The organism is Phenylobacterium sp. (genome assembly GCF_025351295.1).
In the GTDB taxonomy this organism is placed as follows: domain Bacteria; phylum Pseudomonadota; class Alphaproteobacteria; order Caulobacterales; family Caulobacteraceae; genus Phenylobacterium.
Genome location: NZ_JANXWD010000115.1, coordinates 1 through 109,849, shown reverse-complemented (window position 1 = coordinate 109,849; position 109,849 = coordinate 1). Strand labels below are relative to the sequence as shown.

Here is a 109,849-nt window from a genome sequence, read left to right as displayed (position 1 = left end):
CTCAAGCTGCTGGCCGGTACGATCGCCGCCCTTGCGCTGGCTGGCGGGCCGGCGGCGGCGAACCCGCCGAATGTGCTCGACGCCTATGTGGCGCGACCCGATCCCAGCTTCGCCTGGCGGGTCGAGAAGACCTTCACCGGTCCCGGCTACCACGGCGCGGTGCTGGCCCTGACCTCGCAGACCTGGCTGTCGGCCGGGCAGACCGACCGCTCGGTCTGGAAACACTGGCTGCGGGTGACCGTCCCCGACAAGGTCGCCCATGACAAGGCCATGCTGTTCATCGACGGCGGCGCCAACACCGACCCTGCCCCGTCCGGCCCGACCAGCTACCTGGCCAAGATCGCCACCGACACGAACTCGGTGGTCGCGGAACTGGGGCAGGTTCCGAACCAGCCCATGCGCTTCCCCGACAGTCCCGACCGCGCCCGCGTCGAGGACGACATCATCGCCTACCTCCAGGCCCGCTACACCAGGGGCGCCGACCCCGAGGCGCTGCTGCGCCTGCCGATGGTGAAGAGCGGGACCGCCGCGATGACCGCCGTGCAGCAATATCTGGCCACGGAGCACATCAAGGTGGACGGCTTCGTGGTCGCGGGCGCCTCGAAGCGCGGCTGGACGACGTGGCTGGTCGGACTGCTGGACCGGCGTGTCATCGGGATGGCCCCCCTGGTGATCAACGTCCTGGATGTGGACGCCACCACCCGCCACCACTGGGAAGCCATGGGCTATTTCTCGCCGGCCCTGCAGGATTACGTCGACCACGGCCTGATCCCGGGCCGGATCGGCAAGTCGCCGATGGTCGAGGTGAACCGGATCGAGGACCCGCTGAACTATCGCGACCGGCCGCGGATGAAGATCCCGAAGTATGTGGTCAACGCGGTTGGCGACGAATACTTTCCGCCGGACAACACGCGCTATTCCTATCATCTGCTGCCACAGCAGAAGCGGTTGCGCATGATCCCCAACGCCAACCATTCCCTGGCTGGGACCGACGTCACCGACAGCATCACCGCCTGGTACGACGCCCTGATCAGCGGCCGGCCGATCCCGGACTTTACCTGGCAGGTGGGCAAGGACGGCGCGATCACGGTCCGGGGCGCGGAGGGCGTGGAGGTCCGCCTCTGGCAGGCGACGAACCCCAAGGCCCGCGACTTCCGCGTCCAGACCATCGGCCGGACGTTCACCTCGAGCCTCGTTCCGGCGCGCGGCGACAAGACCTTCGTCGCCCGGGTCGAGGCGCCCCCGGCCGGCTACACCGCGTGGTTCGTCGAGGTCACCTACCCGAGCGGCGGCAAGTACCCGTTCAAGTTCACCACCGAGGTGCAGGTGACGCCCGACACGCTGCCCTATCGCTGGCAGGACGCCCGGCCGATCACCGGGCCGGCCAACTAGGTCCGGTTTGCCGCAGGCGGCCGTTTCGCGCGGCCGCCGCCTCGCCTATGTCTGACGCCATGTTCCCGCCGATTCCGCGCCCCGAGGTGCAGACGCTCCGCATGTCCAAGATCCGGGAGGTGGCGAACGCCGGCCTCGGGCGGGACGATATCCTGGCATTCTGGTTCGGCGAATCCGACCAGTCGACGCCGGACTTCATCCGCGAGCCGGCCGCCAGGGCGCTGCTGGACGGCCGCACCTACTACACCCACAATCTCGGCCGGGCGGACGTGCGCGAGTCGCTGTCGACCTACCTCACAGGGCTGCACGGGACCGCCATCGGCGTGGACCGGCTGGCCATCGTCAGCTCGGGCGTCAATGCGGTCATGCTGGCGTCGCAGCTGGTCATCTCGCCGGGCGATCGCGCGGTGGTCCTGGGGCCGAGCTGGCCCAATGTGCCGGAGATTCCGAAGATCCTCTCGGCGCGGGTGGAGATGGTCACGCTGGAGCCCGCCCAGGGCCGCTGGCGCCTGGACCTTGACCGGCTGATGGACGCCCTGACGCCGGACACCCGGATGCTGATCCTCAATTCGCCCAACAATCCCACCGGCTGGATGCTGCCGGAGGCCGACCGCGCCGCGATCCTGGCGCGGTGCCGCCAGTACGGCATCTGGCTGGTCTGCGACGACGTCTATGAGCGGCTGACCTTCGACCGGCCCTCGGCGCCCTCGTTCCTGCCGCTGGCCACGCTCGAGGACCGCATCATCGGGACCAACAGCTTCTCCAAGGCCTGGCGGATGACCGGCTGGCGGCTGGGCTGGATGGTCGTGCCGCCGGCCCTGATCGACGGCCTGGGGGTGCTGATCGAGTACAACACCTCCTGCGCGCCGGACTTCATCCAGGAGGGCGCCAAGGCCGCCCTGGACCACGGCGAACCCTATGTGGCCAGCGTCCGCGCCGAGCTGATCGCCGCGCGCGAACAGGTGCTGGCCGGCCTGCGCGCCATCCCGGGGATCGAGGCGCCGCAGCCTGACGGCGGCTTCTACGCCTTATTCCGGGTCGCGGGCTGCACAGACTCCGTGGCGCTCTGCAAGGAGCTGATCCGCGACGTCGGCCTGGGCCTGGCCCCCGGCGCCGCCTTCGGCCCGGAGGGCGAGGGCTGGCTGCGCTGGTGCTTCGCCGCCCGGCCGGAGAAGAACGCGGCCGGCCTGGCGCGGCTGGCGGGGTTTCTGGCGCGCTAACCCCCACAACCGCCGTCATTCCACGGATGAGCCTTCGGCTGACCGTGGGACGACGATCCTAGTCTAGGGTTGGGCGGCGTTCGGCGGTTCCGGCTTGGCGGTGGTCTCGGCTGCCGGCGCGTCAGTGGGTTTCGCTTCGGTTTCAGCGGCCGGCGTCGCCGGCTCCGCGTTCACCCGGAACGTCGCGCCCAGCAGCTTGGCGCGGGTCTCCAGGCTGGCGGCTACGGTGTCGCAGCGGGCGGGCAGCGCCCAGCTCATCCACTCCTGGGCCTTGCGGGCCTTGGTGACCTCGGGGCCGGTGTTCCAGATCGTGCCGCCCTGGCGCACGGCCGCGCCGCCGAGCGTGTTGATCGGCCGCACCGAGGCCTTCTCGGCCGCGGTCAGCGCCGCCTGGAACACCTTCAGCCGCAGGCGGCTCTCCTTCTGCAGGTCGGCATAGACCTTCAGGTCGTCCTCCAGCCGGGTGCCCGGCTTGCGGAACTGGCTCTCGATGCGGGTGACCTCGGGCATCATCTCGTCATGCAGGTCGAGGTAGCCGCGCAGCGCGCCATAGCACCAGGCTACGAACGGGTAGTCGTCCTTGGGCGCGCCGCGCGGCAGGCGGTCCTCCGGCGCGGCCGGGGCCTCGGCGGCCGGCGGCGCGCCAGCGGGCGCGGCCTGGGGGGGGTCTGGAGCCTGGGCGAACAGGGCCAGGGCGATCGCGAAGGGGGTCATTCAGGTCCTTGAAGCCGTTGATCTTGTTCAGAGCGAGGCCGCCGACCCGAACCCGCCGCCCCCAGGGGTCTCGATCTCGATCGCATCGCCAGCCTGCACCGTAACGGAGAAGCAGCCGGGAAGTTCTCTAGCCGCGCCGGACGCGGCGATCAAACGCTGCCGGCCGGGCAGTCCGGGCCCGCCGCCGGCCAGGCCCTGGGGCGCGTTTTCGCGGCGCGAGGACAGCAGGGCCGCCTGCATCGGCGCGAGGAAGCGGATCCGCCGGCGCGCGCCGTCGCCCCCCTCGTGGGCGCCCAGACCACCGGACCCCACGCGGACGCCGAACGCCTCCACCCGCACCGGGTAGCGGCGCTCCAGTATCTCCGGGTCGGTGAGCCGCGAGTTGGTCATGTGGATGTGGACGGCGCTGGCCCCGTCCGCGGTGGCGGTGGCGCCGGCCCCGCCGCAGATGGTCTCGTAGTACTGCCGGTCCTCGTCGCCGAAGGTGAAGTTGTTCATGGTGCCCTGGCCGTTGGCCATCACCCCCAGGGCGGCATAGAGCGCGTCCACCAGGTGCTGGCTGGTCTCGACATTGCCGGCCACCACCGCGGCCGGGGGGCGCGGGTCCAGCATCGAGCCCGGCCGGGTCAGGATGTTCAGCGGCTCCAGGCAGCCGGCGTTCAGCGGGATGTCGTCGTCCACCAGGGTGCGGAAGACGTAGAGCGCCGCCGCATCGACGATCGCCGACGGCCCGTTGAAGTTGGAGCCGAGCTGGTCGGCCGACCCCGTGAAGTCCAGCGTCGCGGTCCGCGCGGCCGCATCCACCGTGGTCCGCACCACGATCTCGCCGCCGCCGTCCACCGGGACCCGCGCCGCGCCGTCGCGGAGCCGGCCCACCGCGCGGCGCACCGCCTCGGCGGCGTTCTGCTGCACGAAGCCCATGTAGCGGGCGACGGCGTCGGCGCCATGGGTGCGGATCATCCCGGCCACCGCCGCCGCACCGGCCTGGCACGAGGCGACCTGGGCCTTGAGGTCGGCGAGGTTGCGGTCCGGCGCGCGCGCCGGCCATGGCCCGGCCAGCAGCGCGGCGCGGGTCTCGGCCTCCAGGAACCGCCCGTCCGCCATGATCGGCAGGGCGTCCAGCAACACCCCCTCCTCGTCGAGGGTGCGCGAGAACGGCGGCATCGACCCCGGCTGGATCCCGCCCACGTCGGCATGATGCCCCCGGGCGGCGACGTAGAACGACGGCTGAAGTTCCTCCCCCGTCTCGACGGGGGAGGGGGACCGCGAAGCGGGGGAGGGGGCGCTGGCGCGATCCATGAACACCGGCATCACCACGGTGATGTCCGGCAGGTGCGTGCCGCCGGCATAGGGGTTGTTGAGCGCGAAGGCCTGACCGGGCTGCAGGTTCGGATGCCGGTCGCGCACGGCGCGGACGCTGGCCCCCATGCTGCCCAGGTGCACCGGCATGTGCGGGGCGTTGGCCACCAGCCCGCCGTCGGCGTCGAACAGCGCGCAGGAGAAGTCCAGCCGCTCCTTGATGTTCACCGAATGCGCCGTCCGCTCCAGCGCCGCGCCCATGGCCTCCGCAACCCCCATGAACCGGCGGTTGAACAGCTCCAGGGTGACCGGGTCGGGCCGGTCGAGCGCGATGGCGCGGCGGGCCGCCGCCGCGGTGCGGGTCAGGCGGATCAGTCCGTCCTTCGCGGACGTGGCGCGCCAGCCGGGCAGGAGGCCGATCTGGGTGTCCGGGCGCACGATGAGGGCCGGGCCGTCGAGGGTCGTTAACGCCTCGGCCGTGACCACGGGGACGTCATGCCACGCGCCGAGCGCGAACATGCGCGCCTTTCCCTTCCCTTCATGGGGAGGGGCAGCCGGCGAAGCCGTCGGGGTGGGGAACAGTGGGCCGGAACGCAGCGTCAGCACTTGATCCCCACGTCCCCACCCGGGCCGCTGCGCGGCCTGTCCCTCCCCATGAAGGGGAGGGAAAGCGCGCGCCTCGCACTCCACCGCCGCGATCAGGATCGCCCGTCCGGGCTCCACGAACCCGAACAGCCGCTGGTGGGCCGCCTCGAAGGCGGTCTTGGCGGTCGCGGCGTCGGCCAAGGCGACCGGCAACTCCGCATCCGCCCCGTCGTAGCGCAGCCGCAGCGTCCGCCGTACCTCGCCCGCCTCGGCCCCCTGCGCCGCCATATCCGCCTGGACCGAAACCTCCAGCCCGGCCAGCACGGCCTCCGCCGCGGACACCCCCGCGGCCTCCAGCGCCGCCTCCACCCCCGCCTGCCGCAGCGCCGTCACCTGCGCCTGGCCGATCCCCCAGGCCGAGAGCACGCTGCCGTAGCGCGGGCACAGCACCGCATCGACGCCCAGGGCCTCGGCGGTCTGGCAGGCCAGCTGGCCCGCCGCGCCGCCGAACGCCACCAGGGCGTGGTCGCGGGGGTCGAAGCCGCGTTCGGTGGAGATGCGGCGCACGGCCTGGGCTATCTGCTCGACGGCGACCGCGACGAAGCCCTCGGCGGCGGCCTCCACACTGTCCGCGCCCATCGCCGCCGCGAGGTCGCCCAGCCGCGCCCGGCTGGCCGCCGCGTCCAGCGGGGCGTCGCCCCCGGGCCCGAACACCGCGGGGAAGAACCGCGGATCCAGCCGGCCAAGCACCAGGTTGGCGTCGGTGACTGCCGCCGGCCCGCCGCGCCCGTAGCAGGCGGGCCCCGGATCGGCGCCGGCGCTGGCCGGGCCGGCGCGGGCGCGCATGCCGTCGAAGGCCAGGATCGAGCCGCCGCCGGCCGCCACCGTCTCGACGTCCAGCATCGGGCTGCGCAGCTTCACGCCCGCCACCTTCGCCGCGTCGCGCCGCTCCAGGCTGCCTGCGAACCGGCAGACGTCGGTGGAGGTGCCGCCCATGTCGAAGCCCAGCACCGCCGGGGCGCCGGCCTGCTCAGCGGTCCGCGCGACCCCCACCACCCCGCCGGCCGGCCCCGAGACCACGGCGTCGCGGCCCCGGAACGCCTCGGCCCGCACCAGCCCGCCGGCCGAGGTCATGAAATAGAGCGGCGCGCCGGCCACCGCGTCGGCGACCCGGCGCACATAGGCCTGCAGCCCCGGTGTCAGATAGGCATCCGCCACGGTGGTCTCGGCCCGCGGGATGAACCGGGGCAGGGGGGAGACCTCGGAACTCAGCGCCACGAACGCGAAGCCTACGGCCCGCGCGATCTCGCCGGCCGCCTGCTCGTGGGCCGGATTGAGGTCGGCGTGCAGGAAGGCGATGGCGGCCGAGGTGAACCCCTGCGCCACGGCGGCCTCCAACCGCGCGCGCAGGGCCTCGCCATCCAGCGGCGTCACCACCGCACCGTCCGCCGCCAGCCGTTCGACCGCCTCGACCACCCCGGCATACAGCGGCGCCGGCCGCACGATGTTTAGCGCGAACAGGTCCGGCCGCGCCTGGTCGCCGATCCGCAGGCTGTCGGCGAAACCCTCGGTTGTGACGAACAACGTCCGCGCGCCGCGCCGCTCCAGCAGCGCGTTGGTCGCCACGGTGGTGCCCATCTTGATCGCCGCGACCCGCGCGGCGGGGAAGGGTGCGCCGGCCGGGACCCCGAGCATGCGCCGCATCGCCTCGACCGCGGCGTCCTCATAGGCCGGCGAGGCGGACAGCAGCTTGACCGAAACCTCGGCCCCGTCGTCCCCGCGACCGATCACGTCGGTGAACGTGCCGCCCCGGTCGATCCAGAAGGTGAAGCGCCCCACGCCGGCCCGCCTGTCCAAAACTTAACCTCTGGGTGTGATTGTCATGCGGTCGCGGCGGACGTAAGGCTTGCCACAGCGAAATGAGCTTTTGGCGCAAAATAGCCGGCTTGGCCGTGCGTGGGGTCGATGAGGCCGAGTGCGAGGAATGCCCGCCGGGGCTGCCTGGCGCGGATCCCGCCTTTTCCACCGCCGTGACCGCCCTGGGCGCCAAGCTGGCGAAGGCCGATGGCCAAGCCCAGTCCGAGGAATACGACGTGTTCTCGGTGATCTTCCGGGCCGACGCCGGCAGCGAGGGCGCGATCCGCCGCCTGTACCAGCTGGCCCGCCAGACCACTCGCGGCTTCGAGGGCTATGCGCGCCGGCTGAAGAAGCGCTATGGCGGCTGCCCGCGGCTGCTGGAGGACGTGCTCGACGGCCTGTTCTATATCGCCGCCGCGGATGGCGTGGTGACCGGCGACGAGCTCAGCTACCTGGCGCGGGTCAGCGAGTTGTTCGGCCAGTCGCCGCTCACCTTCCGCCGGCTGAAGGCCACCTACCTTGGCGCGGCCAACGACGACCCCTACGTGATCCTGGGCGTAGCGCCAGACGCGCCGGACGAGGCGGTGCGCGCCGCCTGGCGCGCTCACCTCTCCGAATCCCACCCCGACCGGGCCCGCGCGCGCGGCCTGCCGCAGGAATTCGTCGAGGTCGCCGAGGCCAAGGCCGCCTCGATCAACGCCGCCTATGACGAGATCGTGCGCGACCGCAAGGCAATGCGGCTGGAAGGGGCGGCATGAGCGCCGCAAAATCGCCCTTTGCCGCAGTTGTGGTTGACGCCGGGAACCGGCGTGCTGAGATAAGCACTTCACGGGACGCCCTCTAGGAGCCTCCATGGTCAAGGACTTCGCCGCGAACCAGGGTTCGACCCTGAGCAGTCTGGCCGCCCTGGCCGCCGGCCTCGCCACCATCGCCGCGGTCATCGTGGGTGCGATCCTGGCGGTGTTCGCCGCCGCCACCGTCGCCGTCATCGCCCTGATGACCTCCGCCCTGCTGGGCTTCGCCGCCCTGGCGCTCCGCGCCCGCCGCACGGTCCGCGCGCGGCGCCGCGACAGCGACGTCATCGAAGCCCGCCACCTGGGCGGCCACCACTGGGTCGCCACCGGCTGGAACGAGCGCCGCTAGCGCCCACTCCAAAACACCGTGTCATCCCGGTTTTAGCGCAGCCAAAGACTGGGATCCACCCATAAGCTCCGCTTGCCGGTCCCGATCGCCGCGGCGCCGGCCCTGGCGCTCGTGGGTCCCGGTTTTCGCGTGCCGCGAAACCGGGATGACATCCGTTGTAGAGGCGTGGGGTTGCCCGCCTTCGCGCGCGCCTCTACCGTCCGTTCAAACAAGCGTTGGGAGAACGGGATGACCATTGGCATCGTTGCGACGATCAAGATCCAGGACGGCAAGGCCGACGAGTTCGAGACCTTCTTCACCGAACTGGCCATGCAGGTGCGCGCCAATGAGCCGGGCAACCTGGCCTATCAGCTGACCAAGAGCCGGGCCGAGCCCAACACCTACAAGGTGCTCGAACTCTACACGGACCAGGACGCGGTCACCCACCACGGCGGCACGGCGTATTTCAAGGCCGCCGGGCCGAAGTTCGCCGCCGTGCTGGCCGGCCGCCCGGACGTCGAATACCTCGACGGCGTCGGCTGACTCGCCATGGACCTGGACTTCGCCCCTGAGGACCTGGCCTTCCGTGCGGAGGTGCGCGGCTTCATCGCCGAGGCGTTCGACGACGACATGCGGGCCAAGCTGGCCCAGTCCAAGAATAACCACCTCGACAAGGCCGCCCAGGTCCGCTGGCTGAAGCGCCTGGGCGCGAAGGGCTGGATCGCGCCCGACTGGCCGGCCGAATACGGCGGTACCGGCTGGAGTCTGGGCCAGAAGTATGCCTTCGACATGGAGATGGCCCTGGCCGGCGCGCCCTCGACCTCGAACATGGGCCTGCGGATGTGTGCGCCGGTGGTGATGGCCTTCGGCACGCCGGAACAGAAGGCGCAGCACCTGCCCAGGATCCTCAGCACCGACGTCTGGTGGTGCCAGGGCTATTCCGAACCGGGCTCCGGCTCGGACCTCGCCTCCCTGGCCCTGAAGGCCGAGCGGGACGGGGACCACTATGTCCTTAACGGCTCGAAGACCTGGACGACCCTGGCGCAATGGGCCGACTGGATGTTCTGCCTGGTGCGGACCTCCAACGAGGACATCCGCCAGAAGGGTATCTCCTTCCTGCTGATCGACATGCGCACGCCGGGCATCACCATCCGGCCGATCCCGACGCTGGATGGCCCGGCCGAGGGCGAGCAGGAGATCAACGAGACCTTCTTCGACAACGTCCGCGTGCCGATGAGCAACCGGATCGGCGAGGAGGGCGTGGGCTGGACCTACGCCAAGTACCTGCTGCAGTTCGAACGCGGCAACGCTTACGCGCCGGGGCTGTCGGCCCAGATGAGCAAGGTGAAGACGATCGCCAACCTGGAACGCGCGGACCGGGGCGGGGCGATGATCGACGACCCCGACTTTCGCCGGAAGCTCTGCGAGGTCGAGATCAAGGTCGAGGCTCTGAACGCCACCGAACTGCGGATCTTCGCCGGCCGCGCCAACGGCGACGCGATGGGCGCGGTCTCCTCCATGCTGAAGCTGGAGGGCAGCCAGATGCAGCAGGCGATCACCGAACTGGCGCTGGAGGCGGCCGGCATCTACGCCCAGCCTTTCGTGCGCGACACCTGGGAGATGCTGCAGCCCGGCGGCAACACCTTCCGCGCCGGGCCGGACTATGCCGCGACCATCGCGCCCAACTACTTCAACTACCGCAAGACCTCGATCTATGCGGGCTCGAACGAAATCCAGCATAACATCATGGCGAAGATGGTCTTAGGTCTCTGATTTACTGTTTCAGTTCAGGTCAGTTCGTTTCAACAATTTGATGTTCAACGAAATAAACTTGTTAGAGGCGTTCGGGAATTGGCGTCGATTTGCCGAATTCTGCGACCTGTTTGTGACCTGGCGCCGCGCCATCGCGGCCCGGCGCCGAGACAAGGGTCGGGTACGGGCTCAGAGCATCACGCTCGCGTGCAAAGCTGCGTTATGAAGCGTGGTGTCTTCCGCCCTGAAACCTCCGGCCCTTGCGGTCACCGCCCTGAAGAAGTCCGTGCCGGGCGGGCGTCGGCTGTTTGCTGACCTCGACCTGACGGTGTCTCCCGGCGAGGTGGTCGCCATCATGGGCGAATCCGGCGTCGGCAAATCGACCCTGCTCAATCTGATCGCGGGCCTCGACACGGCCGACGCCGGCGAGATCGCGGTCTGCGGTCTCGGTCTGACCGGCCTGGACGACGACGCCCGGACACGCCTGCGGCGCGACAACATCGGCTTCGTGTTCCAGGCCTTTAACGTTCTGCCGCACCTGACGCTGGCGCAGAACATCGCGCTGCCCCTGGTGCTCGCCCACGCGCGCGGCGCCGACGCGGTCGCGCGCGCCAAGGGCCTGCTTGCCCAGGTCGGCCTGGCCGGCCGAGGCGGGGCCTTTCCGGCACAACTCTCGGGCGGCGAACTCCAGCGCATCGCCATCGCGCGGGCGCTCGTCCACCGTCCGGCCCTGATCCTTGCCGATGAGCCGACCGGAAACCTCGACCTTGAGACCGGAGACCGGATCCTCGACCTTTTCCAGGCCCAGGTCCGCGACCTCGGCGCGGCGGCGGTGATCGTGACCCATTCCGAGCGCGCCGCCGCCATCGCCGATCGCACCCTCGTGCTGTCGGCCCTGGGCTTGACGGCCCGCCATGCGCGCTGACGGGCGCCCGAGCGGCCTTGTCCTGCGCTGGATGATCGCCGGCGAATGGCGCGCCCGGCCGGGCCGGGTGGTCCTGGCGATCCTGGCGATCGCGGTCGGCGTCGCGCTGGGCTTCGCGGTGCATCTGGTCAACCGCTCGGCGCTCGACGAGTTCGGGCGCGCCCTCCAAGCGGTGAATGGGGACGCCGACCTGCAGGTCCACAGCGTGTCCGCCGCCGGCTTCGCCGAAGGGCTCTACCCGATCCTCGCGCGGCTGGACGGCGTCGCCGTCGCTAGCCCGGTCGTCGAGCTGGACGCGCGAGGCGCCGATGGCGCCGCGCGCGACATCACGCTGCTGGGCGTCGACATCCTGCGCGCCGCGCAGGCCACGCCCAGCCTCATCGCCAGCCCGGTGAGCGGCGCGGCCTTCGGTAGCCAGGCGTCACCGTTCGACGCGGACACGATCTCGCTCTCCCGCGCGGCGCTGGCCGCGCTTGGCCGTCGCGCCGGAGAGAGCGTGACACTGACCGCCGCCGGGCGAACCGCCACCTTCCGCATCGCCGGGCCCCTGGCCGGCGCCGGCGAGGGCCAGGGGCTAGGGGTCGTCGATATTGCCGCCGCCCAATGGCGGTTCGGCCAGCTTGGCCGTCTGCAGCGCATCGATCTCAAGCTCGCCCCGGCGGCCAACCGCGAGGCGGTGGAGGCGGCGGTGAGCTGGGTCCTGCCCGCCGACGCTGAGCTGGTCACCGCCCACAACGCCGCCCAGCGCAGCGATAGCCTCTCGCGCGCCTACCGCGTCAACCTGGAGATGCTGTCGATGGTCGCCCTGCTGACCGGAGGCTTCCTGGTCTACTCCGCCCAATCCCTTTCGGTGACTTTGCGGCGGCCGCAGTTCGCGCTGGTTCGGGTCCTGGGCGTCGCGCGGCGCGGCCTGCTGACCCAGCTGTTCATCGAAGGCGCCACTGTGGGCGTTGGCGGCGCCGCCCTGGGAATCGCGCTCGGCTTCGGCTTGGCGGGCCTCGCCCTTCGACTGCTCGGCGGCGACCTCGGTGGCGGTGTCTTCGCCGGATCGCATCCCCATCTCGCCTTCGCCCCGATCGCCGCCGCCGTGTTCATGGGCCTGGGCGTCGCCGTCGCCCTGGCCGGCAGTCTTCTGCCGGCCTTGGAGGCCGGCCGCGCACAGCCCGCCATCGCTCTGAAAACGGCGGGCGACGTCATCGATCCCGAGCGCCGACCTTCGCCCGCGCTCGGCGCCGGCCTGTTGGGCGCGGGCGCCGCGGCGGCGCTGGCGCCGCCGATCCTGGGCCTGCCCCTGGCCGGCTACGCCGCCATGGCGCTGATGTTGGCGGGCGGCGTGGCCGCCACGCCCTGGCTCGCGCGGAGGCTGCTCGCGCCGCTGCGGCATCTGTCCAGGCCCGCGCCACCGCTGGCGCTGGCCATCGCGCGTCTCTGGGGCGCGCCCGGGCAGGCCGCCGTCGCGCTCTGCGGCATCGTCGCCAGCGTCAGCCTGATGGTCGCCATGGCCACCATGGTCTCCAGCTTCCGCGGATCGGTGGAGAGCTGGCTGACCCAGATACTGCCGTCCGACGTCTACCTTCGCCTCGACAGCGCCGACGCCGGGCTGGACCGGGCCGCCCAGCGCGCCCTGGCCGCGGCGCCGGGCGTGGCGCACATCAGTTTTCGCCGCACGACCTTGCTGCGACTGCGCGCCGACCGACCGCCGGTCGCACTGACCGCCACCGCCATCGACGCAGCGCATCCCGAGCGGACCTTGCCGATCCTCGGCCGGACCCGCGCCGCGCCCGCCGGTGCGGTCCCGGTCTGGCTTTCCGAGCCCATGGCGCGGCTCTACGACCGCCGCGTCGGCGACACCTTCCCCCTGGCGCTGGGCGGCGTGGCGCGGCCGGTGTTTGTCGCCGGAATCTGGCGCGACTACGCCCGCCAGTTCGGGGCGATCGCCATCACCGACACTGACTACACCCGGCTCACCGGCGACGCCGGCCGTGGCGAAGCCGCCATCGACCTCAAGCCCGGCGCGGCGCCCGCCGCCGTGATGCGCGCGCTGCGCGAGACCTTGCCCCCAGGCCTCGCGACCGAGGTCAGCTTCGCCCAGCCCCGACAGATCCGCGCCATCGCCCTGCGGCTCTTCGACCGCAGCTTCGCGGCCACCTACGCTCTGGAGGCCATCGCGATCGGCATCGGCCTGAGCGGGGTGGCGGCGACGTTCTCGGCCCAGACGCTGGCGCGCGCCAAGGAGTTCGGGATGTTGCGGCACATCGGGGTCCGGCGTGGGCAACTCCTGACGATGCTGGCCATCGAGGGGGCCCTGCTGGGCGCCGTCGGCGTCGCCGCGGGTCTGAGCCTCGGCGTCACCATGAGCCAGGTGCTCATCCATGTGATCAACCCGCAGTCCTTCAACTGGACGATGGAGACGCGCCTGCCCTGGCTGCTCCTGGGGAGCCTCGCCATGGCCCTGATCGCCGCCGCCGCCGGCACCGCGGTCCTGTCGGGCCGCAGCGCGACGGCCGCCAGCGCCGTCAACGCCGTCCGCGAGGATTGGTGATGCGCCCTGCCGTCCAGCGGCTCCTCGCCCTCGCCGCCATCCTCACGACCGCCGCCACGCCGGCCGTCCCGCCCTATCCGCCCGTGCGCCCCGGGCCGGCGCTCAGCTTCCCCGTCGATCACGGCGCGCACCCGCAATTCCGCACCGAGTGGTGGTATGTCACCGGATGGCTGCGCGGCGCCGACCGCCAGGAGCTCGGCTTCCAGGTCACCTTCTTCCGCACCCGTCCCGCGGTCGATCCCGCCAATCCCAGCGCCTTCGCGCCCAGGCAGATCCTGTTCGCGCATGCCGCCCTATCGGATCCGACCGTCAAGCATCTGTTGCATGACCAGCGCATCGCCCGAGCCGGCTTCGGCCTGGCGCAAGCCGCCGTGGGCGATACCGACCTGACCCTGCAGGACTGGACGCTGCAGCGTGGCCCGGACGGCCGCTACCGAACCCACGTCGCCGGCCACGACTTCGCCCTCGACCTGACGCTCGCCCCCACCCAGCCGCCGCTCCCGCAGGGGCTGGCGGGCTACAGCCAGAAGGGGCCGAAGCCGCAGCAGGCGAGCTACTACTATTCGGTCCCGCACCTGATGGTGACCGGCACGGTCCTGCGAAACGGCCACCGCGCGCCGGTCACCGGCGAGGCCTGGCTTGACCGCGAATGGTCCTCGACCTTGCTCGATCCAACCGCCGTGGGCTGGGACTGGGTTGGCCTGAACCTGCAGGACGGCGCGGCGCTGACCGCCTTCCAGATCCGCGACGCCGGCGGCCGCGCCATCTGGTCCGGCGGCTCGTACCGTCCCGCTGGCGGCGTCCCGGAACCCCTCGGCCGCGCGGCCGTCACCTTCGCGACCGATCGCCGCTGGCGTTCGCCCCGGACGGGGGCTGACTACCCCGTCGCCCGCACGCTGACCCTGACGCTCAAGAGCGGCCCGCGCCGGTGGCGTCTCACGCCGATGTTCGACGACCAGGAGCTCGACAGCCGCCGCGCCGGCGGCCCCGTCTACTGGGAAGGGGCGGTCAGCGCGCCGGACGGGCGCGGCTACCTGGAACTCACCGGCTACCTCACGCCCCTGAAAATGTAGCGCCTGAGGGCCAGACGGGGCCCGGCTTCGACCTCACCGAGTCAGTGGCCGCCGCCCTCGGCCGACGGTTCGGTGTCGGCGGTCCCCACCTCGGAGCCTGCGCAGGGATCGCCAGGCGGGCCGCTGACGGTCCTCATCGCGGTCCATTGAAGGTCGCCGGCGTAGCGCCAGGCCATCCGACCGCTCTCATCGAGCGCCAACAGGTGCAGCCAGCGCTTCTCGAACAGCGCGCGAACGTCCCGATGCCGCCGCAGCACCTCGGTCATCGCTTCGCGCGGCGCCTCGATGCAGACTGACAGCCGAAGCGGGTCGTGGACGTAGCGCTCGCCGTCATGGACCGACTGCCAGGGAAGGCCCGCGCGTATCGGGCCGCCGTTGCCTTCGACGACGCCGATCCCGCCGGTGACGTTGTGCAGCAGCTTGTTGCCGCCGCCGAACACCTGCGGGGCGACGGTGGACCCGTAGTACTGCAGGCTGATCCAGCTCGCCACGACCACCGGCGCGGTCAGGATCAACTCCAGCACGCTGAAGTCCCGGTCGAGCGTCCAGTCGTAGTCATGCAGGAAGGCGCGGCCTTCGAGGGATTTGCCGGCCGTGCGGCGCCGGGGCGCCGCGATGAACGCCTGGCAGCCCGCAAGCCCCCATTCCGGCCGGATCTCGGACCAGTCCCGGCTGCGCCGAGCGAGGCTCCGTTCGCCCGCGGCGCCGGGCAGCCGCAAGGCCCGTTCCGCCCTTGCGATGGCGCCCGCGGCTTCAGCCCACACCTTCGCCTGGCGCACATCCGGGTCATGCGCAGGAGACAAGCGATCGGCCGCGTAGAGCGTCACCGCGTCCGTGGTCGTGTCGTGCAACGCAGCGAGGAACAGGGTGTCGTCCGGAATTGCCAGGCCGCGGGAAACCAGGCCGTCGCGCACCTCCCGATCGTTCAGCAGCCCGGCCAGCAGCCGCGCATTGACCTCGCCGGAATAGCCGCCGCACGCGCCGCAATGCAGCGCGCTGGCATGGGGATTGTTGACCACATTTGCCCCGTGCCCGACCAGGAGCACGAGCCGCGCGAAGTCGCAGGTCAGGGACATGGCCCGCAAGACGGTTTCGGCCGCCCGGGTCCGCGTGTCGAGGTCGAGTGCGGGATCCAGGCGGGGCGCGGGATCGTTGGGCGGCGCTACGCCATCGAGGCCCAAGGCCGAGCGCAACAGACTCACCGCATGTACCGGTCCCGTTGCCTCGACGAAGGCGAAGGACGACACGGCGGCCACCTTGAAGCGGCCCCAGGCGCGCTTGGCGCGCGCCTTGACGCGCGCCGACCGATCCGCCGCGGCGACGGCCGGCCCGCCCGAGCAGGTGGCCAGGCCTGGGTTCAGGAGCACGGGCAGCCGATGTTCAGGCAGGTCGGAGGCAAATCGCTTGTGCGACGTCCCCAGCCCGAAGAAGCCCGCGAATCCGAGCGTCCGGATATCCGGATGCACGGACTCCAGCGCCCGCCGGAACACTTCCGAGCGCACGTCGATACAGAAGGCGGCCTGCAGCGCCGGGCGGGTGCGCGTCGCGATCGTCTGTGGCGCCGCGAGGGTTTCGGCCAGCGCCCGTTGCGCGGCGCGCTCCGCCGCCTCCTGCAGGATGGCGTCCACCGCGTGATCGGCGCTCGGCGCGACCGGCGAGGCATGCAGGGCCACCACCGTCCGCCACCGGGCCCCGATCCGGTCCGCATACCTTTCGAACAGGGCTGCTTCCCAAATCAGCCGGATCGCCAGGAAGTCGGTGAGGGTCGCGTCCGCGCCTCCCGACAGGTCGGCTTGCCAGAGCCGATAGCGGGCGAATTGCGCCCAGCCGCCGAGCGTCATCAGGAGCTGGTGGAAATAGGTTTCAAGCGTCTCCGGCGGGAGCGACAGGCGCGACACCGCGCTCGCGAGCGCGTCGCGCGCAGCCTCCGGCGCCTCCGAAACGAAGGTCGCGAAGCCGGCGAGGCCTGCGATCTCGGGCGTCAGATCATGCGTCGAGACAGCGCGCCAGGCGCCATAGGCGCTCGCGCCGCGCGGCGGGACCCAGAGCGCCTGTCCCTCGTCGAAGTAGCCCGCCGCCCAGCCCCCGAAGCGCTCGGCGATCAGGCCCGGCCAGTCGATTCCGGAGGCCTCCGCGGCAAGGTCGGCGACGGTCGGCGTCGCCTTGGCGTCAGGCCGCGCGACCAGCGCCGCGGACTTCAGCGCGGCCACATCCGCCGGGCGAAGGGCGATCGGGGCGCAGGCCAAGGCCTCCGACAGGTCGTCGTCGGTGATCGCGCCGCTGTCGATCCGCGCCTGGCGCCAGGCTCGCGGCATGGTGACGGACACGCCCGCCACCCGTTCCAGGCGCGCGGCGACCTGCGCCAGGCCTTCATGGGCTTGGCCCAGGAACGGGTTGACCGCGACGCTGGACGCCAGCGGCCAGGCCGGAGGGACCGACCTGGCGGCGCGATCGGCGGCGACCTCAAGATGCACGGTGGCGCCCGCGCACGGAGCCTTTGGGGTGGTCATGATCCGTTCTCCGGGCCGGTCAGGCTGGGTTGCGCAGGCGCCAGCCGCCGAGCAGCCGGTCGAACACCGCATTGGCGTAGAAGCCGTTGGAGAGATGCACCCGTAGCCCCGCGGCGGCCGGGTGATAGGCCCACAGCGGGAACATGGCCTGGACCACGGCCACGAGGCCGAAGCTCGTGACCGCCAGCACGATCAGCGCCCATTGCAACGGACCTGGCGGCGGCGCCGGCGGCAGCAGCCCGGCGGTCAGCCACACGGCGAGCGCCTGCAGGGCGAAGTAGCCGAGCGACGTCGCGACCGCGTAGACGACGGTGCGCCGGGTCAGGGCCCTGGGCGCCGCATCCGCCAGGCCTTGCGCCAGCATATAGGCGACGCCGAAGATCAGGATGGCGCCCAGCGCGATGGCCTGGGGCGACTTGTGCTGGAAACCGAAACCGAGCCCGACAACCGCATAGATCGCCAGCGCCAGCAGGAAGGCGCGCATGACGGCGCCCGCCTTGGGGATGGCCACCGGGCCGGGGCGGCGGTTCGCGGCGATGGTCTCGACCGCGGACCCGGAGGCCAGGAACGCATGCGCCTTGTAGAGCGAATGGGCGACGATATGGAGCAGCGCCAACGGGAACAGTCCCAGTCCGCACTCCAGGATCATGAAGCCCATCTGGGCGACGGTGGACCAGGCCAGCGAGGTCTTCACCGCCGGCTGGGTCAGCATGACCAACCCGCCAAACAGGGCGGTCAAGCCGCCGGTCAGCACGAGGACCGCCAGGACCCCCGGGGCCAGCAGCATGACGTCCGCAAAGCGGATCAGCAGGAAGCCACCGGCGTTGATGACACCGGCATGCAGCAGCGCCGAGACCGGCGTGGGCGCTTCCATCACCTCGGTCAGCCAGCCGTGCGTCGGAAACTGCGCAGACTTTAGAAGCGCCGCCAGCCCAAGCAGGCCGGCGGCCACCATGGCCAGGCCGCCGCCGGTTCCGTGGCGGGCGGCGCTCAGGATCGCCGCGATATCCGTGCTGCCATAGGCGACCGTCAGCATCACGGCGGCGACGATCAGCGCGACGTCGGCCAGCCGCGCGGTGATGAATTTCTTGCGCGCGGCGCGTTGCGCAGCCACGCGGTCCGGATAGAACAGCAGGAGCCTGTGCAGGCAAAGGCTGGTGGCGATCCACGCCAGAACGAGCTGCGCCAGGTTGCCCGCAACCACCATGAGAAGCACCGACGCCAGGGTCATGCAGAGCCAGCCGGTGAACGCGCCCTGCCGTGCCTCACCGTCCAGATAGGTCCCGGCATAGCGGACCACGACCCAGCCGATGAACGAGACCAGGAGGTTCATCGCGACGCTGAGCGCGTCGAGCCGGACGGAAAACCCCACGCCGCTCAGTCCGGCCAGGCGGCTGTCCGCCGGTCCGTGCAGGATGAGCAACAGCGCCGAGGTGATGGCGATCGCCATGACGGCCAGCGCCGCGCCTTCGGCCACGCGCAGTGCGATCCGGGGGCGGCGCCCGCGGCCTGCGAAGCCGACGATCGCGCTGAGCACAAGCGCGATCGGCGCCAGGAGCGGCAATAGATCGATGGACAAGACTGGTCTCCTCAACCCGCCATGCGGTTCGGGACACGACCTAGCCGCAGGCGATGGTCGCGGAAAATTCATTGTTTCGGAGAATTCGTTCTTTTTCATAGAACCATGCGAACGGCGTGAGCTTGCACATCTTCGCGAAGTCCGCGGGCTCACGCGTGCGGCACGCCGCAGCGCGGTCCGACGGCCAGGCGACGGCCGAAGCGAGCCGTCACAAGATTTGCGGTTGGCGGACTACTTGGCCTTGCTTGCGGCCATATCGCTTAAGGCCCGGCGATGCGCCAGACGGGCCAGCACGATACCGAGACTGGCAATAATCGGCAAAGCCACGCCCTCCGCAAGCTCAACGCTGATAGAGGATCCGATACTATTCAGAGCTCGGACCAGATACCCAACAATACCGGTCATGTAATAGATGACCGGGACAATCGAGACCAGCTCCACGATCTGCTGGAGTCTTAGTTGCAGTCCAGCTCGACGCTCCATGGAGGCCAGCAATAACTGATTCTGTTTTTCGCTTGCGATACCCACCCGCGTTGACAGCAGCGAGCTGGCCTGTGACACGCGCTCCGATATCTCCCGCAGTCGCTGTGAGACACTGGCGCAGGTCGAGACCGCGGGGGTGAACCGGCGGTCCATGAATTCCTCGATCGTCTGCACCCCCGAAATACTCTGTTCCCGAAGCTCGACCAACGACATCACGGGGCAGAGCTTCACCGAGGAGGCGCTGCTGCAGCAGCTGACGACCCTGGCGGCGGAGGTTGAGGCGGAGCTGGCGGGTCGGCGCGATGGCGCCAAATCTCCGACACAGGTCGGATATGCGGGCCAACTCATCGGGTCGCCGATCCGGCGAAACCGTCAGCGCGACATAGGTCACCCACGCCGGGGTCTGGATCGCTTCCGGCGGCCGGGCATGAACCTCGTCCGCCAGAGCGGGGCGATCAGGATGGTTTGAGGGTAGGGGCGCACCGGCAGGCAAGGGAGTGGTTGGCATAGGCTCCCTTCAAATCAGCGCGCAGGTCTTTAGCAAAGATATCCGCCGCGGTCGGCTTGAGAACATTCATTGTTAGAGCGATTTCGTTCTGTTTTATAGAACGACATGAAGAGCCTGAACTTCAACCACCTTCGCTATTTCTGGGCGGTCGCGCATGAGGGCAGTCTCACCCGCGCGGCTGAGCGGTTGAATCTCTCGCAGTCGGCGCTGTCGGTGCAGATCCAGAAGCTCGAACACCAGATGGGCCATCCGCTGTTCGACCGGGTCGGCAGGCGGCTGGTCCTGACCGAGGCCGGCCGGATCTCACTGGACTACGCGGATACGGTCTTCAAGGCCGGCGATGAGTTGATGAGCACGCTGGAAGGCCGGCCTGTAGCGAGCCGCCAAGTGCTGCGGGTCGGGGCGCTGACGACCCTGTCACGCAATTTCCAGCTTGAATTCCTGCGGCCTCTTGTCGTTCGCACCGATGTGGAACTGATCGTACGCTCCGGCACGATGCGCGACCTGCTCGCTCAACTTGAGGCCCACGCCATCGATGTGGTGCTCGCCAACAGCGCCGCCCAACGCGACGCCCGCGCGCCGTTCCGCAATCACCTGCTCAACCAGCAACCCGTGAGCCTCGTCGGTCGACCCAGGCCCGAAAGACCTGCGTTTTGTTTTCCAGAGGATCTGCGCGTCGAGCCCGTGCTGCTGCCGAGCTTGGACAGCGACATCCGGGTTGCGTTCGATCGCTTGCTGGATCTTGCGGGCGTTCGGCCGATCATCCTGGCCGAGGTCGACGACATGGCCATGCTGCGCCTGTTCGCGCGGGAGCGTGCGGGCGTCACGCTGGTGCCGCAGATCGTCGTACGCGACGAGTTGGATTCCGGGGTGCTGGTTGAGCATTGCCGCATCGCCGAGCTCACAGAAAGCTTCTTCGCCATCGTCCAGAACCGAAAATTCCCCAATCAGCTGCTCGCCGGATTGCTGGAGGGATACCTGAAGTCCGGACCGGCGAACGCCGGGCTTTGACGCTGGCGTCCTCTTCGGCGGAAACGTCGCGGACCGTTTCATGAAGCCGGACCTTCGAGACGACCGCGCCGGTCCGGCGGCGGCGTTTGGCGTCGGGTCACTATGTATTCATCTTGGTTGCGGTCTAAGCTTGCGGCGTGGACAGGCGCTCTCAAGCAGGCAGGATCGCGGCGGTGGCGGCCGGACTGGCGCTGGCGGCCGCGCCGGCGCTGGCGCGCACCTTCTATGTCGTGCAGTCCGGCGCCGACTCCTGGACGGTGATGGACGCCCAGGGCATCGAGGCGATCCCCGACACGGCCTTCCGCAAGGCCTGGGCGGTCCGCGTCCAGCGCAACATCCTCAGCGGGAACCCGCCGCAGCCCGGCTATGTCCGCACTCTCACCGAATACGATTGCCAGCAGACCCGCACCCGCTGGCGCGAGTTCACCGCCTTCTCGCGCTCCGGCGCCACCCTGGTCAGCAAGGTGAACCCCAATCCCGAATGGGGCCCGGCCGAGGAGGCCGGCGACACCTACGCCGCCTACAGGGTGGTGTGCGAAGGGGTGGGCGGCGGCTCGGTCGTGGCCGCCGACACCGTCGCCAAGGTGGTCATCGGCCTGATGGCGTCCTGGGATCCGCCGCCGCTTGCGGCGCCCCCCGCGGCCCTGCCGCCGCCCAAGGCCCCATCGACGGCGGCCAGACCTGTCACCAAACCCACGCCCAGAGCGCCCGCGCCCGCGAAGGCGAAGACGCCCTAGGTTCTCTGGCTACTTGCCGAGTTGGCCGCGGATGGCGCCGGCCTTGAAGTCGGCGCTGTGGACGTTGACGTAATAGCCGCCCGGATTGGTGGCGATGTCCTTGGCCACGGCGGGGTCGACCGTCGCGCATCCCGAACTCTTGCCGGCGGCGTCCGGGGCGGCCAGCGGCACGGCGACCGGGCCGGATGCGTCGGGCGCGGCCTTGTGGATGTGGGCCATGGTGCCGGTCAGGCCCTCGACCATCAGGTCGTAGCAGACCTGCGACTTGGCGGCGTCGACCCGCACGGTGGCGTGGCCCATGCCCTTGGGATCGCCGGCCGGCTTCTCGGCGGCGCCGGTCAGGTGGGCCGAGAGCTTCACCTCCTGGGCGGCGGCCGGGCCGGCGCAGAAACCGAAGGCGGCGAGAGCGAGCGGGACAAGCCGAAGCATTGCGTGGGTCATAGGCGTCTCCTTGCGCCCAGGCTGGGCGCTCGGAGGGAAGCGCAGCCCGCGCTCAGCGTCAATCGGCCCCCGCGGCTCAGCTTCGGGTGGGGATGATCACCGGCAGGTACTCATAGCCCTTCACGAACGGCGACGGCACGCGGCGCGGCGGCCCCATGACATCGATCTTCGGGAAGCGCGCGAGGATTTCCTCCCAGATGATCTTCAGCTGCAGCTCGGCCAGGCGGTTGCCAACGCAGCGGTGGATGCCGAACCCGAACGACAGGTGCTGGCGCACCCGCGGGCGCTGGATCCAATAGTCGTTCGGCCGCTCGATGACCTCCTCGTCGCGGTTGCCCGAGACGTACCACATGGCCACCTTGTCGCCGGCCTTGATGGTCTTGCCGCCCAGCTCCACGTCAACCAGCGCCGTGCGGCGCATGTAGGCCAGCGGCGTCTGCCAGCGGATGGTCTCCGACACCATGGCCGGGATCAGGCTGTGGTCGGCGCGCAGGAGCTTCTCCTGGTCGGGGTTCTGGCTGAGCGCCAGGATCGACCCCGTGATGCTGTTGCGCGTCGTGTCATTGCCGCCGACGATCAGCAGGATCAGGTTCCCCAGGTACTCCATGCGGTCCATGTTCCGCGTGGACTCGCCATGCGCCAGCATCGAGATCAGGTCGGGCTGCGGCGGGGCGTTCACCCGCTCGTTCCAGAGCCGCATGAAATAGTCGACGCACTCGAACAGTTCCTGGCGCCGCTGCTGTTCGGCGAGGTCCGGATCGGTGGACTCGAAGATGCCGCTGTCGGGCGCCGCCGTGGCCACGTCCGACCAGCGGGTCAGTTTGCGGCGATCCTCCCAGGGGAAGTCGAACAGGGTCGCCAGGGTCATGGTGGTCAGTTCGATGGAGACCTTGTCCACCCAGTCGAACGGTTCGCCGATCGGCAGGCTGTCGAGGATCGCCCCGGCCCGCTCGCGGATGATCGGCTCCATGCGCATCAGGCTGGCCGGCGAGACCACCGGGCTGACGGTCTTGCGCTGCACGTCGTGCTTGGGCTGGTCCATGGCGATGAACATCGGCAACGTGAAGTCTTCGGCCGGGTCGGGCAGGACGATGGTCGGCTCGGAGGAAAAGCGCAGGTGGTCGGTGTCGACCGCCATGATGTCGTTGTACTTGGTGACCGACCAGTAGCCGCCGACGTCCTTCTCCGGCGAGAATGACCAGTGCACCGGGTCTTCCTTCCGCAGGCGCTCGAAGTAGGGCCACATGGTGTCGGTGCGGAACAGTTCGGCGCTGGCCGGATCGATGTCCGCCAGCGGCATGGCATAGGCCGCGTCGCGGGCCGCGCGCTTCAGGTCGATGGCGCCATCGTCCATGGCTGATCCTCCTGGACAGCGGGTCGTCAGCGCCCGCACGTCTCCATCGCGGACGATGCCCCGGCACGGGAGGTCTGTCAACAAAGATGACGCCCGCGTCAACTTCTCTACTCGCTTGACGGGTGTGTCTGTTCACGGTTTGTCTAGTGTCTTCTTAGGGAGGACGGCATGAAGAACCTCGAAGGCGGCTGTGCGTGCGGGGCGGTGCGCTATCGCCTCAGCTCCGGTCCGATGTTCGTCAACTGCTGCCACTGCCAGGACTGCCAGCGGCAGGTCGGCAGCGCCTTCGCGATCAATGCGATCATCGAGACGGATCGCATCGAGGTGCTGTCCGGCGAGACCGCAGTCTCGGCGACGCCCACCGACAGCGGCCGGCCGCATGACGTCTACCGCTGCACGGCCTGTGGCACGGCGCTGTGGTCCGACTACGGACGGCGCCGGGTGCTGAGTTTCCTGCGCGCCGCCACCCTGGACGACCGCAACGCCCTGCCGCCCGATGTGCACATCTTCACGCGCACGAAACTACCATGGGTTGTTCTTCCAGAGGGCGTGCCGGCGGTGGAGGTCTACTACGACATGGATCGGCTCTGGCCGGCGGAGAGCCTGGCGCGGCTCGGGGCGCTGCTGGGCGGCTGACGGACCGATCAGAATTTCTGAGCTGGCGAGCCGGGCCGGACGCCCCGATGTTGCGCTATCAGCAACACGGGAACTGCGCATGGCCTCCGACGTCCTCTTCACGCCCTTCGACCTCAAGGGGCTCAAGCTCCCCAACCGGATCGTCATGGCGCCGATGACCCGCTCGTTCTCGCCGGGCGGCGTGCCCACCGACGAGGTGGCGGCCTATTACCGCCGGCGCGGCGAGGGCCAGGTGGGCCTGATCCTCACCGAGGGGACGGGGGTCGACCGCCCGGCGTCGCTGAACGATCCCAACATCCCGCGCTTCCACGGCGAGGCCGAGCTGGCGGCCTGGAAGAAGGTGGTCGATGAGGTCCATGCCGGCGGCGGGCTGATCGCACCCCAGCTCTGGCATGTCGGCGCCGTGCGCAGCCGCAGCGAGACCTGGACCCCGCCCGGCCCCTACGACAGCCCCTCCGGCTATTCGAGCCCGGACAAGCTGTTCGGCGCGCCAATGACCGAGGCGGAGGTCGCCGACGCCATCCGCGCCTTCGCCGACGGCGCGGCGGCCGCCAAGGCGCTGGGCTTCGACGCCATCGAGCTGCACGGCGCCCACGGCTACCTGATCGACCAGTTCTTCTGGGACGGCACCAATGTCCGCGAGGACGCCTATGGCTCGAAGGAACTGCCGGGCCGCGCCCGCTTCGCTGCCGACATCCTGCGCGCGGTACGCAAGGCTGTGGGGCCCGACTATCCCGTGATCATCCGGGTCAGCCAGTGGAAGCAGCAGGACTTCAACGTCAAGCTGGCCCACGATCCCAAGGCGCTCGAGGCCTGGCTGGGCGCCCTGGTCGAGGCCGGCGCCGACGTCATCCACTGCTCGCAGCGCCGGTTCTGGGAGCCGGAGTTCGAAGGCAGCGACCTCAACTTCGCCGGCTGGGCCAAGAAGGTCACCGGCGTGCCGACCATCACCGTGGGCTCGGTGGGCCTGACCGGCGACTTCATCGCGGGCTATGCCGGGGAAAAGTCCGAGCCGGCCTCGCTGGACCGCCTGGAGGCGATGCTGGACCGCGGCGACTTCGACCTGGTCGCCGTCGGCCGCGCCCTGCTGCAGGACCCCGAGTGGGTCGTGAAGATCCGCGAAGGCCGCCACCACGAGCTTTCGGCCTTCGACCGGAGTGCGATGGCGAAGCTGTACTGATTTCCTTTCCCTCCCCTTCATGGGGAGGGCCAGCTTGCCGGAGGCAAGCAGGGTGGGGAGCCCGGGTTCAAGCTCGGAGCCCGGTCGTGACTTCCCCACCCGGACTGCTTCGCAGTCTGTCCCTCCCATGAAGGGGAGGGAAAGGCTCACGCGTTGAAGTTCAGCTTCAGCCCCGGCCTCGGCCACCGGCACTTGTAGAGCTTGCCCGTAGCCGAGGCGGTGATCCAGGCCGTCCGCATGTCCGCGCCGCCGAACACGATGTTGGTCACAACCAGGTCCGGCACCGCGAAGTGCTCGGTGGTTCCCGAGGGGTCGAAGGCGGTGATGCCGCCGTTGATGATGGTGGCGACACAGACCTTGCCGCCGGCCTCCACCGCCAGGCTGTCGAGGAAGCAAAAGTCCGGCAGGTTGGCCACGATGCGGCCCGGTGCAAACCCGGCCGGCGGGGCCAGCACGCCCACGCCCGCCACGTCGAACGCCCACAGCCGCGCCAGCTGGGTGTCGGCCAGGTAGACGGTCGTCTCGTCCGGCGACAGGCCGATGCCGTTGGGGGAGATCAGGTGGTCGCGCTGGCGGCTGATATGGCTGCCGTCGGTCTTGGCATAGTAGACCGCGCCGAACTTGCGGCCCTCGGGTGTCGAGCAGCCATGGTCGGAGAACCACATGCCGCCGGCCTTGTCGAAGACGATGTCGTTGGGCCCGATCAGCCGGCGGCCGTCGCAGGCGTCGTAGACCGTGGTCAGCGCGTGGGTCTTCAGGTCGAAGCGCTGGATGTAGCCGCCCGTGTGCGACGGCGGCGTCGGGCCGGGGATGGTCAGGCCGCCGGTGTCCAGCCACTCGAACGCGCCGCCGTTGTTGGTGATGTAGATTGCGTTGTCCGGTCCCACCGCCGCCCCATTCGGGCCGCCGCCGGTGTCGACCACGAGTTCCTTGGTCCCGTCCGGTTTCACTCGGGTCAGCCGCTGTCCCTTGATCTCGGTGAGGATCACCGAGCCGTCGTCCATGGCGATCGGCCCCTCGGGGAATTCCAGGCCTTCGGTGACAAGTTCGAATTCCATGGCGGTGGTCTCGCTGGGGGGTTTGTGATGTTATCGGTCCCTGTCGCCGCGTAAGGCCAGCCCATGACCAAGCTCTATGAGCAGGACTATTTCGCCTGGACGCAGGACCAGGCCGACGCACTTCGGCGCCGCAGCATCAACGAACTCGACTGGGAAAACCTGCTGGAGGAGGTCGAGGGCTTGGGCAACCAACAGCGGGGTGAGTTGCGCAGCCATCTGATCATCCTGCTGGTCCATCTCCTGAAGTGGCGCGCTCAGCCGGCACGGCGAGGACGGAGTTGGGAGCTAACCATCCGCGAGCAGCGCAAGGAAGCCGAGCGGGTTCTGCGGCAGAACCCCAGCCTCAGGCCCGAACTCGAGACGATCCTAGCTGAAGCCTATGAGACGGCAATCCTACGCGCCGAACGCGAGACGCGGCTGCCCGCCAGCGCATTTCCGGAGGCGATACCCTTCGGCTGGCGCGAGGTTCTGGAAGCCGACCTGCCGCGCGACGACGGATAGTAAGGTCCAGCGGATGCGGCCTGACGCCCCATGCAGGGGATCAGCGCCGTTCCAGCACTCGCACGGTGAAGGCATAGTCGTCGTCGTCGGAGGCTTCGTGGCGCTCGGCCCGGACCTCGGTCCAGCGGGTCTCGTCCAGGGGTGGGAGCACCACGTCGCCCTCGATCTCGGCGTCCACGTCGGTGAGGTAGAGCCGTTTGGCCTTCTGCAGCGCCAGTTCGAACAGCGAGGCCCCGCCGATCACACAGACCTCGCGCGCGCCGTCCTCCTCGGCCTGCTCCTTGCCGATCGCCACCGCCTCGGCGAACTCCTCGCAGACCACGCATCCCTGGGGCTCGAACGACCCGTCGCGGCTGAGCACGATGTTGGTGCGCCCGACCAGCGGCTTCTTCGGCAGGCTCTCCCAGGTCTTGCGGCCCATGATCACCGGCTTGCCCATGGTGATGGCGCGGAAGATCGCCAGGTCAGATTTCAGCCGCCAGGGGAGGGCCCCCCGCCGGCCGATGACGCCGTTGCGGGCGCGGGCGATGGGGCCGGCGGCGAGGATGACCTGGGACATTTCCCCGGCTTAGCAGATCAGACCGCGGGCTCCAGCCATGTCAGCCACTTGCGCCGCACGGCGGCGTCGGGGTCGATGCCGAAGCGGCGGCAGTAGAGCAGCAGCATGCACAGGACGTCGGCGGCCTCGTCGGCGCGGTCGTGCTCGGTGGCCGCGCCGCGGCCGCGGCTGGAGAGGCGCAGGTGGGCCTGGGAAAGCTCGCCCAGCTCCTCCTGCAGCTTCAGCAGGAACCAGTCGTCGTCGCGGGCGATGGCGTATTTGGCGGCATAGATGTCGGAGATCTCGGCCGCCGCCACGGACACTTCCGTCAGGGTGAGCGGCGCCGGCATCCCTAGACCGCGATCGGCGCCGCGATCGACGGGTGGGCGCTGTAGCCCTCCAGCTTGAAGTCCTCGAACTCGAAGCCGAACAGGTCGGTCTTGTCGGCCACCCGCATCACCGGCAGCGGCAGCGGCTCGCGGCCGAGTTGAAGCTCCGCCTGCTCCAGGTGGTTCAGGTACAGGTGGGCGTCGCCCAGGGTGTGGACGAACTCGCCGGGCTCATAGCCGGTGACCTTGGCCACCATCAGCGTCAGCAACGCATAGCTGGCGATGTTGAACGGCACGCCCAGGAACACGTCGGCCGAGCGCTGGTAGAGCTGGCAGCTCAGTTTCCCGTCGGCCACGAAGAACTGGAACAGGCAGTGGCAGGGCGGCAGGGCCATGTCTTCCACCTCGGCCGGGTTCCAGGCCGAGACGATATGGCGGCGGCTCTCCGGGTTGGTCTGCAGGCTCTTCACCACCGCGGCGATCTGGTCGATCACCCGGCCGTCCGGCGCCGACCATGAGCGCCACTGCTTGCCGTAGACCGGGCCCAGTTCGCCGGCCTCGTCGGCCCATTCGTTCCAGATCGAGACCCCGCGCTCCTGCAGCCAGCGCACGTTGGTGTCGCCGCGCAGGAACCACAGCAGCTCAAGGATGATCGACTTGCGGTGCAGCTTCTTGGTGGTCAGCAGCGGGAAGCCCTTGGCCAGGTCGAACCGCATCTGGCGGCCGAACACGCCCAGGGTGCCGGTGCCGGTGCGATCCCCGCGCCGCACGCCGTTCGCCAGGATGTCGGCCAGCAGATCCAGGTACTGGCGCTCCGGATGGTCCGGCGCGGCCTGGTAGCGGTTGGCGATGGAGAGGGGCGCGTTCATGCGAATCGGAAGCTGCCTGATTCGTCCCTCAATTGGGTGAACGTCGTCGTGATCGTCCACAGTTTGGCGCCGGCCTGTGGACTCATCGAACGTGTTATCACCGAGATCGATGTTCGCCCAGATCGGGGCCTCGACAGCCTTTCGTCGCCGGATTCGCCTCGATTGCGGGCGGAATATGCGGCGCACAGCCATATTTGGCGATTGAAGCTTTGCGCCTCAACCCCGCGTCCCTATCGACTGCGGCTTGCCCATCCCCTTCGAGAGATGTCGATGTTGATTTCTGTTGTCGCCGCGCTTGCCCTGTTCGCCGCCCCTGAAGCCACCCAGTCCGGCGCGCCCCTGACCGTCGACGCCAAGCCGGCCGCCGCCGCCCCGCCGGAGATGCGCAAGGTCTGCGAGACGATCGAAGTGAGCGGCTCGAACCTGCCGAAGAAGAAGTGCCACACCGTGCCGGTCAAAGCCGCGCCGAAAACCGGCGACGACAAGGAAGCCGCGACCACCCCCGCGCCGGCCAAGCCGGGCGCCTGAGGCTTGCCCTGATCCGCGCGCCGGGCCACGCTTGGCGCGCTGTGGGATCGGGAGGGGCTTCGCATGCTGATCGCAATCGCCGCCGCGGGGCTTATGCTCGCGCAGGCCGCCGCGCCGCCGGCGACCACCGCCACGGTCGCGCCGGTCACGGCTCCGGCCCCGGCCCCGGACAAGCCGAAGAAGCCCAAGCTGATCTGCCGGGAAGAGACGCAGACGGATTCGATTATCCCCAGGCGCGTCTGCCGGACGCCCGAGCAGGCCGCAGCCGAGCACGAGGCCGCGGAGAAGCTGCTGCGCAACTGTCAAGGGCCGGGCTGCTAGAGCACGACAGCTTGAAGTGGATACCGGTTCAAGCGCCCGTCGTGCTCTAAGCTTTTGATTTAGAGCCTTTTTGTCCGGTTCAAATGATTCCATATGAACCGGAAAGGCTCTAGCCGCCGAACCCGCCCTCATCCAGGAATTCCCGCTCCTCCGGCGTGGTCACCCGCGCCAGGGCGGCGTTGCGGTGCGGGAAGCGGCCGAAGCGCACGACGATGTCGCGGTGGATCTTCATCCACTTCAGCACCTCGGGATCGTCGAGGTCGGCGGCCAGCGCCAGGCCGAAATCCTGGTCGGCCAGGTCCTCGGAGTGTTCGAACGGCATCAGCATGAACTGCCGCATCGGCGGCTCCACCTGCAGGTGCCAGCCGCGCTCGGCGGCCGGGCGCGCGATGGCGCGGGCCTTGGGATCGGTGGCGAAGGCGTGGGCGGAATTGCGGAACAGGTTGCGCGGGAACTGGTCCAGCAGGATCAGCAGCGCCAGCGTCCCCTCCGGCGTCCCCGCCCACGCGTCGTAATTCCCCTGCGCAGCGCGGTGGTGGACGGGTTCGAACTTCAGGCGGATGGCCTCGTCGAAGCGTGCGTTCTTGGCATACCACTGGCGGGGCCCGGCGTTGGTCCAGAACCCCAGGATGTCGAAGGGCGTCGCCGTCATGCCATGGCCTCCCCTTTCGCCGGATCGGGCGCTTCGCCGAAGCTGGGCGCTTCGCCTGACTTGGTCGAAACGGCTGCGTCGTTCAAGCTCGGTTCACCCGCGACCTGCGCACGTTCACATTGAGGGACCACCGGGCCGGCGTGCGGTCCAACACGGATGACGAAGATGAAGATGGCGATGACGGCCCTGGCCGTCGTGTTCCTGGCCTCGGCCGCCCCCGCGCTGGCCGAGCCCGGCGATCCGGACCGGCCGCAGCGCGACGACCAGCCTTCCCGGGCGGACGACCACGACCGCGCGCACCGCGACGGCGAAGGCGGTCGCCAGCGGGTCCGCGAGGCGCCGGTCGCCCCGGCCGCGGCCCGTGCGCCCGAGGCCCCCCGCGTTGTGCCCCCCCGCGCAGTGGAGCCCCGCGCGGTCGATCCACGCGCCGTGGATCCGCGGGCCCAGGCCGGCGACGGCGGCCCGCTTGGACGCGGCCCCGGCGACTCGGTCGGCCGCCCGGGCCCCTGGACGCCCAACGCCGGCGGCCAGACCCTGACTGACCGCGGCCGCGATGCGCGCCGCGACACGCCCCCGGTGGTCGGCGGAGATCCGCGCCGCGGCGACGGTCGCCGCGACCACACCGGCGACAACGACCACCACGGCGATGGCCGGCGCGACGACCCCCGCCAGGCCGGTGATCGCCAGACTTGGGATCGCCACGATTTCGACCGCCGCGACGGCGATCGGCATGACGGCGATCGGCATGACGGCGACCGGCGCGACTGGGATCGGCGCGATGGGGACCGGCGCGGCGACGACCGCCGTAACGAGTGGCGTCATGACGACGGTCATCGCGATTTTGACCGCCGGGGCGATCACGAACGCTGGGAGCGGGGCCGCTATCCCTCGGTCTATTTCAGCTCGCAGCGCTACCGCTACGCCTGGCGGCCGCCGGTCGGCTTCTATGCCCGCACCTGGAGTTTCGGCGAGTTCCTGCCGCGCGGCTGGTATGGCCCGGAGTATTTCCTCGGCGACCCCTGGACCTTCGGCCTGCCCTACGCGCCCCCCGGCTTCGATTGGGTCCGGGTCGGAGAGGACGCCCTGCTGATCGACCAGTACTCCGGCCGGATCGTCCAGGTGGTCCGCGACGTGTTCTGGTGAAGAATATCCCTCCTCTTCAGGGGAGGGCCGACTCGACGACGTCGAGCGGGGTGGGGGTCTCGGGTTCAAGCTCGGAGCCTGATCGCGTGACGCCCACCCGTCTCGCGCCTGCGGCGCGATCCAGCCTCCCCTAAAGAGGAGGGATGGCAATCACCCCGCCCGGCAGGCCGCGCAGAGTCCGCGCGCTTCCAGGGTGATCGCGCGGACGACGTAGCCGGTAGCCTGGGCGGCGGCGAACTGGGCGCCCAGGTCGGGTTCGAACTCGGCGGCCTCGCCGCAGCAGTCGCAGATCAGGAAAGCCGCCGCGTGCCCGCCGGCGATACGGCACGGCACGAAGGCATTCAGGCTCTCGATGCGGTGGGCGAAGCCCAGGCGCTCCAGGAACTCCAGCGCACGATAGACGGTCGGCGGCTTGGCCGGCTCGCCGCGGTCGCCAAAGGCGGCGATGATGTCATAGGCCTTGAGCGGGGCGTTGGCCCCCAGCAGCAGTTCCAGCACGCGGCGGCGCGGCGCGGTCAGCCGTTCGTCGGTCTGGGCGCAGCGTGCCTCTGCGTCAGCCAGCGCGCGGCCCAGGGCGCCGCCCTTCAGGCCGTGGTGCACGTGGTGCGCATGGTGGTCGCAGACGTCTTCCATGGCCCCAGCTAACTCCGATCCCGGCTATGCGGCAACCGACGTCGCCGATCCGCAGGTCGTGCGCCGCGTCCGGGTCCGCAACCCCACGATGGGGGTCGATGGCGATCGGAAGGGTCGAAGCCCGACCCGACCGCCAGCCGATCAGGCGTCCTCGGATTCCGCCGGCGGGGCCCCTTCACCGGCCTCGAAGGTGCGCGGGGCGCGCCGGCGGCGGGGCTTGGGCTTCTCCTCGCCGGCGTCGGCGGCAGGCGGCGCGGCCGGGGCCGGACGGGCCTGCAGGAAGGCCGGTGCGTGGCTGGCGCCGCCCTCGGAGTCGCGCAACATCGGGCCGCGCTCCAGCGACGGCGGATCGCCCTGCGGCTGCACCACGGCCAGCGGGTCGCGGTCCTGGCGTTCGGCCCGATCGGGGCGGTCGCCGCGGTCCTGGCGGTCATAGCGCTCGCGGCGGGGCTCCGCGCTCTCCGCGCGGGGCTGCTCGGCGCGGAGCTGGTCGGCCCGGGGCTGGTCGGCACGGGCCTGTTCGGCGCGAGGCTGATCGTCACGGGGCCGGTCGTCACGGGGCCGGTCGTCGCGCGGCCGGTCATTGCGGTTGCGGTCGCGGTTGTCGCGCTCGCGCCAGCGGTCGTTGCTGCTCGTGTTGTTGCTATTGTTGCTGGTGTTGTTGTTGCGAGGCCGGTCGTCGCGCGGACGATCGTCACGCGGCCGCTCATCGCGAGGCCGCTCATCGCGAGGCCGCTCGTCGCGGGGACGATCATCGCGGGGACGATCATCACGTTGCCGCTCGTCCCGGGGCCGGTCGTCGCGCTGCCACTGGCCGCGGTCGCCGCCATCCTGGCGACCGTCGCCGCCGTTCTCGATGGCGTTCGGATCGTAGGGCTCGCCCTGCGGCTGGCCGCTCTCGTCCTCGAAATCGATGTCGTAGCCCGAGGCGAACTGGTCGCGCCCCAGGATCTCGCTGGCCGGGCGGTTGGGCTGAATGGCCCGCAGCAGCCGGAAATAGTGCTCGGCGTGCTGCAGGTAGTTCTCGCCCAGGACCCGGTCGCCGGCGGCGTTCGCGTCCCGCGCCAGCTGTTGGTACTTCTCGAAGACGTGCTGCGCGTTGCCCCGCACCTTGACCCCTTCGGGGCCGTTGGAATCGAAGGCCCGGTTGGCGTTCTGCGTGGGCTTGGTGTTGCCCCCACCGCCGCCGCCGCCCCCGCTGCCGCCGCCGCGATTGCGACCGCGCTGGCGTTTCATACCCTTGAAATCTCTCATATTCTGGAAACCGTTCGGTCTTTCCTGAGCGCCCCTATCGGCGGCTTGGCCTTCAACTGGTTCGGGCGTCGGGCCCGGTCATTCCTGCGAAGGCGTAAGTGTTCCCCGTCTTCTGCCCGGAAGCTCATCAGCGCGAGGCCTGCTTGAAGGAAAGCGTCGCGCCTGTCGGGCCGGGCGGGCGTCCCCGAGGGGAGACGCATCTACCTGCAACACCGACGAATTTGGGTGGAGACGTCACCTGATGTAGCGAGTCAGCCTGCGGTTTCCAAGGGCTTTTTCATTCCTGCGACAACCCGGTCCCGGTCGCTGAGGTCGCGCATGGTATGCACCCCCGACGCCCCGGCCTCGCGGAACAGCGCCTCGACCGCGTCCTTCTGGTCGTAGCCGATCTCCACGGCGAACTGCCCGCCGGGTTTCAGCACCCGCAGGATCTCCGGCGCCAGGGTGCGATAGTGGTCCAGGCCGTCGGCGCCGCCCTCCAGCGCCAGCCGCGGTTCATGCACCCGCACTTCCGGCTCCAGGGTCTCGATCACATGAGTGGCGATGTAGGGCGGATTGGACACCACCAGGTCGAAGGCGTCGCCGTCCAGCAGCGCCGTCCAGTCGCTGCGCATCAGCGCCAGCCGTCCCGCCAGGCCCAGGGACGCGGCGTTGTCGCGCGCCACCGCCAGGGCCTCCTCGGAGATGTCGATGCCCAGCCCCCTGGCCGCCGGCCGCTCGGCCAGGATCGCCAGGATGATCGCCCCTGACCCCACGCCCAGGTCCAGGATCGACCACGGCGCGTGCTCCGGGAAGTCGCGCAGCACGTACTCCACCACCGTCTCGGTGTCGGGTCGCGGCGTCAGCACGTCCGGCGTGACGTTCAGCATGATCTTCCAGAAGCCCTTGCGGCCCAGGATGTGGCTCACCGGCTCGCGGTGCTCGCGCCGCGCCAGATAGTCCTCCAGGGTCGCGGCCTGCGCCTCGGTCAGCAGGCGCTGGGAATCGGTGATGATGTCGGCGCGGCTGGCCTCGGCGGCGGCCTCGACCAGCAGGCGCGCGTCGATCACCGGCCCGGCGATGCCGGCCGCCTCCAGCCGCGCCTTGGCGGTCTTCCAGGCCTGGACCAGGGTCAGGCTCACGGCTGCGGCTCGGTCGCGGCGTCGCCCAGGCCCACCCGGCCGGCCGTGGTCATCCGGATGTAGATCCCGCAGAACACGTGGCCGTAGTTGTCGTAGAGGGCCTTGACGACCTCCAGGTCGCGCTCCGCCGTGGTGGGGTCCACCTCGGTCGCGGCGCAGCGGACGATGGGCTTGAACACCTTGGCGCGCGCCCAGCCCACCATCAGCTCTAGCTCGGCCCAGTCGTTCTCGGCCCAGGCCGGCCAGCCCTCGACATAGAGGTTGGCGCGGAACCGCAGCGGGTCCAGCTCGACGCCCATCCGCTGCGACAGGTCGCGGACGCTGGCCAGGTTGACGATCGACACCTGGCCCAGCGGGTGGTCGGTGAAGCGGAAGGCGCCGCGGGCGTCGACCACCTTCAGCGGCCCGCGCGCCGCGTCGCCCAGCAGGTCGGTCAGCCACGCCTCGAATCCCGCCCGCCCCTCGGGCTCCGCCAGCCGCCCGGCGAAGGTGGGCGCGCCGGGGGCCTGCGCGGTCAGCACACCGGAGGCGTCGTCCAGCCGCGTGCGCGCGGCGGCCACCCTGGGGATCGCGGCCAGCACGGTGAATTTGTGCTTCGGCGTGAAGGCCGGAGCCTCTGGGTCGTAGCCCGACGGCCCGTTCTCGACCGCATAGGCGCGGTCGTGCGGGAACCCCTCGCCGAGGGCGAGGTCCACATGGGTCAGGCTCTCGGGTGTGAAGCCCTTCACCGGATGGCGGAAGATCGCCGCGACATGGCCGTTCATGGTCGGGCTTTAGGCGCAAACCGCGCCGCTTCACAAGCGCGGCGGAACGCGAGCCCGCGCGGGGGGTTTCGCCAAGCGCGGCTTTGGGAGGTTCTGGCTTGGCGCGCGCGAAAAATCCGCCGGGACGGCGGCCGGCCAAGGCGCCCGCGCCCCAGCCCGTGCGCGTCGATCCCAAGCCGCAGCCAGGGCAGAGCCGCCAGACCGTGGCCGCGCCGGCGACCTTCGAGGCCCAGGAGCCGGGCCGCGGCCGGGTCGCCGCCTGGCCGGGGGCCATCCCCTGGCGCGGCTGGCGCGACATCGCCTGGCGCACCTGGCAGGAGGTGAACCAGGACCGCCTGACCGTGGTGGCCGGCAGCGTCACCTACTTCACCCTGCTGGCGGTGTTTCCGGCCCTGGGGGTGTTCGTCTCGCTCTACGGCCTGATCGCCGACGTCAAGGCGGTCGAGGAACAGCTGAAGGACCTCTCCGCGGTGTTTCCGCCCGAGGCGGTCAAGCTGATCGGCGAGCAGATGCTGCGGCTGGCGACCGGCAAGCCCGGCGGCCTCTCCCTGGCCTTCGTGGTCAGCCTGCTGCTCTCGCTGTGGAGCGCGGCGGCCGGGATGCGCTCGCTCTTCGACGGCCTGAACATCGCCTATGACGAGACCGAGAAGCGCGGTTTCGTGCGGCTGAGCGCCCTGACCTATGGCTTCACGGCGGCGCTGATCGTCTTCCTGATGCTGGTCAGCGCGATCCTGGTGGCGGCGCCGATCGTGCTGGAGGCGGCGGGGCTGCGGACCGACTGGCTGATCGCCGTGCGCTGGCCGCTGGTGTTCGCGGTCGCCGCGGCCGCCGTCTCCGCCACCTACCGGTTCGGTCCCTCCCGCCAGCCGGCCCGCTGGCGCTGGGTGGTTCCCGGGGGGACAGCGGCGGCGGCCCTGTGGATGGCCGGCTCGGCCGGCTTCTCCTGGTACCTGAACCATGTGGCCAGCCTGGACGCCACCTACGGCTCCCTGGGCGCGGTGATCGGCTTCATGCTGTGGGTCTGGTTCTCGGTCCTGGTGGTCCTGGTGGGCGCCGAACTGAACGCCGAGATCGAACACCAGACCGCCCTCGACTCGACCACCGGCAAGCCCGAGCCGATGGGAAAGCGCGGGGCGGCCATGGCGGACACGGTGGGGGTACGGTTCGGGGGCCTGCGCAAGCTGCTCGGCGCCGCGCGGAAGCAGGTGCAGGGCCTGCTCAAGCGGCGAAGCAAGTCGCGCTAGCCCAGTTGCTCCCCATCGGGGGAGCTCCCGCGAAGCGGGTGAGGGGGTCCGCTCAGAAGGATCGACTGGGCGCCTCGGAGATGCCGACAGGGCCTCGGCGGCGCCATCGTGAAGGACCCCCTCCCGTCATTCGCGCCACTGCGTTACAAGCCCTTGATACCCAATGGAAAGTAACAAAATCAGTCAGTTAGAAATGTCGAAGCCGCCTGTGTCTGTAACACATGATGCGGATAACGACATGCCAACTGGACTGATCCGCCGTGCTGGCGGGATGTACTCCACCCGTCGCCGGATACCCCTCGCCCTGGTGCCCCACTACAAGGGTAAAGCTGAGGAAGTTCGGGCGCTTGGCACGAACAACCCCACAGAGGCGCGAAGGCTGCACGCCTTAATGTGGGTGCAGCTAGATTAAGAGTTCGAGGCCGCCCGGAAGGCCATGGCAGAGGCCCCGCCCCGCCCTCTCCGCATCCCGCACACCATGACCGAACATGACATCGAGAGCATCGAGTTCTGGGAGCGGGAGAGCCTAGCGGAGGAGTTCGACCCGGCACGTAAACTTGCAGCGCAGGCACGGGCTGAGGACCGCGAACGCTGGGAGGCTGAGGCGCGACAGGAGCAGGCTTCCCGCAAGCGAGAGGCGGACGCTGAGAAGGTTGCCAAGGGCGCAATACGGGGTAACCCGCGCTGTTTCGATCAGAGGGACCCCCTCGCGACAGGACATCAAAAATATGCTTTCAGTTTACTCTCGCACTGGAAGGCAAAAATACTGGAGCTTTATATCGCTAAGTTTGATCGCATCATCCACGACAACCTTTCCGTCTTCCAGCGCATCCAACCCTTCTTGCATGTAATTTTCAAAGAAGCTCTGCATGACCGCCTCTACGTAATCGTAGAAATGAGAGGCGACTTGGTGAATCTCGCCCATGATGCGATCCACGGCCTCGGCCCGATCCTTGTTTCCGGTCACCGAAATCATCATGAGCGTATTGAGGGTTTGGGCGCTGCCGTAGAGCACCGCGCCCCGGTGGCAGGTGTGAAAATCGGATAGGTCATCGTCTGCGGTCATGGCGTCATAGGCGACGCCTGCCGCCTCGTCGTCATTGTGGAACGCAACCTTGTGCCGCAGCCGCTCAATGACGCTTTGGTAGCCTGTCGATAGTTTTCCGGCCTCGGCGCGTAGGGCCCTGATGGCATCCTTCGCGGAAAGGTCGGGGGCCGACTTAAGCTCGCGACGCGCCATCTCCAGTCCCGCGCTTCCTGGCGGCAGGTCAACGCTCTCAAGTTGCACCAACCGCGCCAACGTAAGGAGCCTCTGCCGCTTGTTGTCGGCTTTTTGGCCCATAGGCGCGCCCGCGCCCGAAAAATATCGGCTGATCTCACGCCACGCAGCCTTGGCCTCTGCAACGCGTTTATACTTCCTAAGCATCGCCACGTTCGCTCCGCATAAGACCCAGCCCTCATAGAGGCGGCCAGCTAGGAAACGCGCGTTAATAAGAGTGAGGGCGTTGCTTGCCTCGTTATGGATCTCACTCCCACCCGACCTCATCGCAACCAGCATTTGGAACCTGAGGAGATTTATCTCGTTCCCGAGTTGTCCCATTTTCAGGATGAACATCCGCTCATCGTCCGGGACGACATCTAGCTGGGCCTTCGTATACTTGAGCCGATATACCTCTAGCATTGTGGGCAACTATTCTAACACGTCAGTCGGCTGTCAGGACAGCTTTGAACCCGAGAGCCCGGTAGGCTTCTATGACCTCAGCGGCGCGGTTCACGCTTCTCTCGAACAGCTCCATGAATATGTCAGACAGCTTATTTGATATATAGAGCTCAATCGTATCTCTAACTTCCATTTGATCAGCAATGTCTAGCCATTCTCTTATATGATCCAGGCACTCAACATTCATTCTGTCTTTATATTCGCCAAGCTTTTCTACAAAGATTTTCGCTTCGATGCGCACAAGATCGATGGGTGAGTGTTCTTCATTACTTCTTATGGACGCGATTTGTTCAAGGAAGACCCCATAAACGTTCTCCGCGACCGGCCTTGCTCGGAAGGTGATGAAATGATCGACCGCGCCGGTCATAGCGTTTCCGGCATTGCGGCCCATCTCAAGGGCTTCGGCGTTCGCCGCGTCATGGGCCTTCTTCGCGTCAAGCTGGGACGCACGCTCCTCCCTACTCTTCCCAAATCCAAACAGCTTCATCGTGTCGCTCCTCGGCGGTGAGAGTTCGGAACCAGGGCGTTACCGCCAGTAGGCGGCTCAGAGCGTCACCATAGCAGGTCAGTGTCGGAGACGAAGGCTCGTCGGGTTGAACGGGCGGCCCTTCCCAAGCCTGCCGTTTCTGCTACACAGGCCCCTCACCTAGGTAGCACACGACATTACCTAAGTGATTGATTTTGTTGATGATGGTAAAAGTCCCGTCATTCGCGCCACCTCGCCCGACAGGGGAGGAATTCGCCCTACCCGAACTCGTCCTCCAGCGCCGCCAGGCGGGCCGCCTGGTCCTCGGCGATCAGGGGGTTGATGACGTCGTCCAGGGCCTCGCCCTCCATCACCTTGGGCAGGTTGTAGAGGGTCAGGTTGATGCGGTGGTCGGTGACCCGGCCCTGCGGGAAGTTGTAGGTGCGGATCCGCTCGGAGCGGTCGCCGGAGCCCACCTGGCTCTTGCGGGCCTCGGAACGGGCGCTGTCCAGGGCCTCGCGCTGCTGGTCGTACAGCTTGACCTTCAGCGCCTTCATGGCTCGGGCGCGGTTCTGGTGCTGCGACTTCTCCGAGCTGGTCACCACGATGCCGGTCGGCAGATGGGTGATGCGCACGGCCGAGTCGGTCTTGTTGACGTGCTGGCCGCCGGCCCCGGACGAGCGGTAGGTGTCGATGCGCAGGTCCTGGTCGCGGATGTCGATCTCCACGTCCTCAGGCTCGGGCAGGACGGCGACGGTGGCGGCCGAGGTGTGTATGCGCCCCTGGGCCTCGGTGGCCGGCACCCGCTGCACCCGGTGGACGCCGCTCTCGAACTTCAGCCGACCGAACACGCCGTCGCCGGTGACCGAGGCCACGACCTCCTTGAAGCCGCCCATCTCGCCCTCGGACAGGCTGTCGATCTCCACCCGCCAGCCGCGGGTCTGGGCGTAGCGCTGGTACATGCGGAACAGGTCGCCGGCGAACAGCGCCGCCTCGTCGCCCCCCGTGCCGGCGCGGACTTCCAGGATGGCGGACGCGTTCTCGTCGCGATCTTTGGGGGCCAGCAGCAGGGCGACCTCATGCTCGAGGGCCGGCAGCTTGTCCTTCAGCGCCTCCAGCTCGTCGCGGGCCAGGCCGGCCATCTCGGCGTCGCCGGACGCGGCCATCTCCTCCAGCTCCGGCCCCTCGGCCTTGACCCGCTCCAGGGCCATGACCGCGTCGGCCACCGGCTTCAGCTCGGCGTGCTCCTTGCCCAGCCGCACGATCTCGGGGCCGCCGGTGGCCGCACCCATGCGCGCCTCGATCTCGCGGAAGCGGTCGAGCACCTGGTCGAGCCTGGCCTGGGGGAGTCGCACGTAAGGGTCCTTTGGCGGGCGCTGTCTGTAGCCGAGACGACGGCTTCCGCCAATTGATGTATGATCGCCGCGCGGAGGGACCCGCCATGTCGATGTACCACGACGGCAACCGGAACCTGCAGGACGCCTTCGGCAGCCGCGCCCTGGCCGACCGGCTGGAAGAGAAGCTTTGGCGCGAGCGGTTCACCGAAGGCGATGCGGCGTTCATCGCCGCCCAGAGCTTCTTCTTCCTGGCCACCGCCGATGCGCAGGGGCGGCCCGACTGCTCGTTCAAGGGCGGCCCGCCGGGGTTCGCGCGAGTGGCGGCCCCGGACCTGCTGCTGTTCCCGGACTATGACGGCAACGGCATGTTCAAGAGCCTGGGCAACCTGGCGGCCAATCCGCACGTCGGCCTGCTGTTCATCGCCATGGGCGACAAGCCAGGCCGCCTGCGAGTGAACGGCCGCGCCGAGGTGGTGGCCGCCGATCCCGCCATGGCCGGCATGCCGGGCGCCCAGCTGATGGTGAAGGTCACGCCGACGGACATCTTCCCCAACTGCCCGCGCTACATCCCGCGGATGATCCTGGAAGCGGCCTCGCCCTACGCCCCGGCCGCCGATGCGGCGCCGCTGGAGCCGAAGTGGAAGGCCTTCCCCGACTTCGCCGACGTCGTCCCGCCCCGCCGCGCCTAGACCCGGTGACGCCCAGGTAGCCATCGCGCCCCCTGCCTCTCCTGCCTGCAGCGGAAAGGAAAGGCGAAGCAAAAAAGCCCCCGCCGTCGCCGGCAGGGGCCTCTTCGATGCGCGGATGCGCGGATCGCTTAGGCGCGTTCGCCGGACAGGGCGGCGTTGCCGAACATGCCCAGCTTGACGTTGCCGGTCATCTTGTCGCCGTCCACCTTGGCGGTGAATTCGAGCTTCATCGGCATCGGGTTGGTGATGTCGGTGCTCCAGGTGAGTTCGTCGCCGTTCACCTTGCCGCTGACGTCCGCGGTGCCCATCTGGCCCACGGTCGTGCCGCTGAAGGTGTCGCCGTTGGTGGTGATGGTCGCCGTCACCACCTGCGCGCCCATCGGCGTGTTGATGGTGATCTTCCAGGCGCCGTCTGCTGCGGACATGATGGTCTCCCTCGTTGTGAGCGGCACCTAAGCGCGGATGCCGGGACCGCGCAAGAGTGACGCGGGCGTCACTTTTGTGAAAAGGCTGTTACTCCGCCGCCTGCAGCGCGGCTTTTTCGGCCGCTTGCAGCTCGGCCGCCTTGGCCTCGACCAGGTCCACGATGTGGTCGACCATGCTGTCGTTGTCGACCTTGTGGTCCTGGCGGCCGGCCACATAGACCATGCCTGCACCTTTGCCGCCACCTGTGAAGCCCAGGTCGGTCATCAGCGCCTCGCCGGGCCCGTTCACCACGCAGCCGATGATCGACAGGCTGAGCGGGGTGGAGATGTGCGCCAGCCGCGCCTCCAGCGCCTCCACCGTCTTGATCACGTTGAAGCCCTGCCGCGCGCAGGACGGGCAGGCGATGATGTTCACCCCGCGGTGGCGCAGGCCCAGCGACTTCAGCAGGTCGAAGCCGACCTTGATCTCCTCCACCGGGTCGGCCGCCAGGCTGACGCGGATGGTGTCGCCGATCCCGGCCCACAGCATCGCGCCCATGCCGATCGACGACTTCACCGTGCCGGTGCGCAGCGCCCCGGCTTCGGTGATCCCCAGGTGCAGCGGGCAGTCGATGAGCTCGGCCAACTGCTGGTAGGCGGCCACGGTCATGAAGATGTCCGAGGCCTTCACGCTGATCTTGAACTCGTGGAAGTCGTGGTCCTGCAGGATGCGGGCATGGCGCAGAGCTGAGTCCACCATCGCCTGCGGGCAGGGCTCGCCGTACTTCTCCAGCAGGTCGCGCTCCAGCGAGCCGGCGTTGACGCCGATGCGCATGGAGCAGCCGTGGTCGCGGGCCGCCTGGATCACGTCGCGCACCCGATGCGCATTGCCGATGTTGCCGGGGTTGATCCGCAGGCAGGCTGCGCCAGCCTCGGCCGCCTCGATGCCGCGCTTGTAGTGGAAGTGGATGTCGGCCACGAGCGGGACCTTGGCCGCCCTGGCGATGGTCCGGAACGCCGCCGTAGAGTCCTCGTCGGGACAGGAGACGCGGACGATATCGGCGCCGGCCTCCTCCAGCTGGCGGATCTGGCCGATGGTCGCGTTGGCGTCCGCGGTCAAGGTGTTGGTCATCGACTGGACGGTGATCGGCGCGTCGCCGCCCACCTCCACATTGCCGACGCGGATCTTGCGGCTGGGCCGCCGCTGGATCGCGCGCCAGGGGCGCACGGACGTGTGGTCTTGGTGATCGTGATCGCTCATCGCGTCGGCAAAATAAGCCCTTCGGCCCGGTTTCCCAAGCGCGCTCTCTATGGCGCCGTCGGGCCGGCCGCCAGCTTCGAGGCCAGCACCTGTTGGGCGGGCAGGATGCCGCGCGAGGCGCCGCCGACGAACACCTGGAAGTCCTGGGGCACCGAGACGTCCAGGGTCAGGCCGGCCAGCGAGGGGACGCGATAGGCCTCGCCCGCGGTGAGTTGGCGGGCGAAATAGACCGAGCCATCGGCGCCGCGCACGATCAGCGAGGCGTTCTTCAGCGCCTGGACCGTGACCGTCGAGGCGATTCGCGGGTTGCCGGCGTCATAGACCTTGCCCTTGATCTGGAAGAGCGGCGGCAGCGAGGCCAGGTCCACCTTGGGCGCCTCGTTGGCCGGCTTGGGCTTGCTGGCGGCGGCGGGATCGGCCTTCAGCCCCATGGCCTCCGCGAGCCCGGGGGTCTCGTAGGGCGGCGGGGTGGTGCTTTCCACCGGCGCCGGCAGGGGCGAGCCCAGCCGCATGACGCCGGGCTTCATGTTGCGCAGCGCCTGGTTCGCGAACGCCTCGGGGGCCAGCGGCGGCGGCGGGACATTGGCCATCATGGCGCGCTGGGCGACGTTCCACAGCACGATGGCGGCCACGATCACCAGGGCGCCGATCAGGAAGGCGGCGACCCGCGGGTCGCGCTCCTCCGGCATGCCGACTGGCGCGCGCAGCGTCTCTTCCAGCACCGGCTCGTCGGTCTTGAAGCGCTCGACCGCGACGTCCGGGTCGACCCCCAGCGCGGTCGCGTAGGCGCGGATGTAGCCGACGGTGAACGGCCGCGAGGGCAGCAGGTCCAGTTGCGTCGCCTCGATCGCCTCCAGATAGGCGCGGCGCACCCGGGTCTGGTCGGCCACCTGCTGCACGGTCAGCTTCCGCGTCTCGCGGATCGCCTTCAGGGCCTCGCCCAGGCTCTCGAAGGCCAGCAGCGGATCCACCGGGGGCGGCGGGCCCGGCGGCGGCGCGTCCGCGCTGGCGACGCCCAGGGCGCGCTCCCGCAAGGCGGCCCGATCGGCCTGCTTCCTGGAGAGACGCTTGCGTAACACCTGGGGCCTGCAGTTTCCGTAGGACGACCGCCGACCCTTAGGCTGCGTCGCGGTCAGACGGCGAGGTAGAGTTTGCGCGCCAGGGTTTCAATCTCGTTGCGCACCGAGCCGGCGCTGGACTTCAGCAGGGCCGAGACCCCGCGCCGCGCCGCCTCGCGGTCGCAGCCCAGCACCATCTGCTTCACCGGCCCGATGCCGGCCGGCGGCATCGAAAGCCGCTCGAAGCCCAGCGCCACCAGGGCGAAGGCCTCCAACGGCCGGCCGGCCATCTCGCCGCAGACGCTGACCGAGGTGCCGGTCTCCGCGCAGGCCCGCTGGATGGTCTCCAGGGCCCGCAGCGCCGGCGGCGACAGCGGGTCGTAGCGGTCGGCCATCCGCGGGTTGCCCCGGTCGGCGGCGAACAGATACTGCATCAGGTCATTGGTGCCGACGCTGACGAAGTCGGTCATCGGCAGCAGCGCGTCCAGGTGCCAGATCAGCGACGGCGCCTCGATCATCGCCCCCACGTCCAGGCGCGACGGCGCCGGGCGGCCGCGCCGCTGGGCCCAGGCCACCTCGGTGTCCACCCAGCCGCGGGCGGCGCGGAATTCGTCCACATTGGCCACCAACGGGAACATGATCCGGAGCGGCCGCCCCCGCGCCGCCGCGATCAGTGCGCGTAGCTGCAGCCGCAGCAGGGCCGGGCGATCCAGGCCCATGCGGATCGCCCGCCAACCCAGCGCCGGATTGTCCTCCCGCTCGGCCTCCATGTACGGCAGCACCTTGTCGCCGCCGAGGTCGAGGGTGCGGAAGGTCACCGGCAGGTCGCCCGCCGCATCCATCACCCGCGAGTAGAGCTGGGTCTGGGCGTTGAACCGCGGCATCTCCTCGGAGACCATGAACTGGAACTCGGTGCGGAACAGGCCGATGCCCTCCGCCCCGGTCTCCGCCAGGCTCTCCAGGTCCACATCCAGGCCGGCGTTCATCAGCAGCGAGATCTTCACCCCATCGCGGGTGAAGGCCGGGGTGTCCTTGAGCTTGGCGAACTCGGCCTGCCGCTGGCGGCGCACGTCGATGCGAGCCTTGATGGCGTTCACGACGTCGGGGCGCGGGCGCAGATAGGCTTCGCCGGTCTCGGCGTCGACGATCACCGGATCGCCCTCCGACACCCGGTCCCGCAGGCCCGACAGGCGGCCGACGCAGGGGATGTCCAGGGCACGCGCCACGATGGCGGCGTGGGAGGCCGAGGACCCCTCTTCCAGCAGCAATCCCCGCAATTTGGTGCGGTCGTATTCCAGCAGGTCGGCGGGGCCCAGGTTGCGGGCGATCAGGATGGCGTTGTCCGGCAGCTCGCGGGCCACGCTGCCGTCGCCGGACAGGTGGCGCAGCAACCGGTCGTTGAGGTCTTCCAGGTCGTGCAGCCGCTCGCGCAGATAGGGGTCGCGGGCCTGGCCCAGGCGGGCGCGATGCTCGGAGCGCACCCGCTCCACCGCGGCCTCGGCGGTCAGGCCGTTCTTCACCGCGTCCTCGAGGCTGCGGTTCCAGCTCGTGGAGTGGGCGAACATCCGGTAGCTCTCGAGCACCTCGTAGGAGGCGTCGACCAGGCCGCTCTGGCCCTCTAGCATCTTGTCGATCTGCGCCTTCAGCCCGGCCAGCGCCCCGGTCAGCCGCCGCTGCTCGGCCGCCACGTCGTCGGACAGCAGCTGCGAGGAGGCCACCGGCGGCTCGTGCAGCACCACCACCCCATAGGCCAGGCCCTCGGCGAACTTGGAGCCGATGAGCCGCTCCGGCCGGCGCGGGGCGATTTCCACGCCCTCCAGCTCCTCGACGGTGATCAGCTCGCCCGAGGCCACCATCTCGGCCAGGACCATGGCCACGATCTGCAGGTCGTCGACCTCGTCCTCGGTGTAGGTGCGCGCCGCGCGGTTCTGCACCACCAGCACGCCGATCGCCCGGCCGCCGCGCAGCAGCGGCACGCCGAGGAAGCCGTGGAGGGGGCTTTCGCCGGTCTCCGGCCGGAACGAGAACGCCTGGTGCTCCGGCGCGTCGGCCAGGTTCAGCGGCGACCCCAGCCGGATGATCTCGCCCACCAGGCCCTCGCCGGGCTTCATCCGCGTCACGTGAACGGCGGTGGTGTCCAGGCCCTCGGTGGCGAACAGCTCCATCTCGCCGGTCGCGCGCCGCAGGTAGATCGAGCAGACGTCGGCCACCATGGAGAGCGCGATGATGCGCACCACCATGTCCAGGCGCACCTGGGCGGGCCCGCCTCCGGCGAGCGCCTCCCGGATTTGCCGCAGCAGGCTGCGGGGTCCACGTATGGCGACAGACGCGACCATCCTGAACGAAACGTCCTCCCTGTTCTTTCGGCGCTGACTAGCAGGAATTCCTGTCAGAATGGAGACTCAAAGCTTGGACGTGCCCCTTCCGCTGCGGAATGCCTAGGCAGCGGGCAGCACCAGGGGTGTCGCCGAACCGGCTTCGCCCGCAGGCGGGATCGGACTAGGTTGTGGCCGTGGCCCTCGATGACATTCCCAGCTCCACCTTAACCCCGCCCGCGCCGTTCCCGGGCGAGCGCGATCCGTTCCTTCCACTGATGATGGCCAAGGCGATCACGCGATCGATCGACGGCTGGCCGCGGCAGGTGTTCGAGCAGGCCGCCTGGCGTCCGCCATTCCCTGGCGCGGTGACGTTCATCATGGACCCGGACGCGCTGAAGGTCCTGTTCGTCGAACAGGCCTCGGCCTTCACCCAGGGCGCCATGTTCCGCCGGATGATGCGGCCAGTCTGGGGCGAAGGGATACTCACCTCGGAAGGCGCGAAGTGGCGCTGGCAACGGCATGCCGGCGCGCCCGCCTTCCGTCCGGCGCAGATGCACGCCCTGGCGCCGTCCATGAGCGGTGTCGCGGAGGCGGCGCTAGTGCGGTGGCGCTCGAGCCCGCGGATCGACCTCCCTACCGAGGCTGCGCGCATCACCTTCGACGTCATCTTGGACACCATGCTGTCCGGTGGCGACGACTTCGACCGCGATACGGCGAGCGCCCGAATCGAGGCCTTCACCGCCCAGGTCGGGAAGATGAAGCTCAGCTATTTCTTCGCGCCCGACGCCCACCACGAAGACCGACTGAATCCACCGACTGCCGCGGGTGAGGCGTTGCGGGGCGACATCGCCGCCATGGTGCGCCGCCGCCGGGCCGCGCCGCCGCGAGGCGACCTCTTGGACCTGCTGCTCGCCGCCCGCGACCCCGAGACGGGCCAGGCGATGGACGACGAAATCCTGCGCGACAACATCCTCGGCTTCATCATGGCCGGCCACCAAACCAGCTCGGTGGCCCTGACCTGGTCGCTCTACCTGGCCTCGGCGCACGAGCCGACGGCCCGACGGCTGCGCGCCGAGGTCGCCGCGGTCGCGGGCGACCAGCCCATCGGCCCTGACCACGTCGAGAACCTGGTCTTCACCCGCCAGGTAATCCAGGAGGCCATGCGTCTCTATCCGCCGGCCTTCCAGCTCTACCGAATCTGCACTCGAACGACCGAGGTCGGTGGGATCGCCGTCCGGGCGGGTCAGCGAATCCTGATCCCGATCTATGCCCTGCACCGTCACCGCCGCTGGTGGCGCGACCCGGACGCCTTCGACCCGGACCGCTTCGGCCCGGGCCAGCCCATGCCGGACCGGCACCTCTACATGCCCTTTGGCGCGGGCCCGCGCATCTGCCTGGGCGCGGCCTTCGCCATGACGGAGCTAGTGGTGATGCTGGCGACTCTGATGCGCGGGGCGACCTTCACCGTCGCGCCCGGACACCGCGTGTGGCCCCGGGCCAACCTGACCATCTTGCCCGAAGGCGGGTTGCCCATGGACGTAGTGTTGCGGTCATGAGCAGGCGAATGCGGTGGCTGCGGCCGGGATGACGGACGCTTTGTCAGCGGCCCATTGAACGCAAACGCCTCACCGCCCCGTGAACTCCGCCGGCCGCTTCTCCATGAAGGCTTTCATGCCCTCCATGGCGTCGGCCGTGCGCAGCAGCGGCAGGAGTTGCAGGAACACGTGGTGCACGTGCTCGTCGAAGCCTTCCGACAGGCCCATGCGCATCAGCCGCTTGGATGCCTGCACCGCCAGCGGCGCGTTGGCGGCGATCTCCAGCGCCATGGCGCGGGCGGCGCCCGCCACCTCGGCCTCGGGCACGGCGCGGGAGGCCAGGCCCATCTCCACGCAATCGGCGGCCGTCAGGGTGCGGCCGGTGAAGATGATCTCCGCGGCCTTCGACCAGCCCAGCAGGCGCGGCAGGATCCAGGTGCCACCGCTCTCGGGCACGATCCCGCGCTTGGTGAAGGCGGCGGCCATCTTCGCGCCCTGCGCCATGATCCGGATGTCGCAGCCCAGCGCGGTGTCCATGCCATAGCCCGCCGCCGAGCCGTTCATGGCGCAGATGGTCGGCGTGCCCAGGTTGAACAGCACCGTGGGCGGCGTCGCGCGCAGGTCGATGTCGGTGGAGGTGGATGCGCCCTCAAGCCCCGTGCTGCCGCCGGTCGCGCCGCGCAGGTCCAGCCCGGCGCAGAACGCGCGGCCCGTGCCGGTGAGGATGATGCAACGCACGTCCCGGTCGCGGTCCGCCTTCAGCAGCAGCTCGGTGAGCTGCTGAAGCATCGGCCCGGAGATGGTGTTCATCCGGTCCGGCCGGTTGAGGGTCAGCGTGGCGACGTGGTCGCTGACCTCGTAGAGCACCTCGTCCCCGGACTGGGACGCTTCGGCCAGGGACTGGGAGACGGGCGCGCCGCTGTCGGCAGGAGCCATGGGAATATCCTCCTTCAGATGTTGCTTGTCGCCAGCCTACCCCCTTGCCGTTGCGCAAGGGCGCCGAAATCGCGGCGCCCCCGCACTAGGGTCCAGACTCAAATAGGCCTTCGCAATTTTAATACCATAGCCAGCGACACCCGCTGATCTCGGCGAAGGCCAGGACCCAGAACCGATAGCTGAGACGCGGGCTGGACGGGCTCAGCGCGCCCGGAGCCCACGTCTGAGCCCTTCCGTCTGGGTCCCGGCCTTCGCCGGGATGAGCGGTATTGAGTACGGACCCTAATGCGCGCCGGGCGCGGCGGCATTCGGACCATCCAGCCAGCGCGACATCGGCTTGCTGAAGGCGTTCAGGATGAAGGCCAGGGACGCGTAGTGCGGCGCGTAGAGCTGATGGCCACCGCCAGGGCCGCCGAGATCAGCAGCATAACCACGCCGCCGCGGTTCTCGCCCACCTTCGCCCGCTCCGCCTCCGGCGCCGAGACCGCCAGCCCCCAGCCGGCGACCGACAGGCCGGCGAGATTGGCCGCATAGACCCACACCGCGGGCGGTAGGCTGGCGTAGCGGCCCATCACCATGCTGGAAAACGGGATGAAGGTGACCATCAGCAGGTGGATCAGCCACCAGTTCACATACTGCTGCCCCACCGGCTCGTGCCCCGTGCGATCCTTCACGACCGATCGCCAGCGGCCGCCCAGCACCGCGAAGCTCAGCACATAGGGCCAGAACTTCGGGGCCAGCGCGCCAAGCGCGTCGAGCAGGTCCTGGCTGGAGTGCGGCTCGAACCCCTCGGGCAGGCGGATCTCGAGCACGAGCAGGGTCATGGCTACGCCGTAAATGGAGTCCGCCAGGCCATCGAGTCGGCGCCGTGAGTACATGGCCGCCATACTGCGGCGGGTTCCGGAGCCGCGCCAAGGGGATATGCTTGAGCTTCCGCGTCGTCGGGGGCATCGTCCGGGGCAGCGACAAGGGGTCTCGGGGGAACATATGCGGAAATGGGTGGCCTTTGGGCTGGCCTGGGCCTTGATCCTGGGCGGCGCGTTCCTGGCGCATACGATCCAGACCGACCGTGGGAACGTCAGCGTCGCCGAGGTGAGCTTCCCGGCGGAGGCCAAGGTCACCATCTCGGGCCTGCTCTACACGCCCAGGACCGCCACCGCCGCGACGCCGGCGCCCGCCATCCTGGTCAGTCACGGCTACATCAACACCCGCGAGATGCAGAGCCCGTTCGCCATCGAGCTGGCCCGGCGCGGCTACGTGGTGCTGGCCATGGACATGACCGGCCACGGCTACTCCGGCGGCATCGTCGGTACGGCCGGGTTCGGCGGCCCGGCGGCGCTGAAGTACCTCAAGAGCCTGCCGGTGGTGGACAAGGCCCACGTCGGCATGGAGGGCCATTCCATGGGCGGCGGGCCGGTGATGGCCGCGGCCGTCTCCGACCCGGACGGCTACCGCTCGATCGTGCTGGCCGGCTCGACGCCGGGCCTGCTGGGCGCCGCCGCGCCGGCCAACCCGCGGAACCTGGCGGTGGTGTTCGGCCAGTTCGACGAGTTCGCGCCGCTGATGTGGCAGGTGCCCAAGGGCTCGCTGGTCAACACCTCCAAACGGCTGCAGGCGATTTTCGGCGTCACCGGGCCGATCCAGGAGGACCGCGTCTATGGCGATATCGCCGCCGGCACCGCCCGCGTCCTGGCCAACCCGCCGGTCACCCACCCCTGGGAGCACTTCTCCAGCGCCGGGGTCGGGGACGCGGTCGACTGGTTCCAGCGCACCCTGCCGGCCCCCGCCGCCAAGCCGGTGGCCAACCAGGTCTGGCTCTGGAAGGACATCGGCACCCTGATCGCCTTCGTCGGCATGGTCGGGCTGATCCTGGCGACCTTCGACCTCCTGCTGACACTGCCGGCGTTCGCGGGCCTGAACGAAACCGCCCGGCCGGTGGTCGAGCGGCGCAATGGCCGCTGGTGGCTGTCGCTGGCGATCACCGCGGGCCTGCCGGCCCTGACCTACTTCCCGCTGATGAAAGTCGGCCAGCGGTTCTTTCCCATGGCCGCGTTCCCGCAGTGGATCCAGAATCAGCTGCTGGTCTGGGCGCTGGGGACCGCGCTTCTGACCCTGTTGATCGGCCTGGTGCTGCGCTCGAAGCCGGCGTTCAGCAACCGCTGGGGGCTCTCGGCGGCGGCGGCCCTGGCGACCATGGCCGTGGCTTATGTCTCGCTGGTGATTGTCGATGCGGCGTTCAAGGTCGACTACCGCTTCTGGGTGCTGGGCCTGAAGCCGCTCAGCCCCGCCCGGGCGCTCGAACTCCCCGCCTATCTGGTGCTCTGGACGTTGTTCTTCCTGGTCGCCATGCGGTCGCTGGCGGCCACGATCGCGGTGCGCGGGGAGGGGGCCTTCGCCGCGCTCGCCTGGGCCAAGATCGCCATGGCCGCGGGCTTCGGCGTGCTGGTGATCTGGGAATACGCCACCCTGTTCACGACCGGCTTCCTGGGCACCCCCACCGAGCCGCTGAACGTCATCGTGGCGATCCAGTTCGTGCCGCTGCTGGCGATCATCGGGATCATCGGGGCCTTCACCTACCGGCGCACCAACTCCTATGTCCCTGGCGCCCTGATCTGCGCCCTGCTGATCAGCTGGTACGTCACCTCCGGCACCGCCAACCACTGGGCGCCCGGCTTCGCGCCGCAGCTGCCGGGGGCGAGCGCGCGCAAGTAGGGGTAGCGACCGCGAGGCGGCGGAGGCGTTGACGGCGACGCCCCGCCTCCGGATGGTGGACGCGCAACCCTGAAGGAGGCCTCCTTGACGTCACTGGCGATCGGCGCAGCCCTGCTGCTCGCGGCGGCGACCCCGGGCCCGCCGGCCGTCGGCCCGATCGCGCCGGACGTCGTCTACAGCGGCGCCTGGCACGAGCAGGCGCGTACCCCCGCGGGGCTGACCAAGGGTTGCGAATGGGCGGTCACGGCGTATGGCCGCGACGACAAGGGCCGGATCACGGTCCACGAATCCTGCCACCCGGGCCGCCAGGATGCGGCCGAGCGCGCGATCGAAGGGTCGGGCGAAGTCCGCGACCCCGGCCTTAACGCCACGGTCCTCTTCCGCTACCGGCTCGGGCCGCTGCGGCCCACCCGCGAGATGCGCATCATCGCCATCGATCCGGACGGCGCCTGGTACATCTCGGCCGAACCCGGCATCGAGCACGTCTACGTCTTCACGCGCGAGACGGCGCCGCCGGTGGAGACTGTGCGCGGCCTCGCGAAGCGCCTGCGCGATCTGGGCTACCGCGGCGCGCTGGAGATCCTGGCGACGCCGGGGCGGGACCGGGCGTCCGAGACGCCCTGACGTCAGCCCGCCAGCCTGATCCGATAGGCGCACCGCCGCGCGCCGGCCAGGATGTGGTCGGTGCGCTCGACGCTGACGTCCGGCCCCAGCGCCTCGCGGAAGACCTGCAGTTCGGCGCGGCAGAATCCCTGGCAGGCGGCCGCCGCCGCGCAGATGGGGCAGTGGTTTTCCACGAGAAGGAAGCCGCCGCCAGGGTCGGGCGTCCAGTCGGCCATGTAGCCTTCCGTCGTCCGAAGTTCGGCCAGCCGGGCGACGCGGGCTTCCAGCCGCTTCGCCCCGGCCAGCGCCGTCGTATAGGCCCGCACCGTCGCCTGCTCGCGCCGGGCGACCAGGCGTTCGACCCCGTCCTCCCCGAACTCGGCGCGGACGGCGTCCAGCATCTCCAGGGTCAGTTGGGCGTGGGTGTCGGGGAACCGGACCTGGGCCATGTCGGTCAGCGACCAGGTGCGCCGCGGCCGGCCCACGCCGCGGCGTTCGTCGGTGTGGGCCACCAGCCCGTCGGCGACGAGGCGCTCCAGATGTTGCAGGGTGGCCTGCCGGCTGACCCCCAGGACCGCTGCCAGGGCGAGGGTCTCCGCCGGTCCGCGGGTCTTGAGCTGGAACAGGATGCGGTCGGCCGGCGCATGCATTTGACAATCATTGTATTGCAAAATCCGGAGGCGCGGTCTATCGCCAATTTGACATGGCTGAAGTTGTCAAAATGAACGAAGCCACCGGCTGGGCGGACCTGCTGGCGGAGGGGCGGCTGCCGCGCTTCGCCCTGATCTGCCTGGGCGTCTGGTTGAACGCCGCCGACAGCCTGGTCACCGCCACCATCATGCCCAGCGTCGGCGCCGACCTCGGCGGCTATGCCTACTTCAGCTGGGCCACCGCCGGTTATTTCGTCGGCGCGATCCTGGCCGGGGCCAGCTCCGGGCGGCTGTCGGAAAGGTTCGGCCTCCGATCGGCCACCGCGGTGGCGGGGCTGGTGATGGTGGCGGGCTGTCTCATCAGCGCGATGGCCCCCAATGTGGGCCTGTTCCTGGCCGGCCGCCTGATCCAGGGCCTGGGCTCCGGGTGGATCTCCGGCTTTGCCATGGTCGCCATCGCGCTGCTGTTCCCCGAGCGCCACCTGGCTCGGGTGTTCGCCGCCGTCACCTTCGTGTGGGGCATCGCCACGGTGCTGGGCCCGCTGTTCGGCGGCCTGGTCCTGGAGGGCGGCCATTGGCGCGACGTGTTCTGGCTGTTCGCGGCCCAGGCCGGACTGTTCAGCCTCGCCGCGCCCTTCCTGCTGGGCGGCGCGGGCCGGGCCAGCGGCGGTCCGGGCATTCCCTGGGCGCAACTGGGCGTGCTGGGGTTGGGCGTCGGCGCCATCGCCGTCGCCAATGTGGTGACCAACCTGCCCGTCGCCGTGGCCCTGGTCGTCGGCGGCCTGGTGATCCTGGTCCTGGTCGTACGCCTCGACGATCGGCTGCGGGTGCGCCTGCTGCCCCATCGCGCGGGCGATGTCAGGACGGTGGTCGGCGCCGGCTATGCGGCGATGTTCGCGCTCACCGCCGCCTCGATGGGCTTTTCCATCTATGGCCCGGCGATCCTGCAGCAGACTCGCGGCTTCACCCCACTGTGGGCCGGCTACGCGGTGGGCGCGGAATCGATGGCTTGGACAATCACCGCCATGGCGGTCGCCGGCGCCGGCGCGGTCTGGGACGCCCGCTGGGTTCGCATCGGGGCCCTGCTGCTGATTTCCAGCCTGGTCATGCTGCCCTTCACCCTGGCCGACGGGCCGCTGGTCTGGATGCTGGTGGCCGGTGGCCTTATGGGCGCGGCGTTCGGGTTCGCCTGGGCCTTCATGAGCCGGCGCGTGCTGATGGCGCTGCGTGACGACGACAAGGCCATCGGCTCCTCGGGCATCACCGCCGTGCGCCAGTGCGGCGCGGCGGCCGGCGCGGCGATCTCCGGCGTCGCCGCCAATGTGGTCGGCTTCTCGCAGGGTCTGACCGACGCCAGCGCCCGCGCCGCCACGATCTGGGTCTTCGTCGCCGTGATCCCGCTTGCCCTCGCCGGCGCCTGGGCCGCCTTCCGCCTCACCGGCTCAGCCGAACGGGCCTAGCGGGGTCGTCAGGTCCTCGCCGGTCGCCACAGCGGTCCGACGGCCACCAGCAGAACCACGGCATTGAAGGCAGCGTTCGACGGGGTGCCGGACGCGATCGACCCCGCGCTGTCCAGCAGGAACCAGGCGATCGTGCCCGTCAGCACCGAGCGGCGCACGCCCTCCGGCGCGGCGTCATAGACCCACATCGACAGGCACCAGATCATGACCCCCCAGCCCATGAGAAAACCGCCGGTCAACGCCGACAGGAACCGCGTGTCAGGGGACGCATAGGTGGTCGCGCCGTCGATCGGCCAGCTCAGGATATCAAGGGTCAGCCGCGCGGGCTCCAGCGTCGGGGCCATCGTTCCCAGGAAGAAGATCGGCCCGAATGACCCGACGACGATGGCCGTGACCTTCAGCCAGAACTTGTGGAATTGGTGGGACATCGCGGCGCTCCGGTTGATGGTGGCCGACGGTGGCTCGGCGGATCGCGGCGAGGCAATGACGTCTCAGGTAATCTCGGGGCCTCAGGGATCCCCCGCCTGTCCTGACAGATAGCCCATGGCCGCGCGGGCGATCCGCCGGGTCAGGTCATGCGGGTCCGCGTGGAGCGCGCCGTCGACCATGCCGCGCACCAGATTCTGCAGATCTCCCGCCGCGACCTGTGGATCCGGCACGTCGTGCCGCGCCAGGAACTGCGTCAGTTGCCCGATGGTGGTCTGCGACCGAATGGTCACCTCGGCCTCCAGCCCCAGCCGCCGCTCCTCCAGGTCCAGGATCCGCGCCAGATTGGGCCGCGCCGTCTGGCTGGCCACGGCCAGGGCGACCAGCCGCTCCACCGCCTGAGCCAAGGGCAGGTCGGCCGCGGCCTCCAGCGCCCTGGCGAGTTCGGCCTCGAACCGGGCGGCCTCAAGGCGGATCAGCGCCGCCATCACCGCGTCCTTGCCCGGGAAGTACTGGTAGATCGATCCGATGCTCACCCCGGCCCGTGCCGCCACCGCATTGGTGTTGAACGCGCCGAGTCCGCCGGCCTCCAGAACCTGAGCCGCCGCCTCCAGCACCACGTCCATGGTCCGGGCAGACCGCTGCTGTGACGGGCGTTTGCGCAGGTCGAGGACGTCCATGGAACGCGAGCATCCAAAGCGAGTAATTACTCACATACTGCGCCATATCAACCCTGGAGCAAAGCCATGACGGACGCCCCCAAGATCACCTTCTTCATGCTGCTGCGCAGCTCGCCCGCCTGGCTCGCGCTGACCCGCGAGGCGCGCTTCGCCTTCATCGAAGCGACCATCAAGCCGATCTTCGCGCGCTACCCGCAGGTGGCCCTGCGGTTCTACGACGCCGAGGCGTTCAGCGGCCGGGCGACGGATGTGGCGGTGTTCGAGACCCGCGACCTGCGCGCCTATTACTTCCTGATCGACGCCCTGCGCGACACGCCGTTCCTGGGCCTGCCCTATTTCGAGGTGCTGGAAATCATCCCGGCCGTCGAGGACGGGTATCTGGAGTACACCGAGGCGGAGGGCCTGGCCGCCTAGAGTTGGTCCAGGCCATAGGCCGCGTGCAGCGCCCGCACCGCGAGTTCCGTATAGGCCGCGTCGATCAGCACGCTGATCTTGATCTCCGAGGTCGAGATCACCTGGATGTTCACGCCCTTGTCGGCCAGCGCCTGGAACATTGACTTGGCCACCCCGGTGTGGCTGCGCATGCCGACGCCGATCACCGAGACCTTGGCCACGTCGTCGTTCACCTGAACGTCCTCGAAGCCGACGCTGGGTTGGACGGATCGCACGATGTCGACGGCGCGCTGGGCGTCACGCTTGCCGACCGTGAATTCCATGTTGGCGGTGTCGGCGGTGCGGGCCTTGGACTGGACGATCATGTCCACGTTGACGTTGGCGTCGGCCAGGGCGCCGAAGATGGTGGACGACACCCCGGGATGGTCCGGCAGACCGAAGAGGCTGATCTTCGCCTCGTCGCGGCTGTAGGCCACGCCGCTCACGATGCGCTTCTCCACGATCTCCTCCTCGTCACACACTATCGTACCTTGGCCCGGCGCCTCGCCCGGCTCTACGAAACTCGATAGCACCCGCACGGGCACACCATAGGCCATGGCGAGCTCGACCGAGCGGGTCTGCAGCACCTTGGCGCCCAGCGACGCCATCTCCAGCATCTCCTCGTAGGAGATCTTGGCCAGCTTGCGGGCCTTGGATTCGATCCGCGGGTCGGTGGTGTAGACCCCGTCCACGTCGGTGTAGATGTCACAGCCGCACCCGAGCGCGGCGGCGATGGCGACGGCGCTGGTGTCCGATCCGCCCCGGCCCAGAGTGGCGATGCGCCCGTCGCGGGTCACCCCCTGGAAGCCCGCGATCACCGCGACCTCGCCGGCGTCCATGGCCGCGCCCAGCTTCTCGGGCTGGATCTCGTCGATCCGCGCGCGGCCGTGGCTGTCGTCGGCGATGATCGGGATCTGCCAGCCCATCCAGGACCTTGCCGGCGTCCCCATATTGCGCAGCGTCATGGCCAGCAGCCCGGCGCTCACCTGCTCGCCCGACGCCACCACCACGTCGTATTCGTCGTCGGAGGCCGCCAGCCCCTGCGCCGCCGCGCCCGACCCGTCAGTCCAGGCCACCAGCTCATTGGTCTTGCCCGCCATGGCCGAGACCACGACAGCCACCTGATGCCCCGCCTGGACCTCGGCGTTCACGAGCCGCGCCACCCGCCGGATGCGCTCCAGGTCGGCCACCGACGTGCCGCCGAATTTCATCACCAGCCGAGCCACGCCGCGCCGACCCCTCCGCCCAAAAGCGGGCCGTTCTAGCGGCGGCGCCCGTGCCGCACAACGGTATTGACGGAGCGCGACAGGTACCTACCTATCTACCTATCAAAGGGGCAGGTCATGGATCGAGTCGAAGGTGCACGCGTCATCGCCTCGGCTATGACGGTGTCTGACAAGATCAGGGCGCTTAGCATCGCCGGATATCCCCGCGCTGAGATCGCCCGAGCTCTTGGGAAGCGTTACCAGCACGTCCGCAATGTGCTGGAGGGCGACAAACTGCGAGGGCCATCGCCGACGCAATTGCCCGCCGGGGTCGCAGAGGCCTCGACGCCATTTGCGGATATTTGTCGACTTGTGGTCGAGCCGGATGGGTCAGTCCGATTGCCGCATGAGGTTCAAGCCTTGTTGGGCGCTCGACCGGGCGGTGTGCTGATCGCAGAAATCGAGGAGGATCGGCTGATCATCCTGAGCGGCAGAGCTGCATGGAAGAAAATACAGGTCGCCCTTGCGCCGTATGCCGACCCGACGCGGTCCATCGTAGATGAACTGATCGCGGAGCGGCACTCCGGAGAGATGTGGGGTGACTAGGGCGGTGCTCGATACATCAGCGATCCTGACCTGGTTCTGGAACGAACCCGGTGGCGATCGACTACATGACGTCCTGGACGAAGCTCACATCTCTGCGGTCAACCTCGCGGAGGTGGCGCAAAAGCTGGGCGATAAGCCCGTCGATGACGCGACGATCGGGCGTATGATTGGTCGCCTGGCCGCGGTGATCGAGCCCTTTGATGGCGATGACGCCTTGCAGGCCGGCCTCTGGCGCCGCGCGACGCGCTCGCGTGGCCTCTCCCTCGGCGACCGCGCCTGCCTGGCGCTGGGCAAGCGGCTCGGCCTGCCGGTCTACACCGCCGATCGCGCCTGGGCCGAACTGGACCTGGGCGTGGAAGTCGTGCTGATACGCTGAGCATGAGCGCCACCGCCAAATCCTCCATCGATCCCGCCGAGGTCGAACGGTTTTCCCGCATCGCCGCCGAGTGGTGGGACCCGCGCGGCAAGTTCGCGCCGCTGCACAGGTTCAATCCGGTAAGACTGGGCTTCATCCGGGACCAGGCCCTCTACCACTTCCAGCGTGATCCCACGGCGCGCCGGCCGTTCGAAGGCCTGCGGCTAATGGACATCGGCTGCGGCGGCGGCCTGCTGTCCGAGCCGATGACCCGTCTGGGCTTCGAGGTCACCGGCGTCGACGCCTCGGAACGCAACGTCGGCACGGCCAGCGTCCACGCTGCCGAACAGGGCCTCATCATCGACTACCGCGCCTCCACCGCCGAGGCCCTGGTCGCGGCCGGCGAGCCGCCGTTCGACGTGATCCTCAACATGGAGGTGATCGAGCACGTGGCCGACCCCGGCGACTACCTGCGCGCCTGCGCCCAGCTGCTGAAGCCCGGCGGCCTGATGATCGTCGCCACCCTCAACCGTACGCTCAAAGCCCTGGCCCTGGCCAAGGTCGGCGCCGAATATGTCATGCGCTGGCTGCCGATCGGCACCCACGATTGGAACCGGTTCCTCAAGCCCGACGAGGTCCGCGACTTCCTGGCACAAGCGCCGGTCGTAGTGGATGGCCCCTTCGGCGTCGTATTCAACCCGCTCACCGGCCGATGGACGGAATCCACTGACACGGACGTGAACTACATGATGACGGTGGTCCGCGACGCGGCGTAAGCGGCGGACGGGGCGGGGTAGATCGGAGTCTGGATGCCATCCCTACGCGTGCTGGGGCACGCCTTCCGCGCCTGGCGGCGGAACAAGAGCTGGGCCAAGCACGAGCCTGAGACCCCCTACCTCGCCGACCTGCTGTCGGGCGCGCCGGTGTGCCTGCACGTGGGCGCCAGCGACGGCCGCCACTCCTACGTCATGACCCAGGTGGCCCCCAAGGCGCGGATCTACGCCTTCGAGCCGTCCGCCTTCGCCTTCGCGGTGCTGAAGGTCGGCATCGCCTGGCACCGCATGGGCAAGCAGGTCACCGCCATCCACGCCGCCGTCGCCGACAAGCCCGGCGAACTGCTGCTGGTGACGCCCAAGAAGACCTCCGGCCGCATGGGTCGCGCCTACGCCTATGTCGCCGAGACGAGGCCCAACGGCCAGGCCCGCCCGGACCTGGAAGACGCCGGCATGGAGGTCCAGCCGACGCCTGTGATCACCCTGGACGCCTTCTGCGCCGAGCAGGGCCTCGATCACGTCGACTTCATCCGCATGGACATCGAGGGCGCCGAGCTGAAGGCGCTGATGGGCGCGCTGGCTATCCTCGACCGCGACAAGCCGCACGTGCTGCTGGAGATCCACCCGGTTATGCTCCAGGCCCGTTTCGGCGCCTCGGGCGAGGCGGTCCTCGACCTGTTCCGCGACCGCGGCTACCGCATGTTCGCGCTTAACGGCGACCGGCTGGAGGAACGCACCACCCTGGTCGAGGGCCTGCCCTGGAAGGACTACTTCTTCCTTCACCCGTCCCGGGCGGCGAAGCTGCCGGACGGGGTGTTCAAGGCGCGGATGGCGGCTTAGCCGGGCGAGGCGGGCCTTGCGCCACCCGGGCGCGCTTGCGACGCTGCGGGGCACCCTGGGGGCTGTCCGGACATGAGACCGATCCTTATCGCCACTGCGGCGCTTGCCGTCGTGGCGGCCGCCCCCGTCGCGGCCCGCGCCCAGCCGTCCGGCGACCTCGCCTTCCGGGCGATGCTCAAGGAAATGGTCGAGACCGACACCAGCGTCGCCACCGGCGACTGCACCGCTCTCGTCGCCAGGGTCGCCGCGCGGATGACCGCGGCGGGCTTCCCGGCCGGCGACCTGCACGTCTTCGTCCCCGAGGGCGCGCCCAAGGCCGGCAATCTGGTCGCCGTGCTGCCGGGCAAGGACCCCAGGGCCAGGGCCGTGCTGATGCTGGGCCACATCGACGTGGTCAACGCCCGGCGCGAGGACTGGACCCGCGATCCCTTCACCCTGATTGAGGAAGACGGCCAGCTGTTCGGGCGCGGCGTGTCCGACATGAAGGCCCAGGACGCCATCTGGGCCGACAACATGGTCCGCTACCATAACGAGGGTTACCGGCCGGCGCGGACGATTAAGCTGGCGCTGACCTGCGGCGAGGAGGGCGGGTTCGTGAACGGCGCCGCCTGGCTGGCCCAGAACCAGCGCGCGCTGATCGACGCCGGAATCGCGCTCACCGAGGGTGGCGGCGGCGCCCTCGGCGCCGATGGCCGCCGGCCGGCCGTCACCGTCATGGCGGCCGAGAAGATCTTCGCCAACTACACGCTCGAGGTCACGGGCCCGGGCGGCCACTCCTCGCTGCCGCGGCCCGAGAACCCGATCGTCAGCCTGGGCCAGGCGGTCGCCAACCTGAAGAGCCTGAACTTCCCCACCGAGCTGAACGCCTTCAACCGGGCCTATTTCACCGCCCTGGCGCCCCGCGTCGGCGGCGAGACCGGCGCGGCCATGCGCACGGTGCTGGCCGACCCGCAGGACCCCGCCGCCAACGCGGTCCTGAACCGGTCGGTGGCCTATCGCGCCATGCTGCGCACCACCTGCATACCAACCCTGATCGAGGGCGGCCACGCGGCCAACGCCCAGCCGCAGCGGGCGCGCGCCACGATCAACTGCCGACTGCCGCCCGGCACGCCGCTGGCGCCGGTCGAGGCGGCCATCGTCGCTGCGGTGAACGATCCGCAGGTCAAGGTGACCGGCACGCCGGCCGGTCCGTCGCGCGCCCCGGCCTCGCCGCTGACGCCCCAGGTGATGGCGCCGATCGAGGCGGTGGCGGCCGCGGTCTTCCCCGGCGTGCCGGTCACCCCGATGCAGGAGACCTTCGGCACCGACGCCGGCCGGCTGATCGCCGTGGGCATCCCGACCTATGGCTTCTCGGCCCTGTTCCGCGGCGACGACGCCGGCAACATCCACGGCCTGAACGAGCACATCGCCGTCCAGTCGGTGATGCACGGCCGCGAGTTCCTCTACCGCCTGATCAAGGCCTACGCCGACCAGAAGTAGTACCGGCGGACGCGGGATATCCCGTGCCCGGACGCACCGTGTGCGACGTCATGGCGACCCGCAACAACCTGGAGTGCTATTGTCAGGCTTCACTGACTCGGCGAGGCTTTCAGCCGGGCGGAGCGGACATGGGCAAATTCAGGAAGAAGCCGGTCGTCATCGACGCGGTCCGATTCACCAACGCCGTCGCCCGCGAGGGCTGGCGCACGGCCGACCTGCAGCAGAACCACTGGCTCCACGAAGCCTGCCGCGAGGGCATCCTGGTGATCTGCAAATCCGCTGTCCAGGGCCGGTCGACCCCGCCGCCCTTCATCCTCATCCGGACGCTGGAGGGTGAGCTGTCGGGCCTCCCGGGGGACTGGATCATCCGCGGCGTCAAGGGCGAGCTCTACGCCTGCAAGCCCGACATCTTCGCCGCCACCTACGAGCCCGCGTGAGACCCCGGCCACGCCGGCCGGCAAACGCCTCGAGACGTCCGTGTGAGGCCGCCTCTCCCCCGAGCGAAGCGAGGCGAAGAGAGGGAGAGGGTAGGGAGAGGGCCGGCGCGTAAGACCGTGATCCGCCGTGGGTCCAGCCACGGCCCACGAGCGTCGCCGCCCCAGGCCCTTGGGTTGCCAACGGGAGAGGGCCGGCTCGACGCCGCAGACGGCCCGGCCTAGCGTGGGCGCGTCGCCTGGAGGACCCCCGCCCATGCTCGGCCTGATGATGGACCGGCCGCTGACCCTCCCGTCGATCCTGGAGCATTCGGCCGCCTATCATGGCGACACCCAGGTGGTGACCCGCACGGTCGAGGGGCCGATCCACCGCTGCGGCTATCGCGACGCCCTGGCGCGCGCCAAACGGATGGCCAATGTCCTGCTGTCGCTGGGCGTGAAGCAGGGTGACCGGGTGGCGACCCTGGCGTGGAGCACCCACCGCCACTTCGAGCTCTATTTCGCGGTCACCGGGATCGGGGCGGTGTTGCACACCATCAACCCGCGCCTGCATCCGGACCAGGTGGCCTGGGTGGCAGGCCATGCCGAGGATAGCCTGCTGCTGTTCGACATCACCTTTTCGGACCTCGTCGCCGAACTGGCGCCGAAGATGCCGACCGTGAAGACCTTCGTCGCCATGACCGACGCGGCGCACGCCCCGCCCGGCGTGCTGGTCTACGAGGACCTGCTCGCCGCCGCCTCGCCTGACTTCGCCTGGCCGGAGTTGGACGAGCGGCAGGCGTCTGGCCTCTGCTACACCTCCGGCACCACGGGCAATCCCAAGGGCGTGCTCTACAGCCACCGCTCGACGGTGCTGCACGCGCTGGCCCTGGCGCTGCCCGACGCCTTCGACCTGTCGGCCGGCGACGTGGTGATGCCCTGCGCCCAGATGTACCACGCCAACGCCTGGTGCACGCCCTACGCCGCCCCGCTTGTGGGCGCGAAGCTGGTGCTGCCGGGCCGGTCGCTGGACGGGCCCAGCGTCGCCGAGCTGATCGCCGCCGAGGGGGTCACCTTCGTGCTGGGCGTGCCGACCATCTGGGTGGGTGTCGCCGATCACCTGGACCAGACCGGCGGCCAGCTGACGTCCGTGCGCACCATCGCCATCGGCGGTTCGGCGCCCACCGCGGCGCTGATCTCGCGCATCGAGGACCGGCTGGGCGGCCGGGTGCGGCAGATCTGGGGCATGACCGAGACCTCGCCGCTGGGCGTCATCAACACCCCACTGCCGGCCCACGCCGGCGAGGACGCGGCGGCCACCCTGCAGCGGAAACTCAAGCAGGGGCGGGGGCTCTGGGGCGTGGAGCTGCGCATCCTGGGCGAGGACGGTGCCGAGCTGCCGCGCGACGGCGCGAGCGCCGGCGCCCTGCAGGTGCGCGGGCCCTGGGTAAGTTCGGCCTATTTCAAGCAGGACGGGGCGGCGGCCTTCACCGCCGACGGCTGGTTCGACACCGGCGACATCGCCACGCTCGACGCGGAGGGCTATCTGCGCCTCACCGACCGGGCCAAGGACGTGATCAAGTCGGGCGGCGAGTGGATCTCCACCCTCGACCTGGAGGATGCGGTCTGCTCGCACCCCGCCGTCGCCATGGCCGCCGCCATAGGCGTGCCGCACCCCAAGTGGGACGAGCGGCCGCTGCTGCTGGTGACCCTGCGGCCCGGCCAGTCGGCGGACCCCGAGGCGCTGAAGGCCCACGTCGCCGAACGGGTCGCCAAATGGTGGACACCCGACGAGGTGCGGATCGTGTCCGAGCTGCCGCTGGGGCCGACCGGCAAGGTCCTGAAGCGCGAATTGCGTGACCGTCTGGCCACACCGCCGAGCGCATCGAAATCATAACCGAATGCTAATCGAACTTCACCTTGCACAGCGCGTTAGTCACCCCAGGTTAAAGTCGGACGCCAGGAGATAGCCGTTGCAGCGCAAGCGGCCAAAAGGAGTGCTCGCCATGGGGTGGGCGGCCATCGAGGCCGCCGCCAAGGGCCGCACCGAGCACGCCCCGACGGCCGCCGACTATCCCGACACCGTCGTGCGCCGGACCAGCTTCATCGCCGGCGGCGGCCACGGCTGGCGCATTTCGGCGCTGCAGACCCCGCGCGAGACCCCCGCGCCCTGGAAGATCGTGGTGATCACCGGCGCCCCGTCCTGGGCCGAGTACTGGGCCGAGACCTTGTCGGAACTGCCGCAGGACCGCGAGATGATCGTGGTCGACCGTCCCGGCTACGGCGCCTCCGAGCCAACCCGTCCGGTCACCGACATCCGCGTCCAGGCCGAAGCGCTGGCCCCGCTGCTGGAGGCCGCGCGCGGCCAGAAGGTGCTGCTGGTGGGCCAGAGCTATGGCGCGGCGATCGCCTCGATCATGGCCGAGCAGAACCCCGGCAAGGTGGCCGGCCTGGTGCTGCTCTCCGGCTTCTTCGGCGAGGCGGGGCCGACCGCCAAGTGGCTGCTGGACCTGGGCTCCAAGGCGCTGGGCATGATCCCCCGCGACCTGCGCCACGCGGTGATCGAGGTCACCGGCCAGAAGCCGCAGCTGCGCCACGCCAGGCACGCGCTGGCCCGGCTGAACGTGCCGATCCACATGATCCACGGCGACAAGGACGACTTCGCCCCGCTGGAGGCCGCCGAGCGGCTGGCGAACGAGACCCAGACGCGCCGCCCGATCCGCGTGGTCCGCACGGAGGGCGCCAACCACTTCCTGAACGACGGCCCCGCCGAGATCCTGCTGGCCGCCATCGAGGGCTGCATCCCGGCCCGGCCGCAACGGTGGACCTTCCGCTGGCCCAAACTCCCAGCCATATTTTCCCCCCGCGCGCCCAAGGCGGTTTCGGCCTGAGGGCGCTCATCCCGGCGAGGCCGGGACCCGGATGGGACGGCCGGGAGGTCGGTTCGAAGAGCTCGGTGGTTCTCCATCCCCCATCGGCGCTTGGTGATCCAGGTCCCGGCCTTCGCCGGGATGAGCGGACGAAAAGTCAGGGCAGGAACACCCCCGTCGCGACGGCGAAGCCGATCACCACCAGCCACGGTGGCAGCTTGGCGACCTGGAGGAACACGAAGGCCGCGCCGACCAACGCCCAGTCGGCGGGCTGGCGGACCGCGGTCATCAGCACCGGGTTCCACAGCGCCGCGGCGAGCACGCCCACCACCGTCGCGCCGACCCCGGCCACCACGCCGCGGGCCCAGCCCTCGCGCTTCAGCCGGTCCCAGAACGGCAGCACGCCGGTGATCAGCAGCAGGCTGGGCAGGAAGATCGAGAACAGCGCGATCAGGCCGCCCACGATCCCGCCCGGCCCATACCGCTGGGCCGCGCCGACATAACCCGCGAAGCTGAACAGCGGGCCGGGCAGGGCCTGCACCGCGCCGTAGCCGGCCAGGAACGTCTGCTGGTCCAGCCAGCGGCGCTCGACGATCTCGCGCTCCAGCAGCGGCAGCACCACATGGCCGCCGCCGAACACCAGGGCGCCGGTGCGGTAGAAGACGCTGGCCATGCCCAGGCCCGGGTTCTGCAGCAGGCTGGCGAGGATCGGCAGCCCGACCAGCAGCAGGACGAACAGCCCCAGCGCGATCACCGCGCTCTGCACGTCGACGGTCTCGGCCGCGTCGTCCGGGGCCGCCACGGCCGGCGTGTCGCGCAGCAGGAGCATGCCGAACAGCCCGCCGGCCGCCAGCGTCGCCACCTGGGCGGCCGGGCCCTGGACCAAGAACAGCCCCACGGCGGCGCCGAGCGCCAGCCCGGCCCGCACCGGCCCCACGGTCAGGGTCCGGGCCATCTGGTAGACCGCCTGCATCACCACGGCCGCCGCCGCCGCGTGCAGGCCATGGATCCAGCCCTCGCCGAACAGCCCGCTGATCCGCGGCCGCAGTTCGGCGAAGGCGATCATCGCCGTCGCTGCCGGCAGGGTGAAGCCCGCGAACGCCGCCAGCGCGCCCGCCAGCCCCGCCTGCCGCAGCCCGATCGCCATGCCCATCTGGCTGGAGGCCGGCCCCGGCAGGAAGTGGCACAGCGCCAGCAGGTCGGCGTAGGCGGCCTCCGACAGCCAGCCGCGCTGCTCCACGAACTCGCGCCGGAAATAGCCCAGGTGCGCGACCGGCCCCCCAAACGCCGTCAGTCCCTGCCTCAGGAAGGCCAGGAAGACGTCGAGGGCGGTGACGGTCCGTGTCGGCGCGGCGGTGGCGTCCATTCGCTCCTAGATGGAAGGGCGATGGCCGCCTGTCGACCCGTTTCGCGGATAAGGGCTTTTCACGTCCGTCTGAACGGCGATAAGGCTGCGTCCAAATCCACGACAGGTAAGGGAAACGCGATGAAGGCTGCGGTGCTGCGCGAGGTGGGCAAGCCCCTCCAGATCGAGGACGTCCAGATCTCCAAGCCCGGCCCGCACGAGGTGCTGATCCGCACCGCGGCCGCCGGCGTCTGCCACTCCGACCTGCACTTCATGGAGGGCAAGTACCCCTACCCGCTGCCCGCCGTGCTGGGCCACGAAAGCGCCGGTGTCGTGGAAGCCATCGGATCGGAGGTCCGCACGGTGAAGGTGGGCGACCATGTGATCACCTGCCTCTCGGCCTTCTGCGGCCACTGCGAATACTGCCTGACCGGGCACATGAGCCTGTGCGTCTCGCCTGACACCAAGCGCGACCAGGAGGCCGAGCCGCGGCTGACCTCGCCCACCGGTCCGATGATGCAGTACCTGAACCTCTCGTCCTTCGCCGAGCACATGCTGATTCACGAGCATGCCTGTGTGTCGATCCGCAAGGACATGCCGCTGGACCGCGCCGCCCTGATCGGCTGCGGGGTGATGACCGGAGTCGGCGCGGTGATCCACACCTCAAACGTCCGGCCCGGCGACACCGTGGCGGTGATCGGCTGCGGCGGCGTGGGCCTGGCGGCGGTGAACGGCGCGGCCATGGCCGGCGCCGGCCGGGTGATCGCCATCGACATGTCGCCGGGTAAGGAGAACCTGGCCAAGTCCATGGGCGCCACCGACTTCGTCCTGGGCGGCGACGATGTGGTCAAGCAGGTCATGGAGATGACCAAGGGCGGCGTGCAGCACAGCTTCGAGGCCATCGGCCTCTCCAAGACCGCGGAGCAGTCGTTCAACATGCTGCGCCGCGGCGGCACCGCCAACATCATCGGCATGATCCCGGTGGGTCAGACCATCAGCCTGATGGGCGCCGCCTTCCTGGGCGAGAAGCGCATCCAGGGCTCCCTGATGGGCTCCAACCGCTTCCCGGTCGACATGCCGCGGCTGGTGGACGCCTACATGGCCGGCAAGCTGCACCTGGACGACATGATCTCGCGCCGCATCCGCCTGGACCAGGTGAACGAGGCGTTCGAGGAAATGAAGACCGGCGCCGTGGCCCGCTCGGTCATCGTCTTCGACGCCTAAGCCTAGGCCAGGACGGCGACGCGGCCAGCCCTCAGGGGGCCGCGATCGCCGTGATGGTCCCGTTGGCCGTATCGGCGTGCAGTTCGCCCATGAAGCTGTAGGCGCCGGGCTTCAGGGGTCCGACCTCGAAGCTGACCTTGCCGTTGGGCGTGACGTCTTTTTCGACGTGCAGGTCCTCGCTGTCGAATTCCTCCGTGGCGGCATCGCGGTTGATCAGGTCGATCCGGATCCGCTGGCCGGCGGGGACCTCGACCGCCGCCGGCGTGAACCGGTGGTCCTTGAGCGTGAAGGTCACCACATGCGGGCCGGTCGCGGCCTGCGCGGCGGCGGCAAGCCCGGCGACCGCGAGGGCGGCAAGCGCGATACGCATCTGGAAACTCCGATCTGCACCGCAACAATGATGCAATTGACAATCGTTCGCAACCATTTATGCGAGTAATTATCAGTTGCGAAGGGCGTTGGGATGCGGGGTCGGTGGCGGTTCGTGGCGGTGGCCGCGGTGGTTCTGGGGTGGGCGGGCGCGGCGGGGGCGGAGCCTGGTCTCTCCAACAAGGTGTACGCTCCCTACATCAGGAAGGGCGTGACCGAGGTGGAGCTGCGGGGCGGCCGGCTGACCGGCGGCCCGCTGGACGGCGAACAGGCCGCGGTGGTGGAACTCGAGCGCGGCGTGAGCGATCGGCTGAGCCTGGCGGTGCTGGCCGAATTCGAGCAGCACGCCGGCGAGGCGAAGAAGCTGGATGCCCTGGCCGTCGAGGGCGTCGTCTACCTGGGCCAGATTCCCGGGCTCGGCGTCGATGTGGGCGGCTACCTGGAATATGAGCAGCGCATTCACAACGAGTCCGGTGTCGCCGAGGCCAAGCTGCTGCTGGCCAAGCGGTCGGGATCCTTCGAGGGCCTGCTGAACCTCATCGCGCAGCGGCCGCTCTCCGACCGGCCAGGCCAGCACGACACCCAGTTCGGCTATGCCGCCCAGGGTACATGGGACGTCGGCCACAACCTGCGGCTCGGCGGCCAGGCGTTCGGCGACCTCGGCACCGACCGCAGCTTCGGCGGCCGCCAGGCGCACTATCTGGGGCCGGTCGCCCAGTGGGAGATCCGTCCCGCTTGGCTGAACCACGCCGAGCTGGAGTTCGAGGGCGCCTATCTGCTGCCGGTTGGAACCGCCCGCGACGACACCAACGGCCAGGTGCGCTTCGTGGTCGAATACGAACGGTGGTTCTGACGGCGTCCAGCTCAACCCGACTTGGGCGTCATCACCAGCCAGGGGGTGGGGGAACTGCGCCATTCCCAGACCGCCAGCAGCTGGTCCAGATGGGCCAGCTCGTTAAGCCACCAGGGCGGCGTATAGGTCTTGGGGCCCAGGTCGACGCGGACGATGTCGTGGGTCGCCGAGAAGCGCTGCATCATCGCCGCCAGGGCGCCGGGCCGGATCCCGTCATGGGTCTCGACGATGATCCGCATGTGGGCGAGGGCGGGGCCGCGGTCCGGCTGCAGGATGTCGACCTCGGCGCCCTCGGTGTCGACCATCACCAGGGCGCGGCGGCCGGCGAACCGCTGGAAGTCCTCGGGCTGGAATTCGCCGCCGATCACCACCCGGTCGGCCACCCCGTTCCTGGCCGCGAGCTCGGCGCAGCCGATGCGGGCGGCCGCGTCGATGTCGTGGGCGTAGACCGTCACCCCGGGCATCTGCCGCGCCAGGCCGACGGCGTAGTAGCCCTCCGCGCAGCCCACATCGATCACGCAGTCCAGTCCCTCGGCGGCGAACCGCGCCAGGTGGGGGTGCAGCTCGCTCTCATAGGTGCCGAGCAGGCGGGGGACCAGCGCGCCCTCGGACGCCTGCTCGACGTAGGTCATGCCGGCGAACGGGCCCTGGTAGATGGTCGCGCCCTGCCGCGAGAAATAGGTCTCGGCCAGGGCGTGGGACCGCCACTTGGCCATCAGCCGGAGCACGTCGTTCATCTCGGCCTGGGACGGGACGACCGTCCACCCGGCCGCCGACTGCTTGACGATGTTGGCGACCGTCGCGCGGATCCTGGACATCAGATCAGGCCCAGGACCAGCTCGGCCGGCCGGCAGAGCGCCGCGCCCTTGGGCGTCACCACGATGGGGCGGTTGACCAGGACCGGCTCGATGATCATCGCCGCGATCAGCACTTCGTCGGCGGCGTTCGGATCGGTCAGACCCAGGGCCTGAGCGTTGGTGCCGCGGTCACGCAGGATGTCGTGCGCCGTGGCCTCCATCCGCGCCAGCAGCGCGATCAGCTGCGCCCGCGTCCAGCCGGTCTTCAGATACTCCACCACCGTGGGCTCGATGCCCTTCCCGCGCAGCAGGGCCAGGGTGTTGCGGGACGTTCCGCAGCCGGGGTTGTGATAGATGGTCACGTCGCTCATGACGCCCCGATAGCGGCTCGGCGGCCGATCACCAAGCGTAGGCGCGGGTTCCGGTGACGAAGGTCGAGTCGGAGTCGTCCCATGCCATCAGGTCGGACGGCCGCGGCGGCAGGGGGACCGCCTCGCCGGGCCAGCGGTCGAAGCCCGCCACATAGCGAACGTCCAGGCGGCCGGCCTGCGACGGCCTGATCGCCAGGCTGAGGCCATGGCCGGGCGCCTGCCAGTAGATCCGCACCCACTTGCCGGCCGGCAGGGCCAGTTCGGTCGGGACGCCATTGAGGCCGGTCAGATTGGCCGGCGTGCTGGCGCGCAGCTGCAGCGCCAAGGTGCGGGCGCCGGTCGGCGTGGCGGCGTCGAACCGCAGCGTGCCGTCGGGGAGGCGGTAGAGGGCGGTGGCCGGCGCCTCCGCGGTCATCGGCCTGGCCGGCGCGGCCAGCATCGGTCGCCGCCACGACCAGTGGCTGCGCGGCGCCTTGCGCCCGCCGTCGGCGCCCAGCACCTGGTCGGTCCAGGCGCTGAGGTCGCTGGCCAGCCCGAAGCGCCAGGCCTTGCCGGTGTCCTGGTCGAGCTGGTAGCCGACGTAGGTCACCAGCGGATGGCGCGGCGTCCAGGGGTCGGCCGACCGGGCGAAGGCGGTGAGCGCCAGGCCGCCGGCCAGCACCAGTATGCCGATGTATCGCGACGGCGAGCGGCCCGGGTCCGGCTGGGCCAGCGGCCAGATGACGAAGGCGGCGGTCAGCATGGGCACGCCGAACAGCGCCATCAGGTCCATGCCCTCGAAGGCGAAGTGCGAGAGCCCGCCCTGCCAGCCCAGGCTGACCGCGGCCAGCACCGCCAGCAGGATCAGCGGCAGGATGCCGCGCTTGGCCCCCAGCGCGGTGGTCGCCGCGCCGACCGCGCCCACCAGCAGCGGCCAGGCCAGCACATAGCCGGCGCCGGGCGCGACGATCTGCACGGCGACGGCCAGCAGCAGGCCCAGCGCCAGGATGCCGGCCCAGGCGCCCTTGCGGTTCACCGGCTTGCCGTAGGTGACGTAGCCGATGGCGCTGGCCAGCCCGCCGGCGATCGCGCCCGTCAGGTCGAGGTGGCCGAACACCGAGCACGCCGCGCCGGCGACCACCGGCAACAGCACCACCCAGCGGCGGGTCCGCGACAGCTCCGCCGCGGCGATCAGCATCACCCCCAGCGAGATCAGCATCACCGCCCATTCCCAGCGGTTCGCCTGGGCCAGCAGGAAGCGCTGCTCCAGGTAGCCGGACTCCGCCCCGGTCAGCCGCCGCGCGAACTCCAGCACCGCCACCGTGCCCAGCCCCAGGAACGCCAGGGCGCCCATGCCGCGCAGAATGTCCTTCGCCTCGAACTGCCCGGCGTGCCGCGCCCAGCGGATGGAGACCGCCAGCAGCCCCGCGACGCCGATCAGCAGCACCCAGCCGAACCAGGCCGGGTAGGCCACCAGGGTGTCGCCGAACAGGTTGGAATAGACCGCCGAGGGCGAGCGCCCGGGCAGCTGATTGGAGAAGGCGATCTCGCTGGCCAGCGCCAGCACCTGCGTCCCCATGTCCTGCAGCGAGCCCCGGTCCAGGTTCGCCGGCGTCGAGGTGGGGCTGTGATAGTCGAACTGCTTGCCGATGATCGCGTAGTTCAGCCCCGTCGTGCCCGCCCGCAGCGTCTCGGTCAGGTCGGTGTCGTTGGGCATCTTCTCGTAGATCAGCACGGCCAGGGACGAGGACGCCGGCCGCTGGGCGGTGTGCTGGAAGAGGCCGATCAGCTCGCCGTTGTTCGGGCTGGTCTGGAACATCTGCACCCGGCCGCCGTCGCCGCGCGCCTCCATGTTGATCACCAGGCCGACGCGGGTGGCCAGCGGGTCGCGGCGGAAGAAGTGGTTGGCGCCCAGCAGGCCCGCCTCCTCGCCGTCGGTGATCACCAGCATGACGTCGCGGGCCGGCGTCCCGCGGGCCTTGATGGCGCGCACGGTCTCCAGCGCCGTGGCCACGCCCAGCATGTCGTCGGCGGCGCCGGGCGAGGCCGGGACGCTGTCGTAGTGGGCCATCAGCGCCAGGGCGGGCGCGCCGCGGTCGCGGCCGGGCAGGATGCCGACCACGTTCTCCACCGGGCCGGCGACGATGAGGTCGGTGGCGCCGCGCGGCAGGTTCACGCCGACGCCCGGCCGCACCTGCGGCGACAGGCCCAGTTTCAGCATCCGGCCCATCAGGGCGTCGCGGACGTTGTCGTGGTCGGGGGACCCCAGCGGATGGGGCACGGCGGCCATGAAGTTGACGTCGGCGAAGGCCCGCTCGCCGGCGAACTCGGTCAGGGGCGCCCCGACCGGCTGCGACTCCGGCAGCTGTTCGTTGACGAACGCGATCCAGGCCCCGGCGATCAACGCCGCCAAGAGCGCCAGCAGTCGCCCCATGTCCGCGTCCTTCCCCGTCCGATTTGCGGTGAGGCTAGACCGCGTCGCCGCAAACGAAAACGCCCGCCGGTGAGGGCGGGCGTCTCGGGGTTCTTAAAGCGTCTGGATCAGGCGGCGACGGTGATCATCGCCTCTTGCGGGTCACGCAGCACATAGCCGCGGCCCCAGACCGTTTCGATGTGGTGCTTGCCGTCGGCCGCGGCCGCGAGTTTCTTCCTGAGCTTACAGATGAACACGTCAATGATCTTCAGCTCGGGCTCGTCCATGCCGCCGTAGAGGTGGTTCAGGAACATTTCCTTGGTCAGCGTCGTGCCCTTGCGCAGCGAGAGCAGCTCCAGCATCTGGTATTCCTTGCCGGTCAGGTGAACGCGCATGCCGCCCACCTCCACCGTCTTGGCGTCCAGGTTGACCACGATGTCGCCGGTCTTGATCACCGACTGGGCGTGGCCCTTGGAGCGGCGCACCACCGCATGGATGCGCGCGACCAGCTCATCCTTGTGGAACGGCTTGGTCATGTAGTCGTCGGCGCCGCCCGAGAAGGTCTTCACCTTGGTCTCGATCTCAGCCGTGCCCGACAGGATCATGATCGGGGTGTTGATCTTGCCGACCCGCAGGGTCCGCAGGACGTCCATGCCGCTCATGTCGGGCAGGTTCAGGTCGAGCAGGATCAGGTCGTAGTCGTAGATCTTCCCCAGATCGACGCCTTCCTCACCCAGGTCGGTCGTATAGACATTGAATCCTTCGGACTTCAGCATCAGCTCGATGCTCTGCGCGGTGGCGCTGTCGTCCTCGATCAACAAAACGCGCATTGGCCTCTCCTGCCGGTCCCCGCATACGTCGGGCCGTTCTTGCGAACCCGCCGTATGGCTCGCCGTTAACCTGCCTTGCCGTTCTTTAAGACCGGTTAATGGTGCTGGGTGTTCCCGGAGAATCGTTAATCTGATTTGAGAATCCGACTCAACCCGGGCTGATGAGTCGCGGCGTCGCACCTGCGATGAATCTTTTGTGATTGGACGGCCGGTGCGAACCGCGGGGCGGGAACGCCTTGCGTGGTAAGGGGTTGTGAGGGGTCGGAGGCCCCACATGACCGATCTGCCCAAGACCCTCGAACAGTTCCGCCTGCCGCTCAGCCGCGACACCCTGAAGCAGGCCCGCGACGCGGCCGCGCCGATGTTTAAGCACGCGCGCGACTTCGCGCTGCCAGCCTTCGATCATGCGCGTGATGCCGCCATGCCGATGTTGAAGCGGATGCGTGTCGCGGGCGTCCCGGCGATCCGCCGTGCGCCCAGGAGCCCGCTCCTGCTGATCGGCGCCGCGGTTCTGGGCGTTGCCGGCTACCTGGCCTGGCGCAACCGCGAGAAGATCGCCGCCGCCGCGCCCGCCATCGAAGGGGCCAAGGTCAAGGGCCAGGCCCTGGTCCACGACGCCGCCGCCAAGGGCCACGAGCTGATCGACCAGGCCAAGGCCAAGGGCGACGCCATGGTCGACAAGGTTGCGCGCGTGCGTCGAGGCGCCGCGGACCCGGCAGCCGGTCCCGACCTGCACTGAGGCCGCCTCTTCACCACCCCTTAAGCGTGCGGCCGCCAAGGTCGGCGACGTGATCGAGGGGCGCGAGTGAATAGTCTGGTTGCTGCGGTTGAGCGGCTCGATCCCCTGACGGTTTCCGGTCGCGTCGCGGCCGTGAACGGCCTCCTGATCGAGGCCAGGGGCGGGCTGTCTCGCCTCGCCATCGGAGCCCGCGCCGAGATCGACCGCTTCTCCGACAAGCCGGTGGCCGCCGAGGTGGTGGGCTTCCGTGAGAACCGCGCCCTGCTGATGCCGTTCGGTCCCGTCGAGGGCGTGGCGCCCGGCGCGCAAATCCGCATCCAGCCGCTGGGCTCGGCCGTGCGCCCGACCAAGGCCTGGCTGGGCCGGATCATCGACAGCTTCGGCGACCCGATCGACGGCAAGGGCCCGCTACCCCAGGGGATCGTCGGCTACCCCCTGCGCGCCTCGCCGCCGTCGGCCCACTCCCGCGCCCGCGTCGGTGAACGGCTGGACCTGGGCGTGCGGGCGATGAACGTCTTCACCACCTGCTGCCGTGGGCAACGGCTGGGCGTGTTCGCCGGCTCCGGGGTCGGCAAGTCGGTGCTGCTCTCCATGCTGGCCAAGAACGCCGATTGCGACGCGGTCGTCGTCGGCCTGATCGGCGAGCGGGGCCGGGAGGTCCGCGAGTTCATCGAGGAGACCCTGGGCGAGGCCGGCCTGCGCCGCGCCATCGTGGTGGTCGCCACCTCCGACGAGCCGGCGCTGAAGCGCCGCCAGGCCGCCTACATGACCATGGCCATCGCCGAGTTCCTGCGCGACCAGGACCTGGAAGTCCTCTGCCTGATGGACTCCGTGACCCGCTTCGCCATGGCCCAGCGCGAGATCGGCCTGGCCGCCGGCGAGCCGCCTACCACCAAGGGCTACACCCCCACCGTGTTCACCGAGCTGCCCAAGCTGCTGGAACGGGCCGGTCCCGGCCCCGTGCGGCCGGACGGCACTTCGGCGGGACCGATCACCGGCCTGTTCACGGTGCTGGTGGACGGCGACGACCATAACGAGCCGATCGCCGACGCCGTGCGCGGCATCCTGGACGGCCACATCGTCATGGAGCGCGCCATCGCCGAGCGCGGCCGCTTCCCGGCGATCAACGTCCTGAAGTCCATCAGCCGGACCATGCCGGGCTGCCAGCACCCGGATGAGCGGCAGGTGGTGAAGATCGCCCGCGAGGCGATGAGCGCCTACGCCAACATGGAAGAGCTGATCCGCATCGGCGCCTATCGCGCCGGCGCCGACCCGCTGATCGACCGCGCCATCCTCCTCAACCCGGCCATCGAGGCGTTCCTCGGCCAGGACAAGGAGGAGGCCACCAGCCTTGAGGCCGCGTTCGCCGGCCTCGCAGACATCCTGAACGGAGCCGCCGCGTGAGCCTGCTTCGCCAAAGGCTTCGCAGCCTTCACACGATCCTCCGAAGCTCCGCCAGGAGCGTAGGCGGATGAGTTGGGCCCAGTCTCTGATCAAACTGTCGAGCTACGAGGCCGAGGTGCTGCAGAAGCGCCTGGCCGAGATCGTCGACCGCCTCGTCGCCGCCGAGCTGAAACTGGCGATGCTGGAGGCCGAGGGCGTGGCCGAGGCCCAGTTCTCCGCCCAGGAGGCGGCCGCCGGCCTCTACCGCGCCGGGTTCCTGGACGGCCTGCGCCTGCGCAAGGCCAAGGCCCAGTCCGAGATCGACGTGATCCTGATCGAGGAACAGGGCGCCCGCGACGCACTGGCCGAAGCCTTCGAGGCCCAGAAGAAGTACGAGCACATCGCCGAGAACCTGGCGCTCACCGCGCGCAAGGAAACCGGCCGCCGCGAAACCATGGCCCTGGACGAACTGGGCCTGCGCCGGGCGGCGCGGTAGCATCTCCTCTCCCCCGCGAAGCGAGAGGGAGAGGGCCGGCGCGTGAGAGCGAGATCCGCCGATAGTCCAGCCAGGACCCATTCACGTCGCCGCCGCTGACCCTTGGGTCACTATCGGGAGAGTTCGGAGGCCCCGCCGACCCTCTCCCAACCCTCTCCCTCTCCGTTTCGCGGGGGGAGAGGACGGGGTAGGCCCCTGAGCGGCGCTATTTTGACTGCCGCGCGCGTTCCGCCTCGACGTCCTGGCGCAGCACGTGAAGGTCCTCGCTGATCTTGAAGATGGTCACGTAGAACTCGCAGAAGGCGCGCCACAGCAGCACCGCCACGCCGACGCCCAGCACGCCGACCCCCAGCACCCCCAGCGCCAGCAATATGCCCAGGATTGTGCCCTCGCGGATCGCCACGCCGACCGTCGCGCCCAGCACGCCGAACGCCATGATCCCGATGATGCCCAGCCCCGCCCAGTAGACCAGGTGCACGACCGACCCGGTGATCAGCCGCTCGAAGGTCAGCAGGTCCCAGACGATCTGCGCATCGGAGCCTTGGGGTCGCTGTAGAGGTCGCCGCATCCGATATCCGAGACTCAAGGGCCGGGCGGATCGCCCGTCAGGCCGAACCGCTATCAGCCGGGGCGGCGCCCTGCAACGGCGCAGGCGCGCCCGCCCGGGCCGGTCGCGCCTAGCCGAACCGCTTCCAGGCCGCCTGGCGCGAGACCCCCAGGGTCTCGCCGATCGCCGCCCAGCTGACGTGGCGCTCTCGCAGGATGTCGGCGACGTGCTGCATGGCCTGGTCGACCCGCTCGCCGGCGGTGTTGTAGCCCTTCAGCACCGTCAGCAGCTGGTCGGTCGGCATCCGTTCCGGCGCCATGATGGCGGTCGGCTCCGTCGCTTGGCCGCCATGATCCCTTCACAGAGCGTCACGCATTCGTTGCAGATGAGGACCCCGGGGCCGGCGACCATCTTCACCACGTCGAACTGCGACTTGGCGCAAAAGGAACAATGGAACAGGCGGGCGGGGGTTTCGGCGGCGTCGGCCATGACCTAGTTCCTGTCAACCCGGTGTTGACGGATGCGTCAACCCATCATTGACGCTCACGAGCTCCAGCGGACCCCCGTCCATGTTGACGTCAGACGGGCCCTAAAGCGCTCCGACCGTCTTCAGCCGGGCCCGCGGATGCACCTCGTTCTGGCTCATTACCGGGGTCTGGCCGCGGAAGCGTTCGATGATCGAGCGGACGTAGGGCCGAACCGTCGGGCTGGTCAGCAGCACCGGCGTGTCGCCGGCCAGGGCGGCGCGCTCGAAGGTCTCGCGGATGCCGCGGATGAAGTCCTGCAGGCGCGACGGGGCCAGGGCCAGCTGCTTGTCGTCGCCGGTCCCGACCAGGGCGTCGGCGAAGGCGTTCTCCCACTCGGCCGACAGGGTGACGATCGGCAGGGCGCCGTCGTCGCCGCGGTAGGCGTAGCAGAGCTGCCGCGCCAGGCGACCGCGGACCTGCTCGACCAGCAGGGTGATGGAGGTGGTGTGCGGCGCGGCCTCGCCGATGCCTTCCAGGATGGCGCCCAGGTCGCGCACCGAGACCCGCTCGCGCAGCAGGGCCTGCAGGACGCGTTGCAGGGTGGTGGCGGTCACCACCGTGGGGATCAGGTCGTCCGCCAGCTTCTTCTGCTCGGCCGGCAGGTCCTTCAGCAGTTTCTGGACTTCGGCGTAGGTCAGCAGGTCCGGCATGTTCTCCTTGAGGATCTCGGTCAGGTGCGTGGTCAGCACCGTGGCCGGGTCGACGATGGTGTAACCGCGGAAGGATGCCTCTTCGCGCAGGCCGTCGTCGATCCAGGTGGCCGGCAGGCCGAACGCCGGCTCCTTCATATGTTCGCCGGGCAGCTCCACCTGGCCGCCGCGCGGGTCCATGGCCATCAGCGAGCCGATGCGGACCTCGCCCGACCCGGCCTCCATCTCCTTGATGCGCAGGCAGTAGCCCTGGGAGGGCAGGCGCATGTTGTCGAGGATGCGCACGGACGGCATCACGAATCCGAAGTCGGCGGCAAGGGTGCGGCGCAGCGCCTTGATCTGGTCGGTGAGCCGGCGGCCCTCCAGATCGTTGATCAGCGGCAGCAGGCCGTAGCCCAGCTCGATCTTGATCTCGTCGATGGCCAGGGTATTGGCGATCGGCTCATCCTCGGCCTCGGCCGGCGCCGCCTTGATCTCGATAGGCGCGGGCTGCGACGCGGTCTTCGAGCGCCGCCAGGCCAGGGTCCCGGCTCCGATGGAGAGCGCCGCGAACGGGATGATCGGCATGCCCGGGATCACCGCCAGCACGCCGGCCGCGGCCGAGACCATGCCCAGGCTGATCGGGTTCATGGCCAGCTGGGTGACCAGGGCCTTGTCGGCCGCGCCCTCGACCCCGGCCTTGGAGACCAGGAAACCGGCGGCGATGGAGATCACCAGGGCGGGGATCTGGCTGACCAGGCCGTCGCCGATGCTCATGATCGTGTAGCTGGAGAAGGCCTGGCCGATCGGCACCTTGTGCTGGATCACCCCGATCAGGATGCCGCCCACCACATTGATGCCCAGGATCACCAGGCCGGCCACGGCGTCGCCGCGCACGAACTTGGAGGCGCCGTCCATGGCCCCGAAGAAGGTCGATTCCTGCTCAAGCTCCTTGCGGCGCTTCTTGGCCTCGTCCTGGTCGATCAGGCCGCTCGACAGGTCGGCGTCGATGGCCATCTGCTTGCCGGGCATGGAGTCCAGGGTGAAGCGGGCCGCGACCTCCGCGATCCGCCCGGAACCCTTGGTGATGACCACGAAGTTCACCACCACCAGGATGGCGAAGACGATCACCCCGATGACGAAATTGCCGCCCATCATCAGCTTGCCGAACGTCTCGATCACGGCTCCGGCGCCGTGGGCTCCCTCGTGGCCGTGGCTGAGGATCAGCCGGGTGGTGGCGATGTTCAGGGACAGGCGATAGAGCGTCGCGACCAGCAGCACGGTCGGGAAGGACGTGAACTCCAGCGGCTTCTTGATCAGCAGCGAGGTCATCAGGATCAGGACCGATGTCAGGATCGAGATCGACAGCAGCCCATCCAGCATGAAGGCCGGAACCGGCAGGATCATCAGCACGACGATGCCGACGACGCCGACCGCCAGCATCACCTCGCCGCGCGCGATCCAGCCCCACATGTCCCTCGCCGAGGGTGCGGTGTCGAAACGGTAGGTGGAGCCGGTGTCAGCCATTCAGGTCACGCGGCGCTCTGGCCCATCTGCGGCGCCGGCACCGACACGCCGGCCTCGGTGTATTCCTTCAGCTTGTTGCGCAGCGTCCGGATCGAGATGCCCAGGATGTTGGCCGCGTGGGTGCGGTTGCCGAAACAGTGCTCCAGCGTCCCGAGGATCAGCTGCTGCTCCATCTGCGACACTGTCTGGCCCACGAAGCCGCGGGTGGCGGTCTCGGCGGCGACGGAGGCGGCCTGGGCGGTGCGGGCGTGCGGGTCGGCCGGGGCCAGCGGCTGGCCGTCCGGCAGGCGGATGGCGGTCTCGTCGATCTCGGCGTTGGGCGCCAGCAGCACCGCGCGGTGCATGGCGTTCTCCAGCTCGCGCACGTTGCCGGGCCAGCGGTGGGCGATCAGCCGGCGCTTGGCCTCGCTCGAGAGCGGCTTCTCGGCCATGCCGTTGGCGGCGGCGTACTTCTTGACGAAGAACTCGGCCATGGCGACCACGTCGCCGGGACGCTCGCGCAGCGGCGGCAGGCGCAGGTTCACGACATTAAGGCGATAGAGCAGATCTTCGCGGAACGTGCCGTCCTTCACCGCCTGGACCAGGTCACGGTTGGAGGTGGCCAGGATGCGGATGTCGATCTTCACCGGCTTGGCGCCGCCGACGCGGTCGATCTCGCGCTCCTGCACGGCGCGCAGCAGCTTGGCCTGCAGGCGGTGGTCCATCTCGGAGATTTCGTCCAGCAGCAGGGTGCCGCCGGTGGCCTCCTCGAACTTGCCGATCCGCCGCGCCAGGGCGCCGGTGAAGGCCCCTTTCTCGTGGCCGAACAGCTCGCTCTCCAGCAGGTTCTCGGGGATGGCGGCGCAGTTGACCGAGATGAACGGCCGGTTCGCCCGGCGCGACTTCTGGTGCACGTAGCGGGCGACGACTTCCTTGCCCACGCCGCTTTCGCCGGTGATCAGGATCGAGGCGTCGGAGGCCGCCACCTGATCGGCGAGATCGATGACCAGCTGCATGTTCGGGTCGCGGACCACCATCGGGCGATTGTCGTCGGAGACGGCGGCCAGGACGGCGGCGATCAGCGTCGCCTCGGGCGGCAGCGGGATGAACTCCTTGGCCCCGGCGCGGATCGCGGCCGCCGCGCGCAGCGGGTCCGCGGCGATGCCGCAGGCCACCACCGGCACGTGGATGCGCTCGATCTGGTTGGCGGCGATCAGGCCGGCGATGTCGAGATCGTAGTCGACCATCAGCAGGTCGGCGCCCTGGCCGGCGCGCAGCGCGTGGGTGGCCGCCTCGATAGTCTCGACGTGGCTGACTTTCGCGCCCGCGCTCATCGCCATCTTCACGGCGGTGGACAACTGCCCGCTCAATTTTCCGACGACCAGAAGCCGCATGAAATCTACTCCTTCAAACGCGCCGGCTTCAGGCCTGCGAGTCGCCGTCCTTGATGATTTCCGTCATGGTCACGCCCAGGCGTTCGTCGACGATGACGACCTCGCCGCGCGCCACCAGGCGGTTGTTGACGTAGATGTCGATCGCCTCGCCGACCTTGCGGTCCAGCTCCAGCACCGAGCCCTGGGTGAGTTGCAGCAACTGGGCCACCGACATGGTCGAGCGTCCCAGCACCGCCGAGATCGCCACCGGCACATCGAACACCGGCGCCAGGTCGGTGGCGGTGCGCCCCTCCTCGGACAAGGGGTCCGCGAGGACGCCTTCGTCGGCCGCGAATTCGTCGAGTTTCAGGTCGTCATCGGCCATGGAATCTAGCTTTCGGTCCCGGGGATCGTGGGTTCGGCGTGCAGGCCCTCGGCGGCGAGCGCCGCGTGCAGGGCCTGGGTGACACGTTCGGCGGCGGCGGCCGGGTCGTAGGCCGCCTGGCCGTCGCCGAAGTCGAGGGTGAAGGCGTGGGGCCCGAACGCGCCGTCCGGCTTGACCACGATCGCGCCCTCGAAGCCGAGGTTGCGGGCCGCGTCCTCCAGCGTCGTGCGCAGGGTCTCGGCGATGGCCGGGTCGGCGGTGACCACCAGCCGCGGCTGGGCCTCGATCTCACGGGCCAGCGAATCCAGGGCCGCCTGGGCGGGCGCGCCGGGGAACTTGTCGAGGGCCGCATCGGCGATGGCGCGGGCGCAGGCCAGCGCCAGGGCCGCGGAGCCTTCGCGATGCTCGTGGGCGACTTCGGCCAGGCGCGGCAGGGCCTGGTTGCAGGCCGCGGCGATCTGGCTGAGCGCGTTGGCCTGCTGGGCGGCGACACCGGCCAGGGCGGCGCGTTCGCCGTCGGCGTAGGCGCGGGCGCGGATCAACTCGACCTCCTCGGCCGGGAACAGGCGCCTGGGCCGCGGTGCGGCCGGCGTCACCACGCCGGCGCCGTCGAATTCGGTGTCGAAGCGGAATCGTTCCTGGGCTTCGGACATCAGTAGATCAGCTCATCTTCGTTGCCGGCGCCGACCAGCATGATCTCGCCCTTGTTGGCGAGGTCCTTGGCGACCTGGACGATGTTCATCTGCGCCTGGTCGACGTCCTTCAGGCGGACGGGGCCCATGCTTTCCATGTCCTCGCGCATGATCTTCGCGGCGCGTTCGCTCATGTTGGAGAAGAACATCTCGCGCAGCGCATCCGAGGCGCCCTTCATGCCCAGCGCCAGCTGGTCCTTCTCGACCGTGCGCAGCAGGGTCTGCACGCCGCCCGGGTCCAGCTTTGACAGGTCCTCGAACACGAACATCAGGGCCCGGATGCGCTCGGCCGCCTCGCGGTTGCGCTCTTCAAGGGCGGTGATGAAGCGGGCCTCGGTCTGGCGGTCGAACGAGTTGAAGATGTCGGCCATCATCTCGTGGCTGTCGCGCTTGGACGTGCGCGCCAGGTTCGACATGAACTCGTTGCGCAGCGTCAGCTCGATCTTGTCGAGGATCTCGCGCTGCACCGGCTCCATGCGCAGCATACGCATGACGCACTCCAGGGCGAAGTCCTCGGGCAGCGAGCTCAGCACGCGCGCGGCATGCTCGGCCTTGATCTTGGAGAGCACGACCGCGACGGTCTGCGGGTATTCGTTCTTCAGATAGTTGGCGAGCACCGCCTCGTTCACGTTGCCCAGCTTGTCCCACATGGTGCGACCCGCCGGACCGCGGATCTCCTCCATCAGGCTGTCGACCTTCTCGCCCGGCATGATCGAGGCCAGCAGCTTCTGGGTCTGTTCGAACGACCCCATGATCGCGCCGGTCCCGGCCATGCCGGAGACGAACTCGACCAGCAGGTCCTCGACCACGGCCGAGGTCACGTTGCCCAGGCTGGCCATGGCCTGGGAGATTTCCTTGATCTCCTCCTCGTCCAGCGCCGACCAGACCTTGGCGTGCTCTTCACCCAGCGCCAGCAGGATCACCGCGCACTTCTCCGCACCGTTCAGGCGCGAGGCGTCGACGACGTTCTTGGAAGCCGCGCGCGCCATCAGGCGGTCTCATGCAGCCAGGAGCGCAGGATCGCGACCGACTCGTCCGGGTGCTGATCCACGAATTCGGATACCTTCTTGACCGTGCTGACCCGCACCTGGCCGTCGACGCGAGCCATCTCGACGCGCTGGTTGCCCTCCTGGTCGGGGCCGGCCAGGGCCAGCTGCGAGATCGAGCCGTCGGCGGCGATCTGCATCTGCTGGCCGTCGGGGGTGACCACGATCCGGGTGACCTGCTGCGGCGCGCCGATGGCCCCGGCCTTGCCCTTGCCGCCGCCGCCCAGCAGCGGGCGGGCGACGAAGAAGATCATCAGGATGCCGACGATCAGCAGCACGACCAGTTCGGCGGCCCGCATGATGTCGTTCTTGTCGAAGCCCATCAGCGGGCTGGTGGTGGTGACGCCGCCGGCGTCGTCGGGCGTAGGGAATTTGACGTTGATCACGCTGACCTGGTCGCCCCGCTCCTGGTTGAAGCCGACCGAAGTGCGGACCAGTTCCTCGATGCGCTTCATCTCGTCGGCCGAGCGCGCGGTGTAGGCGCCGGGCTTGCCGTCCTTGCCAATGGCCGTGGCGCCGTCGACGGCGACCGCGACGGACAGGCGCTTCACGGCGCCGGGCTGCTGCACCTCGGTGCGGACCGACTTGGAGTTCTGGTAGTTGGTGGTGCTCTCTTGGTGGCCGGTGCTGTTGGTGCTGTCGCTGTCGGCGCCGCTGGAGTCGCCACCGGGGATCTTCGCCGCGACCGAGGCCTGGCCGGAGCCGGACGCGGCCTTTTCCTTGCTGTTCTCGTCGGTGGTGGATTCCGAGACGGTGACCTGGCCGTCGGGGTCGTACTTCTCCGTCTGGACGGTCACCTGGGCCATGTCGACGTCGGCCGAGACGTTGACCCGGGCCTTGCCGGCGCCGACGATGCCTTCGACCAGGCTCTTCACCTGCTTGGCGATGCGCTGCTCGACCTCGGACTTGCGGCTGTCGGCCTCGGCGGCCATGCCGGTGTCGCCGCCGGACAGGGTCTTGGCGTGCTGATCGACCACGGTGACGCGGTCGGCCTTCAGGCTGGGCACGGCGCCGGCCACCAGGTTCTGCATGGCGCGGACCTGGTCGGCGCTGGGCTCGCGGCCGCCGACCCCGATGCTCACCGAGGCGGACGGTTGTTCGGCCTCCTCCTCGAACAGCTGGCGCTTGGGCAGGACCAGATGGACCCGCGCCGAGGTGATGCCGTCCAGGGCCTGGATGGTGCGGGCCAGCTCGCCTTCCAGGGCGCGCTGGCGGTTCAGCTGCTGGACGAAGTCGGTCTGGCCGAGCGCGCTGGCGTTGTCGAAGATCTCGTAGCCCACCGAGCCGGCGGTCGGCAGGCCCTTGCTGGACAGCATCAGGCGGGTGGAGGCGACCTGGTCGCGGGGCACCATGATCGTGGAGCCGTCGCCCTTGACCTCATACTTCACGCCGGCCTGGTCCAGCGACTGGGTGATCGTGCCGGCTTCCTTGAGGTCCAGGTTGGAATAGAGCAGGGCCTTGGGCTGCCCCAGGTTCATGAAGACCGCCGCCAGGACCGCGGCCAGACCTGCGGCGACGCCGAGGATGGCGGCCAGGCGGCCGATCCCGAATCTCTGCAGAGTGGCTACGAACTGGTTCAACCGAGACACCCTTCCCCGACACCGATGGCGCGCGCATTCGCGGTTCCGTCATCAGGTAGGCAGGAATTTCCCAGTCCTTGGTTAAGGCTCGGTGTAGAGCCGGGCGGGGCGCGTCATCCGCTCCAGGGTTGCAGCGCCCCGTTCAGGGCCAGCAGGACCGCGAAGGCGGCATAGATCACCACGCTGGCGGTGAAGAACAGCTTGCGCAGGCCGGCCCAGGAATCGACCCGCCGGCCGCCCTGCCAGATGGCCGGCAGGGCGGCGATGGTGACCAGGGTCAGCGCCGCGGCCACCAGGGCGCAGGCCGAGGCGGTCACCACCAGCGGCCCCGGCCAGCCGTACATCAGCGCTTGGGCGTCTGAGGCCCCCATCCCCCACAGGCCGAACAGGGCGAAGGCGGCGATCCACAGGCCGGCCTGCAGGGTCTGCACCAGGCCGGCGCGGGCCTGGACCTGGTTCTGCCGCTGCTCGCGGCGGTTGCGCACCGCCAGGCCGACCAGGGTCGCCACCGCGGCGACCGCCGTGAGGCCGGCCAGCAGGATCAGGGTCAGCGGCCGCTGCGCGAACGACGCGCGCTGCAGGATCTCGGTGTTGTTGGCCGGCTGGAAATTGACCGCCCTGCCATCGACCATCCGGAACGCCAGCCGCTCCTCGCCGATGGCAGAGATGAAGCGGCCCTCGCTCACCGGCCCCTCCGGGACCCAGGCGCTGTCGCCGCCGTCGCGGCTGACGATCAGCCGGCCGCCACGGGTCACCGAGACCTTCGCCGCCCCGTTCAGCAGGTCGCTGAACGCCTCCAGCCCGCCATAGGCGCGCCGCGTGGTGAGGTAGTCGCCGCTGAAGGGGTCGCCGGCCGCCGCCAGCTCCGCCGAGCCCGGGCGGGGGAAGATCGCCGGGGGTGCGTAAAAGTGTCTCACCATCGCGGCGGGCAGGAGGTCGGCGAGCTTGGCTCCGCTTTCGCTGTTGGTGGTGACGAACACGCCCAGGCCCAGCTTCGGGACCATCGTCAGGTTCGACTTGAAGGCCAGGGTGTGGCCCAGGTGGCCATAGCCGCGATAGCCGCCCGGCAGGTCAAAGGTCATGAAGCCGTGGGCCCAGCCGTTGATGCCGGGGGCGGTGCGCTGCAGCGGGGTGCGGAACGCCCGGGCCGCCTGCGGGCCGAACACCGTCGCTCCGTTCCATCGGCCGTCGCCCAGCAACATCAGCAGGTAGCGCGACATGTCGGCCGCCGTGGACGACGCCCCACCGGCCGGCGCGATCTGGCCGATATACTCGTAGTCGTCGGCCGAGAACCCGGCGCTGCGCCAGCCGTAGCCGGTCGCCACGTCGCCGCGCAGCCGCGCCGGCATGGCGCCGGGCAGGCCGCGCCGCTCGTCGCGCGGCTCGCGGAAGGTGGTGTGGCCCATGCCCAGCGGCCCGGCGATCTCGTCCTCGACGCGCCGCTCGAAGGTCTTGCCCGACACATAGGCCGTGGCCGCGCCCGCCAGGGCCGCGCCATAGTTGGAATAGCTGGAGAGCAGTCCCGCCGTGCGAACCTGGCGCGGCCGTTCCTGGCGCAGGTAGAGGTCCAGGGGGCGTATCCGCCGCGGGGCGTTCTCGAACAGCTGGCCCAGGGCGCGGTCCTCGAAGCCGGCGGAGTGGTCCATCAGGTTGGCCACCAGGACGTCGCGCGACCGGGGCGGCAGGCGCACCTTCTCCGGCAGGTAGAGGTTGATCGGGCGGTCCAGGCGCATGCGGCCGGCCTCGACGTCGCGCATCACCAGGATCCAGGTGAAGGTCTTGGAGATCGAGCCCAGGCGGAACAGGGTCCGGTCCGGATCCACCCGGCGGCGCGATGCCAGGTCGGCGAAGCCGTAGCCCTTTTTCAGGATCACCTGGCCGTTCTGCACCACCGCGACCGAGGCGCCGGCCACATGCTCGCGGGCCATGGCGTCGGCCAACCAGCCGTCCATGAAGGCTTCCAGCTCGGCCGGGTCCAGCACCTCGGCCGGCGCCAGGCGCGCGCCATTCGCCTGGCGGGGCAGGGCCGCGGCGACCGGGGCGTCGCCGGCCAGGTTGGGCCTGGGCGCAGCGGTCGGGACCTTGGCCGTGGTCGTCGCACCGGCCGACGGCGCGGGGCGGGGGCGGGCCTGGACGTACGGGATCGGCGCCCGCGGCAGGGCGGTGGCGTGGGGCGCGGCCGGCTGGGCGACAGCGGCGGGCGCGATCAGCACCGCGAGGGCCGCCAGGATCGCCTTGCCGAAGCTCCGCATCGTCGAGGCCACTCCACCTTCAAGCCTGCGACCATAGCATCTCGGCTGAGTCGCGGCGCCCGTCTTGCGGTCGGCGGCGGTCCCTGGATGCCGCTGCGACAAAGCGCCTTTGCGCCTCTCAGGCGAGCGAACTGGCGGCGGAGCTTGAAAACGCTATCCTAGGCGGTGAGGACGCCTTTCGCGGGCGCCGGAGGGCAGGCATGAGACTCAAGGCTTCGATCGTCGCGTGCGCGGCGCTCGCCGTGGCGGCGCTGGCCCCGGCCCTGGCCCAGGCCGGCATCGTCAATGGCAGCTTCGAGGAGAACCTCGACGGCTGGACCGCCAACGAGGACCTGGTCCAGGTCCCCGGCATCTCCTTCCACCGCGACGCGGGCGGCGTGGCCGACCATCGGTACGACCCGGTGTCCGGGGACTTCTTCGCCGTGCTGACCCCCGACGCGCAGGACGTGACCACCCTGCTTCGCCAGACCTTCACCACCCGGGGCGGCGTGTTCGGCGGCTGGGCGGCGTTCCTCGGCGAGGACACCTCGCCCTTCAACGACTTCGGCTATGTGCGGATCGTCGACGCCGCGTCGGGCGTGGGGGTGTTCTCGACCTCGCTGTTCGCGGCCGGCATCGGCACGGTGGGCGACTATGGCTTCACGCCCTGGACCTCATTCTCGACCCGCCTGGCCGCGGGCCGCTACACGGTCGAGGCGGGGGCGACCAACGTCGGGGACGGCTCGATGCCGAGCTACCTGCTGGTCGACAGCTTCAGCCTGTCCGAAGTCCCCGAGCCGGCCGCCTGGCTCCTGATGCTGGCCGGCTTTTTCGGCCTGGGCGCGATGCTGCGCCGCCGGCGTTCAGCGCTGGCCTGATCCGCTTCAGTTGACCTTCGGCGTCGTGTCGAAGGTGTAGAGCGGCAGCATCGGGCGCAGCTGCGCGCCCACCCAGATCTGCGGCTCGGACGGCGGGCTCATCTTCTCGGCGATCTCGCGCACGCGCACGCATTCCTTCACCGCCCCGGCCAGCCCCGAGAAATCGTGCGCGGCCGGCATCGACGACAGGAAGCAGTCGTCGAAATAGGGGTACTTGTTGTCCTGGCCGCAGCCGAAGGACGTACGGTCGGGCCGCGCGGCGGTCAGCACCATGCGGTTGGGCTGCGCAAGGGTGGGCACGAAGACGCCGGAGAAACAGGCCGAGATCACCACCACGGTCGGCCGCTTGCCGCAGCTCTGGTCCAGCATGGTCGCCAGGGTGCCCGGTTGCAGGATCCCCTGGTCCAGCAGCGCCCCCTGCGGCGCGCCGTGCGAGGAGATGTAGAACAGGCAGCCGCCGGGCGTCCTGCCCGCCAGGTCGACCAGGGCGTTGAAGATGCCCCGGATCTCGGTCTTCTCGGGGTGGGTGTCCTTGTAACGCTCGGGCCGCACCGAGAACTGGCGGATGTTCTGCGGCTGGAAGCCGGCCCTGGCCAGCGCCAGGCTGACGTCGCGCCGGGCGTTGTCGAACGCCTCCGAGGGCCCGCCGTCGTGGGCGTGCCAGTCGCCGGCCACCACCACCGCCGACCAGTCGGAAAACGCCGACGCCGACGCTACGCTCGCCGTCATGAGCCAGAGGCCCGCGATCAACGCCAGCAGGCGGGCCAGCCCGGCCATCTATTTCTTGTAGGTCGTGAAGGGCGTGGGGATCGCCGTGCCGGTGGCTTTGGCCAGGGTGCGGCCCTCGGGATCGAACAGCTCGCCCTCGGTGAACGCCACCTGGCGGCCCCAGCGGACCACCTTGCCGACGCCCTTGATCTTGCCAGGCGCGCCGGGGCGGAAGAAGCTGGTCTTCATCTCCAGGGTGGGAGCCACGGCGGTCATGCCGGAGGCCACCATGCAGGCCACGCTCATGCACTCGTCCAGCATGGCGCAGAGATAGCCGCCCTGAATCTGCTTCATCGGGTTCAGCAGCAGCTCGGCCTTGGCGTCGAACTCGACCTCGACGGACTTGGTCGCCTGGCTGACCGAGACCAGCCGGAAGCCCAGGGTCTGGGAGCCGGTGGGCTGGTTCTTGGTCCGCAGGAACCGCTCCAGGATGGCCTCGTCGGTGAGGGCCCCGCTTTCGCTTGGGACGGGGCTCGCCACGTCGGTCATGCCACGGTCACTTCTTCCGGAACTGGTCGAGGGAGACGATGGTGGCGTCGCCCTTCGGCGGCGGAGGTTCGACCTTGGCCGCCGGGGCAGCGGCGACGGCGGCCGGCGCGGCCTTGGCCTCGGCCGGTGCGGCGGGCGGCGGCTCGAACTGCAGCAGGAACTGCACCGAGGGGTCGTAGAACCGGGTGATCGCCGCATAGGGCACCGACAGCCGCTTGGGCTGGCCGCCGAACTGCAGCGTCACCGAGAAGAAGGTCTCGCCCGGCGCCAGGTCCCAGTACTGGTGCTGCAGGACGATGGTCATCTCGTCGGGATATTTCGACAGCAGGTCGTTGGGTCCGGAGACCCCTGCCGCGTCGGTCTTGAAGGTGATGTAGAAATGATGCGACCCGGGCAGGCCCTCGGGCACGGCGGCGCGCTTCAGCGCAGCCTTTGCCACGCCCCGCAGCGCGTCCTGCGCCATGGCTTCGTAATTCATCAGATCCTGGACCGGCGGATCCTGGGCCACACGCATACTCCGAAGCGGAAACGAACCTCATCGAAGGTAACGTTTGCCGAGGTGGGCGCAAGGCTTGAAGGGGGAAAGGTGGAGAGGGGAAGGTGGAGGGCTTCTCTTGGCAGGCGCCCTCCGGACTCTTGCCGAAGCAGGAGGGCGCGTCTTCCGAGGAAGGTGGAGGGCTTCTGTTGGCAGGCGCCCCCGGACTCTTGCCGAAGAAGGAGGGCGCGTCTTCCGAGGAAGGTGGAGGGCTTCTGTTGGCAGGCGCCCTCCGGGCCCCGCCTAAGGATCTGAACCCCTAGGGCTTTAGGTTGGAATTCTATCGCGCTGCTTACGCGGCGAGACGGATTTCCCCAGCGAAGTTATCGTTCGCAGTTAGTTTAAGACCCGGAACGGTGGGTCAGGCCGGAAGAAAGCAACACCTTTAGACGTCTGTCGATGCTGATCGGCCCCGTGCTTCCACCCAAGACATGGGCGTCCCGGCGATAACCCGGAAGAAGGATTGGTGGAGCCGCCGGGAATCGCACCCGGGTCCAGTCCGCTTATGACGTGCGCGTTTATCTCCATAGTCGGGCGAACCCGACGACTGACATATAGGCGAGATGGATAGAGATTCAAAGGACTGACACGCGCCGCGCCATTGGCGAAGCGCCAGCCGCGCCGTGGATTTCGCGGATCACCACCGCCGCGTCGTGGGCGGACTCACGGGTGTCCGGCCCCAGGGCCTAAGTTCAGGGCATCGGATTTTTCGGGAGTTTTTCCAATGGGTAACCTGATCTTCGCCGGCCGCGCCCTCATCCAGGACCTGCTGCCGACCCTCGTCTTCGCGGTCCTGGTGGCGCTGCATGTGGACATCCGCATCGCCACCGGCGCCTCGGTGGCGGTCAGCGTCGCGCAGATCGCGCTCTACAAGCTGCTGAAGCGCCCGATCGCCCCGCTGCAGTGGGCCAGCCTGGGCCTGGTGCTGGTGTTTGGCGCCGCCGGCGTCCTGACCAACGACGCGCGCTTCCTGATGGCAAAGCCCACCCTGATCTACGCGATCATCGGCACGGTGATGCTGAAGCGCGGCTGGATGCTGCGCTACATGCCGCCGGTCGCCGAGGGCCGCGGCGCGAACGTGCTGACCGGCTTCGGCTACGCCTGGGCCGGGCTGATGTTCGTGACCGGGGCGCTCAACCTGCTGTTCGCCATCCGGTTTCCCGCCCTTTGGCCGGCGTTCCTGGCGATCTTCCCGGTGGCGTCGAAGCTCGTGCTGTTCGCCATCACCTATCTGACGGTCCGCCACTTCGCGATCCGCCAGCATCATGCGGAACAGGCGGCCCAGGCGCGGGCGGCCCAGGCGCAGGCGACCCAGCCGCAGGCGGCGTAGGCGAAGCGTCTTCGGGCTCCGGCTTCGGCTCGGAGCCCGGCGGTGCGCGGCGGGCCTCCGGGTTGGGCTTCAGCCGCCCGCCGCCCGCGATGAGTTCGCGATAGGCTTTGCGCGCGCTGCCGAACCCCGCCCCGCCCGGGACGATCACGTCGAAGCGTGGATCGTGGCCCAGGGCCGCGCCCAGCACCGCCTCCAGCACCTCCGCCGCCTCGCCGACCTCGGCCGGGTCGCACGCCCGGCGCAGGGTGACCGCGCGGCCGGGCGTCGCCAGGGTCAGGTCGTAGGCCGTGCCCTGCAGGCAAAGCGTGTCGGCGGCCCCGGCCTCCTCGACCCGCACGTCGCGCGGCGCGCCCCAGAGCGGCAGGGAACGCAGCGCCAGGAACCGCGCCGCCGTGCCGGCCGGCAGCCGCGCGTCGAACCCCACCCGCCGCCCGATCCCCGCCTCGCAGCAGGCCAGGCCCGCCCGGCCCTGGACGAAGGCGTCGCCGCTCCCCCGCACGATCACCCGCGCCACGCTCTGGCGCACGCTGTTGGCCGGCCGCACCCAGACCTCCAGCACCATCTCCTCGCCGCGCAGCAGCTGCCATTGCAACGGCATCAGGCCCCACAGCCGGTAGGTGGCGGCGTCCACGCCATTGTCCGGCTCGACCAGCCGCTCGCCCTTGCGCACCCGCCGTCCGCCCAGCGGATCGGCCGCCTCGGAGGGCTGCGGCCGCTTGTCGTCCCACCAGCTCCCGGGGTCCGGCGCCGGGAACGGCCAGATCTCCGCCGCCAGCGGCGAGGTCCCCCGCGGCGGGCCGGCGTCCTTGGGCGTCAGCCTGAGCGGCTGCCCATGCGCGGGCCCCGCCAGGACAGCGGCCGCCAGGGCGAGGAGGGCAAGGCGCGGGGACACGCCATGAAAGGATCGGCGGGGGAGGGCAGTTCCCCTTTTCATCATCCGCTCATCCCGACGAAGACCGGGACCCAGATGGAATGGCTCAGGGGCGGGCTCGAAGGGCGCGGCGGACAGCCGGCCCCCATCGGCGCTTTCCGATCGATCTCCCGGCCTTCGCCGGGATGCGCGGATACCTAAAACACGTCCACGCCACGCGACAGGGACAGCACCCCGGTGCGCGACACCTCGACCAGGCCCAAGCCGCGCATCAGGTCCACGTATTTGTCGATCTTCGACGAGGCTCCGGTCAGCTCGAACACGAAGCTCTCGTGGGTGGTGTCCACCACCTTGGCGCGGAAGATGTCGGAGACGCGCAGCGCCTCGACCCGCTCCGACCCCGTGCCGCGCACCTTGACCAGGGCCAGTTCGCGCTCGATGCCGTTGGGGTCGCGGGTCACGTCCTGCACGTGGCGGGTGGAGACCATCTTCTGCAGCTGAGCCTCGATCTGGCCCAGCACCTGCAGGGTGCCGCGGGTGACGATGGTGATGCGGCTGGTGTGCGACGCCCCGTCGGTCTCGGCCACCGTCAGGCTGTCGATATTGTAGCCCCGCGCCGCGAACAGCCCGACCACCCGGTGCAGCACGCCCGGCTCGTTGTCCACCAGTACGGCGAAGGTGGCGCGGCTCTCCTCCTGCTCGGCATGGGCGAGGTCGTAGACGGAGGCGGGCTGGGTTTCGGTCATGGTGAGTTCCTGGCGGTCGGGCGTCAGGTGTCACAGGATGGCCCCCATCGCAACCATCGGGCCGGAGAACACCATGGACCTCGACCTCACCGGCCGCACGGTGCTGATCACCGGCGCCTCCAAGGGCATCGGCGCGGCGGCGGCGGAGGCGTTCGCGCAGGAGGGGTGTCATTTGATCCTGGCGGTCCGCAGCGGGGAGGCGCTGGAGGCGCTGTGCCAGCGGCTGCGATCGGCACACCAGATCCAGGCCCGCGCCGTCCCCACCGACCTGCGCGACCCGGTCCAACTCGCCGCCCTGGCCGAGGCCGGCCGCGACGCCGACGTCCTGGTCAACAACGCCGGCGACATCCCGGGCGGCGCGCTGGAGGCCGTCGACGAGGCGCGCTGGCGTCACGCCTGGGAGCTGAAGGTGTTCGGCTACATCAACCTTACCCGCGCCATCTACGCCCACATGAAGGCCCGGGGCTCAGGCGTCATCATCAACGACATCGGCGCGGCCGGCGAGCGGATGGACGCGGGCTACATCGCCGGCTCCACCGGCAACGCGGCGCTCTACGCCTTCACCCGCGCCCTGGGCGGCAAGAGCCTGAAGGACGGCGTGCGCGTGGTCGGCGTCAGCCCCGGCCCGGTGGAGACCGACCGCATCGTCACCCTGATGCAGACCGCCGCCGAACGCCGCTTCGGCGACGCCAGCCGTTACCCCGAACTGATGGCGAACTACCCCCTGGGTCGTCCCGCCAAGCCCCGCGAGATCGCCGACATGATGGCCTTCCTGGCGTCGGACCGCAGCGCCTACACCACCGGCGTGGTGGTGACCATCGACGGCGGGATCGGCGCCAGTCCGGGCTGACCCTTGCGTCGCTGGAAAAGCGCCCCAACATTCCGGCCATGTCCTCCCTGCGCATGCCCCAGGCGCTCACGGCGCGCCTCAAGGCCGAGACCGGCGACGCCGTGCTCCACCACGAACTGCTGGGCGAGCAGGCCTATTCGCTCGGCCGCGCCGGCCGCAAGGTCGAGGCGGCGCTGGCCGCGCTGCGCGACCATCCGGGCGGCGAGGACCGCGCGGAGCTGCTGAAGGCCGCCGCTGACGCGGTCTGGGGCTTCCTGGTCCAGCGCGAGGTGATGGGCCTGCGCGACCGGGGCCAGGTGATCGCCCAGTACGCCATCCAGCGCGAGGTCCTGGCGCGCCTGGGCGTCCGCTGAGGCTGTCAGAAAATCGGGTTGGCGTTCGCGGGGGGATCCGGGCCAAGCTGGGTCATTCTCGAACCCCCCGGACGGACCCCCAACCCATGGCGATTTCCCTCTACGACGTCAGCGTCTCCTCCTACCTGCAGACCCTGAACGCGGTCTCCGGCTACCTCGCCAAGGGCCTGACCTGGGCCACCGAGGGCGGCCACGCCCTGGGCGACCTGGTCGAGACGCGGCTGCACGGCGACATGCTGCCGTTCCGGTTCCAGATCGTCTCGGTCTGCCACCACTCGCGCGGTGCGATCGCCGGCGCCAAGTCGGGAGTATTCAGCCCGCCCGGCGCATCGGACGCGGACTACGCCGGCCTCCAGGCCATGGTGGCGGCCGCCATCGTCGAGCTGAAGGCGCTGAGCCCCGACGAGATCAACGCCCTGGAGGGCCAGGACATGGCCTTCCAGCTCGGCGAGCGGAAGCTGCCGTTCGTGGTGAAGGATTTCATCCTGTCCTTCTCCCTGCCCAACTTCCATTTCCACGCCACCACCGGATACGACATCCTGCGCCAGAAGGGCGTGCCGCTGGGCAAGCGCGACTACCTGGGCGCCATGCGCATGAAGGTCTAGGCGCCCCGGTCACCTGTGCGGGCGCTGCCGCCGCGCCGACCTAGGTGACCACCGCCACCACCGCCCCCAGCGCCCGCACCAGGTCCGCCGGCGCGAGCCGCGCCTGCAACCCCCGCTGGCCGGCGTTCACGAAGGCCTCCGCCAGCGCTGCCGCGTCGGCGTCCACCACCGTGCGCACAGCCCGCTTCTGGCCGAACGGGCTGACCCCGCCGACCCGGTAGCCGGTCAGGCGCTCGGCGTCGGCCGGTTTCATCATCTCGGCGGACTTCGCGCCCAGGGCGGCGGCCAGCTTCTTCATCGCCACCTCACGGTCCGAGGCCAGCACCACGCAGGCCGGCTTGCCGTCGGCCAGGATCATCAGGGTCTTCAGCACCTCGCCGGCCGGGACGCCCAGCGCCTGCGCCGCCTGAAGGCCGACCCGCTCCGAGCCCGGGTCGTAGCCGTAGGTGGCCAGCGTGTACGCCACGCCGGCGCGGTCCAGGGCCAGGGTCGCCGGCGTGGTCTTCGACATGCCTGGCGCGCGCCTAGCCGGCCTTGCCGCCGACCACGGCAAACATGGCGCCCTGCGGGTCCATGGCCTGAACGATCCATTGGCCGCCCGGGACTTCCATCGGCCCGTTCGTCGCCTGGCCTCCGGCGCCGGCGATCCGTGCCTTGGCGGCTTCGATGTCGCCGACCTGGAAGTAGTAGAGCCAGCTTGGGGCGGGGATCTGCGGCGGCTTGGCCATCATGCCGCCGACCTGGCCGTCCTGGTTGCTGAACAGCTGATAGACCCCCATCTCGCCCATCGGCATGGCCTCGTCCTTCGTCCAGCCGAACATGTCCGCATAGAAGCCGAAGGTGTCCTGCGGCCTGCCGCCATGGAGCTCGCGCCAGCCGGCGTGGCCCAAGGTTCCGGGCGCCACCTGCGGCCGACCACCCTGCGGCGGGATCGGCTTCATGATCGCGAACACCGCGCCGGCCGGGTCGGCGACGATGGCGAAGCGGCCGATGCCGGGGATGTCGAGGGGCGGGCCCATGACTACACCGCCGAGGCTCGTGACCTTGGCCGCCGCCGCGTCGCAGTCGTCCACGCAGACATAGCCCGTCCAGTTGGCCGCCATGCCCTGGGCCTTCATCGGCGCGCCCAGGTTCATCATGCCCGCGACGCCGTTCCCGTCGGCGCTCAGCACCGAATAGGGCTCACCGCCGCGGTCGGGCATCGGCATGTCCTGCGCCGCCCAGCCGACGACCTCGCCGTAGAAGCGCTTCGCCCCGTCCATGTCGGGGGTGAGCAGTTCGTACCAGATGAAGCGGCCGTGGTCGGACATGGCGGGTCTCCCTTCGATTGGCGGCCCGAACGTCCCAGGGCGCAGTCTGGAAGACGCAGCGGCAGACGTCGATCCTACAGTCGAGGGCGCCTCAACGACGATGTGCGCGGGTCGGCGGTCCGTCTAGCGTCAAGGGCGCAAGCTCGACGGAGCGGCCCGGCTCTCCGGCCGGCCCTCGCCGCTTTCGCTTGTCTCCGACCGCGACGCGAAGGTAACCGACGAACCGCCCTCGACCGTCCCACAGCTCGTCCCGGCGCTGTCGATTGTGACCTGTGCGTCCGGGGAGCAGGTCCTCGGCGATCAGATAGGCCAAGCGAAGCTCATCCAGGATCTTTGGCCGGAGCCCTTTATCACCGCTCTGTTCGCTTCGGCCTTCGCGAGCCACGTTTGGAAAGAAGATCCGGCCCTGGTCGAGAAGCGCCGATGCCTGCGCCGCCAGCTCGACCCGCCGCTTGTTGAACTCTGCGTCCGGCCAGTACGCGCCGTGCAGGCACAGCGCCTCGATATTCGCCATGGCCGCCAGGCATTGGGCGCCCCAGGTCAGCAGCTGGTCGTCGCGCCGCTCGCGCTCGGTCCGCCGGTTGATGAACCAGCTGACGATGGTGAACGTCAGGCCCGCGAGTCCGACCAGCGACGCGGTCGCCCACTTGGTCAGGTCGGGCGAGAGCGGCAGGGTCACACCGGCTCCTTGCCCGCGTCGTCGATGATCGAGCCCACGTCGATCTCGCCGGCTTTCCAGCCGAAGACCTCGCCATAGAAGATCGCCCCCGCCGGAACGTCAATCCGGCGCGACGCCCGGATAGCGGGGCAGGTCGTTGTCGATCGTCCACCAGGGCGCCTTCGACGCCGCCTGCAGGTGGACGCCCGGCATCAGCTCGGCGCCGTCGTCGAGCGTGCCGGCCCGCAGGCGCAGGCTCGCGGGCGTATCGTCGCGTTGGCTGAACAACGGGCTGCCGCAGGTTCCGCAGAACACCCGCCGCTTGCCCGGCGAGGCGCGGTATTCGCGTAGGCTCTCCGCGCCCTGCACCAGCCGGAAGTCGGCGCTCGCCACCGGCACGTTGGCGCCGAACGCCGAACCCTGCGCCTTGCGGCATTGGGCACAGTGGCAGAACTGGATGGGCGCGAACGGCCCTTCGATCTCATAGCGGACGGCGCCGCAGAGGCATCCGCCGCCGTGCGTCACGGTCACACCAGGCCCTTGCCCTCGTCGTCGATGATCGTGCCCAGGTCGCGGGTCTCGTCGGCCATGATCATCTCGTTGTGCGCCTTGCCGGACGGAATCATCGGGAAGCAGTTCTCTTCCTTGGTGACCCGGCAGTCGAACAGCACCGGCTTCTTCACCGCGATCATCTCGCGGATCTTGTCGTCCAGTTCGTCCGGCGTCTCGGCGCGGAAGCCGACGCCGCCGTAGGCCTCCGCCAGCTTCACGAAGTCGGGCAGGCTGGACGAATAGGTGTGGGAGTACCGCTCGCCGTGCAGGAGCTGCTGCCACTGGCGGACCATGCCCATCCACTCGTTGTTGAGGATGAAGATCTTGATCGGCAGCTCGTACTGAATGGCCGTCGAGATCTCCTGCATGGTCATCTGCACGCTGGCGTCGCCGGCGATGTCGATCACCAGGCTGTCGGGGTGGGCCATCTGCACGCCGACGGCGGCCGGCAGTCCGTAGCCCATGGTGCCCAGGCCGCCGGAGGTCATCCAGCGGTTGGGTTCGTCGAAGTGGTAGAACTGGGCCGCCCACATCTGGTGCTGGCCGACCTCGGTGGTGATGTAGGTGTCGTAGCCCTTGGTCAGCTCGTACAGGCGCTGGATGGCGTACTGCGGCTTGATCAGCTTGGTGTCGGGGCGATAGCCGAACGAGTTGCGCGCCCGCCAGCCGTCGATCTGGGTCCACCAGGTCTTCAGCGCCGGGGCGTCGATGGCCAGGTTGCGCTGCTTCCAGGCGGCGATCATGTCCTCCAGCACGCTGGCGGCGTCGCCGACCACGCCGATGTCGACGCGGACGTTCTTGCCGATCGAGGAGGCGTCGACGTCGATGTGGATCTTCCGCGAGGTGGGCGCGAAGGCGTCCAGGCGGCCGGTGACCCGGTCGTCGAAGCGCGCGCCGATGCAGACCATCACGTCGCAGTCGTGCATGGCGTTGTTGGCCTCGTACGAGCCGTGCATGCCCAGCATGCCCAGCCACTGCGGGCTCGACGCCGGGAAGGCGCCCAGGCCCATCAGGGTCGAGGTCACCGGCGCGCCGGTCAGGGCCGCGAACTCACGCAGCAGCGCCGAGGCGCGGGGGCCGGAATTGATGATCCCGCCGCCGGTATAGAGGATCGGCTTCTTCGCCCGGGCGATCAGCGCCACCGCCTCGGCGATCTTGCCGGCGTCGCCCTTGGTGCGCGGGCTGTAGTTGTGGGCGTGCTTAACCTCGTTCGGGCCGAAGTAGGGGCCGCGCGCGAACTGGACGTCCTTGGGGATGTCGATGACCACCGGGCCGGGGCGGCCGGAGGTGGCGATGTGGAACGCCTCGTGGATGATCCGCGGCAGCTCCTCCACCGACTTCACCAGGTAGTTCTGCTTGGTGCAGGGCCGGGTGATGCCGACGGTGTCGCACTCCTGGAAGGCGTCGGTGCCGATCAGGTGGGTGGCCACCTGGCCGGTGATCACCACCAGCGGGATCGAGTCCATCAGCGCGTCGACGATGCCGGTGACGGCGTTGGTGGCGCCGGGGCCCGAGGTGACCAGCACCACGCCGGGCCGGCCGGTGGAGCGGGCATAACCCTCCGCCGCGTGGGTCGCGCCCTGCTCGTGGCGGACCAGCACGTGCTGCAGCCGCGGCTCGGCGTAGAGCGCGTCATAGATCGGCAGCACCGCCCCGCCCGGATAGCCGAACAGCACGTCCACGCCCTGGTCGATGAGCGCGCGGACCACGATCTCCGCGCCGGAGAGGGTGATCTGTTCGGCCTGGATGGTCTGGTGGGCGGTCATGGGCTGGGCTCTGGTTTGGGCATTAAAAAAGGCCCGCGGAGGGCCTGGTGCAAGCGACCGTTCGGTCCTGACGAAATGTCAGTCCGGTTACGGTCGCCTTACGAGTACGAGAATGCTGCGCACGAGATGTCCCGCGAAAGATACGAATGGCCGTGTCGCATGCCGTGCTCAGGCCGTCAAGGTCGGGTGAAGGGCAAGAAACTGCCTCCAATGGTCGCGGTGATCCAAGCCGGTCAGGCGCGGCCAGTCCCCCATCTGCCCGCGCATCCAGGTGGTCTGGCGCTTGGCGTAGCGGCGGGTCTCCTGCTGGGCCGCCGCGAGTGCGGCCTCCAGGCTCGTCTCGCCGCGCAGGTGGGCGGCGAACTCGCGGACGCCCACCGCCTTCATGGCCGGCAGGTTGGGGTCGAGGTCGCGGGCCACCAGCGCCGCGACCTCGTCCAGCGCGCCATCGGCCGCCATGGCCGCCAGGCGGGCGTCGCAGCGGGCGTAGAGCGCGTCGCGCGGCGGCTCCAGGGCGACAGCGGTCCAGCTCCCGGGCGCCAGCGGCGGCTCGTCGGCCGCCTGCCATTCGGAGAGCGCCTTGCCGGTGGTGGAATAGACCTCCCAGGCGCGCACCAGCCGCTGGCGGTCGCCCGGCGCGATGCGGTTCGCCGCCGCCGGGTCGGCCTTGGCCAGCCGGCCGCGGAAAGCGTCCTCGCCCAGGGTCGCGAGCTCCGCCTCGGCGGCGCGGCGCACGAAGGGCGGGATCGGCGGAATCTCGGCCAGGCCCGCGGTCAGGGCGCGGACGTATAGGCCCGTGCCGCCGACCACGATGACGTCGCGCCCGCGCGCCTGGATCGCGCCGATCGTCTCCGTCGCCGCCCGCAGCCAGCGGCCGACCGACCAGCCGTCGGCGGGGTCGACCGTCCCCAGCAGGTGGTGCGGCGCCCGCGCGGTCTCCTCCGGCGTCGGGCCGGCGGTCAGCACGCGCAGGCCCGCGTAGAGCTGCATGGAGTCCGCCCCCACGATCTCGCCGCCCACCGCCTGCGCCAGCCGCAGCGCCAGCGCCGACTTGCCGCTTGCCGTGGGTCCGGCGATCAGCCAGATGCGGCCGGTCATGCTGCTCGTCCTCACCACCGTCATTCCCCTGGACGCCGCCAACGACGGCGTGGACTTCAGCCTCGAGCCGCTGGCCGCGATCGGCGCGCGCCTGGGCCAGACCGAGGATCTCGGGTCCGACGCGCTCGTAGCACAGGACACCTTCATCGAGGCCGATGACCTGGGCGCCGTCCGCAAGGCCGTGAGCGGCCTCATGGCCGGCAAGCCTGCCGACTACTGTGTCCAGCCGGCCGAGGGCCGCCGCAAGCGCCTGCTGATCGCCGACATGGACTCCACCATCATCAACGTCGAGTGCATCGACGAACTGGCCGACTTCGCCGGGGTGAAGGACAAGGTCGCCGCCATCACCGAGCGCGCCATGCGCGGCGACCTGGACTTCGAGGCGGCGCTGCGGGAACGCGTGGCGATGCTGAAGGGCCTGCCGCTGGCCGACCTGCAGCGGGCCTATGACGAGCGGGTGCGGCTGAACCCCGGCGCGCGGACCCTGGTGCGCACGATGACCGCCCACGGCGCCAAGGCGTTCCTGGTCTCCGGCGGCTTCAGTTTCTTCACCCGCCGAGTGGCCGAGGCGGCCGGCTTCGACGCCAACCGCGCCAACACCCTGGTCGAGGCCGACGGCGTCCTGGCCGGGACGGTCGGCGAGCCGATCCTCGGCCGGGAGGCCAAGCTCGCCGCGCTGTGCGAGGAGGCCGCCGCCCTGGGCGTCCCGCTCTCCGCCACCCTGGCGGTCGGCGACGGGGCCAACGACCTGGCGATGATCGCCGCCTCGGGCCTGGGCGTCGCCTACCGCGCCAAGCCGATCGTTGCGGCGCAAGCCCACGCCAAGGTCGACCACGCCGACCTCACGGCCTTGCTGTACTTCCAGGGCTACCGCGCGGACGAGTTCGTGACGGACTGATGCCATTCCCCCGCCAAATCAAAGCCGTCGTGTTCGACATGGACGGCCTGCTGGTCGACACCGAGACCGTGGTGTTCGCCGCCCTGCAGCGAGCGGCCGGCGAGATCGGGCGCGAGATGCCGTTCGCCACCTTCCAGCGGATGGTCGGCCTGCAGCACGCCCACTCCGACCTGATTCTGGTGGAGCACTTCGGCCCCTGCCTCGACCTGGAGGCCTGGGCCGCCGCGGTCAGCCGGCACTTCCACGCCGAGGCCGCCGCCGGGATCGCCCTGAAGTCAGGCGTGGTGGAGATCCTCGACGCTCTGGACGCCGCCGGCCTGCCGCGCGCCATAGCCACCTCGTCCAGCCTGGCCGCCGTGCACGAGAGCCTGGGCGCCCACGACCTGGTCGACCGCTTCGACGCCCTGATCACCCGCGACATCCAGACCCGCGGCAAACCCCACCCGGAGCCGTTCCTGAAGGCTGCGCAGGCGCTGGGCGTCGACCCCGCCGACTGCCTGGCCCTGGAGGACAGCCACAACGGCGTGCGTTCCGCCTCCGCGGCCGGGATGATGACCGTGATGGTCCCCGACATGCTGGACCCCACCGAGGAGATGCACACCCTGTGCGTCCGCATCGCCCGCGACCTGCACGAGGTGCGCGGCTGGCTGGAGCGTCGCTGATTCCTTTCCCGCCGCTGGCGGGAGAGGACGGGCTCACTTCTTCCCGGTCGGTCCGTGCTCGAAGTAGCGGAAGAAGGCGCTGTCCGGGGACAGCACCAGGGTCGTCTGGCCGTCCGAGAAGCTGGCCTGGTAGGCCTGCATCGAGCGGAAGAAGGCGGCGAACGACGGGTCCTTGCCGAAGCTCTGGGCGAAGATCCGGGTGCGCTGGGCGTCGCCCTCACCGGTGATCTGGCCGGACTGTTCGCGCGCGGTGGCCAGCGTGATCGCCACCTCCTTGTCGGCCCCGGCCATGATCTCGCGCTTCTGCTGTTCGCCGAGCGCGCGCAGGCGGGTGGCCTCCTGCTTGCGCGAGCTGGCCATGCGCTTGTAGACGGAATCGCGGTTCTGGGCCGGCAGGTCGGTGCGGCGGATGCGCAGGTCGATGACCCGGATCCCCATGCGCGAGGCGGTGGCGCCCAGCTGCACGTCGGCGCGGGCCTGCTGCATCAACTGGGCGCGGCGGCCGGAGACGATCTCGTCCTGGGTGGCGGTGCCGAGCACCTGGCGCAGCGACGAACTGACCAGCCGCTCGATGCGGTCCTTGCCCTGCTCCTCGTCGCGCAGGGTGGTGTAGAACTCCAGCGGCCGGACGATCTGGTAGCGGATGAAGGCGTCCACCACGAGGCGCTCCTGCTTGGCGCCGATGATCTCCTCCTGCTCGATCAGCAGCGGCACGTTGCGCCGGTCCAGGCGCACCAGCTGCTGGGTGAAGGGGATCTTCATGTGCAGGCCGGCTTCGCTCTTGCCCGGCGGATTGATCACGCCGACGGGCTTGCCCAGCGCGACCACGATCACCTGCTCGCGCTGGTCGACGATGAAGAAGGTCTGCCACAGGGTCATCAGGACCACGGCGGCGATCACGGCGAGGATCAGGCTGCGCGGGTTCATTGGGCGGCCTTGGGTTGCGGCTGGGCGGCCTGCGGCTGGGCGGGGCCGACCTCGACCTGCGGCTGGGCTTTGGGCCGGAAGGCGTCGGGCGGCAGGATGATCGGGGCGGAGGCGCCCTTGGCGTCGATCACCACCTTGTTCGAGGACTGCAGCACCTGCTGCATGGTCTCGATGTAGAGCCGGTCGCGGGTCACGCCGGGCGCGCGGCGATACTCGGTCAGCACCTGGTTGAACCGCGCCGCCTCGCCGGTCGCGTCGCGCACGGCCTGTTCGCGATAGCCCTGGGCGCGGTTGGTGATGGTGGCCGCGTCGCCCTTGGCCTCGTTGATCACCCGGTTGCGGTAGATGTTGGCCTCGTTGACGGCGCCGTCGGCGTCCTGGGTGGCGTTGTTCACATCGCGGAAGGCGGCGACCACCTCGGCCGGCGGGTTGGCCGAGCGGATCTGCACCTCGACGATGCTGATGCCGGCGTCCCAGGAATCCAGGGTCTTCTGCATCAGGTCGGCGGTCTGGCGCTGCACTTCGCCGCGGCCGGTGGAGATGATCGGCTGCAGCGGGGTGCGGCCGACCACCTCGCGCATGGCGCTCTCGGCCACGGCCTTCACCGCCTGGGCGGGGTCGCGCGTGGCGAACAGATACTTCACCGGGTCGGCGATCCGCCAGGTGACGCGGAAGTCGAGGTCGATGATCTGCTCGTCGCCGGTCAGCATCAGGCTCTCGGCCGGGGCGTCGGCGGTCTGCGAACCCCCGATGTCGGCGTAGTTCAGGGTGGTGATCGCCACCTTCTCGACACTCTGGAACGGGGCGGGCAGGTGGTAGTTCATCCCCGGCCCGGACCAGCCCGAGTAGCGCCCGAAGGTCAGGACCACCGCCTGCTCGCTGGGCTGTACCAGATAGATGCCGGACAGCGCCCAGGCGGCGAAGGCCACGCCCGCGACGCCGGCGACGATCCCCGGCCTGATGCCGCCGGGGCCGCCCATCAGGTCGCGCAGCCGCCGGATGAGGCGCTCGAAGCCGGCGTTGAGGTCGGGGCCGCCCGGTCCGCGCGGGCCGCCGCCCGGCGGTCGTCTGGCGGGTGGATCGCGCTTGTCGCCGTCGCCGCCCGGAGGCGTACCCCAGGGGCCCGGGTTGGCGTTGTCGTTCCACGGCATGAGGCGGTGCGCACGATCCTGAAGCGGCGTCGTTCCCCAAACCCCCTGCGGGCTTGTAAACCGGCGCTGTCAGCCGGATATGAGGTCCCTCCCACGGCAAGGCAAGACAAAGCGGCATGAGCGAACCGGCAGGCCCCGACCGCTCCGCGATCCTCACGGCCCTGGATCGGGTGATCGACCCGAAGTCCGGCAAGGGGCTGACCGCCGCCGGCCTGGTGCGTGGGCTGGTGCTGCGCAGCGGCCGGGTGGCGTTCATGCTGGAGGTCGCGCCCGCCGACATCGAGCTCTATCGCCGGGTGCGCGACCAGGCCGAGGCGGCGATCGCCGACACCGACGGGGTGGAGACCGCCCAGGTGGTGCTGACCTCCGAGCTGCAGGCGCCCAGCGCCCAGCAGTTCACGGTGGCCCCACGCCGCGGCGGCCTGCCTCCGCCGCCCGGCGCCCATCGCGCGGCGCTGCCGGAGTCCGCGCCCCAGCGGCGGGCCCGTATCGCCGACGACCCGGGCGCCCAGCTGCATCCGATGGTCGATGCGGTGAAGCCGCCGCATGTGAACAAGGTCATCGCCGTCGCCAGCGGCAAGGGCGGGGTGGGCAAGTCCACCGTCGCGGTCAACCTGGCCGCCGCCTTCGCGGCCCTGGGCCAGCGTGTGGGCCTGCTGGACGCCGACATCTACGGCCCCTCCGCCCCCACCATGCTGGGGGTCGGCGGCGACCCCACCTTCGACGAGGAGAAGCGGCTCAACCCCATGGTGGCCTGGGGGATCAAGGTGATGTCGATCGGCTTCATCGTCGAGCCGGGCACGGCCAACATCTGGCGCGGGCCGATGGCGTCCTCGGCCCTGCGCAGCCTGATCAACTCCAACTGGGGAACCGCCGAGGAACCGCTGGACGTGCTGGTCATCGACCTGCCGCCCGGCACCGGCGATATCCAGCTGACCCTCGTCCAGAAGCTGAAGATGGACGGCGTGGTCATCGTCTCCACCCCGCAGGAGATAGCCCTGATCGACGCGCGCCGCGCCGCCCAGATGTTCGAGAAGACCGGCGCGCCGATCCTGGGCGTGGTCGAGAACATGGCGTATTTCGCCGACAGCTCCGGCGCGCGCATTCCGATCTTCGGGACCGGCGGGGCGAAGACCGAGGCCGAGCGCCTGGGCGTGCCGCTGCTGGCCGAGATCCCCATCGAGGTGGCGCTGCGCGAAGGCTGCGACGCCGGCCGCCCGCTGGTCGCCACCCACCCCGACAGCCCTGCGGCCCGGGCCTTCCTCGACCTTGCCGCCAAGCTGATCTGAGCTATTCGGCCGGCCTCAGCGGCGCTTCGCCGGGCCCGGCGAAGCTTTCCTCAGCGCTGGCCAGCGACGCCGGCTGTTGCGCCTTCAGCGCCGCGGCGATCTCGCTGTGCCGTTCGGGGGTGAGCTTGTAGCCGAAGAACACCAGGCCTCCGATCAGCACGAAGATCACCGGCGCGAACAGGTAGCACATCTGCAGGCCGAAGATCGCCTCGGGCGTGTTGTAGGCATGCGGCTTGGGGTTGAAGCCGACGTATTCCAGGATCGGCAGCACGATGATCGCGGTGACCGACGTGCCCACCTTCTGCACCAGGATCACCAGCGAATAGAGCACCCCGGCGCGTTCCTTGCCGGTGGTCAGCCGCAGCTCGTCGGTGACGTCCGCCACCATCGACCGCATCATCGGGATGAAGGCGCTGGCGGAAAAGCCGACGAAGAACATGCCCACCGCCGTGGCGGCCAGCAGCCCGGCCGGAATCGCCATCAGCACCGACTGGGTGATGGCGTAGGCGACGCAGGCGATCTGGATCGCCCGGTGCTTGCCGAACCGGTTGGCGATGTGCGCCCAGGTCGGCGCGCCCAGGATTCCGGCGCCGACATAGGGGATCAGCAGGTAGCTGACCTGGCTGATCTCGAAGCCCTTCGCGGTGTGGAAGAAGAACACGTACATCGGCGCGGTGGTGTTCGCGCCCAGGGTCAGCAGCAGGTCGGCCAGCACCAGCCGCGACATCGAGCCGGTGGTGAAGATGGCGGCCAGGTCCTTGAACGACGTCCCGGCGCCCTTGACGCCGCGCACCACCCGCTCCGGCGTGAAAATGGCGTTGATCGGGATGGTGACGGTGGCCACGGCGATCAGCAGCAGGGCCAGCCGGGGCATGGAGTCGCCGTCGCCGGGCTTCACCCAGCCGTGGGTGAGGATCGGCGCCGCCAGCAGGCCCACCGACCCGATGACCGCGATGCCCTGGGTCCAGCCGAAGATCCGCGACCGCTCATGGTAGTCGGTGGCCAGGTTCGCCGCCCAGGCCGCGTGGCTGAGGCCCAGCAGGGAATAGGCCAGGTAGCAGACCAGCAGCCAGGGCACGAGGTGCTCCAGCCCCGCCCCCGGCGGCGGGTTCAGCAACATATAGATGCCCAGCCAGAAGACCGGCAGCGACAGCACGAACCACGGCTTGAAGCGCCCGAACGGGGTCTCGAACCGGTCCATGACCCAGCCCAGGGCGAAGTCGAAGCCGACGTCGATGAGCCGCAGGGAACTCAGCGTCGCGCCCAGCACGCCCAGCTTGATCCCCACCGTACCCGCATAGAACGGGGTGATGTAGGTGCCGAGCACCAGGAGCAGCATGTAGACCGGGATGCTGCCGGTGGCGAAGGCCCAGACCCGGGGCAGGGGCAATCGAGTCGGTGGGGGTGTGCCCGCGGCGTGGCTCAAGACGTCCTCCCATCAAGTCCCGGTCGCCCTCTTGCGGGGCGTCATGCGGTCAGGTGAGGCCCACGCGCGCCGCCGCGCAAGCCATTTCGAACGGGGGGTATGGCTGCGGCGCTTACCGGCCGGTGCGCGGAGCTATTGGGGCCGGCCGGCCGCCGCCAGGTCGGTGTCGCCGATCAGGCTCTCCAGCGCCGCGGCCGGATCGTCCATGGCGTCGCGATCGTCCAGCTGCCGGCGGATGTCGGCATGCCGCTCGGCGGTCAGCCGGTAGCCGATGAAACAGGCGCCGGCGATCATCACGAAGACGATCGGGCCGATGATATAGGCCAGCTCCAGGCCGCGAATCTGGTCGGGCCCGTTCACCGCGCCCGGCTTGAAGTTGTAGCCCACCGCGCCCAGCACCGCGAAGGTGATGACCGCCGCCATGGCCGCCGCCGCCTTGGTGGTGCCGCTGGTCAGGGCATAGAGCAGGCCCACCAGGTTGCGGCCCTTTTCCAGCCGGATCTCGTCGCCGATGTCGGCGGTCAGCGAGCGGATCAGCACCACGAAGCCGGCGGCGAAGGACCCGGCCACGAACATCGCCGGGGCGGCGGGCAGGAACTGGCCTTTCGGCAGCAGGAACAGCACGATCAGGGTCAGCGAATAGCCGGTGGTCTGGACCATCAGCGCCCGGTGCTTGGAAATCCGGTTGGCCAGCCAGGCCGCCGCCGGCGCCCCGGCCAGCCCGGCCAGGATGTAGATCGCCAGCAGGATATTGGCCGCCGAGACGCTGAAGCCGCGGCTGTCTTCGAAGAAGAACAGGTAGAGCGCCGCCATCCAGCCGGGCCCCAGGGTGACGCAGAAGTCGGCCGCCATCAGGCGCAGCACATTGGGACGCACCAGCAGGGCCGCGTAGTCCGAGGCCTTGAACCGCTGGGCGTGGTTGTCCTCCACGATCCGCTCGGGCGTGCGCAGCAACGCGATCAGGATGCTGACCGGCGCCAGGCCCATCAGGAACCAGCCGATGGCGTGCACGCCCTCGGCCTCGCTCAGATGCCGGCTGTCGGTGAAGATCGGGATCGCCAGCACCATGGCCGCGCCCAGCACGCCCATCCCGGTCTGCGCGCCGAAGATCCGCGAGCGCGCCTTGTAGGTGGTGGCCAGGGTCGAGGCCCAGGCGTTGCCGGCCACCAGCAGGAACGACATGCCGAGGTAGAGGACCAGCAGCCAGAGCACGAGGTAGCTCCGGCTGACCCCCGGCTCGGCCTGGTAGGTCATGTAGATGGCGAGGATCAGCACCGGCGCCGCCAGGATCAGCCACGGGCGGTAGCGGCCCATCCGGCTCCGCGAGCGGTCCATCGTCAGGCCCAGCGCCGGGTCCACCGGAATGTCGATCAGGCGCACCAGGCCGAAGATCGCCCCGGCCGTGGCGCCCATCCCCAGCGAGGTGGCGAAGAACCGCGGCAGTTGCACCGCCGCCGACAGCTGCAGGGCCGCGAAGGGCATATAGGCCGCGGCGAAGGCCAGGATGGCCGGAAGCGAGAGCGAGCGCGCGGATGCGGCCGGATTGCCTTGGGCTGCCAAACTGTCCTCCGAACGCGCCTCTCGCGGACGCAAGCCCCAAGGTTAGGCGCGAGCCCCGCGAAAGGGGCAAGCGGAATTGGATTACAAAAAGGAAACCGTGAGTAGTTCCTCCCCCGGACTACCCGCCCTGCATCTTCCGGAAGACCTTCTGGGTCTGTTCGCCGCCGTTGAAATAGGCCTTGGCGCCGGTCTCGTCGGAGATCTTGGCCCAGCTGTCGCGGACGCTTTCGACGCTGGCCTCGTGGCCCAGGAAGACCCCCTCGGTCTCGACGATGCGGGCGAGCGCGAAGGCGCCGGCGCCGGCGGTCAGGATACTGCCGGTGGGGGCCTCCTCCGAGCACAGGAACACCACGCCGGGGGTCACGAACTCCGGCTTCAGCTGCTCCAGCACCGCGGGCGGCATCAGGTTCTCGGTCATCCGGGTGGCGGCCACCGGGGCGATGGCGTTGACGTGGATGTTGTTCTTCTGGCCCTCCAGCTTCAGCGTGTTCATGAAGCCGATCAGGCCCAGCTTGGCCGCGCCATAGTTCGACTGGCCGAAGTTGCCGTAGAGGCCGGACGAGGAGGTGGTCACCACGATCCGCCCATAGTTCTGGGCGCGCATGATCTCCCAGACCGCCTTGGCCGGCTTCACGGTGCCGAACAGATGGACGTCGACCACCACCTGGAAGTCGCCGAACTCCATCTTGGCGAAGGATTTGTCGCGCAGGATGCCGGCGTTGGCGATCAGGATGTCGATGCGGCCCCAGGCGTCCATGGCGTCGGCCACCATGCGCGCCACGCCGGCGTCGTCGGTCACCGAGGAGCCGTTGGCGATGGCTTCGCCGCCGACCGCCTTGATCTCCTCGACGACCTTCAGCGAGGCCTCGGAGTGCCCGCCCGCGCCGTCCATCGACCCGCCGAGGTCGTTGACCACCACCTTCGCGCCGCGTTTGGCCAGTTCCAGGGCATGCGCCCGGCCCAGCCCGCCGCCGGCCCCCGTCACGATCGCCACTTTGCCGTCGAAGCGGATGTCCGCCATGTGAGCCCCCTGGGAACCAAATCGGCGGCGGTTTTGCGGCGCGGAAAGGGTGGCGTCAAGGACGCGCCTTTCCCTCCCCATGAAGGGGAGGGAAAAGAACTCAGCTCTTCGGGGCGACGACCGCCTGGGCCGTCTGCTGGCCGCGGACGAACTTCACCAGGACGCGCTGGCCGATCAGGAACGGGGCGCCGGAGCTGTCCACCACCACCTCGACCACGCGGTCGTCGGTCTTCTCGCCGGGATCGTCGGACTGCAGCTTGCGGGCGCCGAACACGGCGGCGCGGCGCAGCACCTTGCCGGGATAGACCTTGGTAGGGTCGCTTTCCGGCGACATCTGCACGGTCTGGCCGATGTCCACGAAGCTCAGCGAGCCCTCGGCGATCTCGGCGCGGACGATGCGGCCGGCCTTCGGCTCCAGGTCGAACATGTTGGAGACGTTCAAGGTCGAGGCGCCGGCGCCCGGGTTGGCGTAGCGGCGCACGATGCGGCCGTCGGCCGGCGCGCGGATGATGCTCAGCTCCTGGTCGTAGCGGGCGACGTTGGCGGCGGCCTGGGCGGTCTCGACCGAGGCCTGCTGGGCCTCGATGCGGGCGTCGGCCTCGCGCACCGCGTCGCGGGCCTGGTCGAGCTTCTGGGCCGCCACGAAGTTGGACGGGGCCAGGGTTTCCAGCCGCTTCAGCTCGCGCTGGGCCGTCGCGAGCTGCACCTGCAGCAGCGCCAGGGCGGCATGGGCCTGGCGCACCTCGGCCTGGGCGCGCGCCGCCGCGAGGCGGGGTTCGTCGTCCTCCAGCCGGGCCAGCACCTGGCCCTTGGTGACCATGTCGCCTTCCTGGGCCACCACCTCGTCGATCACCCCGGCGCGGCGGGCGGCCACCTGGATGATCCCGCCTTCTACGTCGGCCTTGCCGTTGGCGATGGCGGCGTAGGGGCTTGGCTTCACGCTCGCCGCCGCCTTGGTCTCCTCGGCCTTCCTGGCCTTGGCCTGGCTCTGCAGGAACAGGCCGCCGCCGCCGGCGAGGGCGACGATCACCAGGGCGATCCAGACGAAACGGTTGCGGAACAGGGCGAGCATGGTCTTCAGGCTCCGATGAGCGCGGGTTGGCGGTGGTCGGCGTCGGCGTTGGCGTGTGGCCCAGGGTCTGCGGGTGTGTGATCCACCCGGCGGTCGTCCAGGATGCGGCCGTCCTCCAGGTGGATGACCCGGTCGGCATAGGCTTCCAGGCGCGGGTCGTGGGTCACGCAGATCACCGCGGCGCCGTACTGCTTGGCCGCCCGCTGGATCAGCTTAATGACGATCTGGCCGTTCTCGCCGTCCAGCGCGCTGGTGGGTTCGTCAGCGAACAGCAGCCGCGGGTCCTTGGCGAGCGCGCGGGCGATGGCCACCCGCTGCTTCTCGCCGCCGGACAGCTCGGAGGGGCGCTGGTTCAGCTTGGTCTCCAGCCCGACTTCCATCAGGGCGTTGGCGGCCTTCTCGCGGGCGACCTTCTTGGAGTGGCCCTGGTACTTCAGGATGATCTCGACCTGCTGCAGGGCGGTCAGCGCCGAGAACAGGTTGAAGCCCTGGAAGATGAAGCCGCAGTGGTCCAGGCGGAAGCGGTCCAGCCTGCCCGAGCGCAGGCCCCAGACGTCCTGGTCCAGCGCCCGGACCTTGCCCTCGTCGGGCTTCAGCAGGCCGGAGAGCGCGGCGACCAGGGTCGACTTACCGGAGCCGGAGGGACCCATGACCATGGTCACCTCGCCGTGGCTGGCGTCGAAGTCGACCCGCTTCAGCACCTCGATGTGCGTGCGGCCGGTCTTGAAGCGCTTGTAGACGCCATGCGCCTGGATGGCGGTCGGGTTCGAGCTCATCGCAGCAGGTCCGCAGGCTGGCTCTTCTTCAGGATGCCCAGGGCCAGCAGGCCCGAGGCGCCCGAGATGACGAGCAGGAGGATGGAAACGCCGATCACCCAGGGCAGGGGGAAACCCATGGGCAGGCCGCCGTGGGTGGCGAGCAGATAGACGCCGTAGGTGAACAGGGCGGTGGCGATCAGACCGGCGATCCCGACCCAGAAGCTGAGTTCCATCACGATGATCCGCAGCGAGCCCATGCCGACGCCGAGCGCGCGCAGGGAGGCGAATTCCTTGATGCTGGAGAGGATGGCGCCGCGCAGGGTCTGCGACGTGATCCCCACCCCGATCAGGAAGCCCAGGAAGACGGAGAAGCCCAGGAAGATGCCGATGATCTGTTCGCTCATGATCGCTCTCTGGTTGGCGTCGGCCAGCTCCTGGCGGGTCCAGGCGCGGTAGCTGTCGCCGGCCGTCCTGTTCAACTGGTCGCGCACCGCCTCGGCCTGGCGCGGGTCGCGGATGCGCACCATCAGGGGGCCGGTCTTGCCGTTGTGGGCGAGCATGCCCATCAGCCGCAGGGTGTCGCGCGACATGGTCACCGAGGCGTTGTTGATGTCCGGATAGCCTTGCAGGACGCCGCGCACGTGCACGGTGCGGCCGTTCAGCGAGGCGTCATCGCCCAGCTTGACCCCGAGGCGCTTCAGCTGCGTCTCGTCGATGACCACCGAATAGGGCTCCAGCAGCGCCGTGCGGATCTCGTCGGTGAAGTCCACCGGCAGGTTCACCGCGCCCGGCCGGGTATCGACCATGTTGATGTTGATGTAGGTGGTGACGGCCTTCTTGCCGTCCTTGGGATGGTTCACCCACCGCCCGCCGTCGCCGTCGAACGAGGCCACCTCGAGCACTTCGGGGTTCATGTAGAGCTGCGGCTGCAGGCGCGCGGGCAGCGAGCCGCCGCCGGAGTTGATCAGGCTCTCCATCTTCTTCGGCAGGATCATGATGTCCGCGCGGGAGCGGTCGATGGTGGCCGTGGCCCCCTTCACGATGCCGGTGAACATGCCCACCTGGGCCAGGATCAGCAGGCCCGAAAAGGCCAGCGCCACGACGGCCGCCGTGTAGCGCCGCCACTCGTAGAGCAATGTTGCCAATGCCAGTGACATCTTGACTTAACGCCCTCGCCTGTGAGCGTCGGGTGTCGTCGTCCGGACCCCGGGGAACCAGTTAAATCGCGGTAAGGCGAGACGACCGGACAGGGCTCCGAGGCGACGAAATGCGCTCGTTACAGAGAGGCGCGGGGTCGGTTCGGCGGATGCGGCGGCGGCGATTAAACCTTTGTAATCCAGGGGCCGCGGCGCGCCGGCGCCGGGTTTGGGACAATTTCTTAAGTCCTGGGTCCTATGAGTGTCGGCCTGCCGGCGCGTATCGCCTCTGAGCCGATCATGGACGCGACCTCCCCAAACACCGCCGCTAGCGCCGCCGCCTATGTCAGCGCGCGCGCCGCCCTGGGCCGCACCCAGCCGGACTTCGCCGACCGGATGACGCGCTTCGACGACCTGTCGGGCACGGTGCTCGACGCCAACGGCAAGTCGACCGACGACCAGCGCGTCCAGGCCTATCAGAGCCTGCAGACCATGAGCGTCACCGGCCAGCTGATCGGCATCGAGGACGACCGCCGCAAGGTCCTCGACCAGGCCACCTTCGACAGCGACATCGGCCAGCGCGCCCAGCAGCTGTCGTCCGGCTTCATCCAGTCGGTGAACGCCGCCGCCCAGGCGGGCGGCGCGGCGGCGGGCCTGAAGGCGGCGCAGGCGTCGTTCGACAGCCTGTCGGCCGCGGACCAGAACCTGCTCTTCCGCCGGGT

At 69.7% G+C, this 109,849-nt stretch carries 110 protein-coding genes, 1 other RNA gene and 2 pseudogenes (1 of these 113 cut by a window edge); 47 read left to right on the top strand and 66 right to left on the bottom strand.

Features of this window, described 5'->3' with window-relative positions; translation table 11 throughout:
* A protein-coding gene (locus Q0R13_RS16830; RefSeq protein ID WP_293906041.1) for a PhoPQ-activated protein PqaA family protein crosses the window boundary here: on the top strand, positions 1 to 1,392 show its 3' portion. It extends 6 nt beyond the left edge of the window; the window shows 1,392 of its 1,398 coding nt (coding positions 7-1,398); the start codon falls outside the window, past its left edge; it ends in the stop codon at positions 1,390 to 1,392.
* Between the two features lie 47 nt (positions 1,393 to 1,439).
* Positions 1,440 to 2,612, top strand: a complete 1,173-nt coding sequence (locus Q0R13_RS16825) for a pyridoxal phosphate-dependent aminotransferase (RefSeq protein WP_366853132.1) — start codon at positions 1,440 to 1,442, stop codon at positions 2,610 to 2,612.
* 63 nt (positions 2,613 to 2,675) lie between these two features.
* Here the strand turns inward: Q0R13_RS16825 and Q0R13_RS16820 are convergent, their stop codons facing one another.
* Positions 2,676 to 3,326 carry a hypothetical protein gene (locus Q0R13_RS16820; protein ID WP_293906036.1) on the bottom strand — a complete coding sequence of 217 codons (651 nt, stop codon included), beginning with the start codon at positions 3,324 to 3,326 and terminating at the stop codon, positions 2,676 to 2,678.
* A 27-nt stretch (positions 3,327 to 3,353) separates the two neighbouring features.
* Positions 3,354 to 7,049, bottom strand: a complete 3,696-nt coding sequence (locus Q0R13_RS16815) for a hydantoinase B/oxoprolinase family protein (protein ID WP_293906034.1) — start codon at positions 7,047 to 7,049, stop codon at positions 3,354 to 3,356.
* Positions 7,050 to 7,129: 80 nt separating this feature from the next.
* Here Q0R13_RS16815 and Q0R13_RS16810 point away from each other — a divergent pair, with 80 nt between their 5' ends.
* From Q0R13_RS16810 to Q0R13_RS16780, 7 genes are all read left to right on the top strand, one after another.
* Positions 7,130 to 7,825 (top strand): DnaJ family molecular chaperone, encoded by a 696-nt coding sequence (locus Q0R13_RS16810; RefSeq protein ID WP_293906032.1) that lies wholly within the window; start codon positions 7,130 to 7,132, stop codon positions 7,823 to 7,825.
* A gap of 94 nt (positions 7,826 to 7,919) precedes the next feature.
* The gene (locus Q0R13_RS16805; RefSeq protein ID WP_293906030.1) at positions 7,920 to 8,210 is read left to right on the top strand and encodes a hypothetical protein; all 291 of its coding nucleotides are present in this window, start codon (positions 7,920 to 7,922) and stop codon (positions 8,208 to 8,210) included.
* 228 nt (positions 8,211 to 8,438) lie between these two features.
* Positions 8,439 to 8,732, top strand: a complete 294-nt coding sequence (locus Q0R13_RS16800; protein ID WP_293906028.1) for a putative quinol monooxygenase — start codon at positions 8,439 to 8,441, stop codon at positions 8,730 to 8,732.
* A gap of 6 nt (positions 8,733 to 8,738) precedes the next feature.
* The gene (locus Q0R13_RS16795) at positions 8,739 to 9,962 is read left to right on the top strand and encodes an acyl-CoA dehydrogenase family protein (RefSeq protein WP_293906026.1); all 1,224 of its coding nucleotides are present in this window, start codon (positions 8,739 to 8,741) and stop codon (positions 9,960 to 9,962) included.
* Between the two features lie 265 nt (positions 9,963 to 10,227).
* Positions 10,228 to 10,866, top strand: coding sequence for an ABC transporter ATP-binding protein (locus Q0R13_RS16790; RefSeq protein WP_293906024.1), 639 nt, complete (start codon positions 10,228 to 10,230; stop codon positions 10,864 to 10,866).
* Positions 10,856 to 13,408, top strand: a complete 2,553-nt coding sequence (locus tag Q0R13_RS16785) for an ABC transporter permease (RefSeq protein ID WP_293906022.1) — start codon at positions 10,856 to 10,858, stop codon at positions 13,406 to 13,408. Before Q0R13_RS16790 ends, Q0R13_RS16785 begins: the two co-directional genes overlap by 11 nt.
* Positions 13,408 to 14,481, top strand: a complete 1,074-nt coding sequence (locus tag Q0R13_RS16780; RefSeq protein WP_293906019.1) for a carotenoid 1,2-hydratase — start codon at positions 13,408 to 13,410, stop codon at positions 14,479 to 14,481. Before Q0R13_RS16785 ends, Q0R13_RS16780 begins: the two co-directional genes overlap by 1 nt.
* Positions 14,482 to 14,522: 41 nt before the next feature.
* Here Q0R13_RS16780 and Q0R13_RS16775 read toward each other — a convergent pair whose 3' ends face one another.
* The 4 genes and pseudogenes from Q0R13_RS16775 to Q0R13_RS22655 all read right to left on the bottom strand — a co-directional run.
* A complete protein-coding gene (locus Q0R13_RS16775) occupies positions 14,523 to 16,991 on the bottom strand; it encodes a YbcC family protein (RefSeq protein WP_293906017.1) in 2,469 nt (822 codons plus the stop codon).
* Positions 16,992 to 17,010: 19 nt separating this feature from the next.
* Positions 17,011 to 18,570, bottom strand: coding sequence for an NADH-quinone oxidoreductase subunit L (locus Q0R13_RS16770; RefSeq protein ID WP_293906015.1), 1,560 nt, complete (start codon positions 18,568 to 18,570; stop codon positions 17,011 to 17,013).
* A gap of 231 nt (positions 18,571 to 18,801) precedes the next feature.
* Positions 18,802 to 19,227, bottom strand: a complete 426-nt coding sequence (locus Q0R13_RS16765) for a DUF3422 family protein (RefSeq protein ID WP_293906013.1) — start codon at positions 19,225 to 19,227, stop codon at positions 18,802 to 18,804.
* Positions 19,228 to 19,393: 166 nt separating this feature from the next.
* Positions 19,394 to 19,561: pseudogene (locus tag Q0R13_RS22655) on the bottom strand (DUF3422 family protein); the annotation flags it as partial.
* A 105-nt stretch (positions 19,562 to 19,666) separates the two neighbouring features.
* Between Q0R13_RS22655 and Q0R13_RS16755 the strand changes: the two are divergent.
* Complete coding sequence (locus tag Q0R13_RS16755) at positions 19,667 to 20,572, top strand: LysR family transcriptional regulator (RefSeq protein ID WP_293906009.1); 906 nt, start codon at positions 19,667 to 19,669, stop codon at positions 20,570 to 20,572.
* 173 nt (positions 20,573 to 20,745) lie between these two features.
* A complete protein-coding gene (locus tag Q0R13_RS16750) occupies positions 20,746 to 21,309 on the top strand; it encodes a surface-adhesin E family protein (RefSeq protein WP_293906007.1) in 564 nt (187 codons plus the stop codon).
* A gap of 9 nt (positions 21,310 to 21,318) precedes the next feature.
* Here Q0R13_RS16750 and Q0R13_RS16745 read toward each other — a convergent pair whose 3' ends face one another.
* Together Q0R13_RS16745 and Q0R13_RS16740 are read right to left on the bottom strand one after the other, a co-directional pair.
* Entirely contained in the window at positions 21,319 to 21,738 is a 420-nt protein-coding gene (locus Q0R13_RS16745) for a CHRD domain-containing protein (protein ID WP_293906005.1), read from the bottom strand.
* 88 nt (positions 21,739 to 21,826) lie between these two features.
* Complete coding sequence (locus Q0R13_RS16740) at positions 21,827 to 23,104, bottom strand: cytochrome P450 (protein WP_293906003.1); 1,278 nt, start codon at positions 23,102 to 23,104, stop codon at positions 21,827 to 21,829.
* A 168-nt stretch (positions 23,105 to 23,272) separates the two neighbouring features.
* Here Q0R13_RS16740 and Q0R13_RS16735 point away from each other — a divergent pair, with 168 nt between their 5' ends.
* Positions 23,273 to 23,740 (top strand): GFA family protein, encoded by a 468-nt coding sequence (locus Q0R13_RS16735; protein ID WP_293906001.1) that lies wholly within the window; start codon positions 23,273 to 23,275, stop codon positions 23,738 to 23,740.
* 79 nt (positions 23,741 to 23,819) lie between these two features.
* Complete coding sequence (locus tag Q0R13_RS16730; RefSeq protein WP_293905999.1) at positions 23,820 to 24,920, top strand: NADH:flavin oxidoreductase; 1,101 nt, start codon at positions 23,820 to 23,822, stop codon at positions 24,918 to 24,920.
* A gap of 146 nt (positions 24,921 to 25,066) precedes the next feature.
* Here Q0R13_RS16730 and Q0R13_RS16725 read toward each other — a convergent pair whose 3' ends face one another.
* On the bottom strand, positions 25,067 to 25,978 hold the full coding sequence (locus tag Q0R13_RS16725; protein ID WP_293905997.1) for an SMP-30/gluconolactonase/LRE family protein: 912 nt from the start codon (positions 25,976 to 25,978) through the stop codon (positions 25,067 to 25,069).
* A gap of 63 nt (positions 25,979 to 26,041) precedes the next feature.
* Between Q0R13_RS16725 and Q0R13_RS16720 the strand changes: the two genes are divergently transcribed.
* On the top strand, positions 26,042 to 26,479 hold the full coding sequence (locus tag Q0R13_RS16720) for a DUF29 domain-containing protein (protein ID WP_293905995.1): 438 nt from the start codon (positions 26,042 to 26,044) through the stop codon (positions 26,477 to 26,479).
* A gap of 40 nt (positions 26,480 to 26,519) precedes the next feature.
* Here the strand turns inward: Q0R13_RS16720 and Q0R13_RS16715 are convergent, their stop codons facing one another.
* Genes Q0R13_RS16715 through Q0R13_RS16705 form a run of 3 tightly spaced genes read right to left on the bottom strand, consistent with a single transcriptional unit; the run spans position 26,520 to position 28,215 of the window.
* On the bottom strand, positions 26,520 to 27,038 hold the full coding sequence (locus tag Q0R13_RS16715) for a dihydrofolate reductase (RefSeq protein WP_293905993.1): 519 nt from the start codon (positions 27,036 to 27,038) through the stop codon (positions 26,520 to 26,522).
* Between the two features lie 17 nt (positions 27,039 to 27,055).
* On the bottom strand, positions 27,056 to 27,367 hold the full coding sequence (locus Q0R13_RS16710) for a phosphoribosyl-ATP pyrophosphohydrolase (protein WP_293905991.1): 312 nt from the start codon (positions 27,365 to 27,367) through the stop codon (positions 27,056 to 27,058).
* Positions 27,368 to 27,369: 2 nt separating this feature from the next.
* Positions 27,370 to 28,215 carry a thymidylate synthase gene (locus Q0R13_RS16705; RefSeq protein ID WP_293905989.1) on the bottom strand — a complete coding sequence of 282 codons (846 nt, stop codon included), beginning with the start codon at positions 28,213 to 28,215 and terminating at the stop codon, positions 27,370 to 27,372.
* A gap of 36 nt (positions 28,216 to 28,251) precedes the next feature.
* Between Q0R13_RS16705 and Q0R13_RS16700 the strand changes: the two genes are divergently transcribed.
* Both Q0R13_RS16700 and Q0R13_RS16695 read left to right on the top strand, forming a co-directional pair.
* Positions 28,252 to 28,743 (top strand): hypothetical protein, encoded by a 492-nt coding sequence (locus tag Q0R13_RS16700; protein ID WP_293905986.1) that lies wholly within the window; start codon positions 28,252 to 28,254, stop codon positions 28,741 to 28,743.
* 63 nt (positions 28,744 to 28,806) lie between these two features.
* Positions 28,807 to 29,064, top strand: a complete 258-nt coding sequence (locus tag Q0R13_RS16695; protein ID WP_293905984.1) for a hypothetical protein — start codon at positions 28,807 to 28,809, stop codon at positions 29,062 to 29,064.
* Positions 29,065 to 29,173: 109 nt separating this feature from the next.
* Here the strand turns inward: Q0R13_RS16695 and Q0R13_RS16690 are convergent, their stop codons facing one another.
* Positions 29,174 to 29,716, bottom strand: a complete 543-nt coding sequence (locus Q0R13_RS16690) for a DUF924 family protein (RefSeq protein WP_293905982.1) — start codon at positions 29,714 to 29,716, stop codon at positions 29,174 to 29,176.
* A 165-nt stretch (positions 29,717 to 29,881) separates the two neighbouring features.
* On the opposite strand from Q0R13_RS16690, the gene Q0R13_RS16685 reads away from it, so the two are divergent.
* Positions 29,882 to 30,859 carry an RcnB family protein gene (locus Q0R13_RS16685; RefSeq protein WP_293905980.1) on the top strand — a complete coding sequence of 326 codons (978 nt, stop codon included), beginning with the start codon at positions 29,882 to 29,884 and terminating at the stop codon, positions 30,857 to 30,859.
* 150 nt (positions 30,860 to 31,009) lie between these two features.
* Here the strand turns inward: Q0R13_RS16685 and Q0R13_RS16680 are convergent, their stop codons facing one another.
* The 4 genes from Q0R13_RS16680 to Q0R13_RS16665 all read right to left on the bottom strand — a co-directional run bounded on the left by Q0R13_RS16680 (position 31,010) and on the right by Q0R13_RS16665 (position 34,631).
* Entirely contained in the window at positions 31,010 to 31,492 is a 483-nt protein-coding gene (locus Q0R13_RS16680; protein ID WP_293905978.1) for a Fur family transcriptional regulator, read from the bottom strand.
* Positions 31,493 to 31,633: 141 nt separating this feature from the next.
* Positions 31,634 to 32,746: a DUF4167 domain-containing protein gene (locus Q0R13_RS16675; RefSeq protein ID WP_293905976.1), complete on the bottom strand. Its 1,113-nt coding sequence runs from the start codon at positions 32,744 to 32,746 to the stop codon at positions 31,634 to 31,636.
* Positions 32,747 to 32,997: 251 nt separating this feature from the next.
* Positions 32,998 to 33,867, bottom strand: coding sequence for a peptide chain release factor N(5)-glutamine methyltransferase (gene prmC / locus Q0R13_RS16670; protein ID WP_293905974.1), 870 nt, complete (start codon positions 33,865 to 33,867; stop codon positions 32,998 to 33,000).
* Entirely contained in the window at positions 33,864 to 34,631 is a 768-nt protein-coding gene (locus Q0R13_RS16665) for an MOSC N-terminal beta barrel domain-containing protein (RefSeq protein ID WP_293905972.1), read from the bottom strand. The genes prmC and Q0R13_RS16665 overlap by 4 nt, the downstream gene beginning before the upstream one ends.
* A gap of 98 nt (positions 34,632 to 34,729) precedes the next feature.
* Between Q0R13_RS16665 and Q0R13_RS16660 the strand changes: the two genes are divergently transcribed.
* Together Q0R13_RS16660 and Q0R13_RS22650 are read left to right on the top strand one after the other, a co-directional pair.
* The gene (locus tag Q0R13_RS16660) at positions 34,730 to 35,875 is read left to right on the top strand and encodes a YhjD/YihY/BrkB family envelope integrity protein (protein ID WP_293905970.1); all 1,146 of its coding nucleotides are present in this window, start codon (positions 34,730 to 34,732) and stop codon (positions 35,873 to 35,875) included.
* A gap of 163 nt (positions 35,876 to 36,038) precedes the next feature.
* Positions 36,039 to 36,287 (top strand): DUF6538 domain-containing protein, encoded by a 249-nt coding sequence (locus Q0R13_RS22650; RefSeq protein WP_366853123.1) that lies wholly within the window; start codon positions 36,039 to 36,041, stop codon positions 36,285 to 36,287.
* A gap of 327 nt (positions 36,288 to 36,614) precedes the next feature.
* Here Q0R13_RS22650 and Q0R13_RS16655 read toward each other — a convergent pair whose 3' ends face one another.
* The 3 genes from Q0R13_RS16655 to prfA all read right to left on the bottom strand — a co-directional run bounded on the left by Q0R13_RS16655 (position 36,615) and on the right by prfA (position 39,416).
* Positions 36,615 to 37,490, bottom strand: a complete 876-nt coding sequence (locus Q0R13_RS16655; RefSeq protein ID WP_293905968.1) for a hypothetical protein — start codon at positions 37,488 to 37,490, stop codon at positions 36,615 to 36,617.
* 88 nt (positions 37,491 to 37,578) lie between these two features.
* Positions 37,579 to 38,082 carry a hypothetical protein gene (locus Q0R13_RS16650; RefSeq protein ID WP_293905965.1) on the bottom strand — a complete coding sequence of 168 codons (504 nt, stop codon included), beginning with the start codon at positions 38,080 to 38,082 and terminating at the stop codon, positions 37,579 to 37,581.
* Between the two features lie 257 nt (positions 38,083 to 38,339).
* Positions 38,340 to 39,416 carry a peptide chain release factor 1 gene (gene prfA / locus Q0R13_RS16645; protein WP_293905963.1) on the bottom strand — a complete coding sequence of 359 codons (1,077 nt, stop codon included), beginning with the start codon at positions 39,414 to 39,416 and terminating at the stop codon, positions 38,340 to 38,342.
* 86 nt (positions 39,417 to 39,502) lie between these two features.
* Here prfA and Q0R13_RS16640 point away from each other — a divergent pair, with 86 nt between their 5' ends.
* Positions 39,503 to 40,087, top strand: coding sequence for a pyridoxamine 5'-phosphate oxidase family protein (locus tag Q0R13_RS16640; RefSeq protein ID WP_293905961.1), 585 nt, complete (start codon positions 39,503 to 39,505; stop codon positions 40,085 to 40,087).
* Between the two features lie 128 nt (positions 40,088 to 40,215).
* Here Q0R13_RS16640 and Q0R13_RS16635 read toward each other — a convergent pair whose 3' ends face one another.
* The 4 genes from Q0R13_RS16635 to ptsP form a co-directional block, all read right to left on the bottom strand.
* Positions 40,216 to 40,512 carry a hypothetical protein gene (locus tag Q0R13_RS16635; RefSeq protein ID WP_293905959.1) on the bottom strand — a complete coding sequence of 99 codons (297 nt, stop codon included), beginning with the start codon at positions 40,510 to 40,512 and terminating at the stop codon, positions 40,216 to 40,218.
* A gap of 88 nt (positions 40,513 to 40,600) precedes the next feature.
* On the bottom strand, positions 40,601 to 41,752 hold the full coding sequence (gene ispG, locus Q0R13_RS16630) for a flavodoxin-dependent (E)-4-hydroxy-3-methylbut-2-enyl-diphosphate synthase (protein WP_293905957.1): 1,152 nt from the start codon (positions 41,750 to 41,752) through the stop codon (positions 40,601 to 40,603).
* 47 nt (positions 41,753 to 41,799) lie between these two features.
* A complete protein-coding gene (locus Q0R13_RS16625) occupies positions 41,800 to 42,831 on the bottom strand; it encodes a helix-turn-helix domain-containing protein (protein ID WP_293905954.1) in 1,032 nt (343 codons plus the stop codon).
* A gap of 53 nt (positions 42,832 to 42,884) precedes the next feature.
* Positions 42,885 to 45,146: a phosphoenolpyruvate--protein phosphotransferase gene (gene ptsP, locus Q0R13_RS16620; protein ID WP_293905952.1), complete on the bottom strand. Its 2,262-nt coding sequence runs from the start codon at positions 45,144 to 45,146 to the stop codon at positions 42,885 to 42,887.
* Positions 45,147 to 45,322: 176 nt separating this feature from the next.
* Between ptsP and Q0R13_RS16615 the strand changes: the two genes are divergently transcribed.
* Positions 45,323 to 46,684, top strand: a complete 1,362-nt coding sequence (locus Q0R13_RS16615; RefSeq protein ID WP_293905950.1) for a cytochrome P450 — start codon at positions 45,323 to 45,325, stop codon at positions 46,682 to 46,684.
* A gap of 69 nt (positions 46,685 to 46,753) precedes the next feature.
* Here Q0R13_RS16615 and Q0R13_RS16610 read toward each other — a convergent pair whose 3' ends face one another.
* Together Q0R13_RS16610 and Q0R13_RS16605 are read right to left on the bottom strand one after the other, a co-directional pair.
* Positions 46,754 to 47,599 carry an enoyl-CoA hydratase-related protein gene (locus tag Q0R13_RS16610; protein WP_293905947.1) on the bottom strand — a complete coding sequence of 282 codons (846 nt, stop codon included), beginning with the start codon at positions 47,597 to 47,599 and terminating at the stop codon, positions 46,754 to 46,756.
* Between the two features lie 350 nt (positions 47,600 to 47,949).
* The gene (locus Q0R13_RS16605) at positions 47,950 to 48,477 is read right to left on the bottom strand and encodes a TMEM175 family protein (protein WP_293905945.1); all 528 of its coding nucleotides are present in this window, start codon (positions 48,475 to 48,477) and stop codon (positions 47,950 to 47,952) included.
* 109 nt (positions 48,478 to 48,586) lie between these two features.
* On the opposite strand from Q0R13_RS16605, the gene Q0R13_RS16600 reads away from it, so the two are divergent.
* Positions 48,587 to 50,311 carry an alpha/beta fold hydrolase gene (locus Q0R13_RS16600; RefSeq protein WP_293905943.1) on the top strand — a complete coding sequence of 575 codons (1,725 nt, stop codon included), beginning with the start codon at positions 48,587 to 48,589 and terminating at the stop codon, positions 50,309 to 50,311.
* Between the two features lie 84 nt (positions 50,312 to 50,395).
* Positions 50,396 to 50,935 carry a lipocalin family protein gene (locus tag Q0R13_RS16595; RefSeq protein ID WP_293905941.1) on the top strand — a complete coding sequence of 180 codons (540 nt, stop codon included), beginning with the start codon at positions 50,396 to 50,398 and terminating at the stop codon, positions 50,933 to 50,935.
* A 2-nt stretch (positions 50,936 to 50,937) separates the two neighbouring features.
* On the opposite strand, the gene Q0R13_RS16590 is transcribed toward Q0R13_RS16595, so the two are convergent.
* Positions 50,938 to 51,564 carry a metalloregulator ArsR/SmtB family transcription factor gene (locus Q0R13_RS16590; protein ID WP_293905939.1) on the bottom strand — a complete coding sequence of 209 codons (627 nt, stop codon included), beginning with the start codon at positions 51,562 to 51,564 and terminating at the stop codon, positions 50,938 to 50,940.
* A gap of 71 nt (positions 51,565 to 51,635) precedes the next feature.
* Between Q0R13_RS16590 and Q0R13_RS16585 the strand changes: the two genes are divergently transcribed.
* Complete coding sequence (locus Q0R13_RS16585) at positions 51,636 to 53,024, top strand: MFS transporter (RefSeq protein WP_293905937.1); 1,389 nt, start codon at positions 51,636 to 51,638, stop codon at positions 53,022 to 53,024.
* Between the two features lie 8 nt (positions 53,025 to 53,032).
* On the opposite strand, the gene Q0R13_RS16580 is transcribed toward Q0R13_RS16585, so the two are convergent.
* Together Q0R13_RS16580 and Q0R13_RS16575 are read right to left on the bottom strand one after the other, a co-directional pair.
* On the bottom strand, positions 53,033 to 53,452 hold the full coding sequence (locus tag Q0R13_RS16580) for a hypothetical protein (RefSeq protein WP_293905935.1): 420 nt from the start codon (positions 53,450 to 53,452) through the stop codon (positions 53,033 to 53,035).
* 81 nt (positions 53,453 to 53,533) lie between these two features.
* Entirely contained in the window at positions 53,534 to 54,130 is a 597-nt protein-coding gene (locus tag Q0R13_RS16575) for a TetR/AcrR family transcriptional regulator (protein ID WP_293905933.1), read from the bottom strand.
* Between the two features lie 66 nt (positions 54,131 to 54,196).
* Here Q0R13_RS16575 and Q0R13_RS16570 point away from each other — a divergent pair, with 66 nt between their 5' ends.
* Positions 54,197 to 54,544, top strand: coding sequence for a darcynin family protein (locus tag Q0R13_RS16570; protein ID WP_293905931.1), 348 nt, complete (start codon positions 54,197 to 54,199; stop codon positions 54,542 to 54,544).
* Here Q0R13_RS16570 and Q0R13_RS16565 read toward each other — a convergent pair.
* Positions 54,541 to 55,788, bottom strand: coding sequence for an aspartate kinase (locus Q0R13_RS16565; protein ID WP_293905929.1), 1,248 nt, complete (start codon positions 55,786 to 55,788; stop codon positions 54,541 to 54,543). The genes Q0R13_RS16570 and Q0R13_RS16565 overlap by 4 nt on opposite strands.
* A gap of 117 nt (positions 55,789 to 55,905) precedes the next feature.
* On the opposite strand from Q0R13_RS16565, the gene Q0R13_RS16560 reads away from it, so the two are divergent.
* The 8 genes from Q0R13_RS16560 (at position 55,906) to Q0R13_RS16525 (ending at position 63,124) form a co-directional block, all read left to right on the top strand.
* Positions 55,906 to 56,373, top strand: coding sequence for an AbrB/MazE/SpoVT family DNA-binding domain-containing protein (locus Q0R13_RS16560; RefSeq protein WP_293905927.1), 468 nt, complete (start codon positions 55,906 to 55,908; stop codon positions 56,371 to 56,373).
* 4 nt (positions 56,374 to 56,377) lie between these two features.
* Entirely contained in the window at positions 56,378 to 56,749 is a 372-nt protein-coding gene (locus tag Q0R13_RS16555) for a type II toxin-antitoxin system VapC family toxin (RefSeq protein WP_293905925.1), read from the top strand.
* Positions 56,750 to 56,751: 2 nt separating this feature from the next.
* On the top strand, positions 56,752 to 57,504 hold the full coding sequence (gene ubiG, locus Q0R13_RS16550; RefSeq protein WP_293905923.1) for a bifunctional 2-polyprenyl-6-hydroxyphenol methylase/3-demethylubiquinol 3-O-methyltransferase UbiG: 753 nt from the start codon (positions 56,752 to 56,754) through the stop codon (positions 57,502 to 57,504).
* A gap of 33 nt (positions 57,505 to 57,537) precedes the next feature.
* On the top strand, positions 57,538 to 58,341 hold the full coding sequence (locus Q0R13_RS16545; protein ID WP_293905921.1) for an FkbM family methyltransferase: 804 nt from the start codon (positions 57,538 to 57,540) through the stop codon (positions 58,339 to 58,341).
* A gap of 72 nt (positions 58,342 to 58,413) precedes the next feature.
* A complete protein-coding gene (locus tag Q0R13_RS16540) occupies positions 58,414 to 59,820 on the top strand; it encodes a M20/M25/M40 family metallo-hydrolase (protein WP_293905919.1) in 1,407 nt (468 codons plus the stop codon).
* A 128-nt stretch (positions 59,821 to 59,948) separates the two neighbouring features.
* The gene (locus Q0R13_RS16535; protein WP_293905917.1) at positions 59,949 to 60,257 is read left to right on the top strand and encodes a hypothetical protein; all 309 of its coding nucleotides are present in this window, start codon (positions 59,949 to 59,951) and stop codon (positions 60,255 to 60,257) included.
* A 253-nt stretch (positions 60,258 to 60,510) separates the two neighbouring features.
* Positions 60,511 to 62,130, top strand: a complete 1,620-nt coding sequence (locus Q0R13_RS16530) for a long-chain fatty acid--CoA ligase (protein ID WP_293905915.1) — start codon at positions 60,511 to 60,513, stop codon at positions 62,128 to 62,130.
* 109 nt (positions 62,131 to 62,239) lie between these two features.
* A complete protein-coding gene (locus Q0R13_RS16525) occupies positions 62,240 to 63,124 on the top strand; it encodes an alpha/beta hydrolase (RefSeq protein WP_293905913.1) in 885 nt (294 codons plus the stop codon).
* A gap of 136 nt (positions 63,125 to 63,260) precedes the next feature.
* Here Q0R13_RS16525 and chrA read toward each other — a convergent pair whose 3' ends face one another.
* Positions 63,261 to 64,469 carry a chromate efflux transporter gene (gene chrA, locus Q0R13_RS16520; RefSeq protein WP_293905911.1) on the bottom strand — a complete coding sequence of 403 codons (1,209 nt, stop codon included), beginning with the start codon at positions 64,467 to 64,469 and terminating at the stop codon, positions 63,261 to 63,263.
* A 120-nt stretch (positions 64,470 to 64,589) separates the two neighbouring features.
* Here chrA and Q0R13_RS16515 point away from each other — a divergent pair, with 120 nt between their 5' ends.
* Positions 64,590 to 65,672, top strand: a complete 1,083-nt coding sequence (locus tag Q0R13_RS16515) for a Zn-dependent alcohol dehydrogenase (RefSeq protein WP_293905909.1) — start codon at positions 64,590 to 64,592, stop codon at positions 65,670 to 65,672.
* Between the two features lie 31 nt (positions 65,673 to 65,703).
* Here the strand turns inward: Q0R13_RS16515 and Q0R13_RS16510 are convergent, their stop codons facing one another.
* Entirely contained in the window at positions 65,704 to 66,042 is a 339-nt protein-coding gene (locus Q0R13_RS16510; RefSeq protein WP_293905907.1) for a cupredoxin domain-containing protein, read from the bottom strand.
* Positions 66,043 to 66,135: 93 nt separating this feature from the next.
* On the opposite strand from Q0R13_RS16510, the gene Q0R13_RS16505 reads away from it, so the two are divergent.
* Positions 66,136 to 66,894: a hypothetical protein gene (locus Q0R13_RS16505; RefSeq protein WP_293905905.1), complete on the top strand. Its 759-nt coding sequence runs from the start codon at positions 66,136 to 66,138 to the stop codon at positions 66,892 to 66,894.
* Between the two features lie 11 nt (positions 66,895 to 66,905).
* Here Q0R13_RS16505 and Q0R13_RS16500 read toward each other — a convergent pair whose 3' ends face one another.
* The 4 genes from Q0R13_RS16500 to ctrA form a co-directional block, all read right to left on the bottom strand.
* Positions 66,906 to 67,712 carry a hypothetical protein gene (locus Q0R13_RS16500; protein WP_293905903.1) on the bottom strand — a complete coding sequence of 269 codons (807 nt, stop codon included), beginning with the start codon at positions 67,710 to 67,712 and terminating at the stop codon, positions 66,906 to 66,908.
* The gene (gene arsC / locus Q0R13_RS16495) at positions 67,712 to 68,062 is read right to left on the bottom strand and encodes an arsenate reductase (glutaredoxin) (protein WP_293905900.1); all 351 of its coding nucleotides are present in this window, start codon (positions 68,060 to 68,062) and stop codon (positions 67,712 to 67,714) included. The genes Q0R13_RS16500 and arsC overlap by 1 nt, the downstream gene beginning before the upstream one ends.
* 28 nt (positions 68,063 to 68,090) lie before the next feature.
* The gene (locus Q0R13_RS16490) at positions 68,091 to 70,475 is read right to left on the bottom strand and encodes a M20/M25/M40 family metallo-hydrolase (RefSeq protein ID WP_293905898.1); all 2,385 of its coding nucleotides are present in this window, start codon (positions 70,473 to 70,475) and stop codon (positions 68,091 to 68,093) included.
* A gap of 107 nt (positions 70,476 to 70,582) precedes the next feature.
* Complete coding sequence (gene ctrA, locus Q0R13_RS16485; protein WP_293905896.1) at positions 70,583 to 71,284, bottom strand: response regulator transcription factor CtrA; 702 nt, start codon at positions 71,282 to 71,284, stop codon at positions 70,583 to 70,585.
* Positions 71,285 to 71,558: 274 nt separating this feature from the next.
* Here ctrA and Q0R13_RS16480 point away from each other — a divergent pair, with 274 nt between their 5' ends.
* The 3 genes from Q0R13_RS16480 (at position 71,559) to Q0R13_RS16470 (ending at position 73,902) form a co-directional block, all read left to right on the top strand.
* Positions 71,559 to 72,023 (top strand): hypothetical protein, encoded by a 465-nt coding sequence (locus Q0R13_RS16480; RefSeq protein ID WP_293905894.1) that lies wholly within the window; start codon positions 71,559 to 71,561, stop codon positions 72,021 to 72,023.
* 66 nt (positions 72,024 to 72,089) lie between these two features.
* On the top strand, positions 72,090 to 73,427 hold the full coding sequence (gene fliI, locus Q0R13_RS16475; protein WP_293905892.1) for a flagellar protein export ATPase FliI: 1,338 nt from the start codon (positions 72,090 to 72,092) through the stop codon (positions 73,425 to 73,427).
* Positions 73,428 to 73,494: 67 nt separating this feature from the next.
* Positions 73,495 to 73,902: a flagellar export protein FliJ gene (locus Q0R13_RS16470; RefSeq protein ID WP_293905890.1), complete on the top strand. Its 408-nt coding sequence runs from the start codon at positions 73,495 to 73,497 to the stop codon at positions 73,900 to 73,902.
* Between the two features lie 205 nt (positions 73,903 to 74,107).
* Here the strand turns inward: Q0R13_RS16470 and Q0R13_RS16465 are convergent, their stop codons facing one another.
* The 10 genes and pseudogenes from Q0R13_RS16465 to Q0R13_RS16420 all read right to left on the bottom strand — a co-directional run bounded on the left by Q0R13_RS16465 (position 74,108) and on the right by Q0R13_RS16420 (position 84,439).
* On the bottom strand, positions 74,108 to 74,470 hold the full coding sequence (locus Q0R13_RS16465; RefSeq protein WP_293905888.1) for a DUF4282 domain-containing protein: 363 nt from the start codon (positions 74,468 to 74,470) through the stop codon (positions 74,108 to 74,110).
* 109 nt (positions 74,471 to 74,579) lie between these two features.
* On the bottom strand, positions 74,580 to 74,768 hold the full coding sequence (locus Q0R13_RS16460; RefSeq protein WP_293906064.1) for a hypothetical protein: 189 nt from the start codon (positions 74,766 to 74,768) through the stop codon (positions 74,580 to 74,582).
* 29 nt (positions 74,769 to 74,797) lie between these two features.
* Positions 74,798 to 74,938: pseudogene (locus Q0R13_RS16455) on the bottom strand (ClpX C4-type zinc finger protein); the annotation flags it as partial.
* 100 nt (positions 74,939 to 75,038) lie between these two features.
* Positions 75,039 to 77,132, bottom strand: coding sequence for a flagellar biosynthesis protein FlhA (flhA, locus tag Q0R13_RS16450; RefSeq protein WP_293905884.1), 2,094 nt, complete (start codon positions 77,130 to 77,132; stop codon positions 75,039 to 75,041).
* A gap of 5 nt (positions 77,133 to 77,137) precedes the next feature.
* Positions 77,138 to 78,505: a sigma-54 dependent transcriptional regulator gene (locus tag Q0R13_RS16445; RefSeq protein WP_293905882.1), complete on the bottom strand. Its 1,368-nt coding sequence runs from the start codon at positions 78,503 to 78,505 to the stop codon at positions 77,138 to 77,140.
* Between the two features lie 28 nt (positions 78,506 to 78,533).
* Positions 78,534 to 78,869, bottom strand: a complete 336-nt coding sequence (gene fliN, locus Q0R13_RS16440; protein WP_293905880.1) for a flagellar motor switch protein FliN — start codon at positions 78,867 to 78,869, stop codon at positions 78,534 to 78,536.
* 5 nt (positions 78,870 to 78,874) lie between these two features.
* Positions 78,875 to 79,522 carry a flagellar assembly protein FliH gene (locus tag Q0R13_RS16435; RefSeq protein WP_293905878.1) on the bottom strand — a complete coding sequence of 216 codons (648 nt, stop codon included), beginning with the start codon at positions 79,520 to 79,522 and terminating at the stop codon, positions 78,875 to 78,877.
* Positions 79,522 to 80,550 (bottom strand): flagellar motor switch protein FliG, encoded by a 1,029-nt coding sequence (fliG, locus tag Q0R13_RS16430; RefSeq protein ID WP_293905876.1) that lies wholly within the window; start codon positions 80,548 to 80,550, stop codon positions 79,522 to 79,524. The genes Q0R13_RS16435 and fliG overlap by 1 nt, the downstream gene beginning before the upstream one ends.
* A complete protein-coding gene (gene fliF, locus Q0R13_RS16425; RefSeq protein WP_293905874.1) occupies positions 80,550 to 82,187 on the bottom strand; it encodes a flagellar basal-body MS-ring/collar protein FliF in 1,638 nt (545 codons plus the stop codon). The genes fliG and fliF overlap by 1 nt, the downstream gene beginning before the upstream one ends.
* 113 nt (positions 82,188 to 82,300) lie before the next feature.
* On the bottom strand, positions 82,301 to 84,439 hold the full coding sequence (locus Q0R13_RS16420; protein WP_293905872.1) for a serine hydrolase domain-containing protein: 2,139 nt from the start codon (positions 84,437 to 84,439) through the stop codon (positions 82,301 to 82,303).
* 200 nt (positions 84,440 to 84,639) lie between these two features.
* Between Q0R13_RS16420 and Q0R13_RS16415 the strand changes: the two genes are divergently transcribed.
* Positions 84,640 to 85,296, top strand: coding sequence for a PEP-CTERM sorting domain-containing protein (locus Q0R13_RS16415; RefSeq protein ID WP_293905870.1), 657 nt, complete (start codon positions 84,640 to 84,642; stop codon positions 85,294 to 85,296).
* Positions 85,297 to 85,302: 6 nt separating this feature from the next.
* Here Q0R13_RS16415 and Q0R13_RS16410 read toward each other — a convergent pair whose 3' ends face one another.
* The 4 genes from Q0R13_RS16410 to ssrA all read right to left on the bottom strand — a co-directional run bounded on the left by Q0R13_RS16410 (position 85,303) and on the right by ssrA (position 87,672).
* Entirely contained in the window at positions 85,303 to 86,073 is a 771-nt protein-coding gene (locus tag Q0R13_RS16410) for a C13 family peptidase (RefSeq protein ID WP_293905868.1), read from the bottom strand.
* Positions 86,074 to 86,553 (bottom strand): PaaI family thioesterase, encoded by a 480-nt coding sequence (locus Q0R13_RS16405; RefSeq protein WP_293905866.1) that lies wholly within the window; start codon positions 86,551 to 86,553, stop codon positions 86,074 to 86,076.
* 7 nt (positions 86,554 to 86,560) lie between these two features.
* Entirely contained in the window at positions 86,561 to 87,061 is a 501-nt protein-coding gene (locus Q0R13_RS16400) for a ClpXP protease specificity-enhancing factor SspB (protein WP_293905864.1), read from the bottom strand.
* Between the two features lie 230 nt (positions 87,062 to 87,291).
* Positions 87,292 to 87,672: a transfer-messenger RNA gene (ssrA, locus tag Q0R13_RS16395) on the bottom strand.
* Positions 87,673 to 87,812: 140 nt separating this feature from the next.
* Here ssrA and Q0R13_RS16390 point away from each other — a divergent pair.
* Entirely contained in the window at positions 87,813 to 88,418 is a 606-nt protein-coding gene (locus tag Q0R13_RS16390) for a septation protein IspZ (protein WP_293905862.1), read from the top strand.
* Here the strand turns inward: Q0R13_RS16390 and Q0R13_RS16385 are convergent.
* Positions 88,312 to 89,310 carry a hypothetical protein gene (locus Q0R13_RS16385; RefSeq protein WP_293905860.1) on the bottom strand — a complete coding sequence of 333 codons (999 nt, stop codon included), beginning with the start codon at positions 89,308 to 89,310 and terminating at the stop codon, positions 88,312 to 88,314. The two genes, Q0R13_RS16390 and Q0R13_RS16385, sit on opposite strands and share 107 nt — an antisense overlap.
* A gap of 176 nt (positions 89,311 to 89,486) precedes the next feature.
* Positions 89,487 to 90,035 (bottom strand): acetolactate synthase small subunit, encoded by a 549-nt coding sequence (gene ilvN / locus Q0R13_RS16380; RefSeq protein WP_293905858.1) that lies wholly within the window; start codon positions 90,033 to 90,035, stop codon positions 89,487 to 89,489.
* A gap of 37 nt (positions 90,036 to 90,072) precedes the next feature.
* Between ilvN and Q0R13_RS16375 the strand changes: the two genes are divergently transcribed.
* The 3 genes from Q0R13_RS16375 to Q0R13_RS16365 all read left to right on the top strand — a co-directional run bounded on the left by Q0R13_RS16375 (position 90,073) and on the right by Q0R13_RS16365 (position 91,843).
* Positions 90,073 to 90,885, top strand: a complete 813-nt coding sequence (locus tag Q0R13_RS16375) for an SDR family oxidoreductase (RefSeq protein ID WP_293905856.1) — start codon at positions 90,073 to 90,075, stop codon at positions 90,883 to 90,885.
* Positions 90,886 to 90,923: 38 nt separating this feature from the next.
* Positions 90,924 to 91,238 carry a DUF6665 family protein gene (locus Q0R13_RS16370; RefSeq protein WP_293905854.1) on the top strand — a complete coding sequence of 105 codons (315 nt, stop codon included), beginning with the start codon at positions 90,924 to 90,926 and terminating at the stop codon, positions 91,236 to 91,238.
* A gap of 86 nt (positions 91,239 to 91,324) precedes the next feature.
* Entirely contained in the window at positions 91,325 to 91,843 is a 519-nt protein-coding gene (locus Q0R13_RS16365) for a DUF1993 family protein (protein WP_293905852.1), read from the top strand.
* Between the two features lie 40 nt (positions 91,844 to 91,883).
* Here the strand turns inward: Q0R13_RS16365 and ybaK are convergent, their stop codons facing one another.
* The 6 genes from ybaK to miaA form a co-directional block, all read right to left on the bottom strand.
* Positions 91,884 to 92,354, bottom strand: a complete 471-nt coding sequence (gene ybaK, locus Q0R13_RS16360; protein WP_293905850.1) for a Cys-tRNA(Pro) deacylase — start codon at positions 92,352 to 92,354, stop codon at positions 91,884 to 91,886.
* Between the two features lie 13 nt (positions 92,355 to 92,367).
* A complete protein-coding gene (locus Q0R13_RS16355) occupies positions 92,368 to 93,153 on the bottom strand; it encodes a VOC family protein (protein WP_293905848.1) in 786 nt (261 codons plus the stop codon).
* Positions 93,154 to 93,244: 91 nt separating this feature from the next.
* The gene (locus Q0R13_RS16350) at positions 93,245 to 93,832 is read right to left on the bottom strand and encodes a hypothetical protein (RefSeq protein ID WP_293905846.1); all 588 of its coding nucleotides are present in this window, start codon (positions 93,830 to 93,832) and stop codon (positions 93,245 to 93,247) included.
* 99 nt (positions 93,833 to 93,931) lie between these two features.
* Positions 93,932 to 94,342, bottom strand: coding sequence for a GFA family protein (locus tag Q0R13_RS16345; protein ID WP_293905844.1), 411 nt, complete (start codon positions 94,340 to 94,342; stop codon positions 93,932 to 93,934).
* The gene (locus Q0R13_RS16340) at positions 94,339 to 96,129 is read right to left on the bottom strand and encodes an acetolactate synthase 3 large subunit (RefSeq protein ID WP_293905842.1); all 1,791 of its coding nucleotides are present in this window, start codon (positions 96,127 to 96,129) and stop codon (positions 94,339 to 94,341) included. Before Q0R13_RS16340 ends, Q0R13_RS16345 begins: the two co-directional genes overlap by 4 nt.
* A gap of 168 nt (positions 96,130 to 96,297) precedes the next feature.
* Positions 96,298 to 97,227, bottom strand: a complete 930-nt coding sequence (miaA, locus tag Q0R13_RS16335; RefSeq protein WP_293905840.1) for a tRNA (adenosine(37)-N6)-dimethylallyltransferase MiaA — start codon at positions 97,225 to 97,227, stop codon at positions 96,298 to 96,300.
* Here miaA and serB point away from each other — a divergent pair.
* Positions 97,226 to 98,125, top strand: a complete 900-nt coding sequence (serB, locus tag Q0R13_RS16330) for a phosphoserine phosphatase SerB (protein ID WP_293905837.1) — start codon at positions 97,226 to 97,228, stop codon at positions 98,123 to 98,125. The two genes, miaA and serB, sit on opposite strands and share 2 nt — an antisense overlap.
* Complete coding sequence (locus tag Q0R13_RS16325; RefSeq protein WP_293905835.1) at positions 98,125 to 98,787, top strand: HAD family phosphatase; 663 nt, start codon at positions 98,125 to 98,127, stop codon at positions 98,785 to 98,787. The genes serB and Q0R13_RS16325 overlap by 1 nt, the downstream gene beginning before the upstream one ends.
* 33 nt (positions 98,788 to 98,820) lie before the next feature.
* Here Q0R13_RS16325 and Q0R13_RS16320 read toward each other — a convergent pair whose 3' ends face one another.
* Together Q0R13_RS16320 and hflK are read right to left on the bottom strand one after the other, a co-directional pair.
* Complete coding sequence (locus tag Q0R13_RS16320; protein WP_293905833.1) at positions 98,821 to 99,714, bottom strand: protease modulator HflC; 894 nt, start codon at positions 99,712 to 99,714, stop codon at positions 98,821 to 98,823.
* Positions 99,711 to 100,865, bottom strand: coding sequence for an FtsH protease activity modulator HflK (gene hflK, locus Q0R13_RS16315; protein ID WP_293905831.1), 1,155 nt, complete (start codon positions 100,863 to 100,865; stop codon positions 99,711 to 99,713). The genes Q0R13_RS16320 and hflK overlap by 4 nt, the downstream gene beginning before the upstream one ends.
* A 116-nt stretch (positions 100,866 to 100,981) precedes the next feature.
* Here hflK and Q0R13_RS16310 point away from each other — a divergent pair, with 116 nt between their 5' ends.
* Positions 100,982 to 102,154, top strand: a complete 1,173-nt coding sequence (locus Q0R13_RS16310; RefSeq protein ID WP_293905828.1) for an Mrp/NBP35 family ATP-binding protein — start codon at positions 100,982 to 100,984, stop codon at positions 102,152 to 102,154.
* A 1-nt stretch (position 102,155) separates the two neighbouring features.
* On the opposite strand, the gene Q0R13_RS16305 is transcribed toward Q0R13_RS16310, so the two are convergent.
* The 6 genes from Q0R13_RS16305 to Q0R13_RS16280 form a co-directional block, all read right to left on the bottom strand.
* Complete coding sequence (locus tag Q0R13_RS16305) at positions 102,156 to 103,580, bottom strand: MFS transporter (RefSeq protein WP_293905826.1); 1,425 nt, start codon at positions 103,578 to 103,580, stop codon at positions 102,156 to 102,158.
* A gap of 132 nt (positions 103,581 to 103,712) precedes the next feature.
* Positions 103,713 to 105,140 carry an MFS transporter gene (locus Q0R13_RS16300; RefSeq protein ID WP_293905822.1) on the bottom strand — a complete coding sequence of 476 codons (1,428 nt, stop codon included), beginning with the start codon at positions 105,138 to 105,140 and terminating at the stop codon, positions 103,713 to 103,715.
* A gap of 118 nt (positions 105,141 to 105,258) precedes the next feature.
* Positions 105,259 to 106,161, bottom strand: a complete 903-nt coding sequence (locus Q0R13_RS16295) for an SDR family oxidoreductase (RefSeq protein WP_293905820.1) — start codon at positions 106,159 to 106,161, stop codon at positions 105,259 to 105,261.
* Between the two features lie 100 nt (positions 106,162 to 106,261).
* On the bottom strand, positions 106,262 to 107,233 hold the full coding sequence (locus Q0R13_RS16290; RefSeq protein ID WP_293905817.1) for an HlyD family efflux transporter periplasmic adaptor subunit: 972 nt from the start codon (positions 107,231 to 107,233) through the stop codon (positions 106,262 to 106,264).
* A 5-nt stretch (positions 107,234 to 107,238) separates the two neighbouring features.
* On the bottom strand, positions 107,239 to 108,009 hold the full coding sequence (locus Q0R13_RS16285) for an ABC transporter ATP-binding protein (RefSeq protein ID WP_293905815.1): 771 nt from the start codon (positions 108,007 to 108,009) through the stop codon (positions 107,239 to 107,241).
* Positions 108,006 to 109,148 carry an ABC transporter permease gene (locus Q0R13_RS16280; protein WP_293905813.1) on the bottom strand — a complete coding sequence of 381 codons (1,143 nt, stop codon included), beginning with the start codon at positions 109,146 to 109,148 and terminating at the stop codon, positions 108,006 to 108,008. Before Q0R13_RS16280 ends, Q0R13_RS16285 begins: the two co-directional genes overlap by 4 nt.
* A gap of 279 nt (positions 109,149 to 109,427) precedes the next feature.
* Here Q0R13_RS16280 and Q0R13_RS16275 point away from each other — a divergent pair.
* The coding region (locus Q0R13_RS16275; RefSeq protein ID WP_293905811.1) for a hypothetical protein at positions 109,428 to 109,849 on the top strand (422 nt) is incomplete at its 3' end.

Coding starts and splice junctions, on each gene's coding strand:
- Q0R13_RS16825 (WP_366853132.1), top strand. CDS start 1,440: ATGTCTGACGCCATGTTCCCGCCGATTCCGCGCCCCGAGGTGCAGACG.
- Q0R13_RS16820 (WP_293906036.1), bottom strand. CDS start 3,326: ATGACCCCCTTCGCGATCGCCCTGGCCCTGTTCGCCCAGGCTCCAGAC.
- Q0R13_RS16810 (WP_293906032.1), top strand. CDS start 7,130: ATGAGCTTTTGGCGCAAAATAGCCGGCTTGGCCGTGCGTGGGGTCGAT.
- Q0R13_RS16805 (WP_293906030.1), top strand. CDS start 7,920: ATGGTCAAGGACTTCGCCGCGAACCAGGGTTCGACCCTGAGCAGTCTG.
- Q0R13_RS16800 (WP_293906028.1), top strand. CDS start 8,439: ATGACCATTGGCATCGTTGCGACGATCAAGATCCAGGACGGCAAGGCC.
- Q0R13_RS16795 (WP_293906026.1), top strand. CDS start 8,739: ATGGACCTGGACTTCGCCCCTGAGGACCTGGCCTTCCGTGCGGAGGTG.
- Q0R13_RS16785 (WP_293906022.1), top strand. CDS start 10,856: ATGCGCGCTGACGGGCGCCCGAGCGGCCTTGTCCTGCGCTGGATGATC.
- Q0R13_RS16780 (WP_293906019.1), top strand. CDS start 13,408: ATGCGCCCTGCCGTCCAGCGGCTCCTCGCCCTCGCCGCCATCCTCACG.
- Q0R13_RS16775 (WP_293906017.1), bottom strand. CDS start 16,991: ATGACCACCCCAAAGGCTCCGTGCGCGGGCGCCACCGTGCATCTTGAG.
- Q0R13_RS16755 (WP_293906009.1), top strand. CDS start 19,667: ATGAAGAGCCTGAACTTCAACCACCTTCGCTATTTCTGGGCGGTCGCG.
- Q0R13_RS16745 (WP_293906005.1), bottom strand. CDS start 21,738: ATGCTTCGGCTTGTCCCGCTCGCTCTCGCCGCCTTCGGTTTCTGCGCC.
- Q0R13_RS16740 (WP_293906003.1), bottom strand. CDS start 23,104: ATGGACGATGGCGCCATCGACCTGAAGCGCGCGGCCCGCGACGCGGCC.
- Q0R13_RS16735 (WP_293906001.1), top strand. CDS start 23,273: ATGAAGAACCTCGAAGGCGGCTGTGCGTGCGGGGCGGTGCGCTATCGC.
- Q0R13_RS16730 (WP_293905999.1), top strand. CDS start 23,820: ATGGCCTCCGACGTCCTCTTCACGCCCTTCGACCTCAAGGGGCTCAAG.
- Q0R13_RS16725 (WP_293905997.1), bottom strand. CDS start 25,978: ATGGAATTCGAACTTGTCACCGAAGGCCTGGAATTCCCCGAGGGGCCG.
- Q0R13_RS16720 (WP_293905995.1), top strand. CDS start 26,042: ATGACCAAGCTCTATGAGCAGGACTATTTCGCCTGGACGCAGGACCAG.
- Q0R13_RS16715 (WP_293905993.1), bottom strand. CDS start 27,038: ATGTCCCAGGTCATCCTCGCCGCCGGCCCCATCGCCCGCGCCCGCAAC.
- Q0R13_RS16710 (WP_293905991.1), bottom strand. CDS start 27,367: ATGCCGGCGCCGCTCACCCTGACGGAAGTGTCCGTGGCGGCGGCCGAG.
- Q0R13_RS16705 (WP_293905989.1), bottom strand. CDS start 28,215: ATGAACGCGCCCCTCTCCATCGCCAACCGCTACCAGGCCGCGCCGGAC.
- Q0R13_RS16695 (WP_293905984.1), top strand. CDS start 28,807: ATGCTGATCGCAATCGCCGCCGCGGGGCTTATGCTCGCGCAGGCCGCC.
- Q0R13_RS16690 (WP_293905982.1), bottom strand. CDS start 29,716: ATGACGGCGACGCCCTTCGACATCCTGGGGTTCTGGACCAACGCCGGG.
- Q0R13_RS16685 (WP_293905980.1), top strand. CDS start 29,882: ATGAAGATGGCGATGACGGCCCTGGCCGTCGTGTTCCTGGCCTCGGCC.
- Q0R13_RS16680 (WP_293905978.1), bottom strand. CDS start 31,492: ATGGAAGACGTCTGCGACCACCATGCGCACCACGTGCACCACGGCCTG.
- Q0R13_RS16675 (WP_293905976.1), bottom strand. CDS start 32,746: ATGAGAGATTTCAAGGGTATGAAACGCCAGCGCGGTCGCAATCGCGGC.
- Q0R13_RS16665 (WP_293905972.1), bottom strand. CDS start 34,631: ATGAACGGCCATGTCGCGGCGATCTTCCGCCATCCGGTGAAGGGCTTC.
- Q0R13_RS22650 (WP_366853123.1), top strand. CDS start 36,039: ATGGAAAGTAACAAAATCAGTCAGTTAGAAATGTCGAAGCCGCCTGTG.
- Q0R13_RS16655 (WP_293905968.1), bottom strand. CDS start 37,490: ATGTTCATCCTGAAAATGGGACAACTCGGGAACGAGATAAATCTCCTC.
- Q0R13_RS16650 (WP_293905965.1), bottom strand. CDS start 38,082: ATGAAGCTGTTTGGATTTGGGAAGAGTAGGGAGGAGCGTGCGTCCCAG.
- Q0R13_RS16640 (WP_293905961.1), top strand. CDS start 39,503: ATGTCGATGTACCACGACGGCAACCGGAACCTGCAGGACGCCTTCGGC.
- Q0R13_RS16635 (WP_293905959.1), bottom strand. CDS start 40,512: ATGTCCGCAGCAGACGGCGCCTGGAAGATCACCATCAACACGCCGATG.
- ispG (WP_293905957.1), bottom strand. CDS start 41,752: ATGAGCGATCACGATCACCAAGACCACACGTCCGTGCGCCCCTGGCGC.
- ptsP (WP_293905952.1), bottom strand. CDS start 45,146: ATGGTCGCGTCTGTCGCCATACGTGGACCCCGCAGCCTGCTGCGGCAA.
- Q0R13_RS16610 (WP_293905947.1), bottom strand. CDS start 47,599: ATGGCTCCTGCCGACAGCGGCGCGCCCGTCTCCCAGTCCCTGGCCGAA.
- Q0R13_RS16605 (WP_293905945.1), bottom strand. CDS start 48,477: ATGTACTCACGGCGCCGACTCGATGGCCTGGCGGACTCCATTTACGGC.
- Q0R13_RS16600 (WP_293905943.1), top strand. CDS start 48,587: ATGCGGAAATGGGTGGCCTTTGGGCTGGCCTGGGCCTTGATCCTGGGC.
- Q0R13_RS16590 (WP_293905939.1), bottom strand. CDS start 51,564: ATGCATGCGCCGGCCGACCGCATCCTGTTCCAGCTCAAGACCCGCGGA.
- Q0R13_RS16585 (WP_293905937.1), top strand. CDS start 51,636: ATGAACGAAGCCACCGGCTGGGCGGACCTGCTGGCGGAGGGGCGGCTG.
- Q0R13_RS16580 (WP_293905935.1), bottom strand. CDS start 53,452: ATGTCCCACCAATTCCACAAGTTCTGGCTGAAGGTCACGGCCATCGTC.
- Q0R13_RS16575 (WP_293905933.1), bottom strand. CDS start 54,130: ATGGACGTCCTCGACCTGCGCAAACGCCCGTCACAGCAGCGGTCTGCC.
- Q0R13_RS16570 (WP_293905931.1), top strand. CDS start 54,197: ATGACGGACGCCCCCAAGATCACCTTCTTCATGCTGCTGCGCAGCTCG.
- Q0R13_RS16560 (WP_293905927.1), top strand. CDS start 55,906: ATGGATCGAGTCGAAGGTGCACGCGTCATCGCCTCGGCTATGACGGTG.
- ubiG (WP_293905923.1), top strand. CDS start 56,752: ATGAGCGCCACCGCCAAATCCTCCATCGATCCCGCCGAGGTCGAACGG.
- Q0R13_RS16545 (WP_293905921.1), top strand. CDS start 57,538: ATGCCATCCCTACGCGTGCTGGGGCACGCCTTCCGCGCCTGGCGGCGG.
- Q0R13_RS16540 (WP_293905919.1), top strand. CDS start 58,414: ATGAGACCGATCCTTATCGCCACTGCGGCGCTTGCCGTCGTGGCGGCC.
- Q0R13_RS16535 (WP_293905917.1), top strand. CDS start 59,949: ATGGGCAAATTCAGGAAGAAGCCGGTCGTCATCGACGCGGTCCGATTC.
- Q0R13_RS16530 (WP_293905915.1), top strand. CDS start 60,511: ATGCTCGGCCTGATGATGGACCGGCCGCTGACCCTCCCGTCGATCCTG.
- Q0R13_RS16525 (WP_293905913.1), top strand. CDS start 62,240: ATGGGGTGGGCGGCCATCGAGGCCGCCGCCAAGGGCCGCACCGAGCAC.
- chrA (WP_293905911.1), bottom strand. CDS start 64,469: ATGGACGCCACCGCCGCGCCGACACGGACCGTCACCGCCCTCGACGTC.
- Q0R13_RS16515 (WP_293905909.1), top strand. CDS start 64,590: ATGAAGGCTGCGGTGCTGCGCGAGGTGGGCAAGCCCCTCCAGATCGAG.
- Q0R13_RS16510 (WP_293905907.1), bottom strand. CDS start 66,042: ATGCGTATCGCGCTTGCCGCCCTCGCGGTCGCCGGGCTTGCCGCCGCC.
- Q0R13_RS16505 (WP_293905905.1), top strand. CDS start 66,136: ATGCGGGGTCGGTGGCGGTTCGTGGCGGTGGCCGCGGTGGTTCTGGGG.
- Q0R13_RS16500 (WP_293905903.1), bottom strand. CDS start 67,712: ATGTCCAGGATCCGCGCGACGGTCGCCAACATCGTCAAGCAGTCGGCG.
- arsC (WP_293905900.1), bottom strand. CDS start 68,062: ATGAGCGACGTGACCATCTATCACAACCCCGGCTGCGGAACGTCCCGC.
- Q0R13_RS16490 (WP_293905898.1), bottom strand. CDS start 70,475: ATGGGGCGACTGCTGGCGCTCTTGGCGGCGTTGATCGCCGGGGCCTGG.
- ctrA (WP_293905896.1), bottom strand. CDS start 71,284: ATGCGCGTTTTGTTGATCGAGGACGACAGCGCCACCGCGCAGAGCATC.
- Q0R13_RS16480 (WP_293905894.1), top strand. CDS start 71,559: ATGACCGATCTGCCCAAGACCCTCGAACAGTTCCGCCTGCCGCTCAGC.
- Q0R13_RS16470 (WP_293905890.1), top strand. CDS start 73,495: ATGAGTTGGGCCCAGTCTCTGATCAAACTGTCGAGCTACGAGGCCGAG.
- Q0R13_RS16465 (WP_293905888.1), bottom strand. CDS start 74,470: ATGCGGCGACCTCTACAGCGACCCCAAGGCTCCGATGCGCAGATCGTC.
- Q0R13_RS16460 (WP_293906064.1), bottom strand. CDS start 74,768: ATGGCGCCGGAACGGATGCCGACCGACCAGCTGCTGACGGTGCTGAAG.
- flhA (WP_293905884.1), bottom strand. CDS start 77,132: ATGGCTGACACCGGCTCCACCTACCGTTTCGACACCGCACCCTCGGCG.
- Q0R13_RS16445 (WP_293905882.1), bottom strand. CDS start 78,505: ATGCGGCTTCTGGTCGTCGGAAAATTGAGCGGGCAGTTGTCCACCGCC.
- fliN (WP_293905880.1), bottom strand. CDS start 78,869: ATGGCCGATGACGACCTGAAACTCGACGAATTCGCGGCCGACGAAGGC.
- Q0R13_RS16435 (WP_293905878.1), bottom strand. CDS start 79,522: ATGTCCGAAGCCCAGGAACGATTCCGCTTCGACACCGAATTCGACGGC.
- fliG (WP_293905876.1), bottom strand. CDS start 80,550: ATGGCGCGCGCGGCTTCCAAGAACGTCGTCGACGCCTCGCGCCTGAAC.
- Q0R13_RS16420 (WP_293905872.1), bottom strand. CDS start 84,439: ATGCGGAGCTTCGGCAAGGCGATCCTGGCGGCCCTCGCGGTGCTGATC.
- Q0R13_RS16415 (WP_293905870.1), top strand. CDS start 84,640: ATGAGACTCAAGGCTTCGATCGTCGCGTGCGCGGCGCTCGCCGTGGCG.
- Q0R13_RS16410 (WP_293905868.1), bottom strand. CDS start 86,073: ATGGCCGGGCTGGCCCGCCTGCTGGCGTTGATCGCGGGCCTCTGGCTC.
- Q0R13_RS16405 (WP_293905866.1), bottom strand. CDS start 86,553: ATGACCGACGTGGCGAGCCCCGTCCCAAGCGAAAGCGGGGCCCTCACC.
- Q0R13_RS16390 (WP_293905862.1), top strand. CDS start 87,813: ATGGGTAACCTGATCTTCGCCGGCCGCGCCCTCATCCAGGACCTGCTG.
- ilvN (WP_293905858.1), bottom strand. CDS start 90,035: ATGACCGAAACCCAGCCCGCCTCCGTCTACGACCTCGCCCATGCCGAG.
- Q0R13_RS16375 (WP_293905856.1), top strand. CDS start 90,073: ATGGCCCCCATCGCAACCATCGGGCCGGAGAACACCATGGACCTCGAC.
- Q0R13_RS16370 (WP_293905854.1), top strand. CDS start 90,924: ATGTCCTCCCTGCGCATGCCCCAGGCGCTCACGGCGCGCCTCAAGGCC.
- Q0R13_RS16365 (WP_293905852.1), top strand. CDS start 91,325: ATGGCGATTTCCCTCTACGACGTCAGCGTCTCCTCCTACCTGCAGACC.
- ybaK (WP_293905850.1), bottom strand. CDS start 92,354: ATGTCGAAGACCACGCCGGCGACCCTGGCCCTGGACCGCGCCGGCGTG.
- Q0R13_RS16355 (WP_293905848.1), bottom strand. CDS start 93,153: ATGTCCGACCACGGCCGCTTCATCTGGTACGAACTGCTCACCCCCGAC.
- Q0R13_RS16340 (WP_293905842.1), bottom strand. CDS start 96,129: ATGACCGCCCACCAGACCATCCAGGCCGAACAGATCACCCTCTCCGGC.
- serB (WP_293905837.1), top strand. CDS start 97,226: ATGCTGCTCGTCCTCACCACCGTCATTCCCCTGGACGCCGCCAACGAC.
- miaA (WP_293905840.1), bottom strand. CDS start 97,227: ATGACCGGCCGCATCTGGCTGATCGCCGGACCCACGGCAAGCGGCAAG.
- Q0R13_RS16325 (WP_293905835.1), top strand. CDS start 98,125: ATGCCATTCCCCCGCCAAATCAAAGCCGTCGTGTTCGACATGGACGGC.
- Q0R13_RS16320 (WP_293905833.1), bottom strand. CDS start 99,714: ATGAACCCGCGCAGCCTGATCCTCGCCGTGATCGCCGCCGTGGTCCTG.
- hflK (WP_293905831.1), bottom strand. CDS start 100,865: ATGCCGTGGAACGACAACGCCAACCCGGGCCCCTGGGGTACGCCTCCG.
- Q0R13_RS16310 (WP_293905828.1), top strand. CDS start 100,982: ATGAGCGAACCGGCAGGCCCCGACCGCTCCGCGATCCTCACGGCCCTG.
- Q0R13_RS16295 (WP_293905820.1), bottom strand. CDS start 106,161: ATGGCGGACATCCGCTTCGACGGCAAAGTGGCGATCGTGACGGGGGCC.
- Q0R13_RS16290 (WP_293905817.1), bottom strand. CDS start 107,233: ATGCTCGCCCTGTTCCGCAACCGTTTCGTCTGGATCGCCCTGGTGATC.
- Q0R13_RS16285 (WP_293905815.1), bottom strand. CDS start 108,009: ATGAGCTCGAACCCGACCGCCATCCAGGCGCATGGCGTCTACAAGCGC.
- Q0R13_RS16280 (WP_293905813.1), bottom strand. CDS start 109,148: ATGTCACTGGCATTGGCAACATTGCTCTACGAGTGGCGGCGCTACACG.